This is a genomic window from Pseudomonas sp. SDT291_1_S447, assembly GCF_054070155.1.
In genome coordinates, this window is record NZ_JBSVXS010000004.1 from 1 (window position 1) to 113053 (window position 113053).

Annotated in this window: 114 protein-coding genes and 2 tRNA genes (1 of these 116 cut by a window edge); 36 read left to right on the forward strand and 80 right to left on the reverse strand. The window is 58.5% G+C overall.

Going from position 1 to position 113053, the window contains the following annotated elements; genetic code table 11:
- Nucleotides 1–243 precede the first annotated feature (243 nt).
- From ACW9IR_RS02475 to pdeM, 9 genes are all read left to right on the forward strand, one after another.
- Nucleotides 244–1278, forward strand: a complete 1035-nt coding sequence (locus ACW9IR_RS02475) for a ligase-associated DNA damage response exonuclease (protein WP_110720188.1) — start codon at nt 244–246, stop codon at nt 1276–1278.
- Entirely contained in the window at nt 1275–2963 is a 1689-nt protein-coding gene (locus ACW9IR_RS02480; RefSeq protein ID WP_457461490.1) for an ATP-dependent DNA ligase, read from the forward strand. The genes ACW9IR_RS02475 and ACW9IR_RS02480 overlap by 4 nt, the downstream gene beginning before the upstream one ends.
- Nucleotides 2964–3314: 351 nt before the next feature.
- Nucleotides 3315–4097 carry a transporter substrate-binding domain-containing protein gene (locus ACW9IR_RS02485; protein ID WP_007918608.1) on the forward strand — a complete coding sequence of 261 codons (783 nt, stop codon included), beginning with the start codon at nt 3315–3317 and terminating at the stop codon, nt 4095–4097.
- 56 nt (nt 4098–4153) lie between these two features.
- The gene (locus tag ACW9IR_RS02490; RefSeq protein WP_095049115.1) at nt 4154–4882 is read left to right on the forward strand and encodes an ABC transporter permease; all 729 of its coding nucleotides are present in this window, start codon (nt 4154–4156) and stop codon (nt 4880–4882) included.
- The gene (locus ACW9IR_RS02495) at nt 4879–5589 is read left to right on the forward strand and encodes an ABC transporter permease (RefSeq protein WP_016986412.1); all 711 of its coding nucleotides are present in this window, start codon (nt 4879–4881) and stop codon (nt 5587–5589) included. The genes ACW9IR_RS02490 and ACW9IR_RS02495 overlap by 4 nt, the downstream gene beginning before the upstream one ends.
- 13 nt (nt 5590–5602) lie before the next feature.
- On the forward strand, nt 5603–6721 hold the full coding sequence (locus ACW9IR_RS02500; RefSeq protein ID WP_102902669.1) for a succinylglutamate desuccinylase/aspartoacylase family protein: 1119 nt from the start codon (nt 5603–5605) through the stop codon (nt 6719–6721).
- A 13-nt stretch (nt 6722–6734) separates the two neighbouring features.
- The gene (locus ACW9IR_RS02505; protein WP_007918612.1) at nt 6735–7499 is read left to right on the forward strand and encodes an ABC transporter ATP-binding protein; all 765 of its coding nucleotides are present in this window, start codon (nt 6735–6737) and stop codon (nt 7497–7499) included.
- Nucleotides 7500–7696: 197 nt separating this feature from the next.
- Entirely contained in the window at nt 7697–10186 is a 2490-nt protein-coding gene (locus tag ACW9IR_RS02510; protein WP_457461493.1) for a ligase-associated DNA damage response DEXH box helicase, read from the forward strand.
- Nucleotides 10183–10839, forward strand: a complete 657-nt coding sequence (gene pdeM, locus ACW9IR_RS02515; protein WP_457461495.1) for a ligase-associated DNA damage response endonuclease PdeM — start codon at nt 10183–10185, stop codon at nt 10837–10839. Before ACW9IR_RS02510 ends, pdeM begins: the two co-directional genes overlap by 4 nt.
- A gap of 46 nt (nt 10840–10885) precedes the next feature.
- Here the strand turns inward: pdeM and ACW9IR_RS02520 are convergent, their stop codons facing one another.
- Nucleotides 10886–11095, reverse strand: a complete 210-nt coding sequence (locus ACW9IR_RS02520) for a hypothetical protein (protein WP_095119221.1) — start codon at nt 11093–11095, stop codon at nt 10886–10888.
- Nucleotides 11096–11202: 107 nt separating this feature from the next.
- Nucleotides 11203–11769: a dCTP deaminase gene (gene dcd / locus ACW9IR_RS02525; protein WP_007918616.1), complete on the reverse strand. Its 567-nt coding sequence runs from the start codon at nt 11767–11769 to the stop codon at nt 11203–11205.
- A gap of 354 nt (nt 11770–12123) precedes the next feature.
- On the opposite strand from dcd, the gene ACW9IR_RS02530 reads away from it, so the two are divergent.
- Nucleotides 12124–12333, forward strand: coding sequence for a cold-shock protein (locus tag ACW9IR_RS02530; protein WP_002554837.1), 210 nt, complete (start codon nt 12124–12126; stop codon nt 12331–12333).
- Between the two features lie 163 nt (nt 12334–12496).
- On the opposite strand, the gene ACW9IR_RS02535 is transcribed toward ACW9IR_RS02530, so the two are convergent.
- Nucleotides 12497–13504, reverse strand: a complete 1008-nt coding sequence (locus ACW9IR_RS02535) for a DUF481 domain-containing protein (protein WP_095119223.1) — start codon at nt 13502–13504, stop codon at nt 12497–12499.
- 136 nt (nt 13505–13640) lie between these two features.
- Between ACW9IR_RS02535 and ACW9IR_RS02540 the strand changes: the two genes are divergently transcribed.
- The 4 genes from ACW9IR_RS02540 to ACW9IR_RS02555 all read left to right on the forward strand — a co-directional run bounded on the left by ACW9IR_RS02540 (nt 13641) and on the right by ACW9IR_RS02555 (nt 18440).
- Entirely contained in the window at nt 13641–14021 is a 381-nt protein-coding gene (locus ACW9IR_RS02540; protein ID WP_401045952.1) for an MGMT family protein, read from the forward strand.
- Nucleotides 14022–14064: 43 nt separating this feature from the next.
- Complete coding sequence (locus ACW9IR_RS02545; RefSeq protein ID WP_102902666.1) at nt 14065–15624, forward strand: AmpG family muropeptide MFS transporter; 1560 nt, start codon at nt 14065–14067, stop codon at nt 15622–15624.
- Between the two features lie 129 nt (nt 15625–15753).
- On the forward strand, nt 15754–17469 hold the full coding sequence (locus tag ACW9IR_RS02550; RefSeq protein WP_007918631.1) for a proline--tRNA ligase: 1716 nt from the start codon (nt 15754–15756) through the stop codon (nt 17467–17469).
- 17 nt (nt 17470–17486) lie between these two features.
- Nucleotides 17487–18440, forward strand: a complete 954-nt coding sequence (locus ACW9IR_RS02555) for a hypothetical protein (RefSeq protein ID WP_077571384.1) — start codon at nt 17487–17489, stop codon at nt 18438–18440.
- Between the two features lie 102 nt (nt 18441–18542).
- Here ACW9IR_RS02555 and dinB read toward each other — a convergent pair whose 3' ends face one another.
- Nucleotides 18543–19604 (reverse strand): DNA polymerase IV, encoded by a 1062-nt coding sequence (gene dinB, locus ACW9IR_RS02560; protein WP_038358090.1) that lies wholly within the window; start codon nt 19602–19604, stop codon nt 18543–18545.
- 280 nt (nt 19605–19884) lie between these two features.
- Here dinB and ACW9IR_RS02565 point away from each other — a divergent pair.
- The 7 genes from ACW9IR_RS02565 to ACW9IR_RS02595 all read left to right on the forward strand — a co-directional run bounded on the left by ACW9IR_RS02565 (nt 19885) and on the right by ACW9IR_RS02595 (nt 30868).
- A tRNA-Met gene (locus ACW9IR_RS02565) sits at nt 19885–19961 on the forward strand.
- A gap of 221 nt (nt 19962–20182) precedes the next feature.
- Nucleotides 20183–20259: transfer RNA gene (locus ACW9IR_RS02570), tRNA-Met, on the forward strand.
- A 279-nt stretch (nt 20260–20538) separates the two neighbouring features.
- Nucleotides 20539–23178 carry a bifunctional lysylphosphatidylglycerol flippase/synthetase MprF gene (gene mprF, locus ACW9IR_RS02575; RefSeq protein WP_457461500.1) on the forward strand — a complete coding sequence of 880 codons (2640 nt, stop codon included), beginning with the start codon at nt 20539–20541 and terminating at the stop codon, nt 23176–23178.
- Nucleotides 23178–24473: a virulence factor family protein gene (locus tag ACW9IR_RS02580; protein WP_457461502.1), complete on the forward strand. Its 1296-nt coding sequence runs from the start codon at nt 23178–23180 to the stop codon at nt 24471–24473. The genes mprF and ACW9IR_RS02580 overlap by 1 nt, the downstream gene beginning before the upstream one ends.
- A 175-nt stretch (nt 24474–24648) precedes the next feature.
- Nucleotides 24649–27408: a hypothetical protein gene (locus ACW9IR_RS02585; RefSeq protein WP_457461504.1), complete on the forward strand. Its 2760-nt coding sequence runs from the start codon at nt 24649–24651 to the stop codon at nt 27406–27408.
- Nucleotides 27395–30112 (forward strand): adenosine deaminase, encoded by a 2718-nt coding sequence (locus ACW9IR_RS02590; RefSeq protein ID WP_457461506.1) that lies wholly within the window; start codon nt 27395–27397, stop codon nt 30110–30112. Before ACW9IR_RS02585 ends, ACW9IR_RS02590 begins: the two co-directional genes overlap by 14 nt.
- Before the next feature lie 426 nt (nt 30113–30538).
- A complete protein-coding gene (locus tag ACW9IR_RS02595; RefSeq protein WP_457461508.1) occupies nt 30539–30868 on the forward strand; it encodes a DUF3077 domain-containing protein in 330 nt (109 codons plus the stop codon).
- Between the two features lie 185 nt (nt 30869–31053).
- Here the strand turns inward: ACW9IR_RS02595 and ACW9IR_RS02600 are convergent, their stop codons facing one another.
- Nucleotides 31054–32895, reverse strand: coding sequence for a potassium transporter Kup (locus ACW9IR_RS02600; protein ID WP_371857960.1), 1842 nt, complete (start codon nt 32893–32895; stop codon nt 31054–31056).
- 349 nt (nt 32896–33244) lie between these two features.
- On the opposite strand from ACW9IR_RS02600, the gene rimO reads away from it, so the two are divergent.
- The 6 genes from rimO (at nt 33245) to tsaA (ending at nt 38642) form a co-directional block, all read left to right on the forward strand.
- A complete protein-coding gene (gene rimO / locus ACW9IR_RS02605; RefSeq protein ID WP_095112452.1) occupies nt 33245–34582 on the forward strand; it encodes a 30S ribosomal protein S12 methylthiotransferase RimO in 1338 nt (445 codons plus the stop codon).
- Nucleotides 34583–34903: 321 nt separating this feature from the next.
- A complete protein-coding gene (locus tag ACW9IR_RS02610) occupies nt 34904–35377 on the forward strand; it encodes a GNAT family N-acetyltransferase (protein WP_102902662.1) in 474 nt (157 codons plus the stop codon).
- Between the two features lie 186 nt (nt 35378–35563).
- Entirely contained in the window at nt 35564–36274 is a 711-nt protein-coding gene (locus tag ACW9IR_RS02615) for an rRNA pseudouridine synthase (RefSeq protein WP_077571376.1), read from the forward strand.
- A 72-nt stretch (nt 36275–36346) separates the two neighbouring features.
- A complete protein-coding gene (locus ACW9IR_RS02620; protein ID WP_034154940.1) occupies nt 36347–36814 on the forward strand; it encodes a YehS family protein in 468 nt (155 codons plus the stop codon).
- Nucleotides 36815–36989: 175 nt separating this feature from the next.
- Nucleotides 36990–37760: an SDR family oxidoreductase gene (locus tag ACW9IR_RS02625; RefSeq protein ID WP_095119234.1), complete on the forward strand. Its 771-nt coding sequence runs from the start codon at nt 36990–36992 to the stop codon at nt 37758–37760.
- Nucleotides 37761–37943: 183 nt separating this feature from the next.
- Entirely contained in the window at nt 37944–38642 is a 699-nt protein-coding gene (gene tsaA / locus ACW9IR_RS02630; protein ID WP_457461512.1) for a tRNA (N6-threonylcarbamoyladenosine(37)-N6)-methyltransferase TrmO, read from the forward strand.
- Between the two features lie 165 nt (nt 38643–38807).
- On the opposite strand, the gene fpr is transcribed toward tsaA, so the two are convergent.
- Nucleotides 38808–39587, reverse strand: coding sequence for a ferredoxin-NADP reductase (gene fpr, locus ACW9IR_RS02635; RefSeq protein WP_007908723.1), 780 nt, complete (start codon nt 39585–39587; stop codon nt 38808–38810).
- A 133-nt stretch (nt 39588–39720) separates the two neighbouring features.
- Between fpr and ACW9IR_RS02640 the strand changes: the two genes are divergently transcribed.
- Nucleotides 39721–40647, forward strand: a complete 927-nt coding sequence (locus ACW9IR_RS02640; RefSeq protein ID WP_102902660.1) for a LysR family transcriptional regulator — start codon at nt 39721–39723, stop codon at nt 40645–40647.
- On the opposite strand, the gene ACW9IR_RS02645 is transcribed toward ACW9IR_RS02640, so the two are convergent.
- Entirely contained in the window at nt 40644–41006 is a 363-nt protein-coding gene (locus tag ACW9IR_RS02645; RefSeq protein ID WP_042557932.1) for a diacylglycerol kinase, read from the reverse strand. The genes ACW9IR_RS02640 and ACW9IR_RS02645 overlap by 4 nt on opposite strands.
- A gap of 74 nt (nt 41007–41080) precedes the next feature.
- A complete protein-coding gene (gene erdR / locus ACW9IR_RS02650; RefSeq protein WP_095119237.1) occupies nt 41081–41731 on the reverse strand; it encodes a response regulator transcription factor ErdR in 651 nt (216 codons plus the stop codon).
- Between erdR and ACW9IR_RS02655 the strand changes: the two genes are divergently transcribed.
- A complete protein-coding gene (locus ACW9IR_RS02655) occupies nt 41724–41882 on the forward strand; it encodes a hypothetical protein (protein WP_176470048.1) in 159 nt (52 codons plus the stop codon). The two genes, erdR and ACW9IR_RS02655, sit on opposite strands and share 8 nt — an antisense overlap.
- Nucleotides 41883–41954: 72 nt before the next feature.
- Here ACW9IR_RS02655 and ACW9IR_RS02660 read toward each other — a convergent pair whose 3' ends face one another.
- Nucleotides 41955–42701 carry a tRNA-uridine aminocarboxypropyltransferase gene (locus tag ACW9IR_RS02660; protein WP_457461515.1) on the reverse strand — a complete coding sequence of 249 codons (747 nt, stop codon included), beginning with the start codon at nt 42699–42701 and terminating at the stop codon, nt 41955–41957.
- Nucleotides 42702–42890: 189 nt separating this feature from the next.
- On the opposite strand from ACW9IR_RS02660, the gene ACW9IR_RS02665 reads away from it, so the two are divergent.
- Complete coding sequence (locus ACW9IR_RS02665; RefSeq protein ID WP_008077172.1) at nt 42891–43316, forward strand: PA3611 family quorum-sensing-regulated virulence factor; 426 nt, start codon at nt 42891–42893, stop codon at nt 43314–43316.
- Here ACW9IR_RS02665 and ACW9IR_RS02670 read toward each other — a convergent pair whose 3' ends face one another.
- Nucleotides 43317–43511: a hypothetical protein gene (locus ACW9IR_RS02670; RefSeq protein ID WP_034154934.1), complete on the reverse strand. Its 195-nt coding sequence runs from the start codon at nt 43509–43511 to the stop codon at nt 43317–43319. It lies immediately after the preceding gene.
- 338 nt (nt 43512–43849) lie between these two features.
- Between ACW9IR_RS02670 and ACW9IR_RS02675 the strand changes: the two genes are divergently transcribed.
- Nucleotides 43850–44968, forward strand: a complete 1119-nt coding sequence (locus ACW9IR_RS02675; protein ID WP_110720181.1) for an LOG family protein — start codon at nt 43850–43852, stop codon at nt 44966–44968.
- A 55-nt stretch (nt 44969–45023) separates the two neighbouring features.
- Here ACW9IR_RS02675 and recX read toward each other — a convergent pair whose 3' ends face one another.
- From recX to ACW9IR_RS02915, 48 genes are all read right to left on the reverse strand, one after another.
- A complete protein-coding gene (gene recX, locus ACW9IR_RS02680) occupies nt 45024–45494 on the reverse strand; it encodes a recombination regulator RecX (RefSeq protein WP_110720180.1) in 471 nt (156 codons plus the stop codon).
- An 8-nt stretch (nt 45495–45502) separates the two neighbouring features.
- The gene (gene recA, locus ACW9IR_RS02685; RefSeq protein WP_007908746.1) at nt 45503–46558 is read right to left on the reverse strand and encodes a recombinase RecA; all 1056 of its coding nucleotides are present in this window, start codon (nt 46556–46558) and stop codon (nt 45503–45505) included.
- A gap of 83 nt (nt 46559–46641) precedes the next feature.
- Nucleotides 46642–47142: a CinA family protein gene (locus ACW9IR_RS02690; protein WP_102902656.1), complete on the reverse strand. Its 501-nt coding sequence runs from the start codon at nt 47140–47142 to the stop codon at nt 46642–46644.
- A 67-nt stretch (nt 47143–47209) separates the two neighbouring features.
- Complete coding sequence (locus ACW9IR_RS02695) at nt 47210–47728, reverse strand: lysis system i-spanin subunit Rz (protein ID WP_457461519.1); 519 nt, start codon at nt 47726–47728, stop codon at nt 47210–47212.
- Nucleotides 47707–48273: a glycoside hydrolase family 19 protein gene (locus ACW9IR_RS02700; protein WP_110720177.1), complete on the reverse strand. Its 567-nt coding sequence runs from the start codon at nt 48271–48273 to the stop codon at nt 47707–47709. The genes ACW9IR_RS02695 and ACW9IR_RS02700 overlap by 22 nt, the downstream gene beginning before the upstream one ends.
- Nucleotides 48274–48309: 36 nt before the next feature.
- Complete coding sequence (locus ACW9IR_RS02705; RefSeq protein ID WP_123452156.1) at nt 48310–48528, reverse strand: hypothetical protein; 219 nt, start codon at nt 48526–48528, stop codon at nt 48310–48312.
- Nucleotides 48529–48538: 10 nt separating this feature from the next.
- Nucleotides 48539–49741, reverse strand: a complete 1203-nt coding sequence (locus ACW9IR_RS02710; RefSeq protein WP_457461522.1) for a carbohydrate-binding protein CenC — start codon at nt 49739–49741, stop codon at nt 48539–48541.
- A 31-nt stretch (nt 49742–49772) separates the two neighbouring features.
- Nucleotides 49773–50213: a phage tail assembly chaperone gene (locus tag ACW9IR_RS02715; RefSeq protein WP_457461524.1), complete on the reverse strand. Its 441-nt coding sequence runs from the start codon at nt 50211–50213 to the stop codon at nt 49773–49775.
- A gap of 2 nt (nt 50214–50215) precedes the next feature.
- Complete coding sequence (locus ACW9IR_RS02720; RefSeq protein ID WP_150706112.1) at nt 50216–51136, reverse strand: gp53-like domain-containing protein; 921 nt, start codon at nt 51134–51136, stop codon at nt 50216–50218.
- 40 nt (nt 51137–51176) lie between these two features.
- Complete coding sequence (locus tag ACW9IR_RS02725) at nt 51177–51644, reverse strand: phage tail assembly chaperone (RefSeq protein ID WP_102902650.1); 468 nt, start codon at nt 51642–51644, stop codon at nt 51177–51179.
- A complete protein-coding gene (locus ACW9IR_RS02730; protein WP_457461526.1) occupies nt 51644–52570 on the reverse strand; it encodes a hypothetical protein in 927 nt (308 codons plus the stop codon). Before ACW9IR_RS02730 ends, ACW9IR_RS02725 begins: the two co-directional genes overlap by 1 nt.
- Before the next feature lie 83 nt (nt 52571–52653).
- Nucleotides 52654–53214 (reverse strand): tail fiber assembly protein, encoded by a 561-nt coding sequence (locus ACW9IR_RS02735; RefSeq protein ID WP_110720170.1) that lies wholly within the window; start codon nt 53212–53214, stop codon nt 52654–52656.
- A gap of 7 nt (nt 53215–53221) precedes the next feature.
- A complete protein-coding gene (locus ACW9IR_RS02740) occupies nt 53222–54262 on the reverse strand; it encodes a phage tail protein (protein ID WP_110720169.1) in 1041 nt (346 codons plus the stop codon).
- Between the two features lie 139 nt (nt 54263–54401).
- On the reverse strand, nt 54402–54917 hold the full coding sequence (locus tag ACW9IR_RS02745) for a phage tail protein (RefSeq protein ID WP_102902646.1): 516 nt from the start codon (nt 54915–54917) through the stop codon (nt 54402–54404).
- Nucleotides 54914–56071 carry a phage tail protein gene (locus ACW9IR_RS02750; RefSeq protein WP_102902645.1) on the reverse strand — a complete coding sequence of 386 codons (1158 nt, stop codon included), beginning with the start codon at nt 56069–56071 and terminating at the stop codon, nt 54914–54916. Before ACW9IR_RS02750 ends, ACW9IR_RS02745 begins: the two co-directional genes overlap by 4 nt.
- Before the next feature lie 13 nt (nt 56072–56084).
- On the reverse strand, nt 56085–56684 hold the full coding sequence (locus ACW9IR_RS02755; RefSeq protein ID WP_095119252.1) for a YmfQ family protein: 600 nt from the start codon (nt 56682–56684) through the stop codon (nt 56085–56087).
- On the reverse strand, nt 56672–57718 hold the full coding sequence (locus ACW9IR_RS02760) for a baseplate J/gp47 family protein (RefSeq protein ID WP_150792508.1): 1047 nt from the start codon (nt 57716–57718) through the stop codon (nt 56672–56674). Before ACW9IR_RS02760 ends, ACW9IR_RS02755 begins: the two co-directional genes overlap by 13 nt.
- Complete coding sequence (locus ACW9IR_RS02765) at nt 57708–58106, reverse strand: phage GP46 family protein (RefSeq protein WP_077571355.1); 399 nt, start codon at nt 58104–58106, stop codon at nt 57708–57710. The genes ACW9IR_RS02760 and ACW9IR_RS02765 overlap by 11 nt, the downstream gene beginning before the upstream one ends.
- Complete coding sequence (locus ACW9IR_RS02770; RefSeq protein WP_110720163.1) at nt 58106–58615, reverse strand: phage baseplate assembly protein V; 510 nt, start codon at nt 58613–58615, stop codon at nt 58106–58108. The genes ACW9IR_RS02765 and ACW9IR_RS02770 overlap by 1 nt, the downstream gene beginning before the upstream one ends.
- A 135-nt stretch (nt 58616–58750) precedes the next feature.
- Nucleotides 58751–59800, reverse strand: coding sequence for a phage baseplate assembly protein (locus ACW9IR_RS02775; protein ID WP_457461531.1), 1050 nt, complete (start codon nt 59798–59800; stop codon nt 58751–58753).
- 3 nt (nt 59801–59803) lie between these two features.
- A complete protein-coding gene (locus ACW9IR_RS02780) occupies nt 59804–61039 on the reverse strand; it encodes a DNA circularization protein (RefSeq protein ID WP_150729640.1) in 1236 nt (411 codons plus the stop codon).
- Nucleotides 61026–62801 (reverse strand): phage tail protein, encoded by a 1776-nt coding sequence (locus ACW9IR_RS02785; RefSeq protein ID WP_457461533.1) that lies wholly within the window; start codon nt 62799–62801, stop codon nt 61026–61028. Before ACW9IR_RS02785 ends, ACW9IR_RS02780 begins: the two co-directional genes overlap by 14 nt.
- 130 nt (nt 62802–62931) lie before the next feature.
- A complete protein-coding gene (locus ACW9IR_RS02790) occupies nt 62932–63228 on the reverse strand; it encodes a phage tail assembly protein (protein WP_007908778.1) in 297 nt (98 codons plus the stop codon).
- Nucleotides 63225–63572 (reverse strand): phage tail tube protein, encoded by a 348-nt coding sequence (locus ACW9IR_RS02795; protein WP_007908779.1) that lies wholly within the window; start codon nt 63570–63572, stop codon nt 63225–63227. The genes ACW9IR_RS02790 and ACW9IR_RS02795 overlap by 4 nt, the downstream gene beginning before the upstream one ends.
- Before the next feature lie 67 nt (nt 63573–63639).
- A complete protein-coding gene (locus ACW9IR_RS02800) occupies nt 63640–65136 on the reverse strand; it encodes a phage tail sheath subtilisin-like domain-containing protein (RefSeq protein WP_110720160.1) in 1497 nt (498 codons plus the stop codon).
- Entirely contained in the window at nt 65136–65315 is a 180-nt protein-coding gene (locus tag ACW9IR_RS02805) for a DUF2635 domain-containing protein (protein WP_007908782.1), read from the reverse strand. Before ACW9IR_RS02805 ends, ACW9IR_RS02800 begins: the two co-directional genes overlap by 1 nt.
- The gene (locus ACW9IR_RS02810) at nt 65312–65896 is read right to left on the reverse strand and encodes a phage tail terminator protein (protein WP_457461536.1); all 585 of its coding nucleotides are present in this window, start codon (nt 65894–65896) and stop codon (nt 65312–65314) included. The genes ACW9IR_RS02805 and ACW9IR_RS02810 overlap by 4 nt, the downstream gene beginning before the upstream one ends.
- 150 nt (nt 65897–66046) lie before the next feature.
- Nucleotides 66047–67072, reverse strand: coding sequence for a phage tail protein (locus ACW9IR_RS02815; protein ID WP_102902637.1), 1026 nt, complete (start codon nt 67070–67072; stop codon nt 66047–66049).
- 9 nt (nt 67073–67081) lie between these two features.
- A complete protein-coding gene (locus ACW9IR_RS02820) occupies nt 67082–67294 on the reverse strand; it encodes a tail protein X (RefSeq protein WP_064393145.1) in 213 nt (70 codons plus the stop codon).
- The gene (locus tag ACW9IR_RS02825) at nt 67287–67670 is read right to left on the reverse strand and encodes a phage tail protein (protein ID WP_116254554.1); all 384 of its coding nucleotides are present in this window, start codon (nt 67668–67670) and stop codon (nt 67287–67289) included. Before ACW9IR_RS02825 ends, ACW9IR_RS02820 begins: the two co-directional genes overlap by 8 nt.
- A complete protein-coding gene (locus ACW9IR_RS02830; protein WP_457461538.1) occupies nt 67670–69883 on the reverse strand; it encodes a phage tail tape measure protein in 2214 nt (737 codons plus the stop codon). Before ACW9IR_RS02830 ends, ACW9IR_RS02825 begins: the two co-directional genes overlap by 1 nt.
- 129 nt (nt 69884–70012) lie before the next feature.
- Nucleotides 70013–70594, reverse strand: a complete 582-nt coding sequence (locus ACW9IR_RS02835) for a phage tail assembly protein (protein ID WP_186612519.1) — start codon at nt 70592–70594, stop codon at nt 70013–70015.
- Between the two features lie 155 nt (nt 70595–70749).
- Nucleotides 70750–71256 (reverse strand): phage major tail tube protein, encoded by a 507-nt coding sequence (locus tag ACW9IR_RS02840; RefSeq protein ID WP_016985055.1) that lies wholly within the window; start codon nt 71254–71256, stop codon nt 70750–70752.
- A complete protein-coding gene (locus ACW9IR_RS02845) occupies nt 71256–72422 on the reverse strand; it encodes a phage tail sheath protein (protein ID WP_064120771.1) in 1167 nt (388 codons plus the stop codon). Before ACW9IR_RS02845 ends, ACW9IR_RS02840 begins: the two co-directional genes overlap by 1 nt.
- A gap of 2 nt (nt 72423–72424) precedes the next feature.
- Entirely contained in the window at nt 72425–72610 is a 186-nt protein-coding gene (locus ACW9IR_RS02850; protein ID WP_457461541.1) for a hypothetical protein, read from the reverse strand.
- Nucleotides 72611–72709: 99 nt separating this feature from the next.
- Complete coding sequence (locus tag ACW9IR_RS02855; protein ID WP_150706093.1) at nt 72710–73132, reverse strand: phage tail protein; 423 nt, start codon at nt 73130–73132, stop codon at nt 72710–72712.
- Between the two features lie 118 nt (nt 73133–73250).
- Nucleotides 73251–73775 carry a DUF4376 domain-containing protein gene (locus ACW9IR_RS02860; protein WP_224796876.1) on the reverse strand — a complete coding sequence of 175 codons (525 nt, stop codon included), beginning with the start codon at nt 73773–73775 and terminating at the stop codon, nt 73251–73253.
- A gap of 15 nt (nt 73776–73790) precedes the next feature.
- Nucleotides 73791–75746 carry a phage tail-collar fiber domain-containing protein gene (locus ACW9IR_RS02865; protein ID WP_258380128.1) on the reverse strand — a complete coding sequence of 652 codons (1956 nt, stop codon included), beginning with the start codon at nt 75744–75746 and terminating at the stop codon, nt 73791–73793.
- On the reverse strand, nt 75747–76382 hold the full coding sequence (locus tag ACW9IR_RS02870) for a phage tail protein I (protein ID WP_095112494.1): 636 nt from the start codon (nt 76380–76382) through the stop codon (nt 75747–75749).
- On the reverse strand, nt 76379–77374 hold the full coding sequence (locus ACW9IR_RS02875; protein WP_102902627.1) for a baseplate J/gp47 family protein: 996 nt from the start codon (nt 77372–77374) through the stop codon (nt 76379–76381). Before ACW9IR_RS02875 ends, ACW9IR_RS02870 begins: the two co-directional genes overlap by 4 nt.
- On the reverse strand, nt 77371–77703 hold the full coding sequence (locus ACW9IR_RS02880; RefSeq protein ID WP_007908814.1) for a phage baseplate protein: 333 nt from the start codon (nt 77701–77703) through the stop codon (nt 77371–77373). The genes ACW9IR_RS02875 and ACW9IR_RS02880 overlap by 4 nt, the downstream gene beginning before the upstream one ends.
- A gap of 14 nt (nt 77704–77717) precedes the next feature.
- A complete protein-coding gene (locus tag ACW9IR_RS02885) occupies nt 77718–78326 on the reverse strand; it encodes a phage baseplate assembly protein V (RefSeq protein WP_110720151.1) in 609 nt (202 codons plus the stop codon).
- Between the two features lie 3 nt (nt 78327–78329).
- Nucleotides 78330–78851 carry a hypothetical protein gene (locus tag ACW9IR_RS02890; RefSeq protein WP_102902625.1) on the reverse strand — a complete coding sequence of 174 codons (522 nt, stop codon included), beginning with the start codon at nt 78849–78851 and terminating at the stop codon, nt 78330–78332.
- Nucleotides 78852–78921: 70 nt separating this feature from the next.
- Nucleotides 78922–79260 (reverse strand): phage holin family protein, encoded by a 339-nt coding sequence (locus tag ACW9IR_RS02895; RefSeq protein ID WP_102902624.1) that lies wholly within the window; start codon nt 79258–79260, stop codon nt 78922–78924.
- 110 nt (nt 79261–79370) lie between these two features.
- Nucleotides 79371–79946 (reverse strand): DUF642 domain-containing protein, encoded by a 576-nt coding sequence (locus ACW9IR_RS02900; protein ID WP_102902623.1) that lies wholly within the window; start codon nt 79944–79946, stop codon nt 79371–79373.
- Between the two features lie 102 nt (nt 79947–80048).
- A complete protein-coding gene (locus ACW9IR_RS02905) occupies nt 80049–80450 on the reverse strand; it encodes a tail fiber assembly protein (protein ID WP_102902622.1) in 402 nt (133 codons plus the stop codon).
- Nucleotides 80451–80962: 512 nt separating this feature from the next.
- Entirely contained in the window at nt 80963–81697 is a 735-nt protein-coding gene (locus ACW9IR_RS02910; RefSeq protein WP_095119276.1) for an XRE family transcriptional regulator, read from the reverse strand.
- A 166-nt stretch (nt 81698–81863) separates the two neighbouring features.
- Nucleotides 81864–82634: a class I SAM-dependent methyltransferase gene (locus ACW9IR_RS02915; RefSeq protein WP_457461547.1), complete on the reverse strand. Its 771-nt coding sequence runs from the start codon at nt 82632–82634 to the stop codon at nt 81864–81866.
- Here ACW9IR_RS02915 and ACW9IR_RS02920 point away from each other — a divergent pair.
- The 4 genes from ACW9IR_RS02920 to fdxA all read left to right on the forward strand — a co-directional run bounded on the left by ACW9IR_RS02920 (nt 82633) and on the right by fdxA (nt 88118).
- The gene (locus ACW9IR_RS02920; RefSeq protein ID WP_258014290.1) at nt 82633–83754 is read left to right on the forward strand and encodes a glycosyltransferase family 2 protein; all 1122 of its coding nucleotides are present in this window, start codon (nt 82633–82635) and stop codon (nt 83752–83754) included. The genes ACW9IR_RS02915 and ACW9IR_RS02920 overlap by 2 nt on opposite strands.
- The gene (locus ACW9IR_RS02925) at nt 83747–84562 is read left to right on the forward strand and encodes a phytanoyl-CoA dioxygenase family protein (RefSeq protein WP_102902619.1); all 816 of its coding nucleotides are present in this window, start codon (nt 83747–83749) and stop codon (nt 84560–84562) included. Before ACW9IR_RS02920 ends, ACW9IR_RS02925 begins: the two co-directional genes overlap by 8 nt.
- Nucleotides 84563–85060: 498 nt before the next feature.
- Nucleotides 85061–87631, forward strand: coding sequence for a DNA mismatch repair protein MutS (gene mutS / locus ACW9IR_RS02930; protein WP_457461549.1), 2571 nt, complete (start codon nt 85061–85063; stop codon nt 87629–87631).
- Nucleotides 87632–87794: 163 nt separating this feature from the next.
- Nucleotides 87795–88118, forward strand: coding sequence for a ferredoxin FdxA (gene fdxA, locus ACW9IR_RS02935; RefSeq protein ID WP_007908827.1), 324 nt, complete (start codon nt 87795–87797; stop codon nt 88116–88118).
- 511 nt (nt 88119–88629) lie between these two features.
- On the opposite strand, the gene rpoS is transcribed toward fdxA, so the two are convergent.
- The 8 genes from rpoS to ACW9IR_RS02975 all read right to left on the reverse strand — a co-directional run bounded on the left by rpoS (nt 88630) and on the right by ACW9IR_RS02975 (nt 95869).
- The gene (gene rpoS / locus ACW9IR_RS02940) at nt 88630–89640 is read right to left on the reverse strand and encodes an RNA polymerase sigma factor RpoS (RefSeq protein WP_038357938.1); all 1011 of its coding nucleotides are present in this window, start codon (nt 89638–89640) and stop codon (nt 88630–88632) included.
- Nucleotides 89641–89746: 106 nt separating this feature from the next.
- Nucleotides 89747–90616: a peptidoglycan DD-metalloendopeptidase family protein gene (locus tag ACW9IR_RS02945; RefSeq protein ID WP_095119278.1), complete on the reverse strand. Its 870-nt coding sequence runs from the start codon at nt 90614–90616 to the stop codon at nt 89747–89749.
- A gap of 212 nt (nt 90617–90828) precedes the next feature.
- Nucleotides 90829–91464, reverse strand: a complete 636-nt coding sequence (locus ACW9IR_RS02950; RefSeq protein ID WP_172828219.1) for a protein-L-isoaspartate(D-aspartate) O-methyltransferase — start codon at nt 91462–91464, stop codon at nt 90829–90831.
- A 41-nt stretch (nt 91465–91505) separates the two neighbouring features.
- On the reverse strand, nt 91506–92255 hold the full coding sequence (surE, locus tag ACW9IR_RS02955) for a 5'/3'-nucleotidase SurE (RefSeq protein WP_457461551.1): 750 nt from the start codon (nt 92253–92255) through the stop codon (nt 91506–91508).
- Entirely contained in the window at nt 92243–93301 is a 1059-nt protein-coding gene (gene truD, locus ACW9IR_RS02960) for a tRNA pseudouridine(13) synthase TruD (RefSeq protein WP_457461553.1), read from the reverse strand. The genes surE and truD overlap by 13 nt, the downstream gene beginning before the upstream one ends.
- Nucleotides 93298–93771: a 2-C-methyl-D-erythritol 2,4-cyclodiphosphate synthase gene (gene ispF / locus ACW9IR_RS02965; RefSeq protein ID WP_034149878.1), complete on the reverse strand. Its 474-nt coding sequence runs from the start codon at nt 93769–93771 to the stop codon at nt 93298–93300. The genes truD and ispF overlap by 4 nt, the downstream gene beginning before the upstream one ends.
- A 44-nt stretch (nt 93772–93815) precedes the next feature.
- The gene (gene fghA / locus ACW9IR_RS02970) at nt 93816–94661 is read right to left on the reverse strand and encodes an S-formylglutathione hydrolase (RefSeq protein ID WP_110720135.1); all 846 of its coding nucleotides are present in this window, start codon (nt 94659–94661) and stop codon (nt 93816–93818) included.
- A gap of 95 nt (nt 94662–94756) precedes the next feature.
- Entirely contained in the window at nt 94757–95869 is a 1113-nt protein-coding gene (locus ACW9IR_RS02975) for an S-(hydroxymethyl)glutathione dehydrogenase/class III alcohol dehydrogenase (protein ID WP_008081726.1), read from the reverse strand.
- 116 nt (nt 95870–95985) lie between these two features.
- On the opposite strand from ACW9IR_RS02975, the gene ACW9IR_RS02980 reads away from it, so the two are divergent.
- Complete coding sequence (locus ACW9IR_RS02980) at nt 95986–96882, forward strand: LysR substrate-binding domain-containing protein (RefSeq protein WP_457461555.1); 897 nt, start codon at nt 95986–95988, stop codon at nt 96880–96882.
- A 49-nt stretch (nt 96883–96931) separates the two neighbouring features.
- Here ACW9IR_RS02980 and ispD read toward each other — a convergent pair whose 3' ends face one another.
- The 14 genes from ispD to ACW9IR_RS03050 form a co-directional block, all read right to left on the reverse strand.
- Nucleotides 96932–97639, reverse strand: a complete 708-nt coding sequence (gene ispD, locus ACW9IR_RS02985; protein ID WP_457461558.1) for a 2-C-methyl-D-erythritol 4-phosphate cytidylyltransferase — start codon at nt 97637–97639, stop codon at nt 96932–96934.
- Nucleotides 97636–97914, reverse strand: a complete 279-nt coding sequence (gene ftsB / locus ACW9IR_RS02990; RefSeq protein ID WP_007908838.1) for a cell division protein FtsB — start codon at nt 97912–97914, stop codon at nt 97636–97638. The genes ispD and ftsB overlap by 4 nt, the downstream gene beginning before the upstream one ends.
- 171 nt (nt 97915–98085) lie before the next feature.
- The gene (eno, locus tag ACW9IR_RS02995; protein ID WP_042557893.1) at nt 98086–99375 is read right to left on the reverse strand and encodes a phosphopyruvate hydratase; all 1290 of its coding nucleotides are present in this window, start codon (nt 99373–99375) and stop codon (nt 98086–98088) included.
- Between the two features lie 157 nt (nt 99376–99532).
- Nucleotides 99533–100378, reverse strand: coding sequence for a 3-deoxy-8-phosphooctulonate synthase (gene kdsA, locus ACW9IR_RS03000; protein WP_016985082.1), 846 nt, complete (start codon nt 100376–100378; stop codon nt 99533–99535).
- A 5-nt stretch (nt 100379–100383) separates the two neighbouring features.
- Entirely contained in the window at nt 100384–102015 is a 1632-nt protein-coding gene (locus ACW9IR_RS03005) for a CTP synthase (RefSeq protein ID WP_095119284.1), read from the reverse strand.
- Nucleotides 102016–102289: 274 nt separating this feature from the next.
- Entirely contained in the window at nt 102290–103618 is a 1329-nt protein-coding gene (gene tilS / locus ACW9IR_RS03010) for a tRNA lysidine(34) synthetase TilS (RefSeq protein WP_457461561.1), read from the reverse strand.
- A 146-nt stretch (nt 103619–103764) separates the two neighbouring features.
- Nucleotides 103765–104712 (reverse strand): acetyl-CoA carboxylase carboxyltransferase subunit alpha, encoded by a 948-nt coding sequence (locus ACW9IR_RS03015; protein WP_038357918.1) that lies wholly within the window; start codon nt 104710–104712, stop codon nt 103765–103767.
- 139 nt (nt 104713–104851) lie between these two features.
- Nucleotides 104852–108373: a DNA polymerase III subunit alpha gene (gene dnaE, locus ACW9IR_RS03020; protein ID WP_457461564.1), complete on the reverse strand. Its 3522-nt coding sequence runs from the start codon at nt 108371–108373 to the stop codon at nt 104852–104854.
- Nucleotides 108374–108449: 76 nt separating this feature from the next.
- Entirely contained in the window at nt 108450–109076 is a 627-nt protein-coding gene (gene rnhB / locus ACW9IR_RS03025; protein WP_457461587.1) for a ribonuclease HII, read from the reverse strand.
- 11 nt (nt 109077–109087) lie between these two features.
- Entirely contained in the window at nt 109088–110218 is a 1131-nt protein-coding gene (gene lpxB / locus ACW9IR_RS03030) for a lipid-A-disaccharide synthase (RefSeq protein ID WP_457461566.1), read from the reverse strand.
- A gap of 2 nt (nt 110219–110220) precedes the next feature.
- Nucleotides 110221–110997, reverse strand: a complete 777-nt coding sequence (gene lpxA, locus ACW9IR_RS03035; RefSeq protein WP_457461568.1) for an acyl-ACP--UDP-N-acetylglucosamine O-acyltransferase — start codon at nt 110995–110997, stop codon at nt 110221–110223.
- On the reverse strand, nt 110994–111434 hold the full coding sequence (gene fabZ / locus ACW9IR_RS03040) for a 3-hydroxyacyl-ACP dehydratase FabZ (protein WP_003222142.1): 441 nt from the start codon (nt 111432–111434) through the stop codon (nt 110994–110996). Before fabZ ends, lpxA begins: the two co-directional genes overlap by 4 nt.
- Nucleotides 111435–111540: 106 nt before the next feature.
- Entirely contained in the window at nt 111541–112596 is a 1056-nt protein-coding gene (gene lpxD, locus ACW9IR_RS03045; protein ID WP_457461570.1) for a UDP-3-O-(3-hydroxymyristoyl)glucosamine N-acyltransferase, read from the reverse strand.
- Nucleotides 112597–112599: 3 nt separating this feature from the next.
- On the reverse strand, nt 112600–113053 hold the 3' portion of the coding sequence (locus ACW9IR_RS03050) for an OmpH family outer membrane protein (RefSeq protein ID WP_007908849.1). Its footprint extends 50 nt past the window's final position; the window shows 454 of its 504 coding nt (coding positions 51–504); its start codon lies beyond the right edge, outside the window — the gene reads right to left on this strand; the stop codon is at nt 112600–112602.

A 113053-nucleotide genomic window follows, 5' to 3' on the forward strand; every position in this document is an offset into this window, starting at 1 on the left:
CTCCCAGACACCTCGGTCAGCCCCCTCTCCCTCCGGGAGAGGGCTGGGGTGAGGGGCTTTTGATCTGGTCCAGAATCTGTGCTCGACTCGGTATTTCACGTCGGCGTAGCTCTCCCAGACACCTCGGTCAGCCCCCTCTCCCTCCGGGAGAGGGCTGGGGTGAGGGTCGCCCTTCAAAGTCGATAGAACTTCCGGACACGCGCCAACCTCATAGCTAACAAGCCCCCCATTTCTGGTAACGACATGGACCTTGTTATCGCCCGCCCCGAAGGTCTCTATTGCCCTGCCGGGGATTTCTACATTGACCCGTGGCGCCCCGTAGAGCGCTCGGTCATTACCCATGCCCACGGCGATCACGCCCGCACCGGCAACCAGCATTACCTCGCCAGCAGCGCCAGCGAAGGGATTTTGCGCGCGCGACTGGGGCAGGACATCAATCTGCAAACCCTCGCCTACGGCCAGCGCCTGACCCACCACGGCGTGACCTTGAGTTTTCATCCGGCCGGGCATGTACTCGGCTCGGCGCAAGTACGCTTGGAATACGGTGGCGAAGTCTGGGTGGCGTCCGGCGATTACAAGATCGAACCGGATGGCACCTGCGCCCCGTTCGAACCGGTGCGCTGCCACACCTTCATCACTGAATCGACCTTCGGCCTGCCGATCTATCGCTGGCAGCCACAGGCGCAGGTGTTCAGCGAGATCAATCAGTGGTGGGCAGCCAATATCGCCGCCGGTAAGGCCAGCGTGTTGTTCTGCTACTCGTTCGGCAAGGCCCAGCGAATTCTCCACGGCATCGACGAAAGCCTCGGCCCGATCCTCAGCCACGGCGCGGTAGAGCCGCTGAACCGGGTCTATCGCGAGGCTGGCGTGTACCTGCCGCCCACGATCTACGCTGGAGACGTGAAGAAAAGCGACCCGATCATGCGCCAGGCCCTGGTCATCGCCCCGCCTTCAGCCGGAGGCAGCACCTGGATGCGCCGCTTCGGCGAGTTCAGCGACGCGTTTGCCAGTGGCTGGATGCGATTGCGCGGTACCCGACGGCGGCGCGGTGTGGATCGCGGTTTCGTGCTTTCCGATCACGCCGACTGGCCCGGCCTGCTCTGGGCGATCGAGCAAACCGGTGCGGAACGGGTGATGGTCACCCACGGTTCGATCGGTGTGCTCGTACGGCATCTGCGCGAACAGGGTCTGGATGCACAGGGTTTCAATACCGAATACGGCGATGACGAAGAAGAAAACATCGCTGCCGAACCGACCATCGCCGAGATGCCCGCATGAAAGCATTCGCCGAGTTGTACGCCGAACTCGACGCCACCACGTCAAGCAACGCCAAACTGGCGGCAATGCAGACCTACTTCGCCCAGGCTGAACCGCATGACGCCGCGTGGGCGGTGTACTTTCTCTCCGGTGGCAGGCCCCGGCAACTGGTGCCGGTCCGAATTCTGCGCGAACTCGCCGTCTCAGTCTCCGGCCTAGAGCCGTGGCTGTTCGAGGAAAGCTATCAAGCGGTCGGCGACCTGGCGGAAACCATTTCCCTGGTACTCGCAGAAAACCCGCACAGCTCCGACGCCGGCCTCGCCGAATGGATCGAAGAAAAACTCCTGCCGTTGCGCGGTGAAACCCCAGAGTACTTGAGCCGACAACTGCCTGCCCTGTGGGCGCAACTGGATCGATCGAGCCTGATGCTGTGCATCAAATTGATCACCGGCAGTTTCCGCGTCGGTGTCTCGAAACTACTGGTCACCCGGGCTTTGGCCTCGATGGCCGGGCTGGACAGCAAACGTGTGGCGCAGCGCTTGGTCGGTTACACCGATCTGTCGAACCGGCCGAGTGCGGCCAGTTATCTGAAACTGATCGCCCCTGAGTCCAGCGATGAACATGCCCAGCGCGGTGGCCAGCCCTACCCGTTTTTCCTCGCCCACGCGTTGTCGCAACCGGTCGAAGAGTTTGAAACGCTGATCGGCCCTGCGAGCAACTGGCAGATTGAATGGAAATGGGATGGCATCCGCGCACAAGTGGTCAAGCGTGAAGGCCGGCTGTGGATCTGGTCGCGGGGCGAGGAACTTGTGACCGAGCGCTTCCCGGAACTGGATGTATTGGTGCACGGCTTGCCTGACGGCACGGTGATCGACGGCGAAATCGTCGTGTGGAAAAGCACGCATCCGCGCACTGAAGACGCCTTTGATCCGCAATCGACCGAACCACCGGCGGTGCAACCCTTCGCCTTGCTGCAACAACGCATCGGCCGCAAAACCCTCGACAAGAAAATCCTCGAAGACGTGCCGGTGGTGGTGCTCGCCTACGACTTGCTCGAATGGCAAGGCGATGACTGGCGTAACCAGCCGCAAGCCAAGCGCCGCGCGCAACTGGAAGAGGTCATCGCCCGCTGTAACAGCCCGGTACTGCTGCCCTCACCGGTGCTGACCGGCAGCGACTGGTTCGACCTCGCCCGCCAGCGCGAAGCCTCACGGCGACTGGGCGTTGAAGGGATGATGCTCAAGGCGCGGGATTCGCTGTACGGGGTTGGCCGCACCAAGGACATGGGCGTGTGGTGGAAGTGGAAAGTCGATCCGTTCAGCGTCGATGCGGTGCTGATTTACGCGCAGCGCGGCCACGGTCGGCGGGCCAGTCTGTACAGCGATTACACCTTTGCCGTGTGGGACGGCCCGCCCGAGTCGAGCCAACGCGCACTGGTGCCGTTCGCCAAGGCGTATTCGGGGCTGACCGACGAGGAAATGCGCCAGGTCGACAGCATTGTGCGCAAGACTACCGTGGAAAAGTTCGGCCCGGTGAGCAGTGTGAAGCCGAGTCTGGTGTTTGAGCTGGGTTTCGAAGGCATCGCCCTCTCACGGCGGCACAAGAGCGGAATTGCCGTGCGTTTCCCACGGATGTTGCGTTGGCGTCAGGACAAGACCGTGGATGAAGCCGATAGCCTCGCCACACTGCAAGATCTGCTGGCCTGACCCCGTTTCCCGGGACATTGATCGTTCCCACGCTCCGCGTGGGAATGCCTCAACGGACGCTCCGCGTTCGGCCTTGGAGGGGACGCGGAGCGTCCCGGGCTGCATTACCACGCAGAGCGTGGGAACGATCAGCGATCTGCTTGCCTGTCCCCGATAAGCCACAAATCAGTGCACGCTTTCTGCCGCGCCCCTTTTCGTGCACTCATCCATTGATCTTGTAGCTCTCCTCACCTTTTAAAACACTTGTTCGGGACTCTGGTTCGGAAATTGCTACTTTCTATAGGTCGTACGCGTTCCAGTAACAATAATTCTGCGCCACAAGCGCTCATATTGGTTCTTAGGGATTGAATAATGAAAAAAGCATTGCTGACCCTTTCTGCACTGGCGTTGTGCATGGCCGCTGGCTCCGCGCTGGCCAAGGAATACAAAGAGCTGCGCTTTGGCGTTGACCCTTCGTACGCACCGTTTGAGTCGAAAGCGGCCGACGGCAGCCTGGTGGGCTTCGACATCGACCTGGGCAACGCGATCTGCGCCGAACTGAAGGTCAAGTGCAAGTGGGTCGAAAGTGACTTCGACGGCATGATTCCGGGCCTCAAGGCCAACAAATTCGACGGTGTGATCTCGTCGATGACCGTGACCCCGGCCCGCGAAAAAGTCATCGATTTCTCCAGCGAGCTGTTCTCCGGCCCGACCGCTTATGTGTTCAAGAAAGGTTCCGGTATCACCGCAGACGTAGCGTCCCTCAAGGGCAAAACCGTCGGCTACGAGCAGGGCACCATTCAAGAAGCCTACGCCAAAGCCGTGCTGGACAAGGCCGGCGTGAAAACCCAGGCCTATCAGAACCAGGATCAGGTGTATTCCGACCTGACCTCCGGCCGTCTCGACGCGGGCATTCAGGACATGCTGCAAGCCGAACTGGGCTTTTTGAAGTCGCCACAGGGCGCCGACTATGACGTCAGCAAGCCAGTCGACAGCGAATTGCTGCCAGCCAAAACCGCTGTCGGTATTAAGAAAGGTAACACTGAGCTGAAAGCGCTTTTAGATAAAGGTATCAAAGCGTTACACGATGATGGCAAATACGCCGAGATTCAAAAGAAACACTTTGGCGATCTGAATCTGTACAGCGGCAAATAATGCCCCGGCGCCCATCCTCGATGGGCGCCTTTTCCATCCGCTCAGGTTGCTGATTTATGTTTGAAAACCTCTTACAAAATCTGGGGCTCGCAGCCTTCAGCCTCAAGGGTTTTGGCCCTTTGCTGTTGGAAGGCACCTGGATGACCATCAAATTATCGGCGTTGTCGCTGCTGGTGGCCGTGTTGCTCGGCCTGCTCGGCGCCAGTGCCAAGCTGTCAAAAGTCAAACTGGTGCGCCTGCCCGCCCAGCTCTACACCACGCTGATTCGCGGGGTGCCGGATCTGGTGCTGATGCTGCTGATTTTCTACAGCCTGCAAACCTGGCTGACGTCCCTGACCGATTACCTGGAATGGGAATACATCGAAATCGACCCGTTCAGCGCCGGGGTGCTGACCCTGGGTTTCATTTATGGCGCGTATTTCACCGAAACCTTTCGTGGTGCGATCCTCGCCGTACCACGCGGGCAGGTTGAAGCCGCCACTGCGTATGGCCTTAAACGCGGCCAGCGCTTTCGCTTCGTGGTGTTCCCGCAAATGATGCGTTTTGCCCTGCCGGGCATCGGCAACAACTGGATGGTGATGCTCAAGGCCACGGCGCTGGTGTCGATCATCGGTCTGGCCGATCTGGTCAAGGCCGCGCAGGACGCCGGTAAAAGCACCTACCAACTGTTCTACTTCCTGGTCCTCGCCGCGTTGATCTATCTGCTGATCACCAGTGCCTCGAATTTCATCCTGCGCTGGCTCGAACGCCGCTACGCCGCCGGTGCCCGGGAGGCCGTACGATGATCGAACTTCTGCAGGAATACTGGCGCGCCTTCCTTTATACCGACGGCCAGAACATCACCGGGCTGGCGATGACGCTGTGGCTGCTCAGCGCCTCGATCTTCATCGGTTTTCTGGTGTCGATTCCGTTGTCGATTGCGCGAGTTTCGCCGCACTTCTACATTCGCTGGCCGGTGCAGTTTTACACCTACCTGTTCCGTGGCACGCCGCTGTATATCCAGTTGCTGATTTGCTACACCGGGATCTACAGCCTCGCCGCCGTGCGTGCGCAGCCGCTGCTCGACAGTTTCTTTCGCGATGCGATGAACTGCACAATCCTCGCCTTCGCCCTCAACACCTGCGCCTACACCACGGAGATTTTCGCCGGGGCGATTCGCAGCATGAACCACGGCGAAGTCGAAGCCGCCAAGGCTTACGGGCTAACCGGTTGGAAGCTGTATGCCTACGTGATCATGCCCTCGGCCCTGCGCCGTTCGTTGCCTTACTACAGCAACGAAGTGATCCTGATGCTGCACTCAACCACCGTGGCCTTCACCGCGACCATCCCCGATATCCTGAAAGTTGCGCGGGACGCCAACTCGGCGACCTTCCTGACCTTTCAGTCGTTCGGCATCGCCGCGCTGATCTACCTGACCATTACCTTTGCGCTGGTCGGCCTGTTCCGCCTTGCCGAACGCCGATGGCTGGCCTTCCTCGGCCCGACTCACTAGGACAACCCTGCAAATGCGCCACCTGATCCATGACTTGCTGGCCCCGCTGCCGGGGACCGCACGACAGATCCACAGCTTCCACTTCGGCCCGGAGCAGGCCAAGGGCAAGGTTTACATTCAGTCTTCGCTGCATGCCGACGAATTGCCGGGCATGCTCGTCGCCTGGCACCTCAAGCAACGTCTGGCCGAGCTGGAAGCCGCCGGCCGCCTGCGCAGCGAAATCGTGCTGGTGCCAGTGGCCAACCCGGTCGGCCTCGAACAAGTGCTGATGGATGTGCCGCTGGGCCGCTACGAACTGGAGAGCGGGCAGAACTTCAATCGCTGGTTTGTCGACCTCAGTGAAGAGATCGGCAACGCCATCGAGGGCAAGCTGAATGACGATCCGCAGCACAACCTCGAACTGATCCGCACACATCTGCGCAACGCCCTCGCCCGCCAGACCGCCAGCACGCAACTGCAATCCCAACGCCTGACCCTGCAACGGCTGGCCTGCGACGCGGATATGGTGCTGGACTTGCACTGTGATTTCGAATCGGTGGTGCACCTCTACACCACGCCCGAAGCGTGGCCGCAGGTCGAACCGCTGGCGCGCTACATCGAAGCTCAGGCGAGCCTGCTGGCCACCGATTCCGGCGGCCAGTCGTTCGATGAATGCTTCACCCTGCTGTGGTGGCAACTGAAGGAACGTTTCGGCGAGCACTTCGAAATTCCGCTCGGCAGTTTCTCGGTGACCGTCGAGTTGCGCGGCCAGGGTGACGTCAGCCATCCGCTGGCCAGTCGCGACTGCCAGGCGCTGATCGACTACCTGATCCAGTCCGATGCGATCGTCGGTGAGACCAAACCGCAGCCGCCATTGCCGTTCCCGGCCACGCCTCTCGCGGGAGTCGAGCCGGTGACCACCCCAGTCGGCGGCCTGCTGGTGTACACCGCCACGGCCGGGCAAGTGCTGGAGGCCGGGCAACAGATCGCCGAAATCATCGACCCGATCAACGACCGCATCACCCCCATTCATTGCACCAGCGCCGGCGTGATGTACGCCCGCTCGCTGCGACGCATGGCCACCGCCGGCATGGTCATCGCCCACGTCGCGGGCGCCGAAGCCTATCGCAGCGGCTACCTACTTTCGCCTTGAGGATGTCTGTCCCATGTACAAACTGACCGTTGAAGGCCTGCACAAAAGCTATGGCGACCATCAGGTGCTCAAAGGCGTGTCGCTCAAGGCCAAGACCGGCGACGTGATCAGCCTGATCGGCGCCAGTGGCTCGGGCAAAAGTACCTTTTTGCGCTGCATCAACTTTCTCGAACAACCCAACGACGGCGCCATGAGCCTCGATGGCCAGGCGATCCGCATGGTCACCGACCGCCACGGCATGCACGTCGCTGACGCCGATGAATTGCAACGTTTGCGCACACGGTTGGCGATGGTGTTTCAGCATTTCAACCTGTGGAGCCACATGACCGTGCTGGAAAACATCACCATGGCCCCGCGCCGGGTGCTGGGTTGCAGCAAACAGGAGGCTGACGATCGTGCGCGGCGTTATCTGGACAAGGTCGGTTTGCCGGCGCGGGTGGCGGATCAATATCCGGCGTTTCTCTCCGGCGGGCAGCAACAGCGCGTGGCGATTGCCCGGGCGTTGGCGATGGAGCCTGAGGTGATGTTGTTCGATGAACCGACCTCGGCGCTGGATCCGGAGTTGGTGGGGGAAGTGTTGAAGGTGATTCAAGGGCTGGCCGAGGAAGGCCGGACGATGATCATGGTGACCCATGAGATGAGTTTTGCCCGTAAAGTTTCCAGCCAGGTGCTGTTTCTGCATCAAGGTCTGGTGGAAGAAGAAGGCGCCCCCGAAGAAGTGCTGGGCAACCCGAAAAGCGAACGCCTCAAACAATTTCTCAGCGGTAACCTGAAATAACGCCGTACACAATCCCCCTGTAGGAGTGAGCCTGCTCGCGATAGCGTCATTACATCCAACACTGATGTGACTGACACACCGCTATCGCGAGCAGGCTCACTCCTACAAAAAAGCACACCGTGCCAGCCTGAAAAATCAAACTTGTCCGCCCGCTGCGTGGTCACTGGAAGAACACCTCCAGAGCGCGCGCAGCCCGCATGGCGAAATCCCCCGACCTGGCAAAAATCTGGTTCAGCGCCCGCGACTGGAAGCCGTTCGCCTTTCAGAAACAGGTGTGGGCGGCGGTGAAAAACGGCGAATCCGGGCTGCTCCACGCCAGCACGGGTGCCGGTAAAACTTATGCCGTGTGGTTCGCGGCACTCAATCGCTTCGCGCGCTCGCAACCTCCTGTCGAAGCGCCGCGCAAACGCAAATCACCGGCCGAACCGCTGACCGTGCTGTGGATCACGCCCATGCGCGCCCTCGCCGCCGACACCGCGCGCGCCTTGCAGGCGCCGGTCGATGATTTGCAGATCCCGTGGAGCATCGGCCTGCGCACCGGTGACACCAGCAGCAGCGAACGCGCCCGCCAGAGCCGGCGCCTGCCGACCACGCTGATTACCACCCCGGAAAGCCTGACCCTGCTGCTCGCTCGTGCCGATGCGCAGGTGGCGCTGGCGAGTCTGCGCATGATCGTCGTCGATGAATGGCATGAACTGCTGGGCAACAAGCGCGGCGTGCAACTGCAGTTGGCCCTCGCCCGCCTGCGGCATTGGCAACCTGGGCTGATCGTGTGGGGCGTGTCCGCCACCCTCGGTAATCAATCCCACGCCGAACAAGTGCTGATCCCACAGGGCGGCGGCATCAGCATTCAGGGGCAAAGCGAAAAAACACTGAAAGTCGACACCCTCCTCCCACCGGCCATTGAGCGTTTCCCCTGGGCCGGGCACATCGGTCTGAAAATGTTGCCGCAGGTCGTTGCTGAACTGGAGGCCTGCGCCAGCACTTTGGTCTTCACCAATACTCGGGCGCAGTCGGAAATCTGGTATCAGGCGCTGCTTGAAGCACGGCCGGACTGGGCTGGGTTGATCGCTTTGCATCACAGCTCACTGTCTCGCGAGACTCGCGACTGGGTCGAGCAAGCCTTGAAGAACGGGCATTTGAAAGCCGTGGTCTGCACCTCAAGCCTGGACCTGGGGGTGGATTTCCTGCCGGTCGAGCGCGTGCTGCAAATCGGCTCGGCCAAAGGCGTCGCACGTTTGATGCAACGCGCCGGGCGCTCAGGCCACGCGCCGGGACGCACGTCGCGAGTGACATTGGTGCCGACTCATAGCCTTGAATTGATCGAAGCCGCCGCCGCCCGCGATGCCGTCGAGCAACGACGCATCGAGCCGCGCCTTTCACCGTACAAACCGCTGGATGTGCTGGTGCAACATTTGGTCAGCATGGCGTTGGGTGGAGGATTTTTACCCGATGAGTTGTACGAAGAAGTCCGCGGCGCCTGGGCTTATCGTGACCTGACAACCGCCGATTGGGCTTGGGCGCTGGCTTTCGTACGCCATGGCGGGATGTCTCTGACAGCCTATCCGGACTATCGCCGGGTCGAACCGGACGAGCACGGCGTCTGGCGCGTACCGGATGCGCGATTGGCGCGGCGCCATCGCATGAGCATCGGCACCATTGTCAGCGACGCGAGCATCCATCTGAAATTCTGGAGCAAGGGCGGCGGTGGCAAACAGTTGGGCAGTGTCGAGGAAGGCTTTATTGCGCGGCTCAAACCCGGTGATGGTTTTCTCTTCGCCGGGCGTTTGCTGGAGCTGGTGCGGGTGGAAAACATGACCGCTTACGTCAAACGCAGCACCGCAAAGAAAGCCGCCGTACCACGCTGGAATGGCGGGCGGATGCCTCTTTCCAACGAATTGGCCGAAGCCGTAGTCAGGCGCTTCAGTACGGCGGCGCAGGGTGAGTTCGTCGGCCCGGAAATGCAGGCCTTGCGACCATTGCTGGAAACCCAGATGCGCTGGTCGGGGTTGCCCACGACAGACAACCTGTTGGCCGAAGTGCTGAAATCCCGCGAAGGCTGGCACCTTTTTCTCTATCCGTTTGCCGGGCGCCAGGTGCATCTGGGCCTGGCGAGCCTGTTGGCATGGCGCGTCAGTCAACGGCAGCCCGTGACGTTTTCCATTGCGGTGAACGATTACGGCCTGGAATTGCTCAGCGCTACGCCGATCGATTGGGCCGAGTACTTGAATGCCGATCTCTTCAATGCCGATGATTTATTAGCGGACGTTCTGGCCAGCCTGAACGCCGGTGAACTGGCATTGCGCCGTTTTCGCGAGATCGCGCGGATTGCCGGGCTGGTCTTCGCCGGCTACCCCGGTGCGCCGAAAAGCACCCGACAGGTGCAGGCGTCCAGCGGCCTGTTCTTCGAAGTGTTCAAACAATACGACGCCGACAATCTGTTACTGGCGCAGGCCGGGGAAGAAGTCCTACGGGAAGAACTGGATATTCGTCGCCTGGAACAGACATTGGAACGGATCAACGGGATGAAACTGGATGTGCATCAGCTCAAACGTCCTACACCGCTAGGGTTTCCGTTGCTGGTGGAGCGCATGCGCGAAAGCATGAGTTCGGAAAAACTCGCTGACCGGATCCGGCGGATGGTGGGTGATCTCGAGAACAGCGCCGACAAGGATAAATCCGCATGAATTCAGGCTATCCGGTGCGTCTGGCCGGCGAAGAACTTTGGCTTTTGCCGGAGAAAGCCATGTATTGGCCCGCGCAACAGGTTCTGCTGATTGCCGATGTGCATTTCGGCAAAGCCGCGGCTTACCGCAGTCTTGGTCAACCGGTCCCGCATGGCACCACGGCGAGCAATATCGCCGTAATTGATCAGCTGCTGACAAAGATGCCCTGCCGCTTATTGATCTTTCTCGGCGATTTCCTGCACGGACCCGGCTCTCATGCCCCAGGGACGCTGAGTGCGCTGGCGCAATGGCGTGCGCGCCACGCGGAGCTGCCGATGACGCTGATTCGCGGCAACCACGACAAACGCGCTGGTGATCCGCCTGAATCGCTGAACATCCGTGTGGTGCCGGAACCGCTGCTGCTCGGGCCATTCGCCTTGCAGCATGAACCTGACCCACATCCTGAAAGGCACGTGCTGGCGGGTCACGTACACCCGGTCTATCGGCTGCACGGCAAGGGTCGACAAAGCTTGCGCCTGGCGTGTTTCAGGCTCGGCGAACGCATCAGTCTGCTGCCGGCATTTGGCGCCTTTACTGGGGGATATCCAGTCGAGAGGGATGAAAGCTGCAGAATCTTCGTCATCGGTGACAACGAAATATGGCCAGTCAGTTGAAGTCTCTGCAGACCTCATCTGACTGGCCATTCATTTTCAATGCAGATCAGGCAACCGGAGCCGGTGGCGGCTCGTCCGGAAGAGTCGGTTCGCCAGGTTCAGTGGGTTGTTCGTTAGGGGTATCGGGATCGGGCTGTCCGGGAATTCCGCCGGCCATGCTCAGCGCCGGATGCGCCAGCAATGACCAGGCCAATACGCCAATCTGATTGGGCTCGAGCCTTGCCAGTTCGGCAGTGATTTGCGGATCGATCTTCATAGGGCACTCCTCGGCGAAGGCCCGTTTTGCCGGAAGCAAAAACGGGCAGTACACCCCATAGAGTGTCTGCCCGCCAAAGAATTCCCGCGATCTGTCGGATGGACCGATCAGGTGCGCGGCAAGGTCACGCCACGCTGGCCTTGGTACTTGCCACCGCGGTCCTTGTAGGACACTTCGCATTCCTCGTCGGATTCGAGGAACAGCATCTGTGCCACGCCTTCGTTGGCGTAGATTTTCGCCGGCAGGTTGGTGGTGTTGGAGAACTCCAGCGTCACGTGGCCTTCCCACTCGGGCTCGAGCGGCGTTACGTTGACGATGATGCCGCAACGCGCGTAGGTGCTTTTACCCAGGCAGATGGTCAGCACATTGCGTGGAATACGGAAATATTCGACGGTGCTGGCCAGTGCAAAGGAGTTCGGCGGAATGATGCAGACGTCGCTGTGGACGTCGACGAAGCTGCCTGGGTCGAAGTTTTTCGGGTCGACGATGGACGAGTTGATGTTGGTGAACACCTTGAAGTGATTGGTGCAACGTACATCGTAGCCATAGCTCGATACACCGTAGGAGATCACACGGCTGTCATCGCTGCCGCGCATCTGGCGCTCAACGAACGGTTCGATCATGCCGTGTTCCTGCGCCATGCGGCGAATCCACTTGTCCGATTTGATGCTCATGGCGGGGTGTCCTGAATAGCGAGGTTGAAAAATTCTGTCCGGCATCTTACCGGGCGCGCCGCCGGGTTCAAAGTGCGCGGTGCAATTCTCGCCGAACACCCATGAAATACGGGGTTTGGCGACGAACCGTCACACCGCCGATCCCGAAAACAGAGAAACCTTCGCAAGAAGCATTGGCACTTCTCGGAAACTGGGTTAAGGTGGCGTCACTGTGTTGCTTGTGTCACTGAGAATCTCTACACGATATGTTGAATTTCGATCCAACCATCTACAAGAATTTTTCCTGCTCTTTGCACTCAGTCTCGGCCAGGGTTCTTCCTGAGTCGCAGTTATCTTTGTTCAAGGAGTTACACCATGTCTAATCGCCAAACCGGTACCGTTAAGTGGTTCAACGATGAAAAAGGCTTCGGCTTCATCACTCCACAATCCGGTGACGACCTGTTCGTTCACTTCAAAGCTATCCAATCCGACGGCTTCAAAAGCCTGAAAGAAGGCCAACAGGTTTCTTTCATCGCTACCCGCGGTCAGAAAGGCATGCAAGCTGAAGAAGTACAAGTTATCTAACTTGTAGCTTCTTTAGAAAAGAGCCCCGCCCTTAAAAGCGGGGCTTTTTTGTGGGCGTCTGTTTTCCGGGCGCAAAAAAAGATCGCAGCCTTCGACAGTTCCTACAGGATGTACATCAATCCTCTGTAGGAGCTGCCGAAGGCTGCGATCTTTTGCTTGTGCCCTACCAGGCCACGCCAAACCCGGCGGTGTAACGGGTCTTGTTCAAGTCCGCATCATTGGTTCCGCTGATGATATCGCGCTCGGCCTTGAGGTTGAGCGAGGCCCAGTCGGTGACTTTGTAGCGCAGTCCCAATTCAGCATCCAGCGCGTAATCGGCAACACCGGACAGCGGTTTGCCCACTTCACCGTTGGTGAAGAATTCGACCTTCTTGCCGATCAGGTAGCGGTTGTAATCCCACTTCATCGCGACGGAATAGAAGTTATCCTTGCTGCCATCGCGATACTCGTAGTCGGTGCGGTTAAGCAGCGAGCCCAGCGAGAATGCGCCCAACTCATCATCCCAGAACTGGTAGCCGGGACCGGTACCGACCACACGCTGGCGCGCCAGCTCTTCGATGTGATCGCGCTTGTAGTTCAGGCGACCCTGCCAGAACCATTGATCGGTGAGAAAACGGTCCAGTGCATATTCGGCGCGCCAGTTATTGGTAGTGGTTTCGTCGTCCTGCACTTCGCGGTTGTACTCACCTTCGGCGGTATGGCGCCAGCGACCATGGCGCGCCGTGGTCTTGAAGCCGACATCGTAGTCGTCGGTATCCTTCTCGGCGCGCTGATAGTCCAGCGCCAGGTCGACATTGCCCTTCCACACCAGATCCTCGACCACCGGTTTCGGCTTGAGAATCTGCTGAATGCTCGCCAGTTCGACGGTTTTCGGCGCCTCTCCGTTGGCCAGGGTGACCTTGCCATCTTCGGCGGCGGTCAGCGACTTGGACACTTCACCGGTGTAGGCATCCTGCTTGACCAGCAAGTGCTGATCGCTGTCCAGGGTTTTGACCTCTTTCCAGTCAATCGTGACCGCACCGGCATATTTGGTCTGGATCAACAGCTTGCCGCCATCGAACACGGTAATAGTGCCGCTCAACTTGTCACCGTTCTTCAACCAGACGGTGTCGGCAAGCAGGGGCGTGGACGCGCTGAAAACAGCAAGGCACAGCAAGGATCTGGAAAACATAAGCGAATCTATGGCTCAAGTTTGCGAAAAGGTCGGCATTATCCGTAGGAATAAGACCCTGACAAGGACTGACCGGACGATTTCCAATGAGTTCATTTCTCAACTACGCACCGACGGATTACCCTTGAAGCTTCAAATCCGCCAATGTTCAGGAACCGCGCCCGTGACAGAGCAGCCCCACGACCGTGACAGTGAAGCGCAAATCCGACGCACGGCGCTCTACTCCACCCTTGCTCAAGTGCCCGAAGGCAAAGTCGTCAGCTATGGTCAGTTAGCTGAACTTGCCGGGTTGGGGCGCGCCGCCCGCTGGGTCGGCCGCACCTTGAGTCAGTTGCCCGGCGATACAAAACTGCCCTGGCACCGTGTACTGGGCGCCGGCGGTCGGATCAGCCTGCCGGTGGGCAGCCCATCGGGCGATGAACAACGGGCCCGATTGCGCATGGAAGGCATCACCGTCCTGAACAATCGTGTGGATATTCAGCGCCATGGCTGGCGTCCGGTAGAGCACAGCGGTTAGAGTGCGCGCTTTGTTTTCGCAATCTTGAGGCAGACTTCAGCCCATGCCCCGTAAAACCTGGCGCGCCGCGCTAGCCGCTTATGCCAGTCCTTCGACGCTCGTGCTGTTGTTGCTCGGTTTCGCCGCCGGCCTGCCGTACATGCTGGTGTTTTCAACGCTTTCCGTCTGGCTTCGTGAGGCCGGTGTGGCCCGTGAAACCATCGGCTATGCCAGCCTGATCGGTCTGGCCTACGCGTTCAAATGGGTCTGGTCACCTTTGCTCGACCAATGGCGTCTGCCGTTGCTGGGCAAGCTTGGCCGTCGCCGTTCGTGGCTGGTGCTCTCACAAGCCCTGGTGATTCTCGGCCTGATCGGCATGGGTTTCTGCGATCCGCAGAAGCATCTGTCCTGGCTGATCGCCATTGCAGTCGTCGTCGCTTTCGCCTCCGCCACTCAAGATATCGCGGTGGATGCCTATCGCCTGGAAATCGCCGAAGACAACCGTCAGGCCGCCCTCGCCGCCAGTTATATGTCCGGCTACCGTGTCGCTGCACTGCTGGCGACGGCCGGCGCCTTGTTCTTCGCCGAAGGCTTCGGCTCTACCGGCTTCAATTATCAGCATTCAGCCTGGGCCGGCACTTATGCGCTGTTCGGTGCGCTGATGATTCCCGCGCTGCTGACCACTCTGCTGATGCGCGAGCCGCCGGTGCCGCTGCGCACGCAGTTGCAGGCCGGGCGCTACACCTTCATGCATCAGTTGATGTCAGTTTTTGTGCTGATCGTTCTGTTGGTCTCCGTGCCGGCAATGTTCACCCAGCTCTACAACACTGATTTCGCCAGCGTGCTGTTCGGTGACATGAGCCCGCTTGACCTGCTGCTGGAAGACCGCGCCTTCCTGCGCGCGATTCTCTATACGCTGCTCACCGGCCTGTGTCTGTCGACCATGGGCCGTCGCGGCCTCGCACCGGTGCTGACACCGGTCAACGACTTCATTCTGCGCTATCGCTGGCAGGCGCTGCTGCTGCTCGGCCTGATCGCCACCTATCGGATGTCGGACACGGTCATGGGCGTCATGGCCAACGTGTTCTATATCGATCAGGGTTTCACCAAGGATCAGATTGCCAGCGTCAGCAAGATCTTCGGCCTGATCATGACCCTGGTTGGCGCCGGCATGGGTGGCCTGCTGATCGTGCGCTTCGGCATTCTGCCGATCCTGTTCATCGGCGGCGCGGCCTCGGCAGCCACTAACCTGCTGTTCGTCATGCTCGCGGACATGGGCCCGAACCTGCAGATGCTGATGGTGACCATTTCCCTCGACAACTTCAGCTCGGGCCTGGCGACGTCGGCGTTTGTTGCCTATCTGTCGAGCCTGACCAACCTGAAGTTCTCCGCCACGCAATACGCCCTGCTCAGCTCGATCATGCTGCTGCTACCGCGCTTGATGGGCGGGTATTCCGGGGTTTTGGTGGAAAAGTTCGGCTATCACAGCTTCTTCCTGATCACCGCACTGCTCGGCGTGCCGACGCTGATTCTGATCGCGTTGCACTGGTTTCAGGAAAGCCGCCGCGAAGGCCCGACGCCAACGCCCGAGCCTGTGCCGACGCCGGTCGCAGAAGAATCGTAAGACGTTTCGCCGACGGCGGGAGGAATCCCGCCGTCGTGCCTCCCCACTGACCTCACGCCTGTACGTCGGCAAAACTCGCCGGTACACTGCGGAGTCATTTCCAGTCATAGCAACCGACAACGGCCAACCATGCGCACCAGTCAATTTTTGCTCGCCACACAGAAAGAAACGCCTTCCGACGCGGTCGTGATCAGCCATCAGCTGATGCTGCGCGCCGGCATGATCCGCAAACTCGCCTCCGGCCTGTACACCTGGCTGCCGATGGGCTTGCGGGTAATGCGCAAGGTTGAAGCCATCGTTCGCGAAGAGATGAACGCTGCCGGCTCTCTGGAAGTGTTGATGCCGAGCACCCAACCGGCCGAGCTGTGGCAGGAATCGGGACGCTGGGAAGAATACGGCCCTGAGCTGCTGCGCATCAAAGACCGCCACGGTCGCGACTTCTGCGCGGGCCCGACCCATGAAGAAGTGATCACCGATCTGATGCGCAACGAGTTGAGCAGCTACAAACAGCTGCCAATCAACCTGTACCAGATCCAGACCAAATTCCGTGACGAAATCCGCCCACGCTTCGGTTTGATGCGTGGCCGTGAATTCATCATGAAGGACGCGTACTCGTTCCACGCTGATCAGGCGTCACTGCAAGTCACCTACGACCGCATGCACCAGGCCTACTGCAACGTATTCAGCCGTCTTGGCCTGAAATTCCGTCCGGTTGAAGCCGACAACGGTTCGATCGGTGGCGCTGGTTCGCACGAATTCCACGTACTGGCCGAGTCCGGCGAAGACGACATCGTCTTCAGCAACGGTTCCGACTACGCAGCGAACATCGAAAAAGCCGAAGCGGTGCCACGCGAAACCTCGCGCGCTGCTGCGACTGAAGAGCTGCGCCTGGTCGACACGCCAGACACCAAAACAATCGCGGCGCTGGTGGAAAAATTCAATCTGCCGATTGAAAAGACCATCAAGACCCTGATCGTGCGTGCCGAAGAAGAAGGCAAGCTGATCGCGCTGGTCATCCGTGGCGACCACGAACTCAACGAAATCAAAGCTGCCCAGCAACCTGGCGTTGCCAGCCCGCTGGTCATGGCCACCGACGCCGAACTGCGTGACGCCATTGGCGCCGGCGCCGGTTCGCTCGGCCCGCTGAACCTGCCGCTGCCAATCATCATCGACCGTTCGGTCGAGCTGATGAGCGACTTCGGCATCGGCGCGAACATCGACGACAAGCACTACTTCGGCGTGAACTGGGAGCGTGACCTGCCCGTTCCGACCGTGGCTGACCTGCGTAACGTGGTTGCCGGCGACCCAAGCCCGGACGGCAAAGGCACCCTGGAAATCAAGCGCGGCATCGAAGTCGGGCACATCTTCCAGCTGGGCAACAAGTACAGCAAGGCGATGAAGTGCGAAGTGCTGGGCGAGAACGGCAAGCCGGTCACCCTGGAAATGGGTTGCTACGGCATCGGCGTCTCCCGCGTGGTCGCGGCTGCCATCGAGCAGAACAACGACGAAAATGGCATCATCTGGAGCGACACCCTGGCGCCGTTCCAGATCGCCCTGGTACCGCTGCGTTACGAAACCGAGCAGGTGCGTGAAGCCACTGACAAGCTGTACGCCGAACTGACGGCGGCCGGCTTCGAAGTGCTGCTGGACGATCGCGACAAGAAAACCAGCCCGGGCATCAAATTCGCGGACATGGAGCTGATCGGCATTCCTCACCGGATCGTGGTCAGCGACCGCGGCCTCGCCGAAGGCAACCTGGAATACAAGAGCCGTACCGAAGGCGAAGCGCAAGCATTGCCAGTGGCTGACGTATTGTCCTTCCTGCAGGCCCGTATCCGCCGCTGAAACCAGATAGAGACGTCATGTTCAAGCGAAACACCTTAGGCCTCGGAGGCACCGCCCTGTGCGGTGCCCTGCTGGTCAGCGGCTGTGCCAATCACATGTCACAACGCAGCGAGCACGAAGAGCGGGTCGAGCGAAAGTTGCTCGACCATAGCCTGCAGATTGATGTCGGTGAGCCAAAGGAGCTTGAGCTGCCGCAGCGACGCGTGAAAATCAACGAACAGAAGACTTTCGAAGTCACCGAGTTCGAAGTGACGCGTCGCTACGATCGCTACACGCCCTACCAGCCTTGGCGGGAGGTCTACGAGATTCCGCTGGGCGCGGTGGCCGTAGTCGGTGGCGTCGGCGCCAACGTGGTCAACGTGTTTGCCCTCGGCAATTTGCCGGACAGCGTGACCAAGGACTGGCTGAGTTACGGTTTCGCCGGGCTCAACCCGTTCATGAACGTGCAGTCCAACGGTCGTGCGCAGCAGAATCTGGCCGGCATCGATGAAGTCCAGCGCGACAAGCGCACGGAGTATTCGAGCCTGCCGTGGAGCGAGCGTCCGGTGCAGGTCAAGGCTGGCAAGCAGACCTTCGACATGACCACCGATCGCAACGGTGTTCTGCGCTTGAACCTGCTCGACAGTCCGTTTGCCGAAAATGACCTCAATCACGTCGGCAAACTGCAGATCAGCGTCGAAGATGCCAAGGATGACGTGCATTCTGATTCATCGCTGATGATCAGCAGTCATCTGCGTGGCAAGTTGCTGGAAGCGCACGGGCTGATTTACGACGATCTGGAAGACGACGAAGTGAGCCAGTGGGTGCACCGGGTCAAGCGCCTGTCGGAACTGGGTCTGGAAGAAGAAGCCAGCGAGCTGGAACAAAGCCTGATCGAACTGACGCGTAACGATCCTGAGTTGCAGACCGAGTTTCTCAAGTCGCTGACCAAGGATGCCGGGCGCCTGGTGGCTGATCCGGGGCCGAACTAAAAGCTAAAAGCTTCGCGAGCAGGCTCGCTCCCACAGGGTGGAATACATTCCAAATGTGGGAGCGAGCCTGCTCGCGAAGAGGCCCTGACAAACACCGCAAATCTACCGTTCAAACAACTCCATCTGCTCAAACCCGCCGCGCAAATCCTCCAGCCTCACCCCAACCCCCAACAACCGCACCGGTTTCCCGCCGCGATTGAACGCCTGCGTCAGCATCAACTGATAACTGCCCAGATCCCGCCCTGCCCCGGCCTGCTCCAGCGTGGTCTGGGTAAAATCATGAAACTTCACTTTGACGAACGGCTTGCCCGGCCGATAACTGCTATCGATCCGCGCCATACGGGTTTTCAGGGTTTCCAGCAGCTCTGGCAGTTTGTCGAGGCAACTGCGCAGATCCGGCAGATCAACGTCGTAGGTATTTTCCACGCTGATTGACTGACGCCGACTGTCGTTGTGCACCAACCGGTCATCGATCCCACGAGCCAGACTCCACAATCGCTCGCCAAAGCTGCCGAATTCGCGCACCAGCGCCAATTTGTCCCACTCACGCAACTGCGAGCAGTCAATGATGCCGAGCCTGCCAAGCTTGTCGGCCGTGACCTTGCCAACACCGTGCAACTTGCTCACCGGCAAGCCACTGACGAAGTCCTCCACTTGGTCTGGCGTAATAACGAACAGTCCATTGGGCTTTTTCCAGTCGCTGGCGATCTTTGCCAGAAACTTGTTCGGCGCCACGCCAGCGGAAACGGTGATGTGCAATTGATTGGAAACGCGGCGGCGGATGTCCTGGGCGATCCGTGTAGCGCTGCCGCCAAAATGCGCGCTGTCCGAGACGTCCAGATAGGCCTCATCCAGCGACAGCGGCTCGATCAGGTCGGTGTAATCGGCAAAAATCGTATGAATCTCTTTCGAAGCCTCGCGATACGCATCCATACGCGGCTTGACGATGGTCAGGTCCGGGCACAGTTTCAAGGCATGCCCCGACGCCATCGCCGAACGCACGCCATACGCGCGCGCTTCATAGTTGCAGGTGGCGATCACCCCGCGCCGGTCCGCCGAACCACCCACTGCCAACGGCTTGCCGGCCAGACGCGGGTCATCGCGCATCTCGATGGCGGCGTAGAAACAGTCGCAGTCAATGTGGATGATTTTTCGCTGAGTCATGTCAGAAAAAGGAATGTGGCAAGCCGGACCGGCAGTATCTCACTGACACCTGTATATAGCACCAGTGGTATGAATCTTCTTTCCAGGCGGTAGGAAATGTCCGTTGAATTTATTTTATCAATCGACGAGAGGCCTCCAATAGAGCTGAAAGCCTTGCTCCACCTGCCCCGCAGCGTAAAAAACACCCGAGAAAAGACGCTAACCAATTGAACCTCAACAGTTTTTATCCAGATTGCGGGTTGACACCCCGGCGTTCCTCTGTAGAATGCCGACACACAGACGCGGGATGGAGCAGTCTGGTAGCTCGTCGGGCTCATAACCCGAAGGTCGTCGGTTCAAATCCGGCTCCCGCAACCAAACATCAAAAAAGGCTACTCGAAAGAGTGGCCTTTTTTGTGCGCGTCTGTTTTGTGGATTTCCTCTTCTTATAGAGAAGGATCGCCAAACAGGAATTCTTTGCATTTCCGAAACTTAACGCACCACCTGCGACCGTTTGACGCGATTGCACACTTATTTGACCCTTTATGGGATTAGCGGTTGACACCTCGCCGTTCGCCTGTAGAATGCCGCCACACAGACGCGGGATGGAGCAGTCTGGTAGCTCGTCGGGCTCATAACCCGAAGGTCGTCGGTTCAAATCCGGCTCCCGCAACCAAACATCAAAAAAGGCTACTCGAAAGAGTGGCCTTTTTTGTATCTGTTGAAAAAGTCCTTTCGCAACAATGATCTGTCACTGTGCAGTGAACCGCTTGGGATCTTCAGAAGTACTCACTTGCGACTATGCTTGAGTCGCAGGCCAGGCCTCTGCAATCCAGGAACTGCCCTCGCCGATACCCGGCGAGAGGCGTAGTATTTTGTGATTATTTTTTTCTACAGGGATTGGTAACTTGGCTGGATACCTCCATCCTGTCGCGCACAATCCAAGAGGTGATTGATGCGCGCCAACTCGTCTGATCCACAAGACACCGTCACAGCGGAACATCCGATCAAACCCGAGCGTTTGCGCTTGCTGGATCGGTTAAGCAAATACCGACAACCGATTGGTCTGGCGGTGACTTTGCTGCTGTTTGCCATTGCGCTGATTGCCTGTCGCCATCTGCTTGCCGAACTCGATCTCGATGCGCTGCACGACTCGATTCTCGACGTGCCGAAACCCGCGCTGATCGGCGCCTTCGGTGCGACCGTGGTCGGCTTCATTATTCTGCTCGGCTACGAATGGTCGGCCAGCCGCTATGCCGGCGTGACCTTGCCGCCGCGCACATTGGCGCTGGGCGGCTTCACCGCGTTTGCGATCGGCAATGCGATCGGCCTGTCGCTGCTGTCCGGTGGTTCGGTTCGCTACCGTTTATATGCGCGACTGGGTCTGGGGGCGTCGGAAGTCGCGCACATGACCTTGTTCGCCAGTTTGTCGCTCGGCTGCGCCTTGCCGCCGCTGGCCGCACTGGCAACGCTGAGCGACCTGCCTGCTGCCTCGCAGGCGCTGGGGTTGTCCGAAGGCCTGCTCGGCACCATCGCCGCTGTCGTGCTGGCGCTTGGCGCAGTATTGGCTATCGGCATCTACCGTCGGCGCCTGCCGGAACAACCGTTACGCGACAACCTGCTGGTCAGGGTTGGCCGCCGCACGCTGCGCTTGCCGGGGCGTCGCCTGACCTTCCTGCAACTGATCATTACCGCCCTCGACGTTGCGGCTGCCGCCACGGTCCTTTATCTGCTGCTGCCAGAAGCTCCTCCGTTCGGTGCGTTCCTGCTGGTGTATCTGCTGGCACTGGCTGCCGGCGTGCTCAGCCACGTACCCGGCGGCGTCGGTGTGTTCGAAGCGATTCTGCTGGCCGCTTTCGCCGACAAGCTCGGTGCCGCACCACTGGCCGCGGCGCTGCTGCTGTATCGCCTGATCTACGTGGTGTTGCCGCTGCTGGTGGCCTGCGTATTCCTGCTGATCAACGAAGGTCAGCGCCTGTTTCAGACTCAGACCATGCGTGCAGCGTCTGGTCTGGCGGCACCGATTCTGGCGGTGCTGGTGTTCCTGTCCGGTGTGGTGCTGCTGTTTTCCGGCGCTACCCCGGAAATCGATACACGTCTGGAACACATCGGTTTTCTGATTCCTCATCGACTGGTCGACGCTTCGCACTTTGGCGCCAGCCTGATCGGCGTGCTCTGCCTGATGCTCGCCCAGGGTCTGCGTCGGCGCCTGTCGGCCGCGTGGATGCTGACCACTATTCTGCTACTGGTCGGCGCCCTGCTCTCGCTGCTTAAAGGCTTCGACTGGGAGGAAGCGACGCTGATGACCCTGACGGCTGCGCTGCTCGGTGTGTTCCGTCGCTCGTTCTATCGCCCGAGCCGCCTGACCGAACTGCCCTTCTCGCCGCTGTATCTGGTGGCCAGCCTCTGTGTGCTGGGCGCTTCGACGTGGCTGCTGCTGTTCGCCTATCAGGACGTGCCTTACAGCCATCAACTGTGGTGGCAGTTCACCCTCGACGCTGACGCACCGCGTGGCCTGCGCTCGCTGCTCGGCGCTGCTGTGCTGTTGCTGGTGATCGCGCTGACCTGGCTGCTGCGCACCGCACGCCCGGTCATTCACCTGCCGACGCCCGACGAACTCGATCGCGCGGCGAAGATTCTGATGGCCTCGTCGCAACCCGACGGCGGCCTCGCCCTGACCGGTGACAAGGCGCTGCTGTTTCACCAGAACGACGAAGCGTTCCTGATGTACGCGCGCCGTGGCCGCAGTCTGGTGGCCCTGTACGATCCGATCGGCCCTAGCCAGCAACGCGCCGAGATGATCTGGCAGTTTCGCGACCTCTGCGATATTCACCACGCCCGCCCCGTGTTCTACCAGGTGCGCGCGGAGAACCTGCCGTACTACATGGACATCGGCCTGACCGCGATCAAACTGGGCGAAGAGGCCCGGGTCGACCTGCTTCGCTTTGACCTGGAAGCCAAGGGCAAAGAGATGAAGGACCTGCGTTACACCTGGAACCGTGGCACCCGCGACGGTCTGTCGCTGGAAATCCACGAGCCGGGTCAGGCGCCGATGGACGAGCTGAAAGTGATTTCCGATGCGTGGCTGACCGGCAAGAACGTGCGTGAGAAAGGCTTCTCCCTCGGCCGCTTCAGCGACGATTACCTGAAGCATTTCCGCATCGCGGTGATTCGCTTCGAAGGCCGCCCGGTGGCGTTCGCCAACCTGCTCGAGACTTATAGCCACGATCTGGCCAGTCTCGACCTGATGCGCGCGCACCCGGACGCCCCCAAGCTGACCATGGAATTCATGATGGTCGGCCTGATTCAACACTATAAGAGTCACGGATACGCGCGCTTCAGCCTGGGCATGGTGCCGTTGTCGGGGTTGCAACCCCGGCGTGGTGCACCGCTGACCCAGCGTCTGGGCTCGATGGTTTTCCGCCGTGGTGAGCAGCTGTACAACTTCCAAGGCTTGCGCCGCTTCAAAGACAAGTTCCAGCCCGACTGGGAACCCCGTTATATGGCCGTGCCCGCCGGACTCGATCCGCTGGTGGCGCTGGCCGACACTGCTGCCCTGATCGCGGGCGGCTTGACTGGATTGGTGAAACGCTGATGATTCAACGCTCCCTGAAGTACATCCTGGCCGCACTGATCGTGCTGGCCGTGATTGCCGGCGGCGGTTACTGGTACCTGAAACGCCCGGCACCAGAACCGACGCTCGAACCTGTTACGGCGGCAGACGGCACCGTTTTGACCCGCGTCATCCCCGGCACCAAACCCAAGGCGCAGGTGCTGGTCGCGGTCAACGACGACCAGAAACTCTCTGAAAAACAACTGACCACCCTGAGCCGCAGCGCCTCGGCGCAAATCGTTCAGGTGATTCTGCCCGAGGACTGCCTGCTGCAAAGCCGCGCCCTGCAAACCGGTCTGCGCGAACTGAACGGCCCGGCCACTTTGGTCAGCGGTATCGGTCCAGGCGCTGTGCTGGCCTGGCGTTGGTTGTCCGAGCAAAAGGACGACAAGGCCCAAGCGATTTCCGTGGACCTGGCGCTGGAAAAACCCGGCTGCACTCACCTGTTGCCGAAATCCGCCGCCCACGGCCACTGGCTGGTGGCATGGAACGATAACCCGGACGACGCCAGCGCAGGTTTCGTACGCGATCAACCAAACGCCGAAACCAGCATCAGCGACTACGACATCAATCTGCCGCAAGTGCTGAACAACGAACTGCGCAAAATCCTCGTCGGCGGCGACAAGGCCAACGGCGGTCTGGCGATCCCGGTGGTTGAAGTGCCGGCCGGCCAAGCGAAAGACACCGTGACCCTGTTCCTCTCCGGTGACGGCGGCTGGCGCGACCTAGACCGCGACGTGGCCGGTGAAATGGCCAAGATCGGCTACCCGGTCGTCGGCATCGACACCCTGCGCTACTACTGGCAGCACAAGAGCCCGGAGCAAAGCGCCCTGGACCTGACCGAACTGATGCAGCACTACCGGCAGAAATGGGGCACCAAACGCTTCATCCTCACCGGTTACTCGTTTGGTGCCGACGTTCTGCCAGCGATCTACAACCGCTTGCCAGAAACCGAGCAGCAACGCGTCGACGCAATCATCCTGCTGGCCTTCGCCCGCACCGGCAGTTTCGAAATCGAAGTCGAAGGCTGGCTGGGTAACGCCGGCAAAGAAGCCGCCACCGGCCCGGAAATGGCCAAGCTGCCAGCGGCGAAGGTTGTGTGCATCTACGGTGAAGAAGAGACCGATGAAAGTGGCTGCACGGACAAGACTGCGGTGGGTGAGGCGGTGAAACTGCCTGGCGGCCACCACTTCGACGAGAACTACCCAGCGCTGGCCAAGCGCTTGGTGGACTTGATCGAGAAGCGTCAGAGCAAGGACTCGGTCGCCGAAGAGTGATCTGAGCCACGCCCACAAAAAGCCCCCCAGAGCGGGGGCTTTTTTGTGGGTGATTCCTAGTTGCCTAAAAGAAAAGCAGTTGATCCTAATTAAGACACGACGGCATGGCCACTACCTCGCCATCACGACTCCTTCCAAGTAAACTACCTACATTTTTCAGGAAGGGAAACCGACGATGAGCCAGCCGCCACTAGTCATCAACCTCGCAAGTAGCGCGACAGGAAAGTTTGACGAAAGTAGTGACATACTGCAGCGGGACGCACTCAAGCGGCTCGATGCTCTTATCGTCGAGCAAGTAAACAGTATTTCTGACAACAGCGAAAACAGTTACGCAGAGATCAAAGAAACCTCTCTGAACTACACACGTATCCACAATGCCATGCTCATACAGGGTGGACGTGGCAGCGGCAAAACTACGTTTCTTCTTAACGCATTACACCGACTCAGTTTGCCGAAAAAACTCAATCGACCGGAAGAGAATGAGATCGGGGAAATAGCCCATAAGCTTCACGTATTGCCGATGATTGACCCGACGCTCATCGAAACCAAAGAAAACATCATCATCGTCATTTTGTCGATGATCGAAGCAGCTATTTCACATGTGGCCGACGACAGTGGCAAGATGGAAAAAGCACGGCAAGCTCTGGCTGAAGGCCTAGGTCTATTGGATGGAATCGGACCAAATACGGCGTACGGTAACGAGTGGGAAGATGCAAGTTGGGTCATGAGCCGCGGCTTACACAAAGCCAAAAAGGGTCGATCGTTCGAGCTCAAGTTTGGCGTTTATCTGGAAACTGCATTGAGCATGCTCAATCAGAAAAAAGCATTCGTCCTTGCCTTTGATGACGTTGACACCAATTTCAACCATGGTCACACGATCCTTGAGACCATCCGCAAATACCTCACCTCCCCCCGCCTTGTTCTGCTGCTTTCCGGTGATCTGGATCTGTATGGCCGACTGTTACGACGCAATATTTACCGCACGTTCGGCGGTCAAGTCCTGAAGTACGACCCTGACATTATCGGAGATGACAAACACAATCTCGGCCATGCTGTGCTCGAACTGGAAGAACAGTACCTTCTGAAAATCGTCCCCCCACAGAACCGAATTCCGATGTTGCCTCTGGGTGGCATCATGCAGAGATCTGGAGTAACTGTTAAGACAAGCCTGAGTGAGGAGAGCGGGCAGGATCTACCTTTGTGGGCAACCGAGCGGATACGGGAGTTGCTCCTCGAAAGAGATGGTCAGTCGCAGTCGTTCTTCGACTTCGTATCCATGGAGCACTTGCGCCTAGTAATAGGTTATCTGCAGGCACTCAATCAGGACGATCAAAAATCCAGCCGCCAGATGATTGTTAAGGTATTCGAAACTCGACTAAGAGCCAGCCAAGTCCCCACCGATCTCATCGAAAGAGGCAATTTCGATTACGCGTTGAGATCGGCTTTCGAGTGGCTCTCAAATCAGGATGACGCACCCGATCTACTACAGTTCGGCGTCCCGATTGATCCAGTCAGAGCAGTCGTGCTGCATTGTCTTGCATTGGCACTTGCCCAGGGTCTTGAAACCCTCAACGGGGGAGCACTAAGGGCCCTGTTTGCCCTCGCGCTGCCCATGACGATGATGCGTCGTTCGGAAAACGTCGATAAAGATATTCGGACTTCCATCTTTCGCTTTTTGTGGACGCAATCCACTCCGTCACTTTCAGAAATAGCAGCGCGCATCGGCAACATAGACAGATCTCGACGGCAAGAAATTGGAAAACTTCCCGCAAGCTCGTTTGGTTCAGTTGGCCTAACACAAAGATCTGCGTGGAACGACAATTTGCAGCGAATTTATGGCCTCGCAAGTGAGGAAGGCGAAAAGCTGACAGTGATAGAATTGAGGGGCGAAATTGCAGAAAAAAAACGCGACGTGCCAACACTGCAATGGCTCAACAGCTTTTCGTTTACGGACGCCGTGAAACTGCAAGTTCGACAGGGCGTAGGTTGGTTTTCGATCGATGACCTACAAGATAATCGTACTGAAAAATTCAGTGAGATTTTGAGTCTCATCGTCTACAAGCGCTTCAGTGAGCGCGGGGAAGTATTTCGTTCACTCTCAGCACTTTCACTATTCGCCGTTATAGGCGACCTGCTGATGTCTAATGATATCAGCGACCTGACCTCATATGCCGTTTCCGCCACCATTCCCCCATTCAAGCGTGAAAAGACACAAAACTACCTGAACCTGTCAGTCGAGGCAGACGACGAGCAGAGCGAGGAAGAGTCAACGGAAGACGAACAATCAACGTATGCCCAAGATGATAGTCAGTTCGGCACTTTTGTAAAAAACCTCAAGGAATGGCACATTTTTGCCCGCAGCGCTCACTTAGACGCTGATATTTCTCCGTCAATGTTGGGGCGCATTGCTTCACGCATCCATGATGATCTTATGGACTTGGATGACAAGGTGACATCGTCTTGGAAAAGCGGGCAGATTCTGCATCGGCAGATCACCAACATCTTGCACGGCATCCTCGTGATTACGTCGGGTCTACCCGGGCGTAAGGAAAGCCCAAAAATTTCCGACAAACCGCTCCGCGAAGCACTTGGGCGTACAGGTAGCAGTAAAACGGATGCATCACTCCACACTCTGTCAGCCATCCTTCTTTCTTGCCCGCTGGTCTGGATCTTCCTCAACCCTAACGATGATGAGAACAAAAATGGAGTATCCCCTAGCTTGTTAAAAGACGCCGTACTTGAAGCACTGAAGAGCTGGAGCAAAAAACAGATTACAGAAAACTTCGACATTGCTCCGAACTTCAAAAAATGGCTGACCCCACCCAAAATCCGAATCAAGATCGGCGCCGTCATTCAGTCTGACAACCAACGATCCGTTTTAATGGATGGCTTCTACGATGTCCTCAACGTCGTGCCACGCAATGTCACGAAATAAATCCGAGCTCTTTTCGCCCCTCGCCAATGAGCTGTTCGAAGCCCGAGAGCTGGTGGACTATGCCAAGTGCGTGCTAGGCAATCTCGACTTGCTGCGCACCTTCGAACTCTTGGCGAAGTCTGCGTCCGCCAAGATTGGTGCGCTCGGACCTTTCACTCCGGAGCAACAGTCAGCCCTGAACGACGCCCACAGCACGGGACGTTTTTTGGAAATGCGCCGACTGCATCCTGCGCTGACTGATGAGGCGGTCGAGAACCGGATCGCTCGGATTGTGAAGCGGATCAATGGCCGCACCGTTGCGTCCGATCAGCATCCGGGCAGCCTGCGCCTGGGGCGGGTGCAAAAGCCGCAGAAAGTCACAGACGATGATCTAAATGGCAGTCTGCCGGAGTTGTTGGCCTGTCTCGGCGAAATATTCTTGTGCGAAGGCAACGACCGTTCGATTCGGGTCCGGGCAAGATTGCTTGAGCCTTGGCAGGATCTGGTGCTGGTAGTTCCGCCACTGCTAATAACGTCGGCTTGGATGGCTCAGCGCCTGGATTTATCCGGCGCCACGCTTTCAGCTGATGAGTTGCAGCGTGCTATCGCCCGAATCCATGCATGGCAGTGCGATTCCACTCTCCCGGTGGATGATGATCCGTTTCTCGATCACCTGTGCCGGACCGAAGGGCTGGACGAAACCCATCTGCACCTCAACGGCACCACCGAGGCCGAAAAGGTCTGGTTCGATGCGTTGGAACGACCGGAACAGGTGGTAGGTGGCCTTACGGCAAAGACTCTCAAACAAGACATCGGCATCAGGATTCCAATCGGTAACGGTGTGAAACGCCTGTTGCAACAGGAGGATCCGGATCTTTCTCCGGAGCGTCTGATGCTGCGGGTCACAAGCGCCGCCGCACTGAAGGCACACCTATTGAACCACGCTGCCGGGAAAGTTGGACCGACGTTTGGCGAGCCGCCGGTCGCGGCCTATCGACGCGCCCAGGAACACTGTTTGCGGCGTCTGTCTTCTCAAACACCGAAAGTAGTCAAGGAAGCCTGGCAACTTGTGGCGCTGTTCAAAGGCTTCGATGAGAACCGCATGGATCAATCCTGCGGCCTGCTCCTCTGGCACTACGCACTGCTGCGCGCGCAGTTCTGTCGGCTATTGATCCAGCAAGTGGATCAGAAAGGCTTCGACCAGTTTCAGAGCATCACTCTTAACGAATTGCGTGAGGCAACAGAAAAGGACTACGCCGAACGGTTCCGTCAGATAGAGCGCGGACATCAAAAAGGTGTTGATTTTCTGGAGGGCCGTTTCACCCCGAAAATGACGCCTGATGACACCGCGAAATTGCTCGGATTGATCTTGCGCGGCTATCTGGAGTTTCTCGGCGAAGGTGTGGCGCGACCGACCGGGTTGATGCGCGAAGCACGCGAGTATCGCTCTCTGTCGGATCTGTTAAGCCGTGTCCGGCGGCTGGAAACCGGGGATGACCAATGGCCTGGAAACTTGCGAGAGCAACTCGGCCATAGCTATATCCCGTATTCCTCGCGGCGCTTGCGATTGGGACTGGTGCCGCACTTCGTCAAGCAGACCGATAAGAAGGAGCGCGAAAGCTTTTTTACCGGAGAGAAATTGCGCGCGATTTGCCGGGATGCGAAAGTGCGCCGCGAATCCGATCAGCGTGCGCGAGCACTCGTGGCGCTTATCCAGCGCACACACGGGCTGGAAACTCTGATTCGCGGCATCGATGCCGCCAGCAATGAACGCCACGCTGGCCCCGAAGTTTTCGCCCCGGTGTTCCGACGCATGCGCCAAGCAGGGGTTCGCCGCTTTACCTATCATGCTGGCGAAGACTTCGGACACATTGTCTCCGGGATACGGGCGATCCACGAGGCAGTGATCTTTCTCGACTTCGATGCGGGTTGCAGGATCGGTCACGGCACCGCATCGGGACTGGATCCGAAAACGTGGTGGCAAGCAGTCAGTGGGTATGTGGTGATACCAGCCGAAGAGCGGCTGGACGATTTGGTATTCGCCAGAGAAATGCTTTTGTCGACGCGTACCCACATTGACAGCCTGCTGTTGATTGAAGCGGAGATCGAGCGGCTGTCGATGAAGATCTGGAACGATCCCCACATCACTCCAGATCTTCTCGCTGAGTCTTGGAAACTGCGCTCCCTTGATCCTCTGGCACAGAACGTGAGCGTGGACGATGTGGATCCCAATCGCCGGTTCGAAGCCCGCTGCTTTGCCAACGCCCGTCAACGGAACGCCAACGCGCTCACGCACTTCCTGCGCCGACACGGCATCGGCGCGAGCATTGAAGAGCTGAAGGCCGCACGCGACGATGAGGTCGTTTCACGGGAGAACGATGTGTTGCGCCCCAAAGTCATCCGCACCATTCAGAACGCGGTGCTGCGCTTGCTGCGCGAACGCTCGATTGCTATTGAAACGCTACCTAGCAGCAACCTGCGAATCAGCATTCACCAGTCCTACAACGATCACCACTCCCGAAACTGGCTGGGACTTGGCAAGCATCCTGTAGACGGCCCTGTCAGTGTGGTCATCGGATCGGATGATCCAGGAATTTTCGCGACTGGATTGCGGCTGGAGTACGCCCATCTTTCGCGAATGCTGCACTCCCATGTTATGTCGCCGTCAAGCGCCAACGAATTACTTCGCAGGATGTGCTTGGATGCCAAACAATATCGCTTCTGAGAAAAAGCGCTGCACCAGTTGAGTCTGAGAGACAGTTCCTAACCGGCACCTGAAAAAATTCAAGACATACTTCATGAGTTCACTTTGTAGATGACGTGTAATTTTGTTTACTTCTCGTCTCGCAATATCAGATGACGCCCACAGACCTTGTAGGCAAACTCTGAAACTCGTATCTGGGCGCTGTGCCGCTCTATTGCGCTGTTTTTTGACGGGATACTCTCCGGACGTCGCTGACCCATTCAGCGATCGGGTGTGGTAACCCGGAGAAACCAGCGCAATGGTACGTCCATCAAGTTATGGCGGCTGTGCGTGGGACGCTTTCGGGCGTGCCGGTTTCCTTGGTTCCCGGTTTACCACCCTGCGTACAGTTGCCTCCCTTTCGCGTGGTAACGAAAGTCGCGGCACTTCGAACCAAGGAGTAACACGATGACCGAAACTGATCTGCACGGACTAGCAAACGCTAAAACCATCGGCTTCACCCCTTTCCTCTACAACTCGGATCAAGCGTTCTTCAACGTCCGAGCCGGCATCCCGATCATTGATGCCTTGTCCCAATCCTCCGACCTGCTATCCCTCGCCAAATCCTTCGCAGAAGACGCCGCCTTCATCAAAGACACCGACCGTCATGCCTGGGCTGCGCATTACCTGACGGTGATGGGCAAGGCTTTGCTTGATGATGTGATACAGACACTGATGCCACGACCTGCGCGGACGAAGACCGAGTCTGAAACCGATCTGCCTGAACGCACCACTTAACCCTGTGGGAGCTAGTCTGCTAGCGATTGCGGTGGATCTGGTAAAGATGTGCTGTCTGACACTCAGCCATCGCTAGCAGGCTAGCTCCCACAGGGGATTTGCAGTGGATTGGAAGCTTATGTGCAGGCACAAAAAAGCCCCCGCCAACCACAAGGCTGACGGGGGCTTTTCAGTTGAGGCGAGGCTTACATCTCCACCTGCGTACCCAACTCAATCACCCGGTTCAACGGCAAATTAAAGAACCTCAAGTTCCCATTGGCATTCTTCAACATGAACGCAAACAGCGCTTCACGCCAACGCGCCATCCCCTCAAGTTTCGAGGCAATCACCGTTTCACGGCTGAGGAAGTACGTCGTGCGCATCGGGCTGAAGTCCAGATCATCCAGATGACACAGCTTCAGCGCCTGCGGCACGTCCGGCTCGTCGGTGAAACCGAAGTGCAGGATCACCCGGAAGAAGCCCTCCCCGTGCGCTTCCACTTCGAAACGCCGCGATGGCGGTACGCGCGGGATGTCTTCGTAGACCACCGTCAGCAACACCACTTGCTCATGCAACACCTGGTTATGCAGCAGGTTGTGCAACAGCGCATGCGGCACGGCGTCGGAGCGCGCAGTGAGGAACACGGCGGTGCCCTGCACGCGATGCGGTGGCTGCACGCGGATGCTGCTGATAAAGATCGGCAGCGGTAGCGCGCCTTCGTCAAGGCGATCGACGAGCAACTGCTTACCGCGTTTCCAGGTGGTCATCAGCACAAACAGCGCAATACCGGCAATCACCGGGAATGCGCCGCCCTGAACGATCTTCGGCACGTTGGCGGCGAAGTACAGGCCGTCCACCAGCAGGAAGCCGATCAGCACCGGCACCGCGAGGATCGGTGGCCATTTCCACAGCAGCAGCATCACTGCCGACACCAGAATGGTGGTCATCAGCATGGTGCCGGTCACCGCCACGCCGTAGGCCGAGGCCAGTGCGCCGGAGGACTCGAAACCGAGCACCAACAGGACCACGCCGACCATCAGCGCCCAGTTCACCGCGCCAATATAAATCTGGCCCTGCTCGTCGCTGGAGGTGTGCTGGATGTACATGCGCGGGATGTAACCGAGCTGAATCGCCTGACGGGTCAGGGAGAACGCGCCGGAAATCACCGCTTGTGAAGCGATCACCGTGGCCAGCGTCGACAGACCGACCAGTGGAATCAGCGCCCAGCTCGGTGCCAGCAGATAGAACGGGTTACGCGCTGCTTCCGGGTTTTCCAGCAGCAAGGCGCCCTGACCGAAGTAGTTGAGCACCAGCGCCGGCAACACCAGGATGAACCACGCCCGGGCAATCGGCTTGCGACCAAAGTGGCCCATGTCGGCGTACAGCGCTTCGGCACCGGTCAGCGCCAGCACCACGGCGCCGAGGATCGCCACGCCCATGCCCGGATGAACGACGAAGAAATTCACCGCCCAGATCGGGTTCATCGCATGCAGCACTTCTGGCGCGTGACTGATGCCATACACACCGAGGGCGCCGAGGACGAGGAACCAGGTGACCATGATCGGCCCGAACAGAATGCCAATCCGCGCCGTACCGTGTTTCTGAATCAGAAACAGCGCCACCAGCACCACCAGCGACAACGGCACCACCCAATGGTCGATACCATCGAATGCCAGCCCCAGACCTTCAATCGCCGACAGTACGGAAATCGCCGGGGTGATCATGCTGTCGCCATAAAACAGCGCCGCGCCGATCAGCCCGCACACCACCAGCAACGAACGCAGTTTCTTGCGATGCCCCGCCGCCCGCCGCGCCAGCGCGGTGAGCGCCATGATGCCGCCCTCGCCCTGGTTGTCGGCGCGCAGCACGAACATCATGTATTTGATCGACACGACCCAGATCAGCGACCAGAAGATCAACGACAGAATGCCCAGCACGCCATCGTGATTGACCGATACGCCGTAAGCGCCGGAAAACACTTCTTTGAGGGTGTACAGCGGGCTCGTGCCGATGTCGCCGTAAACCACCCCGACCGCCGCGACCAGCATGCTCAGCGGTTTGGAGGCCGAACCCTCGGCGCCTGCCGCATGACTACTTGCCTGACCCATCCAACACTCCTACTTCTCAGAACCGGCTTCTTGAATGAAGCACTATGCTTTGTGGTGCAGCATGCGCTGTTTTACCTGTTGTTACAGACGTTTTGTTGACTGTAAAAAATTGGTAAAGCTCAACGGCGCGAAGCATAGCGCAGCACTCGTCGTATTTCCCTGCATAAAGCTGGTCAAGTGCGTTGCCCGCCGCTAGAATTGCGCACTTTTTGATCAGAGGCGCGCCCTAAGCGCCCGTCCGTCGGCTTTCGCACCAAGAAAGCGATGTCACAAAATACCGAGGTTAGACATGTCCACCACTCCTGCGCCGGCCAATCCAAAGGTTGGCTTTGTATCTCTGGGTTGCCCGAAAGCACTGGTCGACTCCGAGCGCATCCTGACCCAGCTGCGCATGGAAGGCTATGACGTGGTGTCTACCTATCAGGACGCCGACGTTGTAGTCGTCAACACCTGCGGTTTCATCGATTCGGCCAAGGCTGAGTCGCTGGAAGTGATCGGCGAAGCGATCAAGGAAAACGGCAAGGTGATCGTCACCGGTTGCATGGGCGTGGAAGAAGGCAATATCCGCAACGTACACCCGAGCGTGCTGGCCGTGACCGGTCCGCAGCAGTACGAGCAAGTGGTCAACGCCGTGCACGAAGTGGTGCCACCGCGTAAGGATCACAACCCGCTGATCGACCTGGTGCCGCCGCAAGGCATCAAGCTGACCCCGCGCCACTACGCCTACCTGAAGATTTCCGAAGGCTGCAACCACAGCTGCTCGTTCTGCATCATCCCGTCGATGCGCGGCAAACTGGTCAGCCGTCCGGTCGGTGATGTGCTCGACGAAGCTCAGCGTCTGGTCAAATCCGGCGTTAAAGAGTTGCTGGTGATTTCGCAAGACACCAGCGCTTACGGCGTCGACGTGAAATACCGCACCGGTTTCTGGAACGGCGCACCGGTGAAAACCCGCATGACCGAACTCTGCGAAGCGCTGAGCACCCTCGGCGTCTGGGTACGTCTGCACTACGTTTACCCATACCCGCACGTTGACGAGCTGATCCCGTTGATGGCCGCCGGCAAGATCCTGCCGTACCTGGACATCCCGTTCCAGCACGCCAGCCCGAAAGTGTTGAAGTCGATGAAACGCCCGGCGTTCGAAGACAAGACCCTGGCGCGGATCAAGAACTGGCGCGAAATCTGCCCGGATCTGATCATCCGTTCGACCTTCATCGTCGGCTTCCCCGGCGAAACCGAAGAAGACTTCCAGTACCTGCTGAACTGGCTGACCGAAGCGCAACTCGACCGCGTTGGCTGCTTCCAGTACTCGCCGGTGGATGGCGCGCCGGCGAATGATCTGGATCTGGAGATTGTTCCGGACGAGGTTAAGCAGGATCGCTGGGATCGCTTCATGGCGCACCAGCAAGCGATCAGCTCGGCGCGCCTGCAAATGCGCATCGGCCGTGAAATCGAAGTATTGGTGGACGAAGTCGACGAGCAAGGCGCGGTTGGCCGCTGCTTCTTCGATGCCCCGGAAATCGATGGCAACGTGTTTATTGATAACGGCAGCAATTTGAAGCCGGGTGACAAGGTCTGGTGCAAGGTGACTGACGCTGACGAATATGATCTGTGGGCGGAGCAGATCTGATCTGAAGATCAAAAGCCCCTCACCCCAGCCCTCTCCCAGAGGGAGAGGGAGCTGACCGTGTTGTTCTTTCGAGGTACATCGACCTGAGCTATCCGGTCGAACTCAGGTTTGAAAAGCACGAAGTTCAGCTCCCTTCCCCCTCGCCCCCTTGGGGGAGAGGGTTGGGGTGAGGGGGAGAGATCTTGCTGGCGACAGAAATATCCAGCCAGACACCGCAACAATTACAAAAAGCCCCACTCTTTTTACAAGATGCGGGGCTTTTTTACGGCTATCGTTTAGCGGGGGACGGACTCCCTTGAAACGGACAAGAGGCAGACGGGCATGCGTCACCATTCGGTCATCCACACACCGAAACTCAGCGATTATCAGGAACTGACCCGGGTCTGGGAGGCCTCGGTTCGCGCAACCCATGATTTTCTGCCGGACAGCTATATCGAGCTGCTGCGCAATCTGGTGCTCAACCGCTATCTCGATGCGGTGATGCTGATCTGCACCAAGGACGCCAACCAGCGCATCACCGGGTTTGCCGGAGTCGCGGCGGGCAAGATCGAAATGCTGTTCATCGATCCCGATCATCGTGGCCAGGGCTTGGGCAAGAAACTGCTCAACTATGCCATGCAGCATCTGAATGCCGATGAGCTGGACGTCAACGAACAAAACCCGCAAGCGCTGGGGTTCTACTTCAAGCAGGGTTTCGAGGTGATCGGCCGCTCGGAGGTGGATGGCATGGGCCAGCCGTATCCGTTGCTGCATATGCGCTTGCGCCAGAACCAGCAGCGCTCCAGTAACGGCTGACACAACCCAACCCAATGTAGGAGTGAGCCTGCTCGCGATAGCGCCAGATCAGCCACCATCAATGTCGAATGTCAGATGGCTATCGCGAGCAGGCTCACTCCTACAAAAAGCATTACCGAAATGGAACCGGGCTTAACCGGCGCCACACAGGTACAATGCCCACCCCTTTTTTGTTACGGCCCTGTCATGACTGACCCGATTCGCCTCTCCAAACGCCTCATCGAACTGGTCGGTTGCTCCCGCCGGGAGGCCGAGCTGTTCATTGAGGGCGGCTGGGTCACCGTGGACGGCGAAGTGATTGACGAGCCGCAATTCAAGGTCGGCGACCAGAAGGTCGAGCTCGACAAGGACGCCAAGGCCACCGCGCCGGAACCGGTGACCATCCTGCTCAACGCGCCGGCCGGCATGGACGTCGAAACTGCCATGCAGTCGCTGAGCGCCGAAACCCTCAGCGAAGAGCACCGCTTCAGCAAGCGCCCTCTACGCGGGCACTTCCTGCGCCTGACCGCCAGCGCCGACCTGCAAGCCAAGGCTAGCGGCCTGCTGGTGTTCACTCAGGACTGGAAAATCCTCCGCAAGCTCACCGCCGACGCCGCCAAGATCGAGCAGGAATACATCGTAGAAGTCGAAGGTGACATGGTCGCCCACGGCCTCAACCGTTTGCAGCACGGCTTGACGCACAAGGGCAAGGAGCTGCCGCCGGTCAAGGCCAGCTGGCAGAACGAAAACCGTCTGCGCTTCGCCATGAAGAACCCGCAGCCGGGGATCATCGCCCAGTTCTGCGAAGCGGTCGGCCTGAAGGTCATCGGCATCCGCCGCATCCGCATCGGCGGCGTCTCGATCGGCAAGGTCCCGGTCGGCCAATGGCGCTACCTGTCCGGCAAAGAGAAGTTCTAAGGCTTCCACTGCCGCCACACATTCCGGCAGCGCGCCCGCGTGCTGCCCACAACGCTTATCAGGATTACTCACATGATTCATAACGACGTATTGCGCAGCGTGCGCTACATGCTCGACATCAGCGACAAAAAGGTTGTCGAGATCATCAAGCTCGGCGGCATGGAAGTAGCGCTCGCCGACGTAGTGACCTGGCTCGACAAGAAAGAAGAAGACGAAGAAGGTTTCGTACGCTGCCCGGACGAAGTCATCGCGCACTTCCTCGACGGTCTGGTGATCTTCAAACGTGGCAAGGACGAAAGCCGTCCGCCGCAGCCGATCGAAGTGCCGGTGACCAACAACATCATCCTGAAAAAGCTGCGCGTCGCTTTCGAACTGAAAGAAGACGATATGCACGCAATCCTCAAGGCGGCCGAGTTCCCGGTGTCCAAGCCTGAGCTGAGCGCGCTGTTCCGCAAGGTCGGCCACACCAACTACCGCCCGTGTGGCGACCAGTTGCTGCGCAACTTCCTCAAGGGGCTCACGCTGCGCGTGAGAGCTTAAAAGCAGCCTCAAGCTACAAGCTACAAGCTACAAGTTGCCACACCGCGTTAACTTGTAGCTTGCAGCTTGCCACTCGAAGCTGGCCGCATGGCCCACCATTCCTTTCGAAAATAGTGGCTTCGCTTTCTGCGGCTGACGACTAGGGTGTACTGATCCCTAGCACTCAGGACTCGCCATGCACCCGTATTTCTCCCTGCAAGGCCGCACCGCTCTGGTGACCGGCGGCACCCGTGGTATCGGCAAAATGATCGCCAAGGCCTTTGTCGAGGCTGGCGCGCGCGTTTACGTCTGCTCGCGCGACGCCGAGGCCTGCCATCAAACGGCTGAAGAGCTCAGCGCCTTGGGCAAGTGCCACGGCGTGGCGGCGAATCTGGCGACGGAAGAAGGCGTGCAGGAACTGGCCGCGCGCCTGGGCGAGCAGATCACGCATCTGGATATTCTGGTGAACAACGCCGGCACCACCTGGGGCGCGCCGCTGGAGAGTTACCCGGTCAAAGGCTGGGAGAAGGTCATGCAGCTCAACGTAACGTCGGTGTTCACCTGCATCCAGCAGTTTCTGCCGTTGTTGCGCAAGGCCGGCTCGGCGGCGAATCCGGCGCGGATTATCAATATCGGTTCGGTGGCGGGGATTTCTTCCTTCGGCGAGCAGGCGTATGCCTATGGGCCGAGTAAAGCGGCCCTGCATCAGTTATCGCGGATTCTCGCGCGGGAGTTGGTGAGCCAGCACATCAACGTCAACGTGATCGCGCCGGGGCGGTTTCCGAGCAAGATGACGCAGCATATTGGTAATGATGAGAAGGCGTTGGCTGAGGATACGGCGCTGATCCCGATGAAGCGCTGGGGACGCGAGGAGGAGATGGCGGCGTTGGCGATCAGTCTTGCCAGCACCGCCGGGGCTTATATGACCGGGAATATTATTCCGCTGGATGGTGGGTTTAGCCTCTGACATCGGCGGTGAAGCTATCGCGAGCAGGCTCACTCCTACAGGGATTTTCAGCGAACACAGATTTTGTGTACACCCATGACCCTGTAGGAGTGAGCCTGCTCGCGATGGCGTCAGCCCAGTCTCCACCAGCCATAGGGTCTGCCGGGTTATCATGCCCACCCGCCCCCGCTTCGAATGCAAACCATGACTTACAGCGTCTCCCCCATCGGCTTCGTGCGCTCCTGCTTCAAGGAAAAATTCGCCATCCCGCGCCAGCCACAACTGGCCCCCGCCGCCCGTGGTGTGCTGGAACTGGTGGCGCCGTTTGATCAGGGCGACGCGGTGCAGGGTCTGGAACAGGTCAGCCATGTCTGGCTGCTGTTCCTGTTCCATCAGGCACTGGAAGACAAACCGCGCCTGAAGGTGCGTCCACCACGGCTGGGTGGCAACACGTCCATGGGCGTGTTCGCCACCCGCGCCACTCACCGGCCAAACGGCATCGGCCAATCCGTGGTGAAACTGGACAAAGTCGAAGCCAACCGGTTGTTTATCTCCGGGATCGACTTGCTCGACGGCACACCGGTTCTCGACATCAAACCCTACGTGCCTTACGCGGACATCATTCCCGAAGCCTCCAACAGCATCGCCAGCGCTGCGCCGCAGCTGATTGACGTGCAGTGGACGGACTCGGCGCTGCAACAAGCGCACACACACGCTCAGCGCCTTGATGAGCCGCTGGTTGAGCTGATTGAACAGTGTCTGGCCCAGGATCCGCGTCCGGCGTATCAAACTCCGGCGCCGGAACGCGAGTACGGCGCGCAATTCTGGGATCTGGACGTGCGCTGGCATTATCCGACGCCTGAGCAGATTCGCGTGCTGGAAGTCATTCCAGCCATGATCTGAAACCGCGCCCAATGTAGGAGCTGCCGCAGGCTGCGATCTTTTGATTTTGCTCTTCAAAAGCAAGATCAAAAGATCGCAGCCTTCGGCAGCTCCTACAGGTGAATGTCGCGGGCATAAAAAAGCCCCCATTGCCAATTCAGGCAATGGGGGCTTCTTCAGTGGGGCTTACTTCTCGACGAACGCACGCTCGATCAGGTAATCACCCGGCTCGCGCATCCGCGCCGAGATCTTCAGACCGAAGCTATCAAGCACTTCGCTGGTCTCGTCGAGCATGCTCGGGCTGCCGCAGATCATCGCGCGGTCGTCCTGCGGGTTGATCGGTGGCAGGCCGATATCGCTGAACAGCTTGCCGCTGCGCATCAGATCGGTCAGGCGGCCCTGATTCTCGAAAGGCTCGCGAGTCACGGTCGGGTAGTAGATCAGCTTGTCACGCAGCGCTTCGCCGAAGAACTCGTTCTGCGGCAGGTGCTCGGTGATGAATTCGCGGTAGGCGACTTCGTTGACGTAGCGCACGCCGTGCACCAGGATCACTTTTTCAAAGCGCTCGTAGGTTTCCGGGTCCTGGATCACGCTCATGAACGGCGCCAAGCCAGTACCGGTGCTCAGCAGGTACAAATGCTTGCCCGGGTTCAAGTCATCGAGAACCAGAGTACCGGTAGGCTTCTTCGAGATGATGATCTCGTCGCCTTCCTTCAAGTGCTGCAGTTGCGAGGTCAGCGGGCCGTCCTGCACCTTGATGCTGAAGAACTCCAGATGCTCTTCCCAGTTCGGGCTGGCGATCGAGTAAGCGCGCATAAGCGGGCGGCCGTTGGGCTGTTGCAGGCCGATCATCACGAACTGACCGTTCTCGAAGCGCAGGCCCGGATCGCGGGTGCACTTGAAGCTGAACAGAGTGTCGTTCCAGTGATGAACACTGAGGACACGCTCGTGGTTCATGTTGCTCATGTACGTTTGACTCCTGGAGATTGGGTCTGCGCTGGCTTTTGAAGGCGACGGTGCGCAATTGCATCGCATTCTAATAGCGACGACAATATCTGTTAACTGGATTATTAAGATAAGGGTTATCGGTTATATCGATATGCGATTTACTCTCCGTCAACTGCAAGTCTTCGTCGCCGTCGCCCAGCAGGAAAGCGTATCCCGTGCTGCGGGTCTGCTCAACCTCTCGCAGTCGGCCGCCAGCACCTCGATCACCGAACTCGAGCGCCAGTCCAGCTGCCAGCTGTTCGATCGCGCCGGCAAACGGCTGAGCCTCAACGCCCTCGGCAAACAGCTGTTGCCGCAGGCGGTGGCGCTGCTTGATCAGGCCAAGGAAATCGAAGACCTGCTCAACGGCAAATCCGGTTTCGGCTCACTGTCGGTGGGCGCGACGCTGACCATCGGCAATTACCTGGCGACCTTGCTTATCGGCAGTTTCATGCAGCGCCACCCGGAAAGTCAGGTGAAGCTGCACGTGCAGAACACTGCCAATATCGTGCAGCAAGTCGCCCACTACGAAATTGATCTGGGTCTAATCGAAGGTGATTGCAGCCACCCGGACATCGAAGTGCAGAGCTGGGTCGAGGATGAGCTGGTGGTGTTCTGCGCGCCGCAGCATCCGTTGGCCCGACGCGGCAGTGCAAGCATGGAAGAGCTGACTCACGAAGCGTGGATTCTGCGCGAACAGGGTTCCGGCACGCGGCTGACCTTCGATCAGGCCATGCGGCACCATCGCAGCTCGCTGAATATCCGTCTGGAGCTTGAGCACACCGAAGCGATCAAACGCGCGGTGGAATCGGGGCTGGGGATTGGCTGCATCTCACGGCTGGCGCTGCGTGATGCGTTCCGACGCGGCAGTCTGGTGCCGGTGGAGACGCCGGATCTGGACCTGGCGCGGCAGTTCTACTTCATCTGGCACAAGCAGAAATACCAGACTTCGGCCATGCGCGAGTTTCTCGAGCTGTGCCGCGCTTTCACCGCCGGGGTGCAGCGCAGCGACGAGATCGTTTTGCCGACAATCGCTTAAAGCAGAATCACTGCCCACACCAGCGCGATCATGCTCAGAGCCACGAATTGCGCGGCGCTGCCCATGTCCTTGGCGTTCTTCGACAGCGGGTGCAGTTCCAGCGAGATGCGGTCGATGGCCGCTTCCACCGCCGAATTCAGCAACTCGACGATCAGCGCCAACAGGCACACGGCAATCAGCAAGGCCTGTTCCACACGGCTGACATTCAGGAAGAACGTCAGCGGAACCAGCACCACATTGAGCAGTACCAATTGGCGGAACGCCGCTTCGCCCGTGAAGGCTGCGCGCAGGCCGTCCAGCGAGTAACCGGAGGCATTGAGGATGCGTTTCAGGCCGGTCTGGCCCTTGAAAGGTGACATAAAGTAGAAACCAACCAAAAAGGAGTGGGAAAGCTAGATCAACAAAAGTCAAAAAAGCGTGAAGACGCCAGCCATTATTGGCTCGGAATTGACTCAAGTTGTTGCAGCAGTAAAGCCGCTTGCGTGCGGGTGCGCACATTCAGCTTGCGAAAGATCGCCGTGACGTGGGCCTTGATGGTCGCTTCCGACACACTCAACTCATAGGCAATCTGCTTGTTCAGCAAACCTTCGCAGACCATGGTCAACACACGGAACTGCTGCGGGGTCAGGCTGGCCAGACCATCGCTGGCGGCTTTGGCTTCGTCGGAAACGCTCACCGCTTCGAACGCCTGCGGTGGCCAGAACACGTCGCCATCGAGCACTTTGCGCACCGCTTCCTGAATCACGCTGAGGTCGCTGGACTTGGGAATAAAGCCACTGGCGCCAAACTCACGGGATTTGACCATCACCGACGCTTCTTCCTGGGCCGAAACCATCACCACCGGAATCTGCGGGTACTGGCCGCGTAGCATGACCAACCCGGAAAACCCGAAAGCGCCGGGCATGTTCAGGTCCAGCAGGACCAGGTCCCAGTCGGCTTTTTCGGTCAGGCGCGCTTCCAGTTCGGCGATGCTCGCCACTTCCACCAGCCGCACATCCGGGCCAAGGCCCAGCGTCACCGCCTGATGCAGGGCGCTTCGAAACAGAGGGTGATCATCGGCAATCAGGATGTCGTATGTGGCCATTTTTCAAATGATCCTGTTTTTGATGGCAGACGCGGCGCATTCCGGTCTGGCCAAAGCAACTCAAGATGCCGCTTTCAAGCGATATCCACAGGGGCACGTTCAACGCCAATCAACAGCAAACACGGCGTTTCAAACCTTGGCCGCCCCCTAAACGGCGCCAAGCATGCCCAGCGAAGAGGGGGTGGTCAAGCAGCGCGGCCGCTGGCTTGTACAGTATGGGCCACTATTGCGCCAACTCTGGCTGCGGCTTTCGTATATAGGGCAGCAACTCAGCGTGGGCCGGCGTCGATTCATTCATGTCCAACTGTTGTTTGGCGCCGAGGTAATGCTGGCTGAACACGTCGAAATAGGCGTCCAGCGCAGAAGCCGCGTCGCTGTCACCGGCCAGTTCCAGGCACAACGCCGCGACTTCGGCGGTGCACAGGTGCTCGCTGCGGGTCGAGCGGCGCAAGCGGTAGCGCGAAAGTTTGTCGGGCAGCAGGCTCAAGATCGGCAAGCGATCGAAATACGGGCTCTTGCGGAAAATCTTCCGCGCTTCGGTCCAGGTCGCATCGAGCAGAATGAACAGCGGGCGCTTGCTGCTATCGATCGCGACAGAGTTTGTTACACGCGACGGTTCGACGTATTCGCCGGGAAACACCAGATACGGCTGCCACTGCGGATCGTTGAGCAGCGCCAGCATCTGTGGATCGGGCTCAGTGCGCGACCAGATGAACGCGTGGTTATCGCGCACCACGTCGGCAATCAGCCAACCGGTGTTGCTCGGTTTGAACACTTCCTTGCCGGTCATGATCAAGCACACGCCCGAACGCGTTTCGACACTCGGCCGCCAGGCGCACAGGCAATGGCTGATGATCACCCGACAGTCGCGGCAACGCTCGGAGCGAAAGCCACGGGCCTGAATCGGCTTGATGCCTTCATCTTCACGCTGGTCACGCAGACGAGCGACGGCGTTGGAGGCATGGTTCATCGCGGATAACGCCGAAAAGCAGGAAAACTCGACACGAACAACACTCGGCAGGGCAATAAAGGCCGGCAGTTTACCAGAGCGACGGGCACAAGCCTGTACCCTCCCGACCGGCTCCCCTATAATTCGCCGCCACTGAACGCACAGTCACGTGGCTGGTCGAACCACCAGTCACTGAACCAGGAGAGTTTCATGCTGCGCCTTATCGTTCCCACCGCTGCCATTCTGCTGGCGTCGTCCTTCACCGCTCAGGCTGCCTCCCTGAGTGAGCAGAATCTGAACCGCGAGCTGCGCAACGTCGCCGCCCAGAGCAGCGTCGGCACGCCCCGCGCCATTAGCGAAGACATTCTTGATCAGGGCTTTACCGTTGAAGGCACGCAGTTGATCAACCACCTGAGCGTGCAGAAGAGCCACGCCGACAAAATGCGCGCTGACCCTAAAGCCGTGTATTTCCAGCTGGGCGCCTCGGTGTGCAACAACCCGTCGTTTCGCAAGCTGATGGCCAAGGGCGCGATCATGCGTTACGACTTCACGGAAGTGAAAACCAACAAAGCAATCGGCTCCGCCAGCTACCAGGAATCGGATTGCCCGAAAGCCGGTCCGGCGAAGAAGAAGTAATCATCGCGAATTGGCGCGCCGCTGTTCATCCTCGGCGCGCAATTCGGCCAGCAAGGCCTGTAAATAGTGCGAACGGCGCTCGCCGCCGGCCAAGCGCCGGCAGCACTCTTCTTCGAGACTGAGGTGATTGGTCTCGGCTGATGCCTTCAACATTCGATACAGCTGCGTATCGATCTCCAGAATCACTCTGGCCATGTGTCCCGCCTCCTTGCCACCCGCAAATCCTTGAATCGCGTGCACCGTGACGCAAAGCTGTCGTACGACGCCTGTAAGTTAGTTAATCAGAGGGATCGCCGCTCGGCGCAGGTTCGGACGAGCGGTGAAGGAACCGGCGAACAATCAATAAACGGTTGCCAGGCAAAACGTTGCGGCGCAATGATCAAGTCAGCGCGATTGCGCGCAAGGGTCTAGATTCAGAGTATTCCCGATCATTTTTCAACGGCAGGAAAGGAACTGCCGATCGTGTGTTTTTTGCAGCGCGGCACTGACGCCGCTCGTCAGGGCCACCCGCTCTGTGCAGAAGGAGACGTTGAATGCCTTACCAACCGAATGACCTCTTGAGTCGTCATTTTCAGGAAAGCGGCCCCGACCTCATCAGTAAGGTCGAAGAACAACTCAACCGTGTTTCCCCCAACAGCCCGAATATCCCCATCTACCGCGACATGATCCTGACCGTGCTGCGCATGGCTCAGGAAGACCACAACCGCTGGAACGCCAAGATCACCCTGCAGGCCCTGCGCGAACTGGAGCAGGCGTTCCGGGTGCTGGAACAATTCAAGGGCCGACGCAAAGTTACTGTGTTCGGCTCGGCGCGCACACCCGTCGAACATCCGCTGTATGCGATGGCCCGTGAACTCGGCGCGGCGTTGACCCGCTCGGGGATGATGGTCATCACTGGCGCCGGGGGCGGCATCATGGCTGCCGCACATGAAGGTGCCGGCCGCGATCACAGCCTCGGTTTCAACATTACCCTGCCCTTCGAGCAGCATGCCAACCCCACTGTCGATGGCACCGGTAATCTGCTGCCATTCCACTTCTTCTTCACGCGTAAGCTGTTCTTCGTCAAAGAGGCAGACGCGCTGGTCTTGTGCCCGGGCGGTTTCGGCACGCTGGATGAAGCTCTGGAAGTACTGACGTTGATCCAGACCGGTAAAAGTCCATTGGTGCCGGTGGTGCTGCTGGATGCACCCGGCGGAACGTTCTGGCAAGGCGCGATGGACTTCATCCGCCAGCAATTGGAGAGCAATCGCTACATCCTGCCGACTGACATGAAGCTGATGCGTCTGGTTTACACCGTTGAGGAAGCGGTGGAACAGATCAACCAGTTCTACAGCAACTTCCACTCCAGCCGTTGGCTCAAGCGTCAATTCGTGATTCGTATGCATCACAAGCTCAGCGATCAAGCGCTGGAACATATGCAGGAGGCCTTTGCCGATCTGTGCCTGAGCGACCAGTTTCATCAACACGCCTACAGCGGTGAGGAGCAGGATGAAGCGCAGTACAGCCATCTGGTGCGACTGGCCTTTGCCTTCAATGCCCGCACTCATGGGCGTCTGAGGGAGTTGATCGACTACATCAACCTGCCGGAAAACTGGGCTCATTCAAAACCGCAAACAGCGCAACGTTCGCGCGAACCCTCCAAGGTAATTTGAGGGCAAAAAAAAACGGCCCGCTATTTTCATAGCGGGCCGTTTTTATTGAAGCAGCTTAATCGTCCATCCCTCGACCGCTGAACAAGCGGTTGATCATCTCCATCGAGAACCCCCGATACGCCAGAAATCGGCCTTGTTTGGCCCGTTCCTTCGCATCAATCGGTAAATGCCCGGAGAACTTGCGACGCCAAGTTTCCTGAAGTTGCTCCTGCCAGCTGATACCGCTTTCGCGCAGGGCGAGTTCGATATCGGCACGTTGCAAGCCACGCTGACTCAGTTCCTCACGAATCCGCAGAGGGCCATAGCCGGAGCGGGCGCGGTAGGAAACAAAGCTTTCAAGGTAACGGGCTTCGGAAAGCAGCCCTTCTTCCGTCAAACGGTCGAGGGCTGTTTCGATCATATCCGCCTCAGCGCCGCGTTGACGCAGTTTGCGCGTCAGCTCGACTCGACCGTGCTCGCGGCGTGCGAGCAGGTCCATGGCGGTTCGCCGCACAGCGACGAGGGTATCGAGTACGGCGGTGGTCATCGCTGCAATCAGATATCAGCGTCGGCCAGGTCGTCTTCAGTCTCTTTGACTGCAGAGGCCTTGGAGTCGATCACTGCCGGCGTCAGCAGCTTGTCACGCAGTTGTTTCTCGAGCTTCGCGGCGATTTCCGGGTTGTCCGCCAGGAACTTGGCCGAGTTGGCCTTGCCCTGACCGATCTTGGTGCCTTCGTAGGCATACCAGGCGCCGGATTTTTCAACGAAACCGTGCAGCACGCCCAAGTCGATCATCTCACCATTGAGGTAGATGCCTTTGCCGTAAAGAATCTGGAACTCGGCCTGACGGAACGGCGAAGCCACCTTGTTCTTCACAACCTTGACGCGGGTTTCGCTGCCGACCACTTCGTCGCCTTCCTTCACCGCGCCGGTACGGCGGATGTCGAGACGAACCGAAGCATAGAACTTCAGCGCGTTACCACCGGTGGTGGTTTCCGGGCTACCGAACATCACGCCGATCTTCATACGGATCTGGTTGATGAAGATTACCAGGCAGTTGGCGTTCTTGATGTTACCGGTGATTTTACGCAGCGCCTGGGACATCAGACGGGCTTGCAGGCCCACGTGCATGTCACCCATTTCGCCTTCGATTTCAGCCTTCGGTACCAGGGCAGCCACGGAGTCGACGATGATCACGTCAACCGCGTTGGAGCGCACCAGCATGTCGGTGATTTCCAGCGCCTGTTCGCCGGTGTCCGGCTGGGACACCAGCAGGTCGTCGACGTTGACGCCCAGTTTGCCGGCGTACTCAGGATCGAGGGCGTGTTCGGCGTCGACGAATGCGCAGGTCGCGCCGGCTTTTTGAGCCTGGGCGATCACGGACAAGGTCAGTGTGGTTTTACCGGAGGATTCAGGACCGTAGATTTCAACGATACGGCCTTTTGGCAGGCCGCCAATGCCGAGCGCGATGTCCAGACCCAGAGAGCCAGTCGAGATAGCCGGGATCGCCTGACGGTCCTGATCGCCCATACGCATCACGGCACCCTTGCCGAATTGACGTTCGATCTGACCCAGGGCCGCAGCCAAGGCTTTCTTCTTGTTGTCGTCCATTAAAGTCCTCACGTAATCAATAAGGCCTGACGGCCAACACCTGTATAAGTAGCCAGTATTATTCCACAGCGTTCGCGGATCGCCTACCCCTGATTTTCGATTTCTCGTGCCGCTAGTCGCAGGAGCCCCTCTAGCGCGGCCTTCACCGTTTGTCGGCGGACTTCATCACGGTTGCCGGGGAAGTGCTGAACCTCGCTGGTCACTACCTCGCCAACACCCCACGCCAGCCACACCGTGCCGACCGGTTTGTTCGGCGAGCCGCCGTCCGGCCCCGCTACACCACTGACCGCCACGGCAAATCTCGCCAGACTTTTGTCCTGCGCGCCACGCACCATCGCCTCGACCACTTCGCGACTGACCGCGCCCACCGTCTCGAACAACTCGGCCGGCACATTCAGTTGCTGGGTTTTCTGCCGGTTGGAGTACGTGACGTAGCCCGCCTCGAACCACGCCGAACTGCCCGGGATCCTGGTGATAGCTTCGGCAATCCCGCCACCGGTACAGGACTCAGCGGTGGTGACGTGGGCATTGAGCAGTTGCAGACGTCGGCCAAGGTCGGCGGCCAGTTGAGTGATCTCTTTCACGGCGTGCTCCGGATCGTGTGGAATGCCTCCACCGTACACGAGCCGGTTGCGCTTTCAATACACAGACTCATTCAAAATGTTCGGGCACCAGCGCTCTGACATAGGCCTGACACGCCTGCAAGGCAATCAGTCCACGATCGCCGGTGTCGGTGATGGCGATAATTCGTTGAGCATGCGCCGGGTCAAGTCGGGCGCGTACGGTTGCATGATCCACGCTGCCGGTGCCGGCGGTGGCTGGCACGTTGCAGCCTGGGGCAAGGTCGCCGGCGTCGAGAAGGACTGACAGGCGCACATCAGCAGTGGCAAGACGATCGCGCAGGCGATCCTGATCACGTTGGGCATCGCTCAGCGCTCGATAGTGGGTTTGTTCACTGGCCGCGAGTCGTTGCTCCAGCGCCAGGCGTTTATCCTGCTCGGCCTGTTGCGCGGTGGCGGCGGTCTGCGTCAGTTGATTGAGGGTTTCGGCGTTTAACCGGGCCTGCTCGGCCAGTTGCCGACCGTAGCGCCACTCCTGAAACTGCCAGGCCGCTGCAAACGCACCAGCGGCCAGCAACAGGATGCCGATCACTCGCCAGGGGATTGGCATAGCACCGCCCTCGCCCGCGCCCAGATTTCCAGGCGATCCTGCAAACCGTTCAACCCGCCGTTGATTCGGCGGGTGATGGTGTTGAACTGATCGCGATCAGCCAGTTCGTTCAAGCCGTTCTGTTCCCAGAACCATGCTGCGGACTCGGCAGCCCATTGTGGCTGTTCGAGCAGTTCGGGCAGGGACAGCAAACGATCATCGCCGAACAATCCGAGGCTGCACTGACGATAGTTACTGCGGCCAGTGATCTGAATCAGCCCGCGACCGCGATATTTCTGTCCATCGCCATCGGCCTCGGGCGTGTTGCCCAGGCGCAGCGCCAGCGTGCCGGTGTCGTATTTGCTCAGGTATTGGTTGTTGCCCAGTTCGCGCACGTAACGCAATTGACCCGACTCGTGTCCGATTTGCGCGAGGAACGCCGCGACGCGTTTGGGCGAGTCGATATGGCGGCGAGCCATGGCACTGTTGAGCGCAGAAACAAAAACGCCCGCTTGGGAGCGGGCGTTGGGCATGATGTCGATAAGGTTGTTTTCAGTTATTTGCATAACGCTTGATCCTCCCTGGATATTGCCCCGATTGAATCATGGTTGACGGCCAAGGCCTGCCAGCCATTTATTTGCCAGACTTTTCAGGGTGCTCTGCTCTACGGCTTCTCCAAGTGTTCCCTCGGGGGACTGCACCTGACCGCCCGATAAAAGCCACTCCTGATATTCAAGCCAGTCACGATTGGTTGGATCAGGTGGGATGAACGCTGAATCCTCCGTGCGCAGTACACCGCAAGCGGTCAATTGATAGGTCATGAATTTTCTCCTAGATTTCCGCGTCCGCTGTCCATTCCAGTTGCAAGGTTTGCCCAGGGGCACTTCCTACAGGCGTGACAGTTGCAAATGAAATACTGCGATCCGTTACACCTTGCAATGTAGTGCCAGTGCATGCCTTGCTGATCGTTTGATTCCAGACTTGATTGCTGCTGTCAGCCGGGCAATACGCGGTCACGGTGGGCTGAACTCTTTTCTGCACCAGAAAACCGATGGTCATACCGTATTGCCCCATGTTGCCTGACGGTACTTGGGTGAATGTCGAAATACAGGTGTTGGTTCCGTTGTTTGCCCTGACCGGTATTCCGCTCGCAAAAGACTTTTCGTAATAGCGCTGACACAACATCAGTTCTTCGGCGAGTGGTCGAACTTCGAAAGGCGTGGAAACAGGTCCCTCCTCCAGCTGCAAAAGGGTCAGATCGACCGTCTGCAAAACATTCAAAGGCAGGTCGAAAGACAATGTCAGGCAATCGCTGGCCCCTTGCATTTTTCCGGAAATGGCAGGCACCTGAAACGTTGCTGTGTGTCGGCTCCACGTTGTACTCAGCTGAAAGACGTCAACAACCCTCACAACAGCGGCCGATCCCCCCACACCGAATTGTTGAGCGATGGCGACTTGCAATGGCCGCGCGGCATCGGATCGCGCCCAGAACGTCAATGTCGCAGTCCTACCGGCGAGTGTTCTGACCGATTCGATACTTTGTGAAATTCTGTGAGTCGTTGCCCCTGCGCCTGCCGCAGTTTGTTGCCAGCGCATGAAACAGGCAGGTTCGCCAGGAACCTCCCCTTGCCCGAGTGGAAACGTCTGACGCGTGATACTTACTCCGGCGTTGCCGTTCCAGTCGCAACGAAAACGGTCTGCCACGTAACCACCGATATTGGGGGCCTGATTGCTCGCCCCACGCTGCCAGATTCGGAAATCGCCATTAATGAGCAGATTCCTGCGATACACCTGCACAGGAAATTGTTGCATCGGGTCGGGTCTGGACAACTGCCGGATCGCTTGCGCCAATTGGTCGGTCTGCTGCTCATCCGGGCTCAACCCCGCTGCGATAATTGCGCTGAGTATTTCCTGAGTAACACTGTTGCCCCAGCTCGCCGGAATCAACGATCCCGGTGTTCCAGCGATGGCATCTTCATCGACAAACTTGCCGTCGACCAAGCCTGAGCCAGGAACGTTTTTTGGGTAATCCATGTATATCTATCCTTGATTGAGAGCGAACCGCTCAGCCATTGGCCCGCAGCAAATCTTCAAGCCAGTCAGGCTCGACCGGGCGCGAACTTGCCTCCGGGAAGTCTAGATGATTGGGCCAGTCGCGCAGCGCCTGCCGATAGGCCAGGAGTTCTTTGAACTCCTCGGAACGTAAAGTCGTACCCTCACCCACCTCCAGCTCTTCGGCATCACGAAACACCAACCACTGGGTGTTTTGCAGAACATGGTTGCGCCATGCGCGCTCGTGGCTGGCAAGCGTTGCAGGAGAAACGACGGGGTCAGTCAAAACGGGCTGACCACTGGCACTGGCGCTGATGACTTTGCCACTCGCCTGCCCGGAAAACAGCTCGGCGTATTGCGCTTGGGTGATTTCCACCGCCCCGTCAGGCACTTCGGGAAGTGCGCTGTCGACTCGATCAAAGCCAAGGCTTTGTGCATAGAAATAAATCGTCATGATCAATACCCCCAAACCAGAACGCGACCCGAGATTCCCGGCTCAGCCTTTACACTTCCAGCCAGCACATTTCGGACCCGCGCAACCACTGTCGTTGTCGTGGAGTTCGCGCCGTCAAATGCCCAAACGGTGACGTTGGAGGCACCCCAACCTGCCGGGTAGCCTTCATTGGCAACACCGCCGAGGACAGCATTGGGAAACCTGATCGGCAACGACACCGTCATGTTGCCATTCGCATCGGAGCCCCCCGTTACCCACTGCAGGATCAAACCGCTGGGAAACTTTTGATATCCCGATGTGGCGAACTGTGCGGCGTAATTGGTTGAGTACTTCAGCGCAGCGGTGCCATACACCACCCACACTCCAGACTCTCTGACGAAGTTCGCACTCTCACCATTGTTCAAAACGATCGACGCCAGATAAGCACCTTGCGGGCTGATCTGCGTGCCGGTTTTACTGGCCACGGTGACGGGAGCGCTGTTACGGCAATGCAGGCTGATCGTGGCACCGCTCGGCACCGCAGCGGCATCCGGAAGCGTCACGGTATACGTCGCGTTGCCACCGAGACCGATCGAGCAGCCAACGTCGGCCTGGGTCAATTGGGTGGCGGCGAATATACCGCGAGCACTTGCGTAGCTGCCCAGCGCCCGCTGCACAAACTCGGACGTTGCTGCCGAGCGCCCGCCATCAAACTGAGGCGCTGTCATGAACAATGCCGGGCTGCGCAGCGCCCCCAGCAACTGATTGTTTGACGACTCGTTCGGCGTCAGACCGGCAGCTTGAACAACGTTGAGAATTTCTTGCGTGACGCTGTTGCCCCATGTCGCCGGGATCAGCGAACCGGGTTTTCCGGCAATCGGGTCCTCATCGACAAACTGGCCGTTGACCAGCCCGACACTGGGCACACTTTTGGGATAGTCCAATGTTCATCTCCTTGATTGAAATACAGTGGGCGCGCAGGCCTTAGCCAATCGCGCTGGCCAGCCAAAGCGGCACTGACGGCCGGGAATCCGCTGCGGGAAAAAGCGCCGAATCAGGCCAGTCGCGCAGCGCTTGTCGGTACTCGAGCAGTTCCAGATATTGCGCAGCCTTGAGCAAGGTTCCGCGCCCCAGTTCCTGCTCATCGCGATGGCGAGTGACCAGCCATTCGGTCGCTGAAAGGGATGCCTGACGCCAGCTACGTTCCGCTGCCGCAGGCGTTTGATCTGCAGCAACCGGCGCCTGGAGGATCACCGGACTTTGCTGCGCGGGCAGTGGTTCGGCAGTTGTCGGCAACTCACTGATTGGCGCGCCGATTTCGACCGCCTGACCATCCGGCACTCGCACCATCGACTCGACAAAAGACGGCGCAAACAGTTGGCTGATTGCGTAGTCACCGGTGTCGATCCGTTCGACGACTACGCCATTCTCGATCCGTGCATAAACGGCCATTACTCGTACTCCCAGATTTCACAGAAGGCGTTGCCGCCGACACCGCTAAGGACAGAGGCGGATGCATTGGTTGAACAAGAACCACTGCCACCCGAGCCTCGGCTCCCTGAAGTGCCAGGGCCACTGAGGCCCATCAACGGGCCGCCGCCATCAAACGGACTCGCTCCGCCACCGCCTGCCAATACGCCCCAATTGGCGTTGTACATGGCGTAACCACCGCCAATTCCACGTGCGTTAGCGAGGTTGCCACCGGTGACGGCTTGCCCTCCGGCGCCACCCTGAACGAAGCCGACTGCCGAGGCTGTCACGGGAAAGGTCAGGATTTGCCCGCCCATGCCTCCTGCCACGCTCATGTAGCTGCCAAAAGAAGCACCACCACCGGCCTGTCCCATCGCGTTACGTGAAGCACCACCCGCTCCCAGTGAAACCGGCACGCCGGCCATCATTTCCGCGCTCACGTCATACAAACTCTCGCCATAGGCGCCACCACCACCGCCACCGCCGATGCTGTGATAACCCGCTGCCACCGGTGCACAGCCGCCCCCCGAGCCACCAGCTCCGACCAGCCGCACACGAATGCGTTTGGCCTTGGGATTTGGCTTGTAAACCGTGATCCCGACCATCTCGAACTGTCGAACTCCCAGCAACCGCCCCACCGCATCGGTGATGCCATAACCAGCCAACGTGGTTGGGGTATTTTTCAGTTTGGTGAAATCAACGAGGGCGCCGATGGCTGTGGCCAGTTGATCGGTTTTGGCTTCATCCGGGGTCAATCCGGCGGCCTTGATCGCGTTGAGAATTTCTTGCGTGACGCTGTTGCCCCACGCGGCGGGGATCAACGATCCCGGTGTGCCGGCGAGCGGGTTTTCATCGACGAAGCCGCCGTTGACCAGCCCGACGCCGGGAATGTTTTTTGGATAGTCCATGTCGGCATCTTCTAGGTTTTACAGGCAGCCGAATGCCGGCAGCACAGGGCCGTCTGTAAGGTTTTTATTGAGTGAGTGGCGAGTTACGCGGTTGGCGGCGCAGGCCAATCAATAACCGATGGATAATCCGACTGCTGCTCGATCCGCGCCAACGCCAGCGCATAACGCTTCCACGCTTGCAGAGTGGTTAACTGATCACTGCTCGCCTCGCCCAACTCATAGGCATATTGCAGAGGCGCAACCCGAATGACTGCTTCGCGCAGTCTGCTGTCCCGATCGATTTGCGCGTGCGCGATAAGGCCTGTGCGCTCGGCTTCGACATCCAGTTCCCAATCGTCACTCTTCCAGAAGTGATAGATACCCGGTCTAGGCTTGGCAGTGAGGTGATCGGGTAGGCAACCCAATTGCGCCCAGTACTGGGGATTGCCATTGTCTTTGCGAAAAACCGTGCGGTTGCGCAAGTCGACCATTTGCAGGGCGCGCTCATTGCGCCAAACCCAGGCATGCCCGGAGTCCGCAGCAGGCAATACTTGCGGCAACTCGATTGCATTGCCCGGTACAACAACCCCCATGCCTGGGCAAACCGGCAGTTCGACGGGCCCGGTCAGTTCCCCGGTGAGTTCGTTGACATAGTAATAAGCCATAAATACCTCAAATCAGTTTCAGGCGACCTGGATACGCAATGTTTCTAGGTCGGGCCATTCCCCAATACGGGGCGCTGAAGTTTTCAGCATTAGTGGCAGTGACGTAGTACGTCAGGCCGAGGAAAGCGGTCGGATCTGCCCCGATCGTCGCCAGATTGCCGATCGCGTGAACCGCAGGGGCGGATCCGTTATCACCGGCGATGTTGGTTCCCGTCTGCCATGAGCCAGCCACTCGGCCCGCATCAATATTGCGTTGCTCATCCAGCATCCGCAGGAACTCGCCGCGAACCTCAGGCCCGCGAAAGGTCTTGATGCCGTCACCGCTGCTCCAGCCACCCGCGCGGTCAGCTTCGGCACGCAACATTCCCGATTGAACAGCGTGATCCCAGAGCCACGGCCATTCGGCACGCAGAAACTCACGACCGTTGAGTGCGCCATATCCACCGGGGCTGAGCGCAGTCGATGTCTCAAATACAATTCGTCCCAACGCACTGCCATCGAAGCGCCCTACCGGCCACCAGTTACCCGAACCATCGCTGCGCAGGTGCCACCAGTCGCCCGCCCCCATCAGCACCAGAAACGGGTAGCCGTTTGCCGACAAATGAGTATGAAAGCGAATTCGATCATTGCCCGCGGCTTGCACCACCAAGCGGTTAGCGCTGTTGTCGGTTCGACGGACAATAACGTCGCGCACACCGGAAAGAGCGTTCACCGGTGGCAACGTGATCGTTACATCGGCCCCATTGGCACTGATCAAGACCAGCCCCAGCTCATCGGCAATCAACGTCTTTGTTCCGGAAACTTCCGTCACGCGCGATGCCATGGGGCTGGCCAGGCTGAGAAGCTTTTTGAATGCTGCCAACAATTGATCCGTAGCGGCTTCGGCCGGAATGATTCCGGCGGCTTTGATAACGCTTAGCAACTCTTCGGTGACACTGTTGCCCCACACCGCCGGAATCAACGACCCCGGCGTACCCGCGACCGGGTTTTCATCGACGAAGCGGCCATCGACCAGGCCGACGCTGGGGACGCTTTTTGGATAATCCATAGGTTGCTCGTTCCTTTGAAATGACAAATGACCGGCGTCGACACAGCGTCTTCTGCGTGCCTGTACACGGTCCGTTTTTCTGAAAATAAAAAGCCCACAACGAAGTGGGCTTGGGTGACGCTGAATGAAGGTTTTCGGCTTAGCCGGAAAGGCCGCTGGCCAGTTGGCGAATGGCAACCAACACTTCGTCACCAGCGCTGCGCGCAAGATCCATGTTGCCCTTGGCAGCCTGCGCGCGAATTTGCGCTTTGGCCTTCAGGCGCAGCGTACGCAGCGCCAGCAGATGGTCGGTCAGTTGATCGGCCTTGCTCAGAATCTGCTCGGCGGCTTGTTTGGCAGTGCGTCCTTTGACCACCCACGCAGCGACCGACAGTGGCACTTCCTTCTTTGGGTAACCGGCGTCCTGATAAGCCTGGGCGTCGGCGGCGGCCTGGGCGTATTCCATGGCTTTGAGCGGGTCGCCGGCCAATGCGATGCGAGTGCTGTCGGCAGCGGCGTCAACTTTGACGCAAATCTGTTCAACTTCCTGCGCATTCAGTTCAGTCTGTTTGTCAGCGTTCAGAACCCATGCCTCACCGTCCCAGTCATGGGCGGCAGAAGGTTGAGGAAGGCGCATTTCGCCGTCGAACTGATGAAGCTCCTGAATAACGATCATCGAATAAGCTCCCAGGACAATTGGACGTTGACGGCATCGGCGAAATTGACCGCGATACCGACGCTGTAATCAGTGACCGGATGGCTCTTGATGCCCATGCTCAGTAGCAATTCATCACTTTCGGCGTTCGACTGACCAAGGTTGTGCTCTGCCTGATAGCACTGCCACAGCGAGCGCAAATTGGCATGGTCGAAACTGGCGGCCAGCGTTGAAACCGTCACGTCGTTAACGATGTTGTTGGTGAACAACACACAAGGGGAAGCCGTTGCGGGGTTCCAGCCACCAGCATTATTGGAGCTACCAGCGATCATGGGCGACAGGAAGCAATAGTTACCTCCCACCCAGCCGGTTGATGGAAAACCAACCGCCGTCACTGCGGTTGACGACGGTGTCGGGTTGCCGGCAACCAATCGTGCAGAACGTGCATGGGGATCCAGTGGGAGGAAAATTGCGCCCGTTCCGTTGACCGTCTGAGTCCAGGTCAAACGAGCACGGTTGTAGATGGTTCGAACCGTGGGCACCGAGCCCGGTGCGCCGGTCACGATCCACGCCAGGCACATGTCCAGTGCCGTCGACTGGAAGCCACCCCCAGCGGCACCGTTTACCGTTCCTTTCAACGACTCGGGCGTCACGTCATGGATGTTGCCACGCTGCACATAGAACGTAAGCGCACCGCCAGAGACCTGAGCGCGTAAAAAGTAATGGCTGCTGGGCAACAGATCCGCGCTGCTCCAGGCAGACGTCACAAACGTGCGCGAACGACCCAACTGACCATTCACGACTTCCTGACCGAGGCTGATATAAGTGCCCGCCGCAATTGAAACCCTGCCACCACTGGTGGATGCCGCAGCCGGGCTGACCGTCAACCGACCATCGGCGGTGGCCACCGTCGGCAGCGGCAGTGCCACCAGCGGCAATGCAAGATCCTGATTCCAGCCCTTGGCCGTCACCGACTGAATCGCCTGCAGCAACTGATCGTATTTTTTCTCGTCCGGCGTCAGACCCGCCGCATTGATCACACTGAGAATTTCCTGGGTAACTCCGTTACCCCAATCCGCCGGGATCAGCGATCCCGGGGTTCCGGTCATTGGGTTCTCATCGACAAACTTCCCATTCACCAAGCCGGCGCTGGGCACACTGTTCGGATAATCCATGGCTCATCCCTCCCTAGTCATAATTGATGTGCACCTTGGTATGCGCCGGCGCACTGCGGTGAATCAGGCATTCCAGCGCCGAACCCGGATTGACGCCGAAGCGCTCACCCCAATAGCTCGCGCCGAAACGCCGACCCAGCAACAAGCGCCCGCCGGTATTGAGCGTCCACATGAACTGCGCTTCCCACGTGCCCCAGTGCGCCGAGCCGAAACGCGAGCGGCCCATGCGCGGGGCTTCGAGTTCGGTGATGGTCGCGTTGGGGTAACCCTGGCTTTTGGCGATGTCGATGTAGTAACCGACAGCCTGGCTGCCGACCGCGAGCAAGCGTCGGCGTACGGCGAGACGACGATCATCGAACAGTGGCGTGGCGCCCAGGCACGGATCGGGCAGGTTCATCACCTGTTCCCAGTCCGGCACCAGTTCGCTGACGCCGGCCGGGTCCATCTCGTTGAGCAGGTCGGCGGCGCGGGCATCGAGGCGGGCCAGTTCGACGGCGACGCCTTGCAGAACTTCTTCCAGTTCCGGCACGCGTTCCGGGTCCCACGCCGGGCCGCTGGGCAGCAAGGCGCGCAATTGCGCCTGATATTGCGCGGCGGTTCTTATGCCCCCCATACGCAACCTCCGAAGGTCAGCAGTTCGCTTTGCCCGGCGGGCACGTCAGCGGCTGGCGCGGTCAGCGTGTGATCGTACTCACCACCAGCGCTGCTGATGGCTTCGCGGATATGACTGATCAGCAACGGCACACCCAGATCGGCTTCGCGGTTGTGCAGGTCGCGCAACTGCGCCTCAACGGCGGCACGCACAGCGGTGGTGTCCGGGTTGACGCTCTTGAAGCGATACACCACCGGCACTTGAATCGGCCGCTGCACGTGCACTTCCGCCGTTACTGGACGCAGCGGTTCGATGTAGTCCTGAACTTCCGCCAATTGCTCATCGTTCGGCACCGGTTGCGGGTCTTCGTCACGCATGATGAATACCGTCACCGTGCCCGGCCCGAGCAAACCGCCACGACACCAGGCGCGGGTCACGCCGGGCACTTCCAGCGCCCAGGTCTCGTAGTCACTGGCCGAGCCGCCATGGGGAATAACGCGGTAAGAACGAATCACCCGCGAGCGCAGCGACTCCAGACTTTCCCGCGCAACACCGCCACTGAGTCCCGGCGCCAGCACCACAAAACTGTTGCCGACCACACCGGCAATCGGCTGCACCGGTGTCAGTGCCAGCCCGGCGTCGGCATTACCGAGACTGCCGGCATCCAGCGCGGCAATCGTGGTGGTGTTGCTGCCATTAGTCGTGGTGCGTGCGGCCGTCACTTTATAAGTGCGACCGTCGTTGGTTTGCAGCAGCGTGTCGACGTCGAGCACAGCGCCGGCGGTCGCGGTAAAACTAACGCTGCCGGTGGCCACTTGCGCGGGTTTGCGCGGTTGGTTCAGACGTAGAGCGGCAATGCGTTCCAGGGTCGATTCATCGGCCTTGTCCGGCAGGATCTGCTCGGCAATCCAGTCGAGATAACCGTACAGACCATAAGCCGCGCCACCGAGGGTACGGGCCAGCACTTGCGCATCGGACTGGCGCAGCGAATCGCCGGCCAGGTCGCTTTGGGTGCGCTTGATCAGCACCGGCAGCGAAGGGGTTTCAAACGGCATAGATCACCTGCCAACTGTTATCGGGGTTGATGTCCAGACGTTCGCCGTCAGCCAGGGTCAGGACCGTGCGCAGGTTCAGGCGCTGGGCGTCGAGGCGTTCGCTGATGATGTCGATGGCGCTGCAATGGCCGTCGTCGATCAGCCACTGCAAGGCTTCACGGGCATAGAACTCGGCGTCCATCTGCGTTTGTCGGGTCAGTTTCACCCGGCGCAGCAGCCATAGCCGCGAGCCGATGCGATCGTCGGCAACGGTAGGAAACGTGTCGCCCCACCAGCCGAAACGTTCGTCGTCGTCGAGGGCGTCGTCATCGGCGGCGCGGCGCCAAGTGAACAGGCTGATCAGTACGGAGCGGGTCAGTGCAGCGTGGAGGTTTTGGCTGATCAGCATCACTTGCCTCCTGCCGGCGCGCCGGTCTGGCCGCTGCCGGCCTGTACGCCGACATGCACATGTTTGATCTGGCTGATGCCACCGGCGAGTTGATCGCCGGTGGACACGATCTTGCCGGTCTGGTTGATCACCGGCGTATCGAAGTTCACCGCGCTGCTGGCGCGGATGTTCAGCGTGGCGGTTTCGATGTCGATGATCCGCCCCCGCTTGAAATGAATCTTGTCGCCCTCGTCGGTGTAGATCGCCACTTCACCAGCGGCCAGCGCTTGCAGGCGATAGCGGCGGTCGGCGATGACCAGAGCGATGGCGTGGGAACGGTCGCCGCCGATGAACGTGACGACACCTTCGGCACCGGCCAGCGGATGGCTGGTGAAGCCGTAAGGTTCGAAGTGCTCCATGTCGTCGTTCACTTCGCCGGCGGTGAGGCGCATTTGCAGCGATTGCAGCTTGGATGCCGAATTGGCGAGCACGACAGTGCCGCGCGCCAGCAGGCGTGTCAGTAGGCTCATGAATTGTCCTCAAGAGGTGAGGTTGATGCTGATCCCTGTGGGAGCGAGCTTGCTCGCGAAAGCGTCCTGACAAGCACCAGAGCGGTGTCTGATCTGACGCCTTCGCGAGCAAGCTCGCTCCCACAGGGTCGGGTGTCAGGCTGAAGTTTTCTTGGGGGGTGTTGGATCAGGATCGAAGGTATGCGGCGGCGCCACTTGCAGCGTGGTCACCGAGCCTTGTGCCGACAGCGAATAAGTGACCTTGGAGATCAGCATGTCGCAATCGAACCCAAGCACCGGATCCGTGACTTTGACCAGCGTGTTGTGCCGCCAAAGATCACCGTTGGCCTGGCGCCAGCCCTGCACCCGATACGTGGTGGTCTGCGCCCGCCCCATACGGGTGGCGCACTCCCACTGGGCGCGTTGCTGGGCCAGTTCGAACGTCAGCGCGGTGCCCTCGTTGATGATGGTGGTGCGTCGACGTTTGAAGCTCAGATCGGTCGCGCTGGATTCAACCTCGCTGACCGCCGCCCCGCTCTTCTTGTCCGAACCTTTCTGCTGGCCGATCACCCGGTATTCGGAGAACACCTGGCTCTGATCCATGGGGGCGTTGGCCGACAGGATATTCTTGCCCAACTCCAGCGCATCACTGGCCCGCCCACCGCTGCCGGGTTTGGCCAGCACCAGCCGGCCCTGCTCGTCATCGGTGGAAAACACCCGCAGCAACGAGAGCAAACGGTCGATCGACTGGAACACCGTTTCACCCGGCACAATCGTGTGCTTGGTCAGCCGTGCAGTCTCGGGAATTTCATTGACCACCATCAGCCCGTACTCCATCGCCAGCGCCTGCACGATGCTCAACAGCGGTTGCTCCTGCCACTGGTTCGGCTGGTTTCTGGCGGCGCAATCGACCAGATCCTGGGTCTTGGAACTGCCCTCGATGCTCAGGCTGATCTGGCGCCCGTCATAGCTGATCGGAGCCTTGAACACATAGCCGGTGAGCACCAGATCCTGGCCGATTTTCACTTCGCAGGGGTCACCCGGCTTGATCCGCTGGTCCACCGTCTGCCCCGGCCACTGCCAGGTGATGTCAAGTTTGAAAGTGCGGAACTGGCGCTCCAGATCGGCCGTGATTTCCACGCTTTTCCAGCCGCCGTATTCCATGTTGTTGACGGTCAACGTGACGCGGTTATCCATCTCGCTCATGGCTCACTCCCTGGACACTTTCACGTCGTTGGGTGAAAAACCCGGATGGTTCATCGCGTTGCTCTGAGTCACTTGCGTCACCCGTGTGGCATCGGCAAATTGCTTGTAGGCCACAACCAGCGCCGGCAGGCTTTCCTGGAACGATTTGGTGACCTGGCGCACACCGGACGACGCCACTGCCTTGAGATGCGCCAGCAGCGCTTCCTTGACATCGTTGATTGCCTGGTGGTGCTTGGGATCGGCCTTGTCCAGCATCGGATCAATGGCCACCCCGACAGCTTTCTGCAGCGCTTTCATTTCATCGGTCACCGGTACTTCCGGACGGGTCACCGGTTGATCCGCCTGATGCGCCACCGAAGGTGTCGACGACAGCTTCACGGCGGGGCTCGCCACTGGCATCGACGCCACCCACTGCGCCACTTTGACCAGCATCGTGTCCTGGACCAGATCGGCCATGGCTTGCGCCGCAGCATTGGTGTCCTTGCCGGTGGTGATCTTCGGCGCATCAGCCTTGCGGATGGCTTCAAGTTGCTGGGAGACGTCGGCAATCACGCCACGGTAGCCCTCCTTCGCAAACTCCTTGAGTTCCTTGATATCGCCGAGCAGGCCTTTGAACTCCGCCGCCACTTCCTTGGGCAACTCCTTGACCGCTTTGACCAGTTCAGTGATCTGCCGGTACTGCTCGATCAGCGGCTTGAGCTGTTCTTTGATCACCTCATAAACCCCGGTCAGGCTGTTACGCAGATTGGCAATGCCGATCCGCGCAGCCTTGATCAGCGTCATCGCCTGTTCGAAACGTGCCACCGCAGACCCCAACAGCGTGTCGGCCTTGGCCAGCAGCACTTTCTGTGTGCTGACGCTGGCGGTCGGAAACGGCAACGGCTGATCGGGATAAAACTTCAGGGTAAAGGTCACCAACCCGCCGTCCTGGCGGGTGTGGGTCATGTCGCATTCGCCGACCTTGACTTGCAGGCGTCCGAGCCACGGATGCACCAGTTCACCACTGCCCGCCTCTAACGCCTTGAGCAGCTTGTCGCGCTGCTCCAGGCAATCGGCGCCGATGATGAATGCGGTGACATCGTGAATCCTGGCCTGCTGGCCGAGATCTTCGAAGTACGGCAGATCGCGTTGCGGATACTCATGCAACTGACCTTTGCGACCGACCGGGGTTTTCGCCTGATCGATCCAGAAACCGACACCGCGAAACGATGCCGGCAACAAACGGTCACGCCAGTTCATTGGAACCTCCTGCCGACAGCGAGCGATAGCCGATGCGCGAAGACAGCGCCAGGCCCGGTTGATTGCTTTGCGGTTGATCGGTGCGCAATCCGGCCGGCGCATTTTCGAAGCGCACGGTCAGGCCGCCTTCGAGTTGCGTGCGGTTGTTGGCTGCGCTTTGTTGAATCAGTGCGCCGGAGTTTTGCGGCAGTGATCCGCTCTGCAGTCCACCGTTACCCGCTGCTTGCGGCGTTGCTCCGAAGAACGCCGGCGCCAGCTCCCCTTTGCCTTCGGCATTGGTCTGGCGTTGCGCTTCGGTGAACGTTTCAACCTTGCCGGTGACCTTGGCGATCAGTCCGGCAAAACCACCGTCGAACAGCTCTTTGATCGGCGCAATGACGGTTTGCAGTTTTTGCCACAACTCGCCAAACCACTCGGTGATCGGCCCCCAGTTCTTGATGATCTGCCCCAACGGCGTCCATTCGAACATGTTGTGCAAAAACTCAAGTACCGGTGCGGCCAACGCTTGCACCACGCCCCACAGCGCCGAAAACACTTCGCTGATCGGCTGCCAGTACATCGCGATCTGTTCCAGCGGCGACCATTCGAACAGGCTCTGGAAGAAGCTTTTGATCTGCTGCGCCGAGGTTTGCAACGCGGCCCAGATCGGTTCGAAGAACGTGACGATGCTGCCCCAGTTGTTGACCATCATGCCCAGCGGGGAGTAATCGAACAACGTGCCGAAGAAGTCCTTGATGGCTTGTGCCGCCGGTTGCAGCGCCGTCCAGATCGAGGCAAAGAACCCGGTGATCGCGCCCCAGTTGTTGATGATCATGCCCAACGGCGTCCAGTCGAACAGACCTTTGAGGAACGCCATCACCGGCACACTCAAGGCCTTGAGCAATTCCCAGATCGCCGAAAACAGACCGGTCAGCGGCGCCCAGTTTTCCAGGATCATGCCGGCGGGCGTCCACGAGAACACCGATTTGAAAAAGTCGATCACTGGCGCGGTGACGGTTTTGACCTTGGCCCAGATGCCCGAGAAGAATTCGGCGATCGGTGACCACAACGCCGCCAGTGCATCCAGCGGTCGCCAATCGAGGATCGAGCGCAACGTCGCCATCGCACTCACACCGATGTTCTTCACGCCCTCCCACATGCCCTTGAAAAAGGCACTGATCGGCGTCCAGTTGGCATAAATCAAACCGGCCGCCAGCGCGATGCCCATCGCGATCAACATGATCGGGTTGGTCTTGAGCACCATGCTCATCACGTCCATCACCTGGGTCATACCGGTGACGGCGGTTTGCATCGCCGAGAAGGCAATCGCCCCCGCCGCCAAGCCCTCGACCAGTTTCGGGTTGTCGGCGAGCAGGCTGCCGACCTGGGTCAGCATCGGTTCCAGGCCCACCACCAACGCCCCTACCGCCGGTACCAGCGCGGCGTCGACGGCCGCCGAAACCTTCTCCATCGACGCACTGAACACATTCATGTTTTGCGCAGCGACTTTCGGCGCGGCGGGCAGGTCGACGGTTTTTGCCGTGTCGCTGACTTCGGTCAATTTGCCTTGAAATGCTGCCGCCGATTTGATCCCGTCCACGAACGGCGTGATCACGCTGCCGCCCTTGAACAGTCCGCTGATGTCCAGTTTGTCGAGGCCGACCTGCTCAAGATTTTTCTTGAAACTCCCGACCTTGGCCTGAAGGGCGCCGAGCTTGGGCGACAGTTCATCGATGCCCGTGATCAGCACCGGAGTTTTTACTTTCGTTTCTTCGTCTGCCATCACTGCACCTGCTGCATCGCATTGATCCGTTGCGCGTGCTCCAGCGATTCGCGGAGCACATCCAGTGGCCTGGCCATCATCTGTTCGGGGTCAACCTTCCAGAACCAGGCCAGGTCATAGGCGACGGCGATCAGGTCGGTGATGGCGCCGACGCCGCACTCATGAAAAAACTCGCAACGGCCCAGCTCAGCGCATTGAGGTCAGCCAGATCCAACTGGTTGACCGACGACGGTGGAATACCGGCGCACACGGCGATGTATTTGGCCGCCACGTCCATGTCGAGGCTGACTTCTTCGCTCTTGTCGATCTTGTACGGCAGCGCCTTGATCGCTCGCACTTCCTGCACCGTCGGACGGCGCAGGACGAGTTCGGTCAGGGGCTCGCCGTGAGCTTCGATCGCAACCTGAAGCTTCACGGCGCCGCTCATTGCCAGGTCCCCTTGATGCCTTCGAATTTCAGTTCGATGGTGGCGTCATCGCCTTTGGAGACTGGCTCTTCGACCAGATACGCACCGGCCAGTACGTAGACTTTGCCGTTGCTGAATTCGCAGGTGACGGTGATGTCGGTGCCTTCGATCAGCTTCTTCAGCGGGAAGTCGGCGGTATGCAGCGCGGTCACTTTGAACGACGGCGCGATGTCGGTTTCCTTGTAGAAACCCGGTACGACGGTTTCGCGTTTGACCGCCATCAGCGGGGCTTCGCAGCCGCCATTGATGGTCAGTTGTGCGCCGTCGACTTTGACGTAGCAGGTGCCTGCAATCAGTTGACCCATGGTGTTACTCCCTTGAATGAAAAAGCCCACGCGAGGTGGGCTGAAAACTTGCCGTCAAACGCGCGAATCAAGCCGCGTCGTCGTACTGCAGACGGAATTGGTTGAGCAGTGCGAACACGCGCAGACCGTTGATGTAATCCGGCGGGAACAGCACGTTCACGCGGCTCGGATCCTGCACGTCGCGCTCGACGATCAGGTGCTCGGCGAACAGCTCGGCGTTCTCGACGTGGCCTTCCAGTTCAAGCTTGGCGTACTGCGCGATCAGTTCACCGCGAATGGTCGCCGGGGTGACGATTGGCTGGCCGGCGCCGAAACGGGTGCCGTCGGAAGCCAGTTTGTGCCGGCCGTACTTGCTGGTGATCACGCTTTGCAGACGGCGCACGATGAACGCCGACTGGTGCATGGTTTCGCTGTCCAGGTAGGAGTTATCGGCCTGACCGTAAGCGTTTTTCTGGTAGGTGGTGATCGAGCGCTGGATGCGCACGTAGCCGCCTTCGTAGTACGCGGTGGCGATGCCATAGTTGAGCAGCGACTGACGCTCGGTCAGGGTGAAGCGTTCGCTGGCCGGAGCCGGATCAACGCCCGGCAGGCTGCCGCTCTGCGTCGGACGGCTAGCGTCGGCGGAGATGAACACCGCGGTGCGTGCAGCCAGTGCGGCAGCCTGTACCCAGAACGGTTGCGGAACGCCCGGTTCCAGCGCCTGAATGGTCATGTGCTGATCGTTGCGTGCTTGGCCGGCAGCCACCAGAGTGCCGACAGTGCCGCGTTTGGCGCTGTAGACGTGACCGAACAGTTGCTTGGCCCACGACCAGCGACCGGTGCTGTCATCCATGACCGCTTGCCAGGTGTTGAGCGTCGACAGATCGGACCATGGCAGTGCGATGAATTCGAACGGCTCGTCACCCAGTGCGGCGATGGCTTCCACCTGATCCGGCACACCGGCGCCGCCAGTCATGGCAGTGATCGCAGTGGTCAGGCCGGCCGGGGTGTCTTCGCCGTTGCTCTTGCCCAGGCGATTGAATTGCAGGCTGATGTCGTTACCGCTGTCGCCCGTCCATTTGGCGTTCAGGGTGACCACACCTTCGGCAGCGACAGCGCTGACCGGCAGATCGGCGGTGGCGTTGATTTTCTGCGCCAGGGCGGTGGCCGCTTGGGCAGCGGTGGCACCGTTGACCACGGTGGCTTGCACACGCACGCCACCGACATACAGATTCAACACGCCGGCCTGAGTGGCGGTGCCGGTCAGGGTCAGCACGCCTTTGGCGATCGCGCCTTCGGTGTTGTGCAGCGGCAGGCACCAGATCTCGCCGATCGGGTCAGCCTTGCGGAAGGTTTCGTACATCGAGGCGAGCATCGAGCCTTGGCCGCCGATGCTCTTGGCCAGCGCAACACTGGAGACCAACACCAGTTTGCCGACTTCGGTCGGCGCGATGTTGTCGTTGACCTGAGCGACGATCAAACGACGCAGGGTCGAACTCGCGCTATTGGCGGCCGAGTTGTCCATTTCGGCATAGAACAGCGGTACACGAATGTCCGCGGGGATGTTGCTGAATCCGATCGCCATTATTTGGCTCCCTTTTGTTTGGCTGGTGCGGTTTTGAGGGTGATATCGCCGTCGGCCAGACGTCGGCGCCACCAGGCGCTGTCCAGCACTTCACGGCCTTCCAGCGGCAGCAGATCGCCCGCCTCTGGGTCAGGTACGACACGGCCTTCGGCCGGCAGTACGGTGATGCGATTGCTCATGGGGTTACGTCTCCAGAGAAAGTCATTTCCACGCGCCCATCGGGGCCCGGGCGTTTCAGGTTGGGGTCGGCCGGGTCGATCGCATCGACCCGCACGGTGGCCCCGGTAAAGGACGACAAACCGTCCAGTTCGCGTTCGTGCCAACTCTCCGCAGGCTGACTCGGCAGATTGCGACCGAGCTGGAACTCGGCAAAAAAGCGCAGCCGGTAGAACACGCGACTGCTGTTGATCGAGACCATTTCGCCGCCGTCGTAAACGATGGCGCTGTAGTCGGAATCGGGCTTGAACCCCACCAGCGCACGCCACAGTTCGGCGCGCAGGTCGTGCAACAGATCCAGCGCTTTTGTAGCGTCGCTGGCGTCAAGCACCAGGACGATTTCGAAGCGGTCGCGGATCGGTTGAGTGGTGAGGTTTTGGGTGGTGCTTTCACTCGCCAAGTCGGCCAGTGGCAGCACGTGGGCCGAGGGTGTCGGCAGATCCGGGTTGCCTTGTAGCAGCGCCAGATCGACACCCACCGAAATGTGATTGGCAAGGCCAGGGCATTGCCCACGCAATTGCGTGAGGATCGGGGTGATCTTCATGGGGGTGTTCCAAATAGTGGGAGTTACCGCAGGACTCATGTAGGAGTGAGCCTGCTCGCGATAGCGGACTTACAGTCAGAATCGATGGTGACTGATACACCGCAATCGCGAGCAGGCTCACTCCTACAAGGGATTTGTGGTGTTGAGAGATCAGTCTTCAGCCTTTGGATCGAGGCCGCTGGCATCGATCAGGCAGCGATAGCTGTTCTCGCGGTTGCCGCTGGCGGTGACCTTGTCGATCGACCAGCGCCCGCGCATGAAATCCGGCCAGGTGTCATCAAGCAGTACCAGGCCTTCAGCGGCCAGTCGCGGATCGCCGGGGCAGGTGATCTTCACCTTGTACTTTTGCCGGAGCATCTTGCGCACTTCGCCTTCGCCCACAGCGATGGCATCCGCTTCGTTGGGTTGCTTCTGGCGGATGGTCTTGAACGGCGCAAGTCCCGTTTCGACCCAGTGCAAAACGCCTGTAACCGCATCGACAAAACAGGTCTTGCAGCCCTTGGCCTGTTCGCGGGCGGCCTCTTCCAGCGTGGCGCTGATGAAGGCGTGATCGCCGGGACGATTGTCGTGGGTGACCGACAACGTCACATCCTGCAGTTTCTGCCCCGAGATTGATTTGATCTGCCCGGGCCGCGCCAGCACATACGCATCGCCATAAGGTTTGGCGACCAGGTTGTACTTCTTTGCCAGCCGCGTCAGAAAGCCCATGTCAGTTTCATTGGACTGGTCGACGTGGGCGATCTTGATCATCGACACGTCCGCAGCGACACGCGATGAAAATCCGTGCTGCGACACCAGTTGGCTAAACAATTGACCGAGCGTCGTCGGTCCATGACTGGCAGTGCGGCGCTGCTTGAAACCGGTCTCGTCATCCTTGCTGAATGGCGCTGCAGTGGCCACCAGGGTCAGGCGAAACGGAAACAGCGTCGGTGTCAGGCGAGTAACTTTGAACTGGCCCTTGTCGACCATCTCTTCCATTTCCAGGTAGCCCACCAGCAGGCCGATTTTCCCGCCGAGGTTCGGCAGCCCTTCGAGGCCTTCCAGATCAATGGTCAGGGTCAGTTGATCCGACTCGATACCGGCGGCATCAATGTGCTCCCAACTGATAAGACGCTGGTTGAGCAGATCCGCGTTTGCGCCATAAATCTGCACGACCGGGGTAAAACCCAATGCCATACAACCTCCTTAATCCCAGGCCGTGAGCGCTTTGATCGCAGCAGGTTTGCTGTCGAGTTCAGGCAGCACGACCCAGATGCCAGCGGGCAGAACCGGGCCGTGCTCGGCCAGGGTCGGGTTGAGCTTCCACAGGGCTTCTTCAGCGGCATCGTCGCTGCGCCCGGTTTCGCGGTAGAGCAGCAGATTCACCGAATCACCGGCCACGCTTCGAACCTTACGCATTGTTGAACTCCGCCAATTCGATGACCCAATCGACGACCATCGCCGTGCCGTCATCGATGATCTGGGTCTGGGTTTCCTGAACGTTGTTTATCCGCCACAGCCCCCAGTTGCGACCGATGCCATCGATCAGCGGCAACGGAATACGCAGCGCCTGCAAGGCGCGCAGTTCATCCAGCCGGTCCATGGCCACGGCGTACATCGACTTGCCGGTGATGGTCAGGGTTTCCGGCTTCTGTCCGGTCTGACTGGATTTGGGTTTGCTGGTGAGAATCTGTATTTCCGTCCAGCCACCATCGGACTTGCGCAACAACGAGTGGTACGCAAATTGGCGCGAGAGGCCGAAGATGAAGCTGCCTAATGCCATTTGTTGTTTCATCAGGCGGCTCCATCGGTCAGGGCTGCGTCACGGCGGGTGGCGAGTGGGTTGTTGGTCAACAGCGGCAGGAACTGGCCGTGGAATTGTCCACTCAGTTGCTGCCCGATGATTGTGCGGATTTGTTCAGCCGTGTCCGGAGCCGGACAGGTGACCTGGATCAAGGGCGAGAAGGTGACTTGCTGGTTTTGGCTTTGGGAGGGAGCGTTGACCAGATTTTTCGCGACATCTCCCGGCGCAGAGAGTTTGTCGGCGGGCGGGCTGGCGAGTTTTTCCCCCAGGTATGATCCCGCTAATCCACCCAGGACTCCCCCGATGGCTGTACCGACAACGGGAAGAAAAAGCGAGCCGACGGCCGCGCCAATGGCTGTACCCGCTAACTCACCTGTTGCCGCTCCCACGGCTTTGTCATCACCCTCACGCCAGCCTTTCAGGCCTTTGTAGGCGGCGTGTGCAATCATCAATGGTGCAGCAACTTTACCCACAATAGGCGCAGCTCGAGACAGCATAGGCATAACCTTGGCGCCTGCGCTCCGCACTGCGGGCAAGACCTTGGCAGCCGTGCTTTTGATGGCAGGCATAACCTTGAGCGCTGCACCGCGTAAGCGATTGCCCAGGCTTTGGCGAGCAGCTGGAGTGCGCGGCGGAGCACTTTTCGCCGGGGTCTTGGCCCGTTTGCCTTGCCCCGGCCTGTGTGCTGATCGTTTCTTTTTGCGACCGCCATTGTCGTCATCCTCACCAGCGATCATTTCGCCGATTTCAGACGGTAAACGCGTAGCCGCCAAGCGCAAAAGTCTTGTGGAAACCGCGTCGAGCACTGAGGACACACCGGTCTTCAGCGCGCCTGCTACGAACGGCGTGGCAGCTACCCCAAGCAAAGTCAGTGCAGCGGTGACGAACGGGAAGGATTCGGCCGCCGCGCTCAGTTCATTGACCACCGCAGTCAGCCCGACTGCAAAGCCGTCTGTCATCGGGGCCAATGAATTGCCGACCGCCGTGGACAGCCTGTTCAGACTCGCATCCAGCGCATTCCAGCGCCCCTGCGATGTATTGCCATAAGCCTCAGCGGTTTGTGCCGCCGAACCTGCATCCTCACCGCGTTTGGATGTTGCATACAGGGACTTGTCAGAAACCAGTTTGAACGCAGTTTGAGCATCCTCAGGCTTCTTCAACAACTCAAGGATTGCATCATTGTTGCCAAACAGCGTTTTTGTCAGTGATGCCTGTTTCTCTTCAGGTTGCTTCTTGAGTTCTTCCAGAACCAACTTAATCGTATGGGGGGCATCTTCACTCATCCCACGTGCCAGCGACTCGGGGTTCAGACCCATTTCGGCCCAGGCCGAGCGCTGCGCCGAAGAGGCGGATTCACCTTTACCCAGAACCGTCGTGAAACTCTTCAGCGCCGCTGCGGCATCTGTCTTGTTAGCGCCACTGTTCAGAAACGCTGCCGCAAGTGCAGCCACTTGCTCGGGCGTCATCCCTGCAGCTTTGGCGCCCTCCCCGGCACTTTGAACGACGGAACCGATGTCAGCGGTTTTGACGTTCAGGCCACTGTTGCCAAGGTAGCTGGTCGCGTCTGCCAGATCCTGGCTCTGCACCCGATCAAGCTTCAGAGCGGTGCGCCAGCCCGCCAACATCTCGCCAGCAGCCCTGACATCGATCTTGAAGGCCGAGGCATTGATGGCGGCATCACGAGAGAAGTCCTGTAATGCCTCCTTTTTCTGCTCGCCCTTCAGACCATCACTGATGCCGGACCGCAGCGCTGAGAGTTGCACTTGCAGCAAATCCGCACCAGTCGACCCACTAGGGGCAACCCGTTTATCACTGGCGATTTCCAGGTTCGTTTCCGAGAGTGCCTGAAGCGATTCGTTGCTCAGGTGCAGCACCTGATTCAATTCAACCAGCATCGCTTCGTTGGCCATTGCCGACTGAGTGATTTTTGGCGGCGGACGCTGCTCGATCTCGGCGTTGAGTTTTGACTTTGGTTCGCTCGTGGCGGGAGCGGCGGCGCCAGCCTTGAACAACGACTGCTGGCTGACCAGTAGCTCCCGCAGCTTGATCTGCTCCTGAGTCAGCAAACGAATATCCACGCTTGCCAACGCCAATGTGACGTTCAAATCCTGCAGCGGTTTGCCGAGGTTGTCGGGCAGTGTAAATCCGCCCGTTGTATTGCCGCCCTCTCCGGCGTACGTGAGCGCATATTTGCTCTCTGCCATTGCCGCTCTACTCCTGTTTCACGCCAAGGCGAGTGATCGCTATGTCGTAGCGGCGCAACGCCTTTTCGGCGTCCCATTCGAGAATTTCCGCTTCACTTACCGGGTAAATGAGCGGGACGATATCGAGGATTACTTCGATGTCGCGTTCCGAAAGTAGGCCGCCGGCTGGTTTAAAAAATCGTCGATGCGCACCTGCAATTGCGTCCAGTCCGGGACGGTCATCAGGGCCAGATCGGGGATCATCAGACCGGTGCAATGGGCAGTGATGAACTCGGCGCGTTCCTTGGCCGTTTTCAGTTTCTTCATCACTTTGGTCGCGCGCAGCACCGGCATTTCCAGGCTCAGCGAGGTCACGGTGCGGCCGGTGACGGCGAGCGGTTGCAGCAATTGCACCTGGTCGGGATCGGCGGATTTTTCCGCATCTTCGACCTGCTCCAGAAAGTACGACGCAGGACGTGTCGACATCTCGTGCACGTACTGGGCGATGCTCACGTAGTCCGGGCGCTTGAGTTGGTCGAGTTCCTTGACCGACAGGCCGGTGGCGAGCAGCGCCAGTTCGAAGAACTGATCGTCTTCATCATCGCCGGCGCGTTCCAGCGCTTCTTTTTGCGCGGCGTAGAACAGTGGTTTGAGCTGGATCGATTCGATCTGCGAACCGTCGTCGCCGGTGATCGGCGACAACAGGTCATGCTGGGGTGGCATCCACGACATGTATGAATTCCTTGGTGATTCTTGAGGGGGTGTCGCTATTCCCTTGTAGGAGTGAGCCTGCTCGCGATAGCGGTCTTTCAAGCACATTGATGTTGCATGTGCTGACCTCATCGCGAGCAGGCTCACTCCTACAGGGTTTTGTGTTGTGCCGAGGGTTACGGCATCAGCACCGCACGCCGCGCATCACCGAGGATGTCGACGCCGTTGAGCACGAATTTCTGGGTGCGCACGTCGATGTCGATCACCGGTACGCCGTTTTCCAGGCGGTTGTAGGTGCGGCAGGACAGTTCCAGATTGGTCTTGGGTTTTTCACCCATTTTCACTGCAGTTTCTTCGAGGGACTTCAACTTGCCGCCGACGGTGTGGTAGGTGAACCAGGTGTTGCCGTCCTGATCCTGACCGGCTTCACGCACGTTCAGCAGGATGTCGTCGCCCAGCTTCACACCGAGTGCAAGCATGACTTCAGCGCCGAGGCCTTGCAGGGTCAGCTTGGCGTTGAGCGCTTTGCCGCCCTTGGCCATTTCTTCGACGATGAAGCGGCCGCCACGCATCTCTTCCACATCGAATTCGATCTTCGGCGGGGTGAACTCTTCAACGGTGGCCGACAACGGCAGGCCTTGCAGGGTGGCCGCGATGGCCTGTCTTACACGGTTGGTAAACATTAGAGAACGTCCTCCAGGAACTGCTCGATGATTTCATCGCGGGCGTTGAGTTGATAAACCATGTGTTCGTTCGGCGCGTAGCGGCCGTAGTCGATGACCACGTACCAGGTGCCGTTCTTGTACTTCTCGACGCTGTTCAGTTCCGGGTGCAGATACACGCTGCCGCCAGGAATGGTTTCGTCGGCGACCAGGGTTTGCAGCCAGTCGTTGATGCGCTTGACCTCTTGATCCATGAAGGACTTGGTGAGGTTCTTGGCCATGGCTTTCTGGCCCGCCTTGACCAGCTTGCGGCTGATCGCATCTTCGAGGCCGACGTAGCTGATGAACTTGCCGGTGATCGAGCGGTTACCCAGCAGCGAGAAGCCGCCAAGCACGGTGCGGGCGTAGTAGCTGACGCCGTAGCGGTTGAGCAGATCGCCTTCAGTGGAAGTGTCGAGGATGTTGTATTCAACGACCCGCGAAACGTCCTCGGCATAGGTCACTTGGTTGCCCGGGCTCTCCCACTGCTTGACCTTGGCCAGCGCGGCAATCGCCAGGCTGGAAGGCGACAGGAAGACGTTTTTCTTCGCCGCTTTCGAGTACACGGCCGGCATGTTGTGCACCACCAGGCACCGGTCGAAACCGAGATCGGCGCCGCCCAGCTCCTGGCTGTACAGCACTTGATCGGCGACCGAGGCATCCTTGCCGTCCAGCACCACTCGGGCCTTGATGCGCTTGCCGAACGAGGCGAACTCGCTGGCCACCGCTTTAGTGCCGGTGAAGCCCGGTGCGCCGATGATGGTCAGGTCTTCCGGGACACTGCCCAGCGCCGCCAGACCCAGTTTGCGGCCGGTCAGTGGATCAACACCGCCGATCACTGCGTTAACGGTGTCGGCCGGGGTCGCGCCCGCTTCGACGATCACCACGTAGACCGGCACCTTGACCACTTTGAGGATCTGGTAAACCGCGTGATACAGAGTGCCCTCTTCGGAACCGGTCGGATCGAGCAGCGCGTGGGTGGTGAAGCTGTTGATGCGGAACGGTGCGTTACGCGGAATCAGCGGATCGGCTTTCGGCGCAGTGCCGACCAGACCGATGACGTTGTCACCCAGGCCACCCATGGCCTCGGGGGATTCAGTGGCATTGACGGTAATGCCGTTGTGCTCGAAGTTCAGAACCTCAGCCATAGTCAGTCAGCCTTCTTGGCGGCGGCCTTTTTGGCCTGGGTGGTTGGGGTTTTCAGTTCCAGTCGACCGGCGAAGTGCAAGGCACTGGCCTCGACGTCGAGCAGATCGAGTTCTTGACCGATGCTCGACCAGTGCCCACCGCCGGTGGGGAATGGGACGAGCACGGTGTAGGTTCGGCGGGTTGCCATTCGGGTTTCTCCAAAGACGAAAAAGCCCCTTGGTTTCAACAAGGGGCTATCAGTTGCTGATCAGCGGGTAAGAAAACGCCCCGTCAGTGCGGGGCGTTTTTATTCAGGCAGGCTAGCGAGCCATTCCGGCGCTGCCGGGCGGTGTTCGCTCAAGGGCAACTCACCGCCCTCCGGCCACAGACGAAGCACATGGCGGTACGTTTGCAACTCGATGTATTGCGCCGGGGTCAGCTGGGTTGGCCAACGGTCCACCTCGTCACGGTGACGGTTGACTACGGGATCAGTGAGCGCGATCTGCTGTTTGCGCCAGTAGCGTTCAATGCTCTCAAGTTCCGCAGGTGTTGGCCCCGGCAGATCAACCAGTACCGGATAGTTATTTTCATTCATGACAATCATCTTGCCGGTAGACAGCCCGTTCAATAACTCGCGCCAGTACTCACGCGAGATTTCAACAGCATCGCTTGGAATTTCTGTATGGATGGCGGGATCGTAAAAACCGCCCGTGGAGGGTGCATAAAACATAGGTTCTTCCTTGTTTGATTAACGACGACTCTAAAACCACTCTCGTGAGTGGTCAGATATGAAAACGCCCCACGGTGTGGGGCGCTTATTGAAGCGCAGTGATCAGTGCGAGCAGTGCCTAGGCCGGCCAACCTACAGCGAGCATTTCATTTTTATAGGTTCCAGCCTCAAAAGCCTGGAGCAGATCAAGTTCGCGATCAAAGCAGGCCTGAACGTGTGACCGGACAGCCTTGGCGATGGCAATGATTTGTTCGGCGCCGATCTCGACGAAGCCGTCGAGGGTCTTGAAGTTACAGCGGTAATCAGGATCAAGTATGGCTGATAGGCCGGTGCTGGCGATCAGAGCCTGGCTGTCGCGGGTTGTTTCGATATTCAAAGCTTCAACGAAGATCGCTGACGTTTCGTGTCGAAAACGTTCGGCAGCAAACAGTGCTGGATAATTCGGCTCAATCTTCGGAAAAGGCGACTTGACCACTTCGCCGTCGACCAACCGCCACACACCGTCTGTCTCGTTGATCGTTCTCAGGAAGAGCTCATCGCTGATCTCAACTGCACCTTCAGGAACATTTTTTCCATGTATTCCGGAGTCGTAACGACCCGAGAGGTTTTGCTGTTCATCAAATACAACCAGTTTTACGCTCACAATAAATCCTCAGGCTTACCAGCCAATAGCGACCCAATAGAACGCTTCAGCCACTCGCGTTCCGGAAAGGAAAGCACCCGCACTAAAACCTGCCTTACCCGGCCCATCAGTCCGAAGCATGACATTTGTATCTCTAGTACCGCCGCCACCGATATAAGCGGTCCCATTGAGGGACACCAACCTCGCAGGAAATGTCATCGGGAACAGAACTGCCAAATCTGCGCCTGTCGTGGTGGTGGCCGTACCCCACTGAATAATCAATCCGCTCGGTAACTGCTGGTAGCCGTTCTGTAACAGCGACGCCGAAAACTCATTGGAGTACTTCAGCGAAGAAACGCCTTCTTCGACGACGTAATAGTTGTCGCCGCACGTTACAACAGCGTTAGAGCCACTCTGGATCGTGATGCTATTGAGCGCCTTGCCAAGGGCAGAAATACTGTCGTTACCTTGACGATTTACAGTGACGTCACCTGTTCCGATATTGATGATGTAGAACTTGGACCCGACCGGGCTGGCGAGCCGCGAAGGCAGTGTCAGAGCTCCCGGCCCGGTGACGACAATCCTGCGCCCGGCCATTGCCGGAGTCAGTGAAGCTGGAAGAGTCTCGATGTTTGTCTGGCCGCTGAAATTCCCCAACGCGCGCTGGACGAACTCTGTGGTGGCGAACGTCTTGCCATTCTCAAATTGTGGTGCGGTTACCCAATGCGGGCCGGACATGATCGGAGAATACTTCAATGCTCCGTCGCCGCCCTCCATCGTCCAGCCCGTGCCATTACTCAAACGCCGAAACGCCGAAACAGTTGATTGCGGCTGAGTAAAGGGGCCAATAGCGCCATTGATAGCAATCAACGTCTGTCCGGCCTTGGCTTTGAACGTAGCTCCATTCAGGCCAGCCAGAACGGTAACGATCGATCCTTGAGGAACGGCACCAGCGTCGGGAAGTGTGATTGTTGAAGCGGATCCACCAGGTGAAACCAGCTTCCCGACATCGCTCACCGCCAAATCAATGCTGCCCGGATAAGTCACCAGATCCGCATAACTACCCAACGCCCGCTGCACAAACTCGGTGGTTGCCAACAATTTGCTATTGTTGAATTGCACCGGAGTGGGCGCTGTCGGACTGTCTAGGAGTGCCGGTGATTTCAGTGGGGCAAAGCCAACGGTAATGTTCTGGAACATCAGCGCCGTGGTGCCGAGCGCAATCGCTCCATCAGTGACCAATTGCCAGATCGTGTCGGACTGGGTTGTGCCCTGCTCGACGGAAACCGTCAGGCCAGAAGTCACTTTCAAGTTGCTGTCAGCATCTTTTGCACGAATCCAGACGTCGTTAGCAACTACGTAGATACCGTTGTCTTTTGCCAAGGTCTGGTTCTTCACCAACACCCTGTCACCGGCAATCACCGCGACACCATCAATAGTTTGCGCTGCGGTCAGAATAATGTTGGTCGTCGTCGCAACACGTACCGATTGTTTGGCATCCAGCTTCGCAAGTTCATCCGCCACGTACCCCGTGACCCACGCACGCGTCGCCTTAACCACCGTGTCATCAATCAACAACGTCACCAGCGACGCATTACTCGTCTCGAAAATCGAACGAATGTAGAACTCTTTACCCGAACCCGACGTGGCCAATACCGGTTTAAACGACTCCGGATATTTGACGATGGCGTAAAGAATCCCGGTATCAGTCCAAAGCCCCGCCTCTCGCACATACCAGCCGCCGACATCCGGCGGAATGGTCACTTCGGCGAGCAGCCAGCTCGGGTTTTTCTCGTCCTGGAACAGCGCATTGAGCGGCCCGCGCCAGACTTCGCGTTTCAGCGCGGTGGCGGTCGCGGCCGGGTTGTAGACCCCGCCCTCGCCGCCGTCACCGACGGAAATCTGCGTCAACTTGATCGGCGTGCCCGCGGCCTTGCACGCCGTTTCGTAGGCAATCCCTGCGTTGGTGAGCAGGGTGTAATAGTCAGCCATTCAGGCCCCCTGAGGATAAATAGTGGATGTTTCGACGGTGTACATACCGGCAGCCATGAACGCCTCTCCCGAGGTTTCCAGCCCTTCGATGAACACCGGATAAACCGTGGTCAGTTCGCCGCAGAACGTCGCAGCGGCGATGACGTGATTGCCGAAAGCGCTCAAGCCGACCGAGACCGTCAGCACATCGCGTTCGCTCTTGGCATCCGCCAGGCGTCGGTCGAGACGGGCGTCGATTTCTTCGCTGTAGGGTTGGTCGCTGAAGGCGCGAACGGAAAAACTGTACGGCGCGCCGGGCGGTGTCTGTTCGTACCAAGCGCGGATTTCCGGGCGTAGTTGCAAACCCTTGGCGGCGTTTTCCAGCGCCTTGCGGGTGCCGGCCTGACGCGCGGTGGGCCAGGCCAGTTCGACGGTCAGGCGTTTTTCCGCTTCCGGTGCGGCGCTGCTCCATTCGGCAACACCGCGATCCGCTGCCAGATACGGCAGAAAGGCGACCGGGGTTTCTGCGGGGTTCATCAGTTCCGGAAACGGCGGTGCGATGCGATCAAGCAAGGCGCCAAAGCCGAGATCCAGACCTCGTTCGAGTGCCGAACTGTTGGCCGGCAACAGCGTCGGGCGCTGAGTTTGTTCACTCATAGCGTCAGCACCTCAACCTCGACCGCCGTGCAATACGGCGCTTGAAACGCCGTCGTCACGATCGGCGCCAGCGGTTCGAGAATCTGCAGTTGCACGGCACCGGCGCTGTGCAGCGTGTAGTCGATCCAGCTCGGATCGACCCGGCCTTCGAGGCGATGGCAACTGTCGGCGTAGGCCTGCAATTGTTGCTGCGCGGCGACTTTGGTCAGGCCCGAATCGGGGCCGGAATTGATTTTGGCGACAACGCGAATCTTGTAGCGCTGAATGTCAGCAGCCTTGACCGTAACAAGGTCCGTTTCCGGTCGTACATCAGGCCGTGCGAAGTGCTGGCGAACGCCGTCAAGCAATGCTGTGGAAGGCGTGCCATCGCCGTCGCGGGACAGCACAGTAACCTGCACTTCGCCCGACGCGGTGCGTCGACCGTTACCATCCTTGACCTGTGCAGCAAGGCCATCCGGGCTGAAGGTGTAAGTGACATTCACCACACCCGCTTCGGTGGATTCGACCTGTACCGTTGGCCGCTCGCCGAGAGTAAAAACCTCACGGCGATACTGCATTCTCGAGCCAGCGGCCGGCGCATGGGGAGCCAGGTAATAACGCAAGCGAGCGTCGTCGTCGCTTTCATAAATCGCCGGCACCGGCGGAAATGCTGCCGGATCGCCGGGATCGAGCAACTGCCGCTCAAGGCCCATGTCCGCCAGCCGCGCATCAAGGTTGCTGCCCGTCGCCCACCACGCCAGCATCTGTTTGATGCGAGCGTTGTATTTGCGCTCGTGGGTTTGCAGGCGCACGCAGAAAGCTTCAAGCGCGAGGGTCAGCAGTTCGCTTTCGTTCTCGAGACTGGTCCTGAGTTTCGCAGCACTGTCCGGCGAACGCGCCCCGACGTATTCGACGACGAAAGTCTTGAACTCAGCGAGCAAGTCTTCGAAGGCTTCAACGGTGATCAGCGCGGGTTCGGCCAATTGGTTCTGGCCGGGGATCAACATGCTCATGTCACGACCTCGAAGGTTTGTTGACGGTTTTTCCAGGTGCCGGCGAAGCGCAACAGCAGACCGGCGCCCTGACGGCTGGCGACGATCACTTGCGGCTGAAAATCGCTGATCCCGTTCTGCGCGTTATAGAACGCCTGCGCCGCATGGCTCTGGGCCAGAAGCAGGACGTCGTCGCCGAGGTTCTGCCCCAGCAGCGAGGGGATCAACGAGCCATACAGGGGCCTTTTTTGCCGGGTGCCGAGCGGCGTAGTCAGGGCCCGGGTCGCGCGCTGCACAAACTGCAGCCAGTCGTCGACCGTGGCCCCGCTGTCTCTATCGATTCCGATCATGGGAGGCTCTTGAATCAGGGGCTGATGACACGGCCCTGGTGATCGACCAATGGGCCGCTGAAATGCACGCCGGAAGCGTCGATAGTCAGGCCGACGGCACCAAGTTGCAGAGTGATCAGTTGTGGTGTCATCGCTAACCGGGCCGGGCCGATGCTCAGCTCCAGCGATTCGCGTGAACCGCTGAAAGCTGCCGGGCCGTTTTGCCAGTGCAGGATGTGGGTGGCGTCGTCATAGCCGCTTTCGCTACCGTCCTGATGCACGCGACGGGTCAGCGTCGGGATCGTAGAGGCTGGTGGAAAACGATCGCTGTTCAGACCGAACAGCGCCACGGATTGCGCACCACTTTCGCCGCTGCCGTAGTTGAACAGCAGACACTGCTCGCCCACCGTCGGAATCCGCGACTCACTCTGCGCGCCAGCGCTGGGGTTGAAGAACTTGATGGCTGGCGTGAGCAAGCCACCGTGACTGACCTGACAGGTGTTGCTCGCAGCGTCGACTGTCTGGCAAATGCCGATACGGCAGAAGCTTTCGGCACGGCGGTGCAGGTCGTCGATTTCCGCTTCCATTTCGGCCAGGCGTTCGATGATCGGACCCAGCTGCATACGCAGTAATGCGTCGAACATCGGTCAGGCCTCCAGCGCGGTGTATTGGTCGGGGTCGTCAATGTTGCTGACTTCCCAGGTACGAGCGAATTTCGGCGTACCCAGCGGGTCGTCGAGCAAGGTCGGACCGAGGTAGAGGGTCTGATCGAACGTCAGGGTCCAGGTCTTGTATGGCTGGTCAGCGCGGACCAGCAGCGACGGCAGGCCATCAATATTCATCGGCAGATCGCATTGATCGCCGGGCAGGTTCCAGCGATTGTCAGTAATCAGGTTTTTCAGCACCGCGATCAGATCGCATGCTGAAAATGCGCTGGCGGCAAGGGCCGGGATGACTTGCAGGGAGACCGTCATGACATGAGCAATTCGCCCGTCAGCGGCACGCACTCCCGGTCCATTGCGGTCGAAGTCGATCAGCACCCAGGCCTGATCGCCCGGTGCAGTGAAATCATCATGATTGCCGACGCTGAGGTTGAGTCCGGTAGTGTTGCGCAGTGTCGTCGCGATGGCTGTAAACAGTTGCGACGGCTGCTGGATCGGTGTGGGCATACATGACCTCCTTTTCAATCGTCCACGCGCAGCCCTGCCGCCAAAATGGCGGCACGGAGAAGTACTGAAGTTAAGGGTGGTCGCGAGGCGGGATGTCGCAGACGCCGATGCGCTTGGCGGCCCAGCGTTCGTACAACCCGATGGCGACGTCGGCGCCGGCCATCGCGGTCAGGCAACCGAATGCGCCAGCCGCCCAGATCGACATGCCAGCGGCATACAGCAGCATGATCGCCGACACGCCGCAGATCATGCAGGCGCCCGAGCGCAGGGCCAGGCGCCGCAGCAATGACCAGCCGCGAGCGCCCTCCTTGTCGGCCCGCCACATTTCGCCGGACACCCCGCCAACGACGGCAAGGAGGATGACCAGCCAGATCGGCATGTCGGCCAGGGCTTGTTGCTCATTTGTCATGTCACGCCTCCGGGGTAGCGTTGAGGAACCAAGAAATTGTGAGCAGACCCGATGCATCGAGGTCATCTCTCTCACGTTTGAGTAAAACCAACGCTCCCCGTCTACAGGCGTTACAAACGCTCGACAATGACGTCATCAATGAAGGCAAAGTTGGCGTACGGGTTCTGCTCGTTGGAAAACGCCAGCGTTGTCTGCGGCGTGGTTGCGGTGAAATCGTAGGTCAGGGTTGCCCATTCAACTGCAACGCCTTTGGCGGTCGGCGTGTTGAAGGTCGCGGTTTGTCCTGCCACTTTCATCTGGATGATGCCGTCGCCCGAGCGACTGGCAAACCGCGAATTGCCCGCACTGAAGGTCACCCGGTATTTGGCGCCCACGGTCGTGGCGAAGTTCTGCTGTATTCCACCGCCGTTGCCGTACACGTAGTTGGCCAAGTCAACGATCATCACGCCATCTGCTGCAACAGAGCCGCCAATCGCATTGGGCATGTTGAAATATTCGGCACCAGACAGAAATGTCGTCCAGCCTGTGATGGCGTTGGCTTTTGCGGGAGTGTCCAGAATGCAGCCTGCGCCGCAGGTTGATTGCTCGAAACTGCCGTTCACCAACAGATTGGCAGCCAGTGCGTTTGTACCTGTGCCGAGCAGTACGAAAGTCGTGAACAGCGCAGCGATTTTATTGTTCAACATGGTTTGTTTTTCATCCCTGATAAATTTCGGAATTGGTTTGGGTCTTCTGGCTCAAGGAACCAGGCTGCACGATGGGTCTGCTTTTACAGCAGACTTGATGCCTCAGTAAGGAGCGACCGGCCACATGATGTTTGCCGGGTAACCCGACTGTTTATCGATGTCGCTGAGAGCGATGCAGTACTGCTTGTGAGCCAGCAGCCGGGCCTGCTCTTCTGCCGTGGCCATGGCCAGATCAACCTTGAACTGCAACGAGTTCATCAACAGCCAGTTGGCGGCCGTATTCAGCAGTTGCCATTTCTGCTGCTCGGCTTCATTTCGCAGCTCTTCCTCGGTCGGTGCAGAGAAGGTCCAGATTCCGTTGAATGTGGCTCCCCACCCCACTCGAACATCCGAGCCGGTGACATCAACCCAGACGGAGGCTGGCGAAGCAGGTGCTTCAGGAGCGATTTCGCTCTCTTTCAGTTGGACCACTCTGTTGTATTCAACCAGTGCATAAAGATTCATGTGCATTCCTTGATGTGTGTTTTTCAATGCATGTCGTGTTTGATCAGGCAGGCATTCCAAAAAGCCCGGCGCTTGCACCCCGGGCTTTTCAGTAATGCGCTCCTTCGCCTTCCTTCAAATCCTGATTTGAAGAAGGAAGCTGACTTTTCGGCGCTACTGGCGCGGTACGAGTCCATTCAAATTGTTTTTCCGACCGCGGTCCCTGCCCGCCGGATAACTGCTACTGGTGCTTTACGCTGCACACCCGGGTCAGTTGCCAACCCTCTGAACCGTTGAGGCCGGTTCATCGCTGCCTGTTCTTGTGGAACTAAAGAGCTTTCTTGCCAGCCGCTTTGTCGAGCGGCTTGGTGGCAAGGATATGCATGTATGCATATCCAGTCAATGCGTAAATGCATTTATTTATGCATTAGAAATGCGCAGATGCATGAAAGCCCCGCAGCTCAAGGGTTTGTCGGTTTCATCAAGGCGAAAAAAAACCCGCCAATGGACGGGTTTATCTGAAAAGGGTCGGGTTAGCGGGCGTACATGCCCCACCAGAAGACGTGACCGAGAATGACGATCTGCTCTTCCTGGATTTCCTGGAAGCTGTAGTCCTCGTCCGGGTGTTCATCGCGATTGAAGCTGCGCAGACGAATGCCGGTAGGCAAGCGGTAGAGTTGCTTCACACGCAACTGGCCATTGTGATTGATTGCGTACAGGTCGCCATCAATGATGTCGCCGATGCCGCACTTGCCGGCGTTGACGCCGACGGTGGCGCCATCACGCAACACCGGCAACATGCTGTTGCCGCGCACCGTCACGCATTTGGCCTGGTCGAACTGCACACCGTTATGACGCAGGCTGCGCTTGCCGAAGCGCAGGCTAGAGCGCTCGCTCTCTTCGATGACGAATCTTCCTGATCCAGCAGCCAATTCAACCTCGCGAAGGAACGGCACCGATACTTCGTCATCATCGACAGGCGTATCGTCGTCCCACAGCATTATGTCCTTGAGTTCCGCGTGCACGTCATCACGCACGGCACCGGCCGACGACGCGACATCCGCGCGCCCGCGTAATTGATCGGTGCTCACGGCGAAGTACTCGGCGATCTTCGAGATATGTTTATCCGAGGGATCGACGATCTTCCCGCTGAGAATCCGCGAGAGAGTGGATTGAGGCACGCCGGTGCGACGGTGGAGCTCCGTGGGGGAGATCCCGTGCTGGTCGAGCAGTGCTCTTAAGACGGAGGCTACGTTGCGTTTTTGCATAACGCGCATAGTGCTTGAAGTTTTTAACGAAGACAAATGCTGAATTGCATAAATAGTGCATAAATCACATTTTTATTGCACATGGCGTTTATCCACCGTTATGCAGGGGCCTGCGGTGGTCAGTGCGTCACCACCTCGAAGCACGAAAACACGGGGCAGGCTCATGTTAGACCCGTGAGCGCTTAGTCTCGCAATACAAGACCATTGCCCTTTCAGATTGCCCGAAGGCTTTTTGAATAATGTGCAGCGGGTACATTACCTTTTCATTCAAAAGCAAGCCGAGGAACTTGGGAAAGGTGGTTTTCATGGGAACACCACGGATACCAGACTGTTTGGTCCGATCAACCATGCTCAGCGAGAGCTTTCGGGATTCACTGCGTTTCACAATGTAGTTTGACAGGGGAAACAAGATATTAGAGACCGGATACGTTAGCCCGGCAATGTGAACAACATCCATGCCTTCTTTACCGAAGACGCTAACCGCCGCCTCCCGACTGTATCGTCGGTAGTGACCAGCTATTTCGTCCTCAATCCCCCAATGGGCAGGAGAACCCGGAACGATAGCAATCAGTGTCCCATCCGCAGTGAGACAATTACGACCGTGGCATATAAAAGAACGCTGTCCCTCATCATCGAAGTGCTCCATGACCATGCATGAAATCACGAGGTCACATGGCTCGGTCGGTGACATCAACCAATCACCCACGACAACATCGTAACTGCCACCGGCAATTTGGTCAGCGAAACGTCTACGCAACGTCTCTGCCGTTGTCGTGGACAAGTCATAAGCTCTGCCGTGCCACCCAAGTGACAGAAGTAGATGAGAGACATGGCCTGCGCCTGCGCCAATCTCAATGAATTTTCCTGGCTTCAACCCAGATAACCGTTCTTTGAGGTACATCAATTGCAGAATCGAGCCGGGTGGTAAAACGTCCATGAGGGTCTCCAGTGCGGATGCCAAGCTTCTCACCACTCGCACACCTCGTCCAGATGGAGTGGTGGAGTCATTGGCTCAATCGGGCAAAATCTTAATCAAGCTATGGCCCACCCAAGCTACGCCGGTATACTTCGAGAATGCTCCGTGCCCAAGATTTTTTCCATTTCGAGTATTCCACAAAATGAAGCTCTCAATAGTATCAACTTTGTATCAATCAGAAGAATACATTGATGAGTTTTACCGAAGATCAAAGATAACGGCGGAGAAGTACGCTGGAACCAGTTACGAAATAATCTTTGTAAATGACGGCTCCCCTGATGACAGCGTAAAAATTGCTATAGAAATAGCAAAAATAGACAAGCACGTCACCGTAATCGATTTATCGCGAAACTTCGGACACCACAAAGCAATGATGACGGGTCTAGCACACTCAAGTGGTGAACATGTATTTTTAGTTGACAGCGACTTGGAAGAGGAGCCTGAATGGCTCAGCACATTTGCTGAAGCCATTCACAGCGACAGTGACCTGGACGTCGTTTACGGAACACAAGGCAACCGAAAAGGCGGTCTAGTTGAAAAAATTTCTGGCAACCTATTCTATCGATTGTTCAGAGCGCTCACAGGCATAGATCAGCCAGACAATATAGTTACAGCACGCCTAATGTCACGTCGATATGTCGATGCGCTGCTTATGCATAAAGAACGCGAACTGAATATTGGTGGAATCTGGGTGATTACCGGATTCAAACAATCGCCGATTGAAATAACAAAACACGCCACAAGCCCCACAACCTATTCACTTCGAAGAAAAATCAGTCATTTGGTTAACGCGGTGACTGCATTCAGCAGTGCCCCTCTGGTATTCACTTTTTACTCAGGACTCATCATCTCGATGACAGCGCTGGCGTTCATACTTTTATTGACACTCCAGTACCTGACACACTCGACAGTTCCCAGTGGTTACACTTCAATAGTTGCCTCGATCTGGCTTTTTTCCGGTTTTATTATATTCTTCCTTGGCATTCAGGGAATCTACATATCAAAAATATTCATGGAAATAAAGCAGCGACCTTATACCATCATAAAGTCCATTCACAAATCAGGGACCGAAAATGCATAGCCACATACCCACGCAAAGCTATGGGATCCTGCTTAAAGAATCCGCAGACAACTTTCTTGACTTGGCTGCGGAACAAGTGCGCTCTTTGGGGTATGCCGTTATCCCTTCAGGGATTAGTGCTGACGCACTCACCAGTTTCCAAATGGACTTTGACTCGAATCACACTCAGTACATCGAAAAATATGGATTGGACACGTTAGCATCTATCGATGAATTAAACACCGTGCGCGCACCGTTAACTCACGGCCCAAAGTCATTCATGCAGATTGCAACAAACGAGAAACTTCTGTCTCTCGTGGGAAAACTAATACTTGGCCAAGTCATATTAAACCAGCAAAACAGCATTATAAATCCACCACAAAAAAACTATAACCAAGGTGCATGGCACAGAGATCTGCCTTATCAACACTTCACATCAAGCAGTCCGATTGCAATCAATGCAATATTTTGTGTCGACAACTTTACAAAGGCTAACGGCGCGACATTTGTTCTACCGGCATCGCACAAATCCAGTAAATTCCCTTCACTGGACTACATAAAGAAAAATGCGATACAAGTGGAAGCAAATGCTGGCGATTTGATTGTTTTGGACTGCATGCTTTTTCATGCCGGAGGTTTCAACTCAACAAATGTCGCACGACGAGGCGTCAACCACGTATACACAATTCCTTTTTTCAAGCAGCAAATAAACTTACCTGACAATGTCGATCCAGACCAACTGTCGGAAGAAGAAAAAAAACTTCTTGGCTTCAGATACAGCGAGCCTAAGACGATATCTGACTTTCTCAATAAAAGACCAAAAATATAACGCCCTCTTCAACCAATTGAAGACAGAGCATTGCACCATTCATATATCCAGCAAATCACTCTACTGCTGAAAGGTCCCACGCCTTTCAGCAAATGCATTCACGCTTCCTTGAAACATCCGGATCCCGGCGATTTGAACACCACCAATTAATACGAAAACCACCTCTTTCGCAGGCGGCTGAAATACCTAAGCGTGAGTTTAAAACCTACCACTCGAAGGTATCAACGCGACATATGCTGTATTGGTGTGCCTCATCGACATGCTTGCACCCTGTATTCTGCCCGTAAGTAGATATCGTGCGTTTACAGCAAGGACTACAGACGAGCCGCTGGTTACAACGCGCAGAAGCTCTGCAAGCATCCTGACGCCACAATGACACGATCTAAACTCCGTCGGCCCAAAGTCAGCATTGGCCTGCTGCCAACAATGCCGAAAAAATCCCTGTAGTATTAGGCAGATGTGAGTTGTCAAATATACAGGCAGAGCTGAATCCCACGTATGACCGATCTTTCAAACCACACTCCAATGATGCAGCAGTACTGGCGCCTGAAGAATCAGCACCCGGACCAGTTGATGTTCTACCGCATGGGCGACTTCTACGAGATCTTCTACGAAGACGCGAAGAAGGCGGCCAAGTTGCTCGACATCACTCTGACCGCGCGCGGACAGTCGGCTGGGCAGGCGATTCCGATGTGTGGCATTCCTTACCACGCGGCGGAAGGCTATCTGGCGAAACTGGTCAAGCTTGGCGAATCGGTGGTGATCTGCGAGCAGGTTGGTGACCCGGCGACCAGCAAAGGCCCGGTTGAGCGTCAGGTCGTGCGCATCCTCACGCCGGGTACGGTCAGTGATGAGGCGCTGCTAGACGAGCGCCGCGACAACTTGATCGCTGCGCTGCTGGGTGATGAGCGTCTGTTCGGTCTGGCCGTGCTGGACATCACCAGCGGCAGTTTCAGCGTGTCGGAAATCAAAGGCTGGGAGAACCTGCTGGCGGAACTGGAGCGGATCAATCCGGTTGAATTGCTGATCCCGGATGACTGGCCAAGGGATCTGCCAGCGGAAAAACGCCGTGGCGTCAGTCGTCGTGCGCCGTGGGATTTTGAGCGTGATTCAGCACTGAAAAGCCTTTGCCAGCAGTTCTCCACGCAAGACCTGAAGGGCTTTGGTTGCGAGAACCTGACCCTGGCCATCGGCGCTGCCGGTTGCCTGTTGGCGTACGCCAAGGAAACCCAGCGCACCGCCCTGCCCCACCTGCGCAGCCTGCGCCATGAACGCCTCGACGACACCGTAGTGCTGGACGGCGCCAGCCGCCGCAACCTGGAACTGGACACCAACCTGGCCGGTGGCCGCGACAACACCCTGCAATCGGTGGTCGATCGCTGCCAGACCGCTATGGGCAGCCGTTTGCTGACTCGCTGGCTGAATCGCCCGTTGCGTGATCTGACGGTATTGCTGGCGCGCCAGACCTCAATCACTTGCCTGCTCGATCGCTATCGTTTCGAAAAGCTGCAACCGCAGCTCAAGGAAATCGGCGACATTGAGCGAATTCTCGCGCGGATCGGCCTGCGCAACGCGCGTCCTCGTGACCTTGCACGGCTGCGCGACGCCCTTGGCGCATTGCCTGAACTGCAAGTGGCAATGACCGATCTGGAAGCGCCGCACCTGCAAGGTCTGGCGACCACCACCAGCACTTACCCGGAATTGGCGGCGTTGCTGGAAAAAGCCATCATCGACAACCCGCCAGCGGTGATCCGTGACGGCGGCGTGTTGAAAACCGGTTACGACAGTGAACTCGACGAGCTGCAATCGCTGAGCGAGAACGCCGGCCAGTTCCTCATCGATCTCGAAGCCCGCGAGAAGGCCCGTACCGGTCTGAGCCATCTGAAAGTCGGCTACAACCGCATTCACGGCTACTTCATCGAGCTGCCGAGCAAGCAGGCTGAATCGGCGCCAGCGGATTACATCCGCCGCCAGACGCTGAAAGGCGCCGAACGCTTCATCACGCCTGAGCTGAAAGAGTTCGAAGACAAGGCCCTCTCTGCCAAGAGCCGTGCCTTGGCGCGCGAGAAGATGCTCTACGAAGCGCTGCTGGAAGACCTGATCAGCCAGTTGCCACCGCTGCAGGACACCGCCGGTGCGCTGGCCGAACTCGACGTGTTGAGCAACCTCGCCGAGCGTGCGCTGAACCTCGACCTGAACTGCCCGCGCTTCGTCAGCGAGCCGTGCATGCGTATCACCCAGGGTCGTCACCCGGTGGTCGAGCAAGTGCTGACCACGCCGTTCGTGGCCAACGACCTGAGCCTCGATGACAACACGCGCATGCTGGTGATCACCGGTCCGAACATGGGTGGTAAATCCACCTACATGCGCCAAACCGCACTGATCGTGCTGCTGGCGCATATCGGCAGCTTCGTACCGGCGGCCAGTTGCGAACTGTCGCTTGTGGACCGTATCTTCACCCGCATTGGCTCCAGCGATGACCTCGCGGGCGGCCGTTCGACCTTTATGGTCGAAATGAGCGAAACCGCCAACATCCTGCACAACGCCACCGAGCGCAGCCTGGTGTTGATGGACGAAGTTGGCCGTGGCACCAGCACCTTCGACGGGCTGTCGCTGGCATGGGCGGCGGCGGAGCGTCTGGCTCATTTGCGCGCCTATACGCTGTTCGCTACGCACTACTTCGAACTGACCGTGTTGCCCGAAGCCGAGCCATTGGTGGCCAACGTCCACTTGAACGCCACCGAGCACAACGAACGCATCGTGTTCCTGCACCACGTGCTGCCCGGCCCGGCCAGCCAGAGCTATGGCCTGGCAGTGGCGCAATTGGCCGGTGTGCCGAGCGAAGTGATCGTGCGTGCCCGCGAGCACCTGAGCCGACTGGAAGAAACCGCTTTGCCGCATGAAGCGCCGAAACCTGCGGCCAAGGGCAAACCGGCGACGCCACAGCAAAGCGACATGTTCGCCAGCCTGCCGCATCCGGTACTCGATGAGCTGGCTAAACTGGATCTGGATGACCTGACTCCGCGTCGTGCGCTCGAAATGCTCTATGCACTGAAGAACCGGATATAAGCACTGAAGAAGCGGATATAACGCAAACGGCTTCAAGCTGTTAGAATCTCGCGCGGTTTGGGATGCTGCTGGCTAATAGCCTGGCCAGCAGGTATCGCTCCCGAACCTGGCGACCCCAACCGTGAAGGGGCAACGCTGCCGCCGCCTGAGGAGAAAATTAGAAATGACCTTCGTCGTCACCGACAACTGCATCAAGTGCAAGTACACCGACTGCGTAGAAGTCTGTCCGGTGGACTGCTTTTACGAAGGCCCGAATTTCCTGGTGATTCACCCGGATGAGTGCATCGACTGCGCCCTGTGCGAACCGGAATGCCCGGCTGTAGCCATCTTCTCCGAGGACGAAGTTCCGGAAGAGATGCAGGAGTTCATTCAACTCAACGTTGAGCTGGCTGAAATCTGGCCAAACATCACCGAGAAGAAAGAATCGCTGCCGGATGCCGAAGAGTGGGATGGCGTCAAAGGCAAGATCAAAGACCTCGAACGCTGATCTGCCCCGCGCTCGAATGAAAAGGCCCCTTGCGGGCCTTTTTGCTTTTTTGCAGGCAAAAAAAAGGGGCGGTATGACCCGCCCACATTTTTTCCCTATTCCCTGTATTCCTTTTCATCGTCCTGATGAATCGCGTCCTGCGATGTCCATTCCCCTCATCCTTGAAGGGCGTGTCTGTCCGTCGACACAACCCAGATACTAAAGAGTTCCCTGCCAAGAGCAATCGGCTCCAGGGACCAAAAACAGCTGTAATAAGCACTTCACATTAAAAAATAAATATACAAATCAACAAGTTAAATGCTTACGCCGAAAGCGATCGACGTCTACCGTACTGTAAAAATAGTGAACACTTACGAAAGAGTAAGCCAAGGCTTACACCGCGAGACTACAAACGATGGAATTGCCAACCGTACGTCCGGCAATAAACAGGGATGTGGGATAGCCAACAAATCCGGGTCAACAAAAAGCCCCGAACCAGTCGGGGCTTTTTGCGGGCGGGCGTGTGAGGCGCTTACTGAAACAGCGACTCGCTCGACAGGCCATTCTTCTCGAGGATTTCACGAAGGCGTTTGAGGCCTTCTACCTGGATCTGCCGTACCCGTTCCCGGGTCAGACCGATCTCCAGGCCTACGTCTTCCAGCGTGCTGCTCTCGTGACCGCGCAGGCCGAAGCGACGCACAACCACCTCGCGCTGCTTGTCGGTCAGCTCCGACAGCCATTGATCGATGCTCTGCGACAGGTCGTCATCCTGCAGCAGTTCGCATGGATCGGTCGGACGATCATCGGTAAGGGTGTCCAGCAGGGTTTTATCCGAATCCGGACCCAGCGAGACGTCGACCGAAGAAACCCGTTCATTCAGGCCCAGCATGCGCTTGACCTCGCCCACCGGTTTTTCCAGCAGGTTGGCGATTTCTTCGGGTGAAGGTTCGTGGTCGAGCTTTTGCGTCAGCTCCCGTGCAGCCCGCAGGTACACGTTGAGTTCCTTGACCACATGGATCGGCAACCGGATGGTCCGGGTCTGATTCATGATCGCGCGCTCGATGGTCTGACGAATCCACCAGGTCGCGTAGGTCGAGAAGCGGAAGCCGCGCTCGGGATCGAACTTTTCCACCGCGCGGATCAGTCCGAGGTTGCCCTCTTCGATCAGATCCAGCAGCGACAGCCCCCGATTGACGTAACGCCGGGCGATTTTGACCACCAGCCGCAGGTTACTTTCAATCATGCGCTTGCGCCCGGCCGGATCGCCACTTTGCGACAGTCGCGCAAAATGAACTTCTTCCTCCGGGGAGAGCAATGGGGAAAAGCCGATTTCGTTGAGATACAACTGCGTGGCATCAAGTGCCCGCGTGTAGTCGATGTACTTATGTTGTTTAAGTGAAGCGGAGTGTTTGGATTTGGAACGAACGGAAGGTGGAGCAGCCCCTTCATCATTCGACATCGAAGATTCCGAATCGATGCCGGTCTCCATAAGGAGAACCTCATCGTCGATGTCAAACTCCGGCACTTCTTTACTGAGAGCCATTGTTATAGTCCTTTGGTGAGTTCGACCCCAAGCTCAAGCGACGCCTTTATCCTTGGCAGCGCTGGAGCCTGTCCCCTCTACGCGACGGAACAGGCTGGCTTACAAATCAACGTCTTGGCAGGAACTGCAGCGGATCTACAGGTTTACCTTGGCGGCGAATCTCAAAATGCAGTTTCACCCGGTCCGTACCCGTTGACCCCATTTCGGCAATTGTCTGTCCGACCTTGACCTGCTGTCCCTCCCGAACCAACAGCCTGCGGTTATGGCCGTAGGCACTGACGTAGGTTTCGCTGTGTTTGATGATGACTAATTCGCCGTAGCCCCTTAAGCCACTCCCGGCGTATACCACCGTCCCATCAGACGCAGCTAAAACAGGCTGTCCCAAATCCCCGGCGATATCAATTCCTTTATTCAAACTACCGTTTGAAGAGAATTTTCCAATCAGAATGCCATTAGATGGCCACCCCCAGCCGGTCGGGGCCGGGCCTGCCGGAGGCAGTGGCGCAGGTGCCGGTTTGTTCGCGACGGACGGTACAGCCCCCGTAGAACCGGTGGTTGTAGTGGTCGTCGTGCCATTTGCCTGGCGCCGGATTACCGTGGTTTTGCTCGACGAAGAAGGCGAAGAACTGCTGTTGCTCACCACCGCCGTCGGCGTTGAACCGGTACGGCCATCGAAGCGAATTGTCTGACCTGGATGGATCGTATACGGCGTAGGAATATTGTTCCGGGCCGCGAGGGCTTTGTAGTCCCAACCATAGCGAAACGCGATCGAAAACATCGTATCGCCGGGACGGACTACATATTGTCCGGTTGTCACGGTAGGACGCTGGGCCACCGCGTTGTTGCGATCAACTACCCGGACATTGCTCGATTTGGTGCTGGAGCAACCGACCAGCAAGGTGCTCAAGACAAGGCCAGTCACCAGGCGCTGAAAGCTCGTGTTACCCATACGCTGCGCAATGACTGTGAGACTCACCCGCCGCTCCCTTTGTGGTGGCTGAAAAATGTGAAATGCCGAATTCCGGCATGAGGTGTCGCCAGTATAACGGGCCGGATCGGCTTTACCTTTAATGAAGCGAAATCGCTTCGCGCACACGTTTGCAAGTGGACAGTCTGCTGCGTTTAAACCATCACCGCCGATGTAAGACACAAGCGAACGAAAGGAATTCAGCACCCTTGAACAAATGCTCAGGCCAGCGGCCCGTTGAGCAAAGGCACGAAACGCACTGCACCCAAAACATGGCGGGAGAAGCCGTTTTCTTCACGCACGATCAGCATCAATTGCTGCACCTCTCCAGAGCCGACCGGAATCACCATGCGCCCGCCCGGAGCCAACTGATCAAGCAAGGCTTGCGGTACATCCGTGGCCACGGCGGTCACGATAATGCCGTTGTAGGGTGCCAGCGCCGGCCAGCCTTCCCAGCCATCCCCCCAACGAAACACCACGTTGCGCAGATTCAACTCGACCAGGCGTTCCTTGGCGCGATCCTGCAGCACCTTGATCCGCTCGACCGAGAACACTCGCTCGACCAGTTGCGACAACACGGCTGTCTGGTAACCGGAGCCGGTGCCGATCTCCAGCACCTTATCCAGCGGCCCAGCCTCCAACAGCAGCTCGCTCATGCGTGCCACCATATAAGGCTGGGAAATCGTCTGGTTATTGCCGATCGGCAGCGCCGTGTCTTCGTAAGCGCGATGGGCAAGCGCTTCATCGACGAACAGGTGACGCGGTGTACGCCGAATCACTTCCAGCACCTTGGCGTTGGACACACCTTCTTCGTAGAGGCGCTGGATCAGACGCTCACGGGTGCGCTGAGACGTCATGCCGATACCGCTGCGCAGCCTGTCTTCGTGTTCACGGGCCATCAGCGCAGTCCCTCCAGCCAGCCATCGAGACTTCTGAACGCATCGTTAAAGGTGCGATCGAGCTGCAACGGGGTGATGGAAACGTAGCCCTGCATCACCGCATGGAAGTCCGTGCCCGGGCCGCCGTCTTCGGCGTCGCCGGCTGCAGCAATCCAGTAACCGGCCTTGCCACGCGGATCGACCACTTTCATCGGCGCTGCCGCTCTGGCGCGGTGGCCGAGGCGGGTCAACTGAATACCGCGAATACGGTCGATCGGCAGATTGGGAATGTTCACGTTGAGCACCGTGCGCGGCGGCAGATCCAGCCCGGCGTGGGCCTCGACCAGTTTGCGCGCAAAGTATGCCGCTGTCGGCAGATTATCCACCTGACGCGAGACCAGCGAAAAAGCGAACGACGGGCGCTCGAGAAACCGTCCCTCAAGGGCGGCCGCCACTGTCCCGGAATACAGCACATCATCGCCCAGGTTGGCGCCGAGATTGATCCCGGACACCACCATGTCCGCTTCACGCTCAAGCAAGCCGTTGAGGCCCAGATGAACGCAATCGGTCGGCGTGCCATTGAGGCTGATAAAGCCGTTGGCCAGGTATTGCGGGTGCAGCGGACGGTCGAGCGTCAGCGAACTGCTGGCGCCGCTCTTGTCCTGCTCCGGGGCGATAACCACGCACTCGGTGTAATCCGCCAGCGCAGCATAAAGCGCGGCGAGACCGGGTGCGGTTACCCCATCGTCGTTAGAAATCAGAATACGCATGGGCTGTCCGTCTGCCCCACCGGCACCAGATCAACGAGTTCGCGCACCAATACGGTGGCGAAGCATCCGGCCGGGAGGACGAATTCCAGTTGCAGAATGTCAGGCTGGGGATAATGCCACGTCAACCCGCCAATGGGCAGCCGCAGGATGCGACGTTCGTGGCTCATGCCGGCATGAACCAACCAATCGCGCAGCTCCGCCTCGCGTGCGGCGATCCCCTGCTCCAGATCATGGACAGCGCCTGCGGTCGGCGAGTCACCTTCACCCCACTGCGGACCGGTCGGATGCAGGTCAAGAATCGCCAGACGCGGGTCGCTGCACTCGGCCTCACCGGCCGGAAAAAAACTGCGACTGTCGGTGAAGGCCAGCAGATCGCCGACCTGGGCTTTTTGCCAGGTACCATCGGCAACCCGGGCGGCGAGCACCTTGTTGAACAGGAAGCTGCGCGCGGTCGAGAGCAAGCGCGAACGCACATTACGTTGCTCCGGCAAAGCTTTGCGTGCGGCCCACGCACGCGCATCAACGACGTTGCCGCCGTCATGACCGAAACGCTGGGCGCCGAAATAATTGGGGATGCCTTGTTTGGCGATCAGTTGCAGACGCTCTTCGATTGCAGCTTTGTCGCCGGCGAATTGGGTCAGGCGCAGCGTGAAACCGTTGGCCGAATGCGCGCCGCGTTGCAGTTTGCGTTTATGGCGGCTGGTCTTGAGAACCTTCAGCGTGTCGTTTTCCGCCGCCGAAAGATCCGGATCTGCCTTGCCCGGCAATTGCACGCTGAACCACTGGCGGGTCAGCGCCTGACGATCCTTGAGACCGGCGTAGCTGACGGTGCGCAACGGCACCCCGGCTGCCTTGGCGATACGCCGTGCGGCCTCTTCAGTGTTGAGGCCGCGTTTTTCCACCCAGATCCACAGGTGCTCGCCGTCGCCGCTGAACGGGATGTCGAGGACTTCATCCACCTGAAAATCTTCAGCGATGGCTTTCAGTACCGCAGTGCCGAGAGGTTCGCCATAGGCCCGCGGGCCGAGCAATTGCAGTTCATTCATGCGCGCAGCAACAAGGCAACGGAGTGCACGGCAATGCCTTCTTCGCGACCGACAAAGCCGAGCTTTTCGGTGGTGGTAGCTTTCACGTTCACTTGATCCAACTCAACTTGTAGATCCGCCGCGATCAACGCGCGCATCGATTCGATATGCGGGGCCATTTTCGGCGCCTGGGCAACGATGGTGTTATCGACGTTGCCGACTTTCCAGCCTTTGGCATGGATCAACGCGACCACATGACGCAGCAGCGCACGGCTGTCGGCGCCCTTGAATTGCGGGTCGGTGTCCGGGAAGTGTTTGCCGATATCACCCAGCGCCGCAGCGCCGAGCAAGGCATCGCTCAAGGCGTGCAGCAGGACGTCACCGTCGGAATGAGCGAGCAGCCCGAAGCTGTGTGCAATGCGCACGCCGCCCAGAGTAATGAAATCGCCTTCAGCGAAACGGTGCACATCATAGCCGTGGCCAATACGCATAAAAAAAACGCCCCGATTTTTGTCAGGGCGTGATTCTACCTGCATTAACCGCGCAGGGCGCGTGCGTGATGCTGCAAGTGGTCGTCTATAAAGCTTGAGATGAAGAAATAGCTGTGGTCGTAGCCCGGTTGCAGACGCAATGTCAGCGGATGGCCCGCTTGTTTTGCCGCTTGTTGCAGGGCTTCGGGTTTGAGCTGATTTTCGAGGAAGTCGTCGCGATCACCTTGATCAACCAGCAGCGGCAATTTTTCATCCGCTTCGGCGATCAGCGCGCAGGCATCCCACTCTTTCCACTTCGAACGGTCTTCGCCCAAGTAGCGGGAGAACGCCTTTTGGCCCCACGGACAATCCATCGGGTTGTTGATCGGCGAAAAAGCCGACACCGATTGGTAACGCCCAGGATTGCGCAACGCGCACACCAAAGCACCGTGGCCACCCATGGAGTGTCCGCTGATGCTGCGTTTGTCTGACGCTGGGAAATGCGCTTCAACCAGTGACGGCAATTCCTGCACGACATAGTCATGCATCCGATAGTGGCGCGACCAAGGTTCTTGCGTGGCATTCAGATAGAACCCGGCGCCGAGACCGAAATCCCAGGCGCCATCCGGATCGCCCGGCACATCCGGACCACGCGGGCTGGTGTCCGGCGCAACGATGATCAGACCCAGTTCGGCGGCCATGCGCATCGCGCCAGCCTTCTGCATGAAGTTTTCATCGGTGCAGGTCAGGCCTGACAGCCAGTACAGCACCGGCAGCTTGCCACCCTGCTCTGCTTGCGGCGGCAGGTACACGGCAAACACCATGTCGCAACCGAGCACGTCGGAGCGATGGCGATAGCGCTTGTGCCAACCGCCGAAACTTTTCTGACAGGAGATGTTTTCCAGACTCATGGGGGTTCTCCCAGCTGCAAGTGGCAAGCTTCGAGCTGCAAGCAAAGGCAAAAGCGGCCTGACTTGCAGCTTGAAGCTCGTAACTTGGGCTGCTTTTAGAAATGAATGACGGTACGGATGCTCTTGCCTTCGTGCATCAGGTCGAAGGCCTTGTTGATGTCTTCCAGGCCCATGGTGTGGGTGATGAAAGTATCCAGCGGGATCTCGCCGCTTTGCGCCATGTCGACGTAGCTTGGCAACTCGGTACGACCGCGCACGCCGCCGAACGCCGAACCGCGCCAGACGCGACCGGTGACCAACTGGAATGGACGGGTGGAGATTTCCTGACCGGCACCGGCAACGCCGATAATCACCGACTCGCCCCAACCTTTGTGGCAGCACTCAAGGGCGGCGCGCATCAGTTGCACATTGCCGATGCATTCGAAGGAGAAGTCGACGCCGCCATCGGTCATGTCGACGATCACTTCCTGAATCGGACGATCGAAATCTTTCGGGTTCACGCAGTCGGTTGCGCCCAGTTGTTTGGCGATCTCGAACTTGGCCGGATTGATGTCGATGGCGATGATGCGCGCAGCCTTGGCTTTCACCGCGCCGATCACCGCTGACAGGCCAATGCCACCCAGACCGAAGATGGCCACGGTGTCACCGGGTTTGACCTTGGCGGTGTTGAGCACCGCGCCAATACCGGTGGTGACGCCGCAGCCCAGCAGGCAGACTTTTTCCAGTGGCGCGTCTTTGGAGATCTTGGCCACGGAGATTTCCGGCAACACGGTGTATTCCGAGAACGTCGACGTACCCATGTAGTGGAAAATCGTTTCGCCCTTGTAGGAAAAGCGCGAAGTGCCGTCCGGCATCAAGCCTTTGCCCTGAGTCGCGCGAATTGCCTGACACAGGTTGGTCTTGCCCGACTTGCAGAATTTGCACTGGCCGCATTCCGGGGTGTACAGCGGAATAACGTGATCGCCTACGGCGACCGAAGTCACGCCTTCGCCGATGGCTTCAACGATGGCGCCACCTTCGTGGCCGAGGATCGACGGGAAGATGCCTTCCGGATCAGCACCGGACAGGGTGTAGGCATCCGTATGGCAAACCCCGGAAGCGACTACGCGCAGCAGGACTTCACCGGCCTTGGGCATGGCGACGTCGACTTCTACGATTTCCAGCGGCTTCTTGGCCTCGAAGGCAACGGCGGCGCGCGACTTGATCATGCTGACTCTCCAGTGAATGCATTGAATAAAAAACCAGACAAGGAGTGTAATACATAGCTTTACGATGAATAATCCGGACAAAAGCAAAACATTATTGCCACACAGGGATAATCCTGATGTCCGAAAACCGCTGGGAAGGCATCGACGAGTTCGTTGCCGTCGCTGAATGCAGCCAGTTCACTGCCGCTGCCGAACGTCTTGGGGTTTCGTCCTCGCACGTCAGTCGACAAATCGTACGGTTGGAGGAGCGTTTACAGACGCGCCTGCTCTATCGAAGCACCCGCCGGGTGACGCTGACTGAGGCCGGACAGACATTCCTGCAACATTGCCAACGCTTGCAGGATGGTCGTGAGGAAGCACTGCGTGCGGTTGGCGATCTGACCAGCGAACCAAAAGGCATGTTGCGCATGACCTGTGCCGTCGCGTACGGCGAGCGCTTTATCGTGCCGCTGGTCACGCGTTTCATGGGGCTGTATCCGCAGCTGCGCATCGATATCGAACTGAGCAATCGCCAGCTCGATCTGGTGCATGAAGGGCTGGATCTGGCGATTCGTCTGGGACGTTTGCAGGACTCGCGGTTGGTCGCGACACGCTTGGCGCCACGGCGAATGTATCTCTGCGCGTCACCGTCCTACGTTGAGCGGTACGGCCGCCCACACAGTCTGTCGGAATTGAGTCGGCACAATTGCCTGATCGGCAGCTCGGACATCTGGCAGCTTGAGCAAAACGGGCGCGAGTTTTCCCAGCGCGTGCAGGGCAACTGGCGCTGCAACAGTGGGCAAGCGGTGCTGGATGCGGCGTTGCAGGGAGTGGGGTTGTGTCAGTTGCCGGATTATTACGTGCTGGAGCATCTGCACAGCGGTGCTTTGATTTCCTTGCTGGAAGCGCATCAGCCGCCGAATACGGCGGTGTGGGCGTTGTACCCGCAGCAGCGGCATTTGTCGCCGAAGGTGCGCAAGTTGGTGGACTTTCTCAAGGAGGGGTTGGCTGAAAAGCCGGAGTATAAGGTATGAGTGTTGCGTTGCCTGCTCGCGATGGCGATTCAACAGGCACCACAAAAATTCAGCGGCGATTCGCCCAACGCTGGCGCAACCATTCCAGATCTTCCGGCCGGGTCACCTTGAGGTTATCCGCCCGCCCTTCAATCAGTCGCGGCTTGAGACCGGCCCACTCCATCGCTGATGCTTCATCGGTAATCACGGCATCAGCAACGAGGCTGTCCGCCAACGCCCGATGCAACGCGCCGAGGCGAAACATCTGCGGCGTATAGGCTTGCCAGATCACACTACGATCCACGGTTTCAATCACACGACCATGCTTATCGACCCGCTTCAACGTGTCGCGCGCAGGGACGGCGAGCAAACCGCCGACCGGATCATCCGCCAGCTCATCGAGTAACTTGTCGAGATCTTCGCGACTCAGATTCGGTCGTGCCGCATCGTGCACCAGCACCCAATCTTCATCATCGGCACCCTGCGCGTGCAAGTGCAGCAAGGCATTGAGCACCGAACCGGAACGCTCGGCGGCGCCCTCGACGCGCTGAATACGCAAGTCGCCAGCGCACGCCAGGTTCGGCCAGTAAGGATCATCAACCGCAAGACTGACCACCAGCCCTTTAAGGCTTGGGTGATCAAGGAAACAGCCGAGGCTGTGTTCGAGAATTGTGCGCCCGCCCAGTTGCAGATATTGCTTGGGACGGTCCGCGGCCATTCGGGCACCGACGCCCGCGGCAGGAATCACGGCCCAGAAGGCCGGCAGGGAATTGATCATTGGGCCAACTGGTAAAGGGTTTCGCCGTCCTTGACCATGCCCAGTTCGTGACGAGCCCGTTCTTCAACGGTCTCCATGCCCTTTTTCAACTCGCTGACTTCAGCGTCCATCACTCGGTTGCGCTCCAGCAAACCTTCGTTCTCGGCGTGTTGATCAGCAATCTGCTGATTCAGCTCGGCGACCTGCGCCAGACTGCCATTGCCCACCCACAGGCGGTACTGCAGACCGGCCAGTAGCAAGAGCAAAACGAGAAACAACCAGTAAGGACTGCGCATCGAATATCAGGTATCCAGTGAAAAAAGACAGCCACGCCAAAACTTTGAAGCATCTGATAGCACGAAGCCTGGAAGACCCAGGCTTGTGCTGTTAAGGCATCAGATTAGTGGCAAATCCATCGCTGTCACGACTTTTTCGACACAATCCGGTGTCCTTCCATCGATTTGTACTTAGCCGCGGAATTCGCTGCGACCGTTGTACTTGGCCTTGCCATTCAACTGCTCTTCGATACGCAGCAGTTGGTTGTACTTGGAAACGCGGTCGGAACGGCACAGCGAACCGGTCTTGATCTGGCCAGCCGAAGTACCCACAGCCAGGTCGGCAATGGTCGAATCTTCGGTTTCGCCCGAACGGTGCGAGATCACTGCGGTGTAACCGGCAGCCTTGGCCATCTGGATGGCTTCCAGGGTTTCGGTCAGGGTGCCGATCTGGTTGAACTTGATCAGGATCGAGTTGGCGATCTTTTTGTCGATGCCCTCTTTCAGGATCTTGGTGTTGGTGACGAACAGGTCGTCGCCTACCAGTTGAACCTTCTCGCCGATCTTGTCAGTGAGGATCTTCCAGCCAGCCCAGTCGGACTCGTCCAGACCGTCTTCGATCGAGATGATCGGATAACGTTCGGTCAGGCCTTTGAGGTAATCAGCGAAACCTTCAGCGGTGAACACCTGACCTTCGCCGGACAGGTTGTACTTGCCGTCTTCGTAGAATTCGCTAGCCGCGCAGTCCAGAGCCAGAGTCACGTCGGTGCCCAGCTTGTAACCGGCATTGGCCACAGCTTCCGAGATCACTTTCAACGCGTCTTCGTTGGACGCCAGGTTCGGTGCGAAACCGCCTTCGTCGCCAACGGCAGTGCTCAGGCCACGGGCCTTCAGCACAGCTTTCAAGTGATGGAAAATCTCGGTGCCCATGCGCAGACCTTCCGAGAACGACTTGGCGCCAACCGGCTGCACCATGAATTCCTGGATGTCGACGTTGTTATCGGCGTGCTCGCCACCGTTGATGATGTTCATCATCGGTACCGGCATCGAGTAAACACCCGGCGTGCCGTTGAGGTTGGCGATGTGTGCGTACAGCGGCAGATCCTGATCCTGTGCAGCAGCCTTGGCCGCAGCCAGGGACACGGCGAGGATGGCGTTGGCGCCCAGGGTCGCTTTGTTTTCGGTACCGTCGAGCTTGATCATCGCGTGATCCAGGGCTTTCTGGTCACTTGGGTCGGTGCCCAGCAGCAGATCGCGGATCGGACCGTTGATGTTGGCTACCGCTTTGAGCACGCCCTTGCCCAGGTAACGGCTCTTGTCGCCATCACGCAGCTCGAGCGCTTCACGCGAGCCAGTGGATGCACCGGACGGCGCGCACGCGCTGCCGATGATGCCGTTGTCGAGAAGCACGTCCGCTTCCACGGTGGGATTGCCACGGGAGTCGAGAACTTCACGACCTTTGATGTCGACGATTTTTGCCATTGTTGTAAACACTCCAAAGTTGACGAAAACGACGCAGCTAGAGGAAATCTTTTTACCGTCGGCAAGGGGTGTGCAGCGGGCAGACTTGCAGACGATAACGCTCATGCCCGAGGGCATGAGCGACAAATCGTGCGGTACTTTACCGGAGAATTGAGTGTTACGCGGTTTCTACCGTCGGAAAACTCTTCACCAGTTCGTCCAGAGCTTTGAGCTGGGCCAGGAATGGCTCCAGTTTGTCCAGACGCAAGGCACAAGGGCCGTCGCATTTGGCGTTGTCCGGATCCGGATGTGCTTCAAGGAACAGACCCGCCAGCGACTGGCTCATGCCGGCCTTGGCCAGATCCAGAACCTGTGCGCGGCGACCGCCGGCGGAGTCGGCACGACCACCCGGCATTTGCAGCGCGTGGGTCACGTCGAAGAAAACCGGGTACTCGAACTGCTTCATGATGCCGAAGCCGAGCATGTCGACCACGAGGTTGTTGTAGCCGAAGCTCGAACCACGCTCGCAGAGGATCAATTGATCGTTACCCGCTTCCACGCACTTGTTCAGGATGTGTTTCATTTCCTGAGGCGCGAGGAACTGGGCTTTCTTGATGTTGATCACTGCATTGGTCTTGGCCATCGCGACGACCAGATCGGTCTGGCGCGACAGGAAGGCCGGCAGCTGGATGATGTCGCAGACCTCAGCGACGACCGCGGCCTGGTCAGGCTCGTGGACGTCAGTGATGATCGGTACGCCGAAGGCTTGTTTGATGTCCTGGAAGATGCGCATGCCCTCTTCCAGGCCAGGACCACGATAGGAGGTCACAGAAGAACGGTTGGCCTTGTCGAAACTGGCCTTGAACACGTAAGGGATACCGAGTTTCTCGGTGACCTTCACATACTCCTCGCAAACCTGCATGGCCATGTCGCGGCTTTCCAGCACATTCATGCCACCGAACAGCACCATGGGTTTGTCGTTGGCAATCTCGATGTCGCCGACGCGGATGATCTTCTGTGCCATCGGGGTTACGCCTTCTTCTGGTGTTGAGCCAATGCTGCTTTGACAAAACCGCTGAACAGCGGATGGCCATCACGTGGTGTCGAGGTGAACTCTGGGTGGAACTGGCAAGCGACGAACCATGGATGATCCGGAGCTTCAACCACTTCAACCAATGCCGCGTCAGCCGAGCGACCGGAAATCTTCAGCCCGGCTTCGATGATTTGCGGCAGCAGGTTGTTGTTCACTTCGTAACGGTGACGGTGACGTTCAACGATCACGTCCTTGCCGTAGCAATCATGCACCTTGGAGCCGGCTTCGAGCAGGCATTCCTGAGCGCCGAGACGCATGGTGCCGCCCAGATCGGAGCTTTCGGTACGCACTTCGACTGCGCCGGTTGCGTCTTCCCACTCGGTGATCAGACCCACAACCGGGTGGCCGCTGGCGCGGTCGAACTCGGTGGAGTTGGCGTCTTTCCAGCCCATGACATTACGAGCGAACTCGATGACCGCCACTTGCATGCCCAGGCAGATACCCAGGTACGGAACCTTGTTTTCGCGAGCGTACTGAACGGCAGTGATCTTGCCTTCCACGCCGCGCAGACCGAAGCCGCCCGGTACGAGAATCGCGTCGACACCTTCGAGCAGCGCAGTGCCCTGGTTTTCGATGTCTTCGGAATCGATGTAACGCAGATTGACCTTGGTGCGGTTGCTGATGCCGGCGTGACTCATCGCTTCGATCAGCGACTTGTAGGCGTCGAGCAGTTCCATGTACTTGCCGACCATGGCGATGGTCACTTCGTGTTCCGGGTTCAGCTTGGCGTCAACCACCGCTTCCCACTCGGACAGATCAGCGCTGCCGCATTGCAGACCGAAACGCTCGACGACGAAATCGTCCAGACCCTGCGAGTGCAGGATGCCCGGGATCTTGTAGATGGTGTCGGCGTCTTCCAGCGCGATCACCGCACGTTCTTCAACGTTGGTGAACTGAGCGATCTTGCGACGCGACGAGATGTCGATCGGGTGATCGGAACGGCACACCAGCACGTCAGGCTGCAGGCCGATCGAACGCAGCTCTTTTACCGAGTGCTGAGTGGGTTTGGTCTTGGTTTCGCCAGCGGTGGCGATGTACGGCACCAGCGTCAGGTGCATCAGCATCGCGCGCTTGGCGCCGACTTCGAAACGCAGTTGACGGATGGCTTCGAGGAACGGTTGCGACTCGATGTCACCGACGGTGCCACCGATTTCAACCATCGCCACGTCAGCGTCACCGGCACCCTTGATGATGCGGCGCTTGATTTCGTCGGTGATGTGCGGGATCACCTGGATGGTTGCACCCAGGTAGTCACCACGGCGCTCTTTGCGCAGCACGTGCTCGTAGACACGGCCAGTGGTGAAGTTGTTGTTCTGGGTCATGGTCGTGCGGATGAACCGCTCGTAGTGGCCCAGGTCCAGGTCGGTCTCGGCGCCGTCGTGGGTGACGAACACTTCACCGTGCTGGAACGGGCTCATGGTGCCCGGGTCGACGTTGATGTACGGGTCCAGCTTCAGCATGGTGACCTTAAGTCCCCGCGCCTCCAGGATGGCCGCCAATGAAGCCGATGCAATGCCTTTCCCCAATGAAGAAACAACACCGCCCGTGACGAATATGTAGCGCGTCATGAAAAACCCTAGAAGTCTGCGTTAAAGCGGTACGAGCCGCCGGGGAAAGCGAAGGAAGGCCGAAGCCCCCGATCACCTGCATTAATCACAGTGCACCTTTCAAAAAAACCGCCGCGTTGGGACAGACCGGCAGATGAAACACCGGTACGTTGCTCGCTACACATTTTTTGGAATCGCCCAGCAAAGACTGCTTGGTAATCGGCAACTCCTGCAATTCAGGCGAATCCACAGAAGTTGTATCAAGAAGGGAGCGTAGTCTACCGGAATGCTCCTTTCAGCTCAAACCTTGATCTTCGTCTGTTGGCAGCCAATGCAATTTCCAGCCGTCCTGCATAGAGCCATCAAGTCCCGGCAGGTTCGCCACCGCGAGCAATTCATCGTCGCGAAACAGCAGCGGCAATCTGCCACGCACGAAGCCCGGCACCGCGCGCTCATTGAGCAGGCGCTTGAGATCACGGTGACCGCGATCCCCCAGATGCATGACCTCACCACCCTGACGATAGGCAATGCGCAAAGGCCCGACGGGAGTCTGCCCGCTGAACGTGACATGTCCGTTATCGGCCAAGCGTAGCGCTGAAGACGGGCTCTGCCACTCGCAGCCGATCACTGGCGTACGCAGCCAGTCACCCCTGAGCCACCACAGACGGCCGGCGCTGCGGTGCAGTTCGCCATCGGCCAGACGCCAGATTGGCGCTGCGTCATGGGCGGCGTCGCACAGATTCGCCCAACCCGACCAATGGTCGGTGTCGGGTAGTCGGGTCAGTGGTTCCAGCCAGTGGCTGAGGGCATTTCGTTGACGAGCGACAGACAATGCAGCCAGGGGTGCCAGTTCCAATGACGGCAATCCCAGCCATTCGAATTCATGCGCGGTGGCGGCGTCAGCCAGATCAATCTGCGCCAGCTCATCGAGCAGTCCCTGGGCTTCACGCAAATGCGCGGCGCTGCGGACCATGCTCGCCTGCGCTTGCGGCCAGCGCTCAGTCAGCAGTGGCATGACTTGATGGCGCAAGTAATTGCGCGAGAACTGCCGATCCTGATTCGATGGGTCTTCGATCCAGACTAATTGGTGAGCCTGCGCATACGCTTCCAGCTCGGACCGGGAGACATCGAGCAATGGACGAATCAATGTGCCCTGCCCCATTGATCGCTGCCGAGGCATTGCAGACAAACCACGCACACCAGCCCCGCGCAACATGCGGAACAACAACGTTTCAGCCTGATCATCGCGATGCTGCCCCGTCAGCAACACATTATTGGCTTGCGTCAGCGAACTAAACACCGCGTAACGCGCATCCCGCGCCGCGCGCTCCAAGCTTGCACCCGGCTGCACCTTCACACGTTCGATCAGCAACGGAACACCCAGCGCATCGCACACGGACTGGCAATGCTGCGGCCACGCGTCAGCCGCAGCCTGGAGGCCGTGATGAATGTGGATAGCACTGAGTGGAGGGAGGGATTCGGATTCTGCGAAATGGGCGAGCAGGTGCAGCAGAACAGTGGAGTCGAGACCACCAGAGAACGCGACGCGCCAATGAGCGGCATTGCGCCAAGGCTCAAGGTTCAGCAACAGCCGGGAAGGCAAATCAATCGAGAGCTGACTCATTTTTTCACCTTCACCGAAACCAATGTGGGAGCGAGCTTGCTCGCGAAAGCGGTTCAACATTCAACATTTTCGTTGTCTGTTATAACGCCTTCGCGAGCAAGCTCGCTCCCACAGTGTTTTGCATTGTCAGCTGAATCGGCGTTCGATCAGAGACCGTAGCTCATCAGTCGATCATAACGGCGCTTCAACAGCGCTTCGTTATCGAACTTCTTCAGCATCGCCAGTTGCGAGCTCAGCTCGGCACGGATCGACGCCGCAGCAGCGGCTGGATCACGGTGCGCACCACCCAGAGGCTCGCCGATAACTTTATCGACGATGCCGAGGCCTTTCAGACGCTCGGCGGTAATGCCCATCGCCTCAGCAGCATCCGGCGCTTTTTCCGCGGTTTTCCACAGAATCGAAGCGCAACCTTCCGGCGAGATCACCGCGTAGGTCGAATATTGCAGCATGTTCAACTGATCGCAGACACCGATGGCCAGCGCACCACCGGAACCACCCTCACCGATAACGGTGGCGATGATCGGGGTTTTCAGGCGCGACATCACACGCAGGTTCCAGGCAATCGCTTCGCTCTGGTTGCGCTCTTCAGCGTCGATCCCAGGGTAGGCGCCCGGGGTGTCGATGAAGGTCAGGATCGGCATTTTGAAACGCTCGGCCATTTCCATCAGGCGGCAAGCCTTGCGGTAGCCTTCCGGACGCGGCATGCCGAAGTTGCGGCGTACCTTCTCGCGCACTTCACGGCCCTTCTGGTGGCCGATGATCATCACCGGCTGATCTTCCAGACGGGCGATGCCGCCAACGATGGCAGCGTCATCAGAGAAGTGACGGTCGCCGTGCAGCTCGTCGAACTCGGTGAAGATGTGTTCGATGTAGTCGAGGGTGTACGGGCGTTTCGGGTGACGCGCCAGGCGTGCGATCTGCCAGCTGGTCAGCTTGCCAAAGATGTCTTCGGTCAGCGTTTTGCTTTTGTCCTGCAGGCGGGAGATCTCATCGCCGATATTCAGCGAATTGTCATTACCGACCAAGCGCAACTCTTCGATCTTGGCTTGCAGGTCGGCGATCGGCTGTTCGAAATCTAGAAAATTCGGGTTCATAGGCGTCCGTCTTGGGTCGTGTCCCAAATGAGCTTGGGCCGGCCGGTTGTCTATTCGCGCCCTACCTTAAGGGAGAGGCGCGCTGAGGTCGAGATTAAAAATTCAGGTTGCGGGCAAGCGCAATGATGGCACTTGCCGGTCAACGGTATTGGAGGAAGACGTTGTCTCGCCCGAACTGGTCACGCAGAGCCTGAATCAAGGCATCCGCCGGATCAATTCGCCACGTCTCGCCGAACTGCAGCAAGGTCTTCGCATCCGGGCTGGTGTACTCCATGGTGATCGGACACGCGCCGCGATGACGCTTGAGCAAATCACCCAACCAGCGTAGTTGATCGCCTTTCAGGTCCTGAGTTTGCAGTTTCAGGCGCAGGCTCTCGGCGAGGTTGGTGCGCGCATCTTCCATGCTCATCACGCGTTTGACCCGCAGGCGCAGGCCACCGGAGAAGTCGTCGTTGCTGACTTCGCCTTCGACCACCACCATCGCATCGGTCTGCAACAGCGATTGCGCAGAATGGAACGCATCGGCAAACAACGATGCCTCGATCCGACCAGAGCGGTCGTCGAGGGTGATGAAGCCCATCTTGTCGCCTTTTTTGTTCTTCATCACGCGCAGGGCAATGATCATCCCCGCCACGGTTTGCGTATCCCGGGCCGGCTTCAGATCAATGATGCGCTGACGGGCGAAACGCCGAATCTCGCCTTCGTATTCGTCGATCGGGTGACCGGTCAGGTACAGGCCCAAGGTGTCTTTCTCACCTTTGAGGCGCTCCTTGAGGGTCAACTCCTTGGCCTTGCGATGCACCGCGTAAACGTCGGCGTCCTCCTCGACAAACAAACCGCCAAACAGGTCGGCGTGACCGCTGTCGTGGGTGCGGGCAGTCTGTTCGGCGGATTTGATCGCTTCCTCCATCGCGGCCAGCAGCACCGCGCGGTTGCGATCAATGTTGGCCTGATAGGCTTTTTGTTCGTCGTGGAAATACGGCCCCAGGCGATCCAGCGCACCGCTGCGGATCAAACCGTCGAGCGTGCGTTTGTTGATGCGCTTGAGGTCGACACGGGCACAGAAGTCGAACAGATCCTTGAACGGACCGGCCTGACGCGCTTCGGTAATGGCCTCAACCGGGCCTTCACCAACACCTTTGATCGCGCCCAGGCCGTAGACGATACGGCCGTCGTCGTTCACCGTGAACTTGAATTCCGAAGTATTCACATCCGGCGCGTCGAGACGCAGCTTCATCGTGCGCACTTCCTCGATCAAGGTCACGACCTTGTCGGTGTTGTGCATATCCGCCGAAAGTACCGCTGCCATGAACGGTGCCGGGTAGTGGGCTTTCAACCATGCAGTCTGGTACGAGACCAGGCCGTAGGCGGCGGAGTGGGATTTGTTGAAGCCGTAACCGGCGAATTTTTCTACCAGGTCGAAAATGTTACCGGCGAGGTCGGCGTCGATATTGTTGGTCGCGCAACCTTCAATGAAACCGCCGCGCTGCTTGGCCATTTCCTCGGGTTTCTTCTTACCCATGGCGCGACGGAGCATGTCCGCACCGCCGAGGGTGTAACCGGCCATGACCTGAGCAATCTGCATCACCTGTTCCTGATACAGGATGATGCCGTAAGTCGGCGCCAGAACAGGCTTCAACCCTTCGTACTGGTAATCCGAGTGCGGGTACGCCAGTTCGGCGCGACCGTGCTTACGGTTGATGAAGTCATCCACCATGCCGGACTGCAGCGGGCCCGGACGGAACAGGGCCACCAGTGCGATCAAGTCTTCCAGGCAGTCGGGCTTGAGCTTTTTGATCAGCTCTTTCATGCCGCGGGATTCAAGCTGGAACACCGCAGTGGTTTCAGCTTTCTGCAACAACGAGTACGTCGGTTTGTCGTCCAGCGGGATAAACGCGATATCCAGCGGTGGCTCGTTGACCTTGGCGCGGTCGCGGTTGATGGTTTTCAGTGCCCAGTCGATGATCGTCAGGGTCCGCAGACCAAGGAAGTCGAACTTCACCAGACCGGCCGCTTCAACGTCGTCCTTGTCGAACTGGGTTACCAGACCGTCACCGGCCTCGTCGCAATAGATCGGCGAGAAGTCGGTCAGCTTGGTCGGCGCGATTACCACACCACCGGCATGTTTACCGACGTTACGCACGACGCCTTCGAGCTTGCGCGCCATCTCCCAGATTTCCGCAGCCTCTTCATCAACCTTGATGAAGTCACGGAGGATTTCTTCCTGCTCGTAGGCTTTTTCCAGGGTCATGCCGACTTCGAACGGAATCATCTTCGACAGACGATCCGCCAGGCCGTAGGACTTGCCCTGTACCCGCGCCACGTCGCGCACCACAGCCTTGGCGGCCATGGAACCGAAAGTGATGATCTGGCTTACCGCGTTGCGGCCGTATTTCTCGGCCACGTAATCGATCACGCGGTCACGACCGTCCATGCAGAAGTCGACGTCGAAGTCGGGCATCGATACCCGTTCCGGGTTAAGGAAACGTTCGAACAGCAGGTCGTATTCCAGCGGATCGAGGTCGGTGATCTTCTGTACATAAGCCACCAACGAACCGGCACCCGACCCACGGCCCGGACCTACCGGCACGCCGTTGTTCTTGGCCCACTGGATAAAGTCCATCACGATCAGGAAGTAACCGGGGAAACCCATCTGGATAATGATATCCAGCTCGAAATTCAAGCGGTCGACATAGACCTGACGCTTGGCTTCGTAGTCTTCGGTAGTGTCTTTGGGCAGCAGCACCGACAAGCGTTCTTCGAGACCGTCGAAGGAGACTTTGCGGAAATATTCGTCGATGGTCATGCCATCGGGAATCGGGAAGTTGGGCAAAAAGTGCGTGCCCAGCTTCACTTCAATGTTGCAGCGCTTGGCGATCTCGACGGTGTTTTCAATCGCGTCAGGAATATCGCTGAACAGCTCGAGCATTTCCTCGGCGCTTTTCAGGTATTGCTGATCGCTGTAATTCTTCGAGCGCCGCGGATCGTCGAGGGCGCGGCCCTCACCGATGCACACGCGGGTTTCGTGGGCGGCGAAATCTTCCTGCTTGATGAAGCGCACATCATTGGTCGCCACCAGCGGCGCGCCCAGTTTGTCGGCGAGGGCCACGGCGCCGTGCAGTTGTTCTTCATCGTTGGGACGGTTGGTGCGCTGGATTTCCAGATAGAAACGATCCGGGAACACCGCCATCCATTCACGCGCCAGCGCTTCGGCTTCGGCCGGGTTGCCGCCGATCATGGCCATGCCGATCTCGCCTTCTTTGGCGGCGGACAGCATGATCAGGCCTTCGTTGGCCTCAGCGACCCACTCACGCTCGACGATGATCATGCCGTTACGCTGGCCTTCGATGAAGCCGCGCGAGATCAACTCGGTGAGGTTGCGATAACCCTTGGCGTTCATCACCAACAGGCTGAGCCGGCTCAGCGGTGCGTCCGGGTCCTTGTTCGACAGCCACAGGTCGGCGCCGCAGATCGGCTTGATGCCCGCGCCCATGGTGTTTTTATAGAATTTGACCAGAGAACACATGTTGTTCTGGTCGGTGACCGCGACCGCCGGCATGTTCATGGCCGTCAGCGCCTTGACCAGCGGCTTGATCCGCACCAGCCCGTCGACCAGGGAGTATTCAGTGTGCAGGCGTAGATGAACGAATGAAGCCGGCATAGTGATCCTGTCCAGTTACATAGAGACAACAAGGCCCGGATTGTACCGGGCCTCAAACAAAACATCAGCCTTGCGACTAAACCTGCGTCAGACCTTCCAGCGCTTCGTAAGCCAGACGCACCGGGGCGAACGAGCGCCGGTGAATCGGCGTCGGGCCAAGACGCGCCAACGCTTCCAGATGAACGGGCGTCGGGTAGCCTTTATGGCCACCGATGCCATAACCCGGGTAGATCAATTCGAAGGCAGCCATTTCACGGTCGCGACTGACCTTGGCCAGAATCGACGCCGCAGCGATGGCCGGCACCTTGCCGTCGCCCTGCACCACCGCTTCGGCGCGCATCGGCAGTTGCGGGCAGCGGTTGCCGTCGATCATCGCCAGTTTCGGCTGAATGTGCAGGCCGGCCACCGCGCGTTGCATGGCCAGCATGGTTGCGTGGAGGATGTTCAGCTCGTCGATTTCTTCGACTTCGGCGCGGGCAATGCACCAGCTCAGGGACTTCTCGATGATTTCGTCATAGAGCTTTTCGCGCCTGGCTTCGGTGAGCTTCTTCGAGTCATTGAGACCGAGGATCGGCCGGTTCGGATCGAGAATCACCGCCGCCGTCACCACCGCCCCGCACAACGGGCCGCGCCCGACTTCATCGACACCGGCCACCAGTTCTTCAACTTCGGCGACCAGAGTGAAATCCAGGCCCATCTGCATGCTTGTCTTGCTCATCGTGTCTGACCGATCAGGTTGAGGACGGCGTCCGCCGCCTGATTGGAGGCATCCAGCCGCAGCGTGCGATGGATCTCGTCGAAACCGCGTGTTTGTTCTTCGCCACCTTCGATCAGCGGCGACAGGGTCTGCGCCAGTGCTTCGACCGTGGCATCATCCTGCAACAATTCCGGGACCAGCAGACGCTGGGCCAGCAGGTTCGGCAGGGACACGTACGGGCTCTTGACCATGCGCTTGAGAATCCAGAACGTCAGCGGCGCCAAGCGGTACGCCACCACCATCGGTCGTTTGTACAACAGCGCTTCAAGGGTGGCGGTACCGGAGGCGATCAACACGGCGTTGCACGCGGCCAGAGCCAGATGGGATTTGCCATCGAGCAAGGTCACCGGCAGATCACGTCCGGCGAGTAGCTCTTCAAGTTGCGCGCGGCGTTCCGGATTGGCGCAAGGAATGACAAAGCGTAAACCCGGGCGCATGGCGCGCAGGCGTTCGGCGGTGTCGAGGAACAGTGCACCCAGACGAGAGACTTCGCCGCCCCGGCTGCCGGGCATCAACGCCACCAGCGGGCCATCGGGCAAGCCCAGCTCGGCACGGGCCGCAGCACGATCGGCCTCCAATGGAATGGTATCGGCCAAGGTGTGACCGACGAACCGCACTGGCACGCCCTTCTCTTCGTAAAATTTTGCTTCGAACGGCAGCAGCGTCAGCATCAGATCGCAGCCTTCGCGGATCTTCAGTACACGCTTCTGCCGCCATGCCCACACCGAAGGGCTGACGTAATGCACGGTTTTGATCCCGGCCTGACGCAGCTTCAATTCAATGTTGAGATTGAAGTCCGGTGCATCGATACCGATGAATACGTCCGGCTTCTCGGCGATCAGCGTGGCGATCAGGTCTTTGCGGCGTTTGAGCAATTCGCGCAGCCGGCCGAGAACTTCCACCAGGCCCATGACCGACAAGCGTTCCATGGGAAAGTAGGACGTCAGGCCTTCGGCCTGCATTAACGGACCACCGACGCCGATGAACTCGACCGCCGGATGCTGCACCTTGAGGGCGCGCATGAGACCGGCGCCGAGAATATCACCGGAAGCTTCACCCGCCACCAGCGCAATACGCAAACTGGCCATGATCAGCGAGTGATGCCGCGAGTTGACGACTGGATGGAGTCACGGAATATCGCAACTTCCGGGAACTGCACAGCAGGCTCGGCCAGTTCGGCCAACGCCTGTTCGACCGTGAGGCCTTGGCGATAGACGGTTTTGTAAGCGCGACGCAGGGTGTGGATCGCGTCTTCACTGAAACCGCGACGGCGCATGCCTTCGAAGTTCATGCTGCGCGCTTCGGCCGGGTTGCCGAACACGGTGACGAACGCCGGAACGTCCTTGCCGATGGCGGTGCCCATGCCGGAAAAGCTGTGAGCGCCAATGTGGCAATACTGATGAACCAGAGTAAACCCGGAGAGGATCGCCCAGTCATCCACGTGCACATGGCCGGCCAACGCGGTGTTGTTGACCAGAATGCAGTGGTTGCCGATGACGCTGTCGTGACCGATGTGCGCATAGGCCATGATCAGGTTGTGATCGCCCAGCGTGGTTTCCGAACGGTCCTGCACGGTGCCACGGTGAATCGTCACGCCTTCGCGGATGACGTTGTGGTCACCGATCACCAGACGGGTTTCTTCACCCTTGTACTTCAGATCAGGCGTGTCTTCGCCTACCGAGGAAAACTGGTAGATGCGATTGTGCTTGCCGATGCGGGTCGGGCCTTTGAGGATCACATGCGGCCCGATCACGGTACCCTCGCCGATTTCCACACCTGCGCCGATGATCGACCACGGGCCGACCTCGACGCCATCAGCCAGAACGGCCGACGGATCGATGATTGCGCGAGGGTCAATCAAACTCATAGCTTGCGTTCCGCGCAGATGATTTCAGCGGAGCAGACTGGTTTGCCGTCGACCGAAGCCTGGCATTCGAATTTCCAGATCTGACGCTTGCAGCTGATGAACTTGGCTTCGAGGATCAACTGATCGCCCGGCAGCACAGGCTGGCGGAAGCGCAGCTTGTCGGAACCGACGAAGTAGTAAAGCGTGCCGTCGGCAGGCTTCACATCAAGCATTTTGAAACCGAGGATCCCGGCAGCCTGAGCCATCGCTTCGATGATCAGCACGCCCGGCATGATTGGATGCGCAGGGAAGTGACCATTGAAGAACGGTTCATTGATGCTGACATTCTTGTAGGCGCGAATGCGCTTGCCTTCAGTGTCCAGTTCCACCACCCGGTCCACCAGCAGGAACGGGTAACGGTGAGGCAGGTATTCGCGAATCTCGTTGATGTCCATCATTTCGGGGGGAAGCCTATGTAAAGATTGGGAGCGCGACTGACGCGCACTCCTCTAGCAAATCAAGGAGGCAGTCTAGAGGCTGTGCACACTTGATATGGAAATGGTATCAGCCATCTGATGAAGCATTGCCGTCAGGGGTCACTTCCCCTACGCGCTTTTCCAGCTGTTTCAAACGTCGCGCGATGTCATCGAGCTGACGGATGCGGGCCGCGCTTTTGCGCCATTCGGCCGCCGGTTGCATGGCTGTGCCGGAAGAATAGGCACCCGGCTCGGTAATCGAGTGGGTCACCATGGTCATCCCGGTCAGGAAAACGTTGTCGCAAATATCAATGTGGCCGACCAGACCGACACCACCGGCGAGCATGCAATGCTTGCCAATCTTGGTGCTGCCGGAGATCCCGACACATGCGGCCATGGCAGTGTGATCACCGACCTGAACGTTGTGGGCGATCTGGATCTGATTGTCTAGCTTCACGCCGTTGCCGATCACGGTATCAGCCAGAGCGCCGCGGTCGATGGCGGTATTCACGCCAATCTCGACATCGTCGCCGATGGTCACGCCACCGATCTGCGCGATTTTCTGCCAGATACCTTTTTCGTTGGCGAAACCAAAACCTTCACCGCCGAGCACGGCACCGGACTGGATCACCACACGCTTGCCGATGCGCACGTCGTGATACAGCGTCACGCGCGGCGCGAGCCAGCCGCCTTCGCCGATTTCGCTACGCGCACCGACGACGCAATGCGCACCCAGTGTCACTTGCGCACCAACGCGTGCGCCTGCTTCGATCACCACAAAAGGGCCGATGCTGGCGCTTGGATCAACCACCGCGTCCGCCGCAATCACTGCAGATGGGTGAATACCAGCCGCAGCTTTTGGCTTGGGATCGAACAAATGAGAGATACGCGCATAAGCCAGGTAAGGATCAGGCACGACCAACGCATTACCGGCAAATCCTTCGGCATCAGCTTCTTTGAGCAGCAATGCAGCTGCCTGCGAGCCCGCCAGGTATTTGCGATATTGAGGGTTTGCCAGAAAGCTCAACTGAGCTGGGCCAGCCTCTTGCAAAGTGGCTAGCCCAGTAATTTGCTTCTCAGGGTCGCCACGCAGGGTGGCGCCGAGGAACTCGGCCAACTGGCCGAGTTTGATAGTCACGGTCATGGGTTACTTCAGCTGATTCATGCGCTCGATAACCTGGCGCGTGATGTCGTACTGAGGTTTGACATCGATCACTGCGCCACGCTCGAACACCAGGTCAAAACCACCTTTCTTGATGACTTCTTCCACTGCGCTATCCAGTTTCGGCTTCAGTTGCTTGAGCATTTCGCGGTCGGCAACGGCTTTCGCTTCGTTCAGCTCCTTGGACTGGAACTGGAAGTCACGGGCCTTTTGCTTGAATTCCAGCTCCAGACGCTCACGCTCACCTTGCTGCATTTTGTCGCCACCGGCCATCAGACGGTCCTGAATGCCTTTGGCGCTGCTTTCCAGCGTCTTCAGTTTGGTCAGTTGCGGACCGAACTTCTTCTCGGCATCCACGGCGTATTTCTTCGCCGCGTCGGATTCCAGCAAAGCCATCTGATAGTTCAGAACGGCAATTTTCATGTCGGCAAATGCCGGG

Coding starts and splice junctions, on each gene's coding strand:
- ACW9IR_RS02475 (WP_110720188.1), top strand. CDS start 244: ATGGACCTTGTTATCGCCCGCCCCGAAGGTCTCTATTGCCCTGCCGGG.
- ACW9IR_RS02480 (WP_457461490.1), top strand. CDS start 1,275: ATGAAAGCATTCGCCGAGTTGTACGCCGAACTCGACGCCACCACGTCA.
- ACW9IR_RS02485 (WP_007918608.1), top strand. CDS start 3,315: ATGAAAAAAGCATTGCTGACCCTTTCTGCACTGGCGTTGTGCATGGCC.
- ACW9IR_RS02490 (WP_095049115.1), top strand. CDS start 4,154: ATGTTTGAAAACCTCTTACAAAATCTGGGGCTCGCAGCCTTCAGCCTC.
- ACW9IR_RS02495 (WP_016986412.1), top strand. CDS start 4,879: ATGATCGAACTTCTGCAGGAATACTGGCGCGCCTTCCTTTATACCGAC.
- ACW9IR_RS02500 (WP_102902669.1), top strand. CDS start 5,603: ATGCGCCACCTGATCCATGACTTGCTGGCCCCGCTGCCGGGGACCGCA.
- ACW9IR_RS02505 (WP_007918612.1), top strand. CDS start 6,735: ATGTACAAACTGACCGTTGAAGGCCTGCACAAAAGCTATGGCGACCAT.
- ACW9IR_RS02510 (WP_457461493.1), top strand. CDS start 7,697: ATGGCGAAATCCCCCGACCTGGCAAAAATCTGGTTCAGCGCCCGCGAC.
- pdeM (WP_457461495.1), top strand. CDS start 10,183: ATGAATTCAGGCTATCCGGTGCGTCTGGCCGGCGAAGAACTTTGGCTT.
- ACW9IR_RS02520 (WP_095119221.1), bottom strand. CDS start 11,095: ATGAAGATCGATCCGCAAATCACTGCCGAACTGGCAAGGCTCGAGCCC.
- dcd (WP_007918616.1), bottom strand. CDS start 11,769: ATGAGCATCAAATCGGACAAGTGGATTCGCCGCATGGCGCAGGAACAC.
- ACW9IR_RS02530 (WP_002554837.1), top strand. CDS start 12,124: ATGTCTAATCGCCAAACCGGTACCGTTAAGTGGTTCAACGATGAAAAA.
- ACW9IR_RS02535 (WP_095119223.1), bottom strand. CDS start 13,504: ATGTTTTCCAGATCCTTGCTGTGCCTTGCTGTTTTCAGCGCGTCCACG.
- ACW9IR_RS02545 (WP_102902666.1), top strand. CDS start 14,065: ATGCCCCGTAAAACCTGGCGCGCCGCGCTAGCCGCTTATGCCAGTCCT.
- ACW9IR_RS02550 (WP_007918631.1), top strand. CDS start 15,754: ATGCGCACCAGTCAATTTTTGCTCGCCACACAGAAAGAAACGCCTTCC.
- ACW9IR_RS02555 (WP_077571384.1), top strand. CDS start 17,487: ATGTTCAAGCGAAACACCTTAGGCCTCGGAGGCACCGCCCTGTGCGGT.
- dinB (WP_038358090.1), bottom strand. CDS start 19,604: ATGACTCAGCGAAAAATCATCCACATTGACTGCGACTGTTTCTACGCC.
- mprF (WP_457461500.1), top strand. CDS start 20,539: ATGCGCGCCAACTCGTCTGATCCACAAGACACCGTCACAGCGGAACAT.
- ACW9IR_RS02580 (WP_457461502.1), top strand. CDS start 23,178: ATGATTCAACGCTCCCTGAAGTACATCCTGGCCGCACTGATCGTGCTG.
- ACW9IR_RS02585 (WP_457461504.1), top strand. CDS start 24,649: ATGAGCCAGCCGCCACTAGTCATCAACCTCGCAAGTAGCGCGACAGGA.
- ACW9IR_RS02590 (WP_457461506.1), top strand. CDS start 27,395: ATGTCACGAAATAAATCCGAGCTCTTTTCGCCCCTCGCCAATGAGCTG.
- ACW9IR_RS02595 (WP_457461508.1), top strand. CDS start 30,539: ATGACCGAAACTGATCTGCACGGACTAGCAAACGCTAAAACCATCGGC.
- ACW9IR_RS02600 (WP_371857960.1), bottom strand. CDS start 32,895: ATGCTGGTCGCGGCGGTCGGGGTGGTTTACGGCGACATCGGCACGAGC.
- rimO (WP_095112452.1), top strand. CDS start 33,245: ATGTCCACCACTCCTGCGCCGGCCAATCCAAAGGTTGGCTTTGTATCT.
- ACW9IR_RS02610 (WP_102902662.1), top strand. CDS start 34,904: ATGCGTCACCATTCGGTCATCCACACACCGAAACTCAGCGATTATCAG.
- ACW9IR_RS02615 (WP_077571376.1), top strand. CDS start 35,564: ATGACTGACCCGATTCGCCTCTCCAAACGCCTCATCGAACTGGTCGGT.
- ACW9IR_RS02620 (WP_034154940.1), top strand. CDS start 36,347: ATGATTCATAACGACGTATTGCGCAGCGTGCGCTACATGCTCGACATC.
- ACW9IR_RS02625 (WP_095119234.1), top strand. CDS start 36,990: ATGCACCCGTATTTCTCCCTGCAAGGCCGCACCGCTCTGGTGACCGGC.
- tsaA (WP_457461512.1), top strand. CDS start 37,944: ATGACTTACAGCGTCTCCCCCATCGGCTTCGTGCGCTCCTGCTTCAAG.
- fpr (WP_007908723.1), bottom strand. CDS start 39,587: ATGAGCAACATGAACCACGAGCGTGTCCTCAGTGTTCATCACTGGAAC.
- ACW9IR_RS02640 (WP_102902660.1), top strand. CDS start 39,721: ATGCGATTTACTCTCCGTCAACTGCAAGTCTTCGTCGCCGTCGCCCAG.
- ACW9IR_RS02645 (WP_042557932.1), bottom strand. CDS start 41,006: ATGTCACCTTTCAAGGGCCAGACCGGCCTGAAACGCATCCTCAATGCC.
- erdR (WP_095119237.1), bottom strand. CDS start 41,731: ATGGCCACATACGACATCCTGATTGCCGATGATCACCCTCTGTTTCGA.
- ACW9IR_RS02660 (WP_457461515.1), bottom strand. CDS start 42,701: ATGAACCATGCCTCCAACGCCGTCGCTCGTCTGCGTGACCAGCGTGAA.
- ACW9IR_RS02665 (WP_008077172.1), top strand. CDS start 42,891: ATGCTGCGCCTTATCGTTCCCACCGCTGCCATTCTGCTGGCGTCGTCC.
- ACW9IR_RS02670 (WP_034154934.1), bottom strand. CDS start 43,511: ATGGCCAGAGTGATTCTGGAGATCGATACGCAGCTGTATCGAATGTTG.
- ACW9IR_RS02675 (WP_110720181.1), top strand. CDS start 43,850: ATGCCTTACCAACCGAATGACCTCTTGAGTCGTCATTTTCAGGAAAGC.
- recX (WP_110720180.1), bottom strand. CDS start 45,494: ATGACCACCGCCGTACTCGATACCCTCGTCGCTGTGCGGCGAACCGCC.
- recA (WP_007908746.1), bottom strand. CDS start 46,558: ATGGACGACAACAAGAAGAAAGCCTTGGCTGCGGCCCTGGGTCAGATC.
- ACW9IR_RS02695 (WP_457461519.1), bottom strand. CDS start 47,728: ATGCCAATCCCCTGGCGAGTGATCGGCATCCTGTTGCTGGCCGCTGGT.
- ACW9IR_RS02700 (WP_110720177.1), bottom strand. CDS start 48,273: ATGCAAATAACTGAAAACAACCTTATCGACATCATGCCCAACGCCCGC.
- ACW9IR_RS02705 (WP_123452156.1), bottom strand. CDS start 48,528: ATGACCTATCAATTGACCGCTTGCGGTGTACTGCGCACGGAGGATTCA.
- ACW9IR_RS02710 (WP_457461522.1), bottom strand. CDS start 49,741: ATGGATTACCCAAAAAACGTTCCTGGCTCAGGCTTGGTCGACGGCAAG.
- ACW9IR_RS02715 (WP_457461524.1), bottom strand. CDS start 50,213: ATGACGATTTATTTCTATGCACAAAGCCTTGGCTTTGATCGAGTCGAC.
- ACW9IR_RS02725 (WP_102902650.1), bottom strand. CDS start 51,644: ATGGCCGTTTATGCACGGATCGAGAATGGCGTAGTCGTCGAACGGATC.
- ACW9IR_RS02730 (WP_457461526.1), bottom strand. CDS start 52,570: ATGGACTATCCAAAAAACATTCCCGGCGTCGGGCTGGTCAACGGCGGC.
- ACW9IR_RS02735 (WP_110720170.1), bottom strand. CDS start 53,214: ATGGCTTATTACTATGTCAACGAACTCACCGGGGAACTGACCGGGCCC.
- ACW9IR_RS02740 (WP_110720169.1), bottom strand. CDS start 54,262: ATGGATTATCCAAAAAGCGTCCCCAGCGTCGGCCTGGTCGATGGCCGC.
- ACW9IR_RS02745 (WP_102902646.1), bottom strand. CDS start 54,917: ATGATCGTTATTCAGGAGCTTCATCAGTTCGACGGCGAAATGCGCCTT.
- ACW9IR_RS02750 (WP_102902645.1), bottom strand. CDS start 56,071: ATGGATTATCCGAACAGTGTGCCCAGCGCCGGCTTGGTGAATGGGAAG.
- ACW9IR_RS02755 (WP_095119252.1), bottom strand. CDS start 56,684: ATGGGGGGCATAAGAACCGCCGCGCAATATCAGGCGCAATTGCGCGCC.
- ACW9IR_RS02760 (WP_150792508.1), bottom strand. CDS start 57,718: ATGCCGTTTGAAACCCCTTCGCTGCCGGTGCTGATCAAGCGCACCCAA.
- ACW9IR_RS02765 (WP_077571355.1), bottom strand. CDS start 58,106: ATGCTGATCAGCCAAAACCTCCACGCTGCACTGACCCGCTCCGTACTG.
- ACW9IR_RS02770 (WP_110720163.1), bottom strand. CDS start 58,615: ATGAGCCTACTGACACGCCTGCTGGCGCGCGGCACTGTCGTGCTCGCC.
- ACW9IR_RS02775 (WP_457461531.1), bottom strand. CDS start 59,800: ATGAGCGAGATGGATAACCGCGTCACGTTGACCGTCAACAACATGGAA.
- ACW9IR_RS02780 (WP_150729640.1), bottom strand. CDS start 61,039: ATGAACTGGCGTGACCGTTTGTTGCCGGCATCGTTTCGCGGTGTCGGT.
- ACW9IR_RS02785 (WP_457461533.1), bottom strand. CDS start 62,801: ATGGCAGACGAAGAAACGAAAGTAAAAACTCCGGTGCTGATCACGGGC.
- ACW9IR_RS02790 (WP_007908778.1), bottom strand. CDS start 63,228: ATGAGCGGCGCCGTGAAGCTTCAGGTTGCGATCGAAGCTCACGGCGAG.
- ACW9IR_RS02795 (WP_007908779.1), bottom strand. CDS start 63,572: ATGGGTCAACTGATTGCAGGCACCTGCTACGTCAAAGTCGACGGCGCA.
- ACW9IR_RS02800 (WP_110720160.1), bottom strand. CDS start 65,136: ATGGCGATCGGATTCAGCAACATCCCCGCGGACATTCGTGTACCGCTG.
- ACW9IR_RS02805 (WP_007908782.1), bottom strand. CDS start 65,315: ATGAGCAATCGCATCACCGTACTGCCGGCCGAAGGCCGTGTCGTACCT.
- ACW9IR_RS02810 (WP_457461536.1), bottom strand. CDS start 65,896: ATGAAGATCACCCCGATCCTCACGCAATTGCGTGGGCAATGCCCTGGC.
- ACW9IR_RS02815 (WP_102902637.1), bottom strand. CDS start 67,072: ATGGCATTGGGTTTTACCCCGGTCGTGCAGATTTATGGCGCAAACGCG.
- ACW9IR_RS02820 (WP_064393145.1), bottom strand. CDS start 67,294: ATGCGTAAGGTTCGAAGCGTGGCCGGTGATTCGGTGAATCTGCTGCTC.
- ACW9IR_RS02825 (WP_116254554.1), bottom strand. CDS start 67,670: ATGAAACAACAAATGGCATTAGGCAGCTTCATCTTCGGCCTCTCGCGC.
- ACW9IR_RS02830 (WP_457461538.1), bottom strand. CDS start 69,883: ATGGCAGAGAGCAAATATGCGCTCACGTACGCCGGAGAGGGCGGCAAT.
- ACW9IR_RS02835 (WP_186612519.1), bottom strand. CDS start 70,594: ATGTCGTGGATGCCACCCCAGCATGACCTGTTGTCGCCGATCACCGGC.
- ACW9IR_RS02840 (WP_016985055.1), bottom strand. CDS start 71,256: ATGTTTACCAACCGTGTAAGACAGGCCATCGCGGCCACCCTGCAAGGC.
- ACW9IR_RS02845 (WP_064120771.1), bottom strand. CDS start 72,422: ATGGCTGAGGTTCTGAACTTCGAGCACAACGGCATTACCGTCAATGCC.
- ACW9IR_RS02850 (WP_457461541.1), bottom strand. CDS start 72,610: ATGGCAACCCGCCGAACCTACACCGTGCTCGTCCCATTCCCCACCGGC.
- ACW9IR_RS02855 (WP_150706093.1), bottom strand. CDS start 73,132: ATGTTTTATGCACCCTCCACGGGCGGTTTTTACGATCCCGCCATCCAT.
- ACW9IR_RS02865 (WP_258380128.1), bottom strand. CDS start 75,746: ATGGCTGACTATTACACCCTGCTCACCAACGCAGGGATTGCCTACGAA.
- ACW9IR_RS02870 (WP_095112494.1), bottom strand. CDS start 76,382: ATGAGTGAACAAACTCAGCGCCCGACGCTGTTGCCGGCCAACAGTTCG.
- ACW9IR_RS02875 (WP_102902627.1), bottom strand. CDS start 77,374: ATGAGCATGTTGATCCCCGGCCAGAACCAATTGGCCGAACCCGCGCTG.
- ACW9IR_RS02880 (WP_007908814.1), bottom strand. CDS start 77,703: ATGATCGGAATCGATAGAGACAGCGGGGCCACGGTCGACGACTGGCTG.
- ACW9IR_RS02885 (WP_110720151.1), bottom strand. CDS start 78,326: ATGTTCGACGCATTACTGCGTATGCAGCTGGGTCCGATCATCGAACGC.
- ACW9IR_RS02890 (WP_102902625.1), bottom strand. CDS start 78,851: ATGCCCACACCGATCCAGCAGCCGTCGCAACTGTTTACAGCCATCGCG.
- ACW9IR_RS02895 (WP_102902624.1), bottom strand. CDS start 79,260: ATGACAAATGAGCAACAAGCCCTGGCCGACATGCCGATCTGGCTGGTC.
- ACW9IR_RS02900 (WP_102902623.1), bottom strand. CDS start 79,946: ATGTTGAACAATAAAATCGCTGCGCTGTTCACGACTTTCGTACTGCTC.
- ACW9IR_RS02905 (WP_102902622.1), bottom strand. CDS start 80,450: ATGAATCTTTATGCACTGGTTGAATACAACAGAGTGGTCCAACTGAAA.
- ACW9IR_RS02910 (WP_095119276.1), bottom strand. CDS start 81,697: ATGCAAAAACGCAACGTAGCCTCCGTCTTAAGAGCACTGCTCGACCAG.
- ACW9IR_RS02920 (WP_258014290.1), top strand. CDS start 82,633: ATGAGGGTCTCCAGTGCGGATGCCAAGCTTCTCACCACTCGCACACCT.
- ACW9IR_RS02915 (WP_457461547.1), bottom strand. CDS start 82,634: ATGGACGTTTTACCACCCGGCTCGATTCTGCAATTGATGTACCTCAAA.
- ACW9IR_RS02925 (WP_102902619.1), top strand. CDS start 83,747: ATGCATAGCCACATACCCACGCAAAGCTATGGGATCCTGCTTAAAGAA.
- mutS (WP_457461549.1), top strand. CDS start 85,061: ATGACCGATCTTTCAAACCACACTCCAATGATGCAGCAGTACTGGCGC.
- fdxA (WP_007908827.1), top strand. CDS start 87,795: ATGACCTTCGTCGTCACCGACAACTGCATCAAGTGCAAGTACACCGAC.
- rpoS (WP_038357938.1), bottom strand. CDS start 89,640: ATGGCTCTCAGTAAAGAAGTGCCGGAGTTTGACATCGACGATGAGGTT.
- ACW9IR_RS02950 (WP_172828219.1), bottom strand. CDS start 91,464: ATGACGTCTCAGCGCACCCGTGAGCGTCTGATCCAGCGCCTCTACGAA.
- surE (WP_457461551.1), bottom strand. CDS start 92,255: ATGCGTATTCTGATTTCTAACGACGATGGGGTAACCGCACCCGGTCTC.
- truD (WP_457461553.1), bottom strand. CDS start 93,301: ATGAATGAACTGCAATTGCTCGGCCCGCGGGCCTATGGCGAACCTCTC.
- ispF (WP_034149878.1), bottom strand. CDS start 93,771: ATGCGTATTGGCCACGGCTATGATGTGCACCGTTTCGCTGAAGGCGAT.
- fghA (WP_110720135.1), bottom strand. CDS start 94,661: ATGAGTCTGGAAAACATCTCCTGTCAGAAAAGTTTCGGCGGTTGGCAC.
- ACW9IR_RS02975 (WP_008081726.1), bottom strand. CDS start 95,869: ATGATCAAGTCGCGCGCCGCCGTTGCCTTCGAGGCCAAGAAGCCGCTG.
- ACW9IR_RS02980 (WP_457461555.1), top strand. CDS start 95,986: ATGTCCGAAAACCGCTGGGAAGGCATCGACGAGTTCGTTGCCGTCGCT.
- ispD (WP_457461558.1), bottom strand. CDS start 97,639: ATGATCAATTCCCTGCCGGCCTTCTGGGCCGTGATTCCTGCCGCGGGC.
- ftsB (WP_007908838.1), bottom strand. CDS start 97,914: ATGCGCAGTCCTTACTGGTTGTTTCTCGTTTTGCTCTTGCTACTGGCC.
- eno (WP_042557893.1), bottom strand. CDS start 99,375: ATGGCAAAAATCGTCGACATCAAAGGTCGTGAAGTTCTCGACTCCCGT.
- kdsA (WP_016985082.1), bottom strand. CDS start 100,378: ATGGCACAGAAGATCATCCGCGTCGGCGACATCGAGATTGCCAACGAC.
- ACW9IR_RS03005 (WP_095119284.1), bottom strand. CDS start 102,015: ATGACGCGCTACATATTCGTCACGGGCGGTGTTGTTTCTTCATTGGGG.
- tilS (WP_457461561.1), bottom strand. CDS start 103,618: ATGAGTCAGCTCTCGATTGATTTGCCTTCCCGGCTGTTGCTGAACCTT.
- ACW9IR_RS03015 (WP_038357918.1), bottom strand. CDS start 104,712: ATGAACCCGAATTTTCTAGATTTCGAACAGCCGATCGCCGACCTGCAA.
- dnaE (WP_457461564.1), bottom strand. CDS start 108,373: ATGCCGGCTTCATTCGTTCATCTACGCCTGCACACTGAATACTCCCTG.
- rnhB (WP_457461587.1), bottom strand. CDS start 109,076: ATGCAGATGGGCCTGGATTTCACTCTGGTCGCCGAAGTTGAAGAACTG.
- lpxB (WP_457461566.1), bottom strand. CDS start 110,218: ATGGCCAGTTTGCGTATTGCGCTGGTGGCGGGTGAAGCTTCCGGTGAT.
- lpxA (WP_457461568.1), bottom strand. CDS start 110,997: ATGAGTTTGATTGACCCTCGCGCAATCATCGATCCGTCGGCCGTTCTG.
- fabZ (WP_003222142.1), bottom strand. CDS start 111,434: ATGATGGACATCAACGAGATTCGCGAATACCTGCCTCACCGTTACCCG.
- lpxD (WP_457461570.1), bottom strand. CDS start 112,596: ATGACCGTGACTATCAAACTCGGCCAGTTGGCCGAGTTCCTCGGCGCC.